Below are 115,343 nucleotides of genomic sequence, written 5' to 3'. Positions count from 1 at the left end.
ACAAACCCCACAACGACAACGGAGCAAACATCATGCTGTTCATGGTTCAGATGCAGGTCAATATCCCCGCCTCGCTCGACAAGGCAGTGGCTGACGCACTCAAGAAGGACGAGAAGGAAATGTCGCAGAAGCTGCAGCGCGAAGGCAAATGGCGCGACCTGTGGCGCGTGGTCGGCCAGTACGCCAACGTGAGCATCTTCAATGTCTCGGGCAATGACGAGCTGCACACGATCCTCTCGAACCTGCCGCTCTATCCCTTCATGACGATCTCGGTCACGCCGCTGACCCAGCATCCGTCGGCCATCGCCCAGATCGGCTGATCCGGCCCCCTCTGACGCTTCAACCAGGCGCCTGCCGGCCACAGGTCCGCGGGCGCGACAAGGATTTCTCCATGCCATTCGCCAATCTCAACGGCATCCAGCTGCACTATCAACTCGACGGCGATGCCTCCCTGCCGGTGCTGGTGCTCTCCAATTCACTGGGGACCTCGCTGGCCATGTGGGATCCGCAGATCCCCGAACTGAGCCGGCATTTCCGCGTGTTGCGCTATGACACGCGCGGCCACGGCCAGTCCGGTGTCACCCCCGGTCCCTATACCATTGCGCAGCTGGGGGGCGACGTGATCGCCCTGCTGGACCAGCTGGGCATCGAGCGCGCGCACTTCTGTGGCCTGTCCATGGGCGGCAGCACGTTCATGTGGCTGGCGGTGCATCATCCGCAGCGCGTCAACAAGCTGATTCTCTGCAATACCGGCGCAAAGATCGGCACGGCCGAGGCCTGGAACAGCCGCATCGATACCGTCCGCAAGGAAGGATTGGGCGCGATTGCCAGCGCCGTGGTCTCGCGCTGGCTGACACCGGAGTATGCCGAACAGAATCCGCAGCAGGTGCAGGCCCTGACCGCGATGTTATTGGCCACGCCCGCCGAAGGCTATGCCGGCGCCTGTGCCGCCGTGCGCGACAACGACCTGCGCGAAGCCATTGCCGGCATCCGCGCAGCAACGCTGGTGATCGCCGGCAGCGGCGACGTCCCCACGCCACCGGCGGACGCCCAGTTCATGCGCGCCACCATTCCCGGTGCGTTGTATGTGGAGTTCGATGCCGCGCATATCTCCAACCAGCAGCAACCCCGCGCGTTCACGCAGGCGCTGGTGCAGTTCCTGACGCAGTGATGCAGTGACAGGGTGACGCGCGCCGATACGCAGGCGCGCGTCTGCCCTCTGCCCTATGCTGCAGGGCGCCGCTGCAACACCCCGATCGGCGGTGCCCAGCGGGCTTCACGCGGCTTCTTGGATGTCACCAGCGTGATATCGGCCGGCTCGAACACCTCGACGTTGTGGGTGATCGGCGTGGTCAGCACGTACTGGGCGCGGGTGGACTTGAGGAAGTTGCTGACCAGCTGGATGTTGCGCACATCCAGGTGGGCGAAAGGTTCATCGATGAAGACGAAACCGCCTGGCATGTCGTCGTCCTTGAGCAGACCCACCAGCAGGATCAGCGACTTGATCACCTGCTGGCCACCGGAGGCTTCGCCGTCGTTGAGGCCGATCTCGCCCTTGCCATCGAAGTTGAAGCTGACCTTCAGCTCGGCCTGGCGCAGGATGGTGTCGTCGTTTTCCAGATGCGGCAGGTCAGCGCTGACCACCACGCCGGCCAGTGCACCGAGGTCGACGATGTTGCGGCGATAGCGCCGTACCGTGGCACGCAGCACGTCGATGTAACGCTCGCGGGCATTGCCCACCGCCTCTTCCGCGGCCGAATTGCTGGCCTTGCGCGAATCCAGCTCATTGCGCTGGTTGCCCACGGTACCCTGCATGATCAGGTGCTTGTCCTCGACGCTGGCGTCCTTCTCCCAGTTGCCGCTCTCCAGCTCGTGCTCGACCGCGCCCATGCGCAGCTCCGCCTGCTTGGCATTGGTGTATTTCTCGTAGAGCGATTGCAGGGCATCGCCGGCGATCCAGCGTTGCGGGAAGCGCGCCTTCTGCGCCCGCGAGGCCAGCGCGCGGGCGCGCTGCTCGTCGTGGCGGCTGCGCCATTCGCGTTCCTGCCCGGCCAGGTCGCCTTCGGTCTCGCGCAGGCGGCGTTGCAGGGCCGCGTGCTTGCCATCGATCGTGGTGCGCTGGGCGATTGCCTCGCCATGTTCGGTATCGAGCCGGCTCCAGCGCTCGCTGGCGGCCACGCGGGCCAGACGCAGGGCGGGCAGCTGGCGTCGCGCCTCTTCGAATTCTTCGCTGCGACGGGCCAGCTCTTCCACGGCGAGGTGTCCCTCGCTGGCCTTTCTGGCGGCCTCCAGCTGGCGCTTGATATCGTTCTGCTGCAGCACCACGTCGGTCAATTGCTCGTCCAGCGTGGCCAGGCGTTTCTGGATCGAGGTCTGGCGCGAGGCCAGCGCGGCGGCGCCGAACTGGTAGTCACCCGGGTCACTCCAGACGCTGCGGCCACCGCGACCATCGCGCCAATAGGCTTGCGGCGTGATCCACTCGCCACCCTGGCGCGCTCCCTCGACGGTGTCGGCCACGCGACTGATCTGCGCCAGCTGGCGCAACAGCCAGGACGGCGCCTTGGCCGAGAAGCGCAGCACCGCCAGCAGGCTGTCGGCCGGCGGCTGGGCCGGTGCAGCGGCGACATCGGAGACCACGTAGTGGCGATAGCGCTCACGCTCGGCCAGGGCCATGGCGGCACCCTCGTCCTTGCCATCTTCCAGCACCACCACCCAGCGCGAGGCCCGCAGCACGCCTTCGGCGGCGGCACGCCAGTGGTCATCGGTGATCTCGATCAGGTCGGCCAGGATGTGATGGCCGATGCCGGCCTGGCGCAGGCTGCGCGAGAACTGCTGCACCTCGCCCGGCTTGGGCGCCTGGCGCTGGCCGGTCAGCCGCTCCAGCGCACCCTGGGCGTCCTTGCGCTGGCTTTCCAGCGCGCGCCAGCGGTCATTGAGTTCGGTCTTCTGCTGTTCCAGCTCGGTCACGCGCGCCATCAGTTGCGCGGAGTCACCCTCCACCGCCGACAGCGCCTGCAGCTCGTCGGCCTGGCGCACCAGCACCTCGACCGGCTTCTCGGCATCGCGTGCCTTTTGCTGGGCGGTGTGGGCGTCGTTCTTGTCCTGCTCCAGCGTGGTGACCCGGTCGCGGGCTTCCTGCTGCTGTTGCACCAGCAGCGACAACTGCAGGCCATCGCCGGCACGCTGGCGGCGCTGGCCATTGTGATGCAGGCGCTGGCGGTGCAGCTCGCGCAGGCGGGTAGCCGTGCCCTGGCGCTCTTCATGCCAGCGCAACACGGGAATGACTTCGGCGGCCAGGATCTCGCGCTCGCGCAACTTGCCCTGGTATTGGCGATACAGGTTCACGCGGCTGTCGAGCTGCGCCAGTTGCGCCTGGCTATGCGCCAGTTCCTGCTCGGCCAGCACCACTTCGGCAGCCAGGTCGCGCTGGTGGCGGCGGGCTTCTTCGTAGCGGTCCAGCACTTCCTGGTCACCGAAGACTTCGAAGACCAGGCGCAGCAATTCCTTGGGCGAGAACTCGCACAGGCGGTCGGTCTGGCCCTGTTCCAGCGCCAGCACGCGGGCAATCGCGCGCGACAGGCCGGCGCCTTCCAGACGCTTGCGCCAATGCTCCAGGCCCAGCCATTCCTTCTCGGGCATCTGGGCCAGGGTTTCGATGGGCACGTCGCCATCGCTCATACAGTAACGCCGCTGCCAGTCGCCGCCATTGCGCTCGATGCGGCAAGCCAGGGTCACCTGGTCGGCATAGAGCAGGTTGCGGGCGAAGGGGCGGGTCGAGGTCTGGCGGCCATGCGGACGGTTGTCGACCGTGGCCCGCAGCCAGGTGGTATCGGCATTGGCGTGGCGGGCGTAGGTCTTGTAGCTGCGCCCACCCGAGCATTCCAGACCCAGCAGCGTGCGCATGGCATCGAGCAGCGTGGTCTTGCCGGAACCGTTGGGGCCGGCAATGGTAATGATGGAGCCGTCCAGCGGCATGGTCAGGCGCTGGCAGTAATCCCACTGCAGCAGTTCAAGGGATTGCAGGTGGAACATCAGGCTTCTCCCTCGGGATCTTGTTGGGGCTCGACGCTGGAATCGTCATGCGCATCGGCGGGCGTGATCGCCTCGGCCTCGGCTTGCGCCTCGCGCGCCGTGGCGCGCGCCAGCACATCGCCGAGCGCGCCATCGAGGATGCGCGGGGCCAGGGCGTCGTAGTCCAGCAGCAAATCCAGCAGCGGGCCTTCGGCGATGTCGTCACCGCGGCGCACGATGAAACCATGCGCCTCCAGGCGCCGCAGATTGCCATCCAGGCGCATCTTCTTGCCCAGCTGCGGGCCGAAGTCGGCCAGCAGCGATCGGTAGGACACCACCGGACTGACGGCGGCGGCGCTGGGCATGGGCTTTTCCTTGTTGAACATTTCTTCCTGCTGCTCGCCCTCGCCGCTGCTGGCGCGCGCCGACTGGCGCTCGCGCTTGGGCAGCACGATCAGCGACCACAGCACCACCAGCAAGGAGATGGCGTCGCGCGGCAGCTCGATATTGTTGTTGGCATCCATGCCGGCCTCGCCGAAGACCACACGCTCGGCGCCACGCACCAGCACCACGCTGATATGGTCGGCGTGGATGTTGTCCACCAGGCGCAGGCCCACCTGGGCCAGGCGATCCTGCAATGCCTGCCACAGCTCGGCATCGATCAGGGCGCGACGCACGCGCGGATGCTTGCGTGGCAGCCAGCGGCGCGCCAGCAGTTCGGCGGCCAGCAGGCCGGCCTCGTCGGGGGTATCACTCATGATTCTTTTCTTGGGAAGACTCGGGATGGATGGCCCCGGCGCTCATGGCGAGCACATCGGGATCATCGACTTTTTCGATGACGGGCAGGAAGCCAGCCTGCCACGGCAGCCGTGCCAGGTCGCCGGTCTGGCCCTGCAACGTGCGGGCCTGGCGGTCGCCCAGCAGCGGCAGCAACTGCATGCGATAGGCGGCCTTGCCGAAGCTGCCGCCCAGCACCACATCGGCCAGCGGCTGCGCGGTGAGCGCGTCGGCGCCGTCCTGGGGCTGCTCGCCCGCTGGTGCGAGCAGCGCAAGCTGGCCCAGCTGGCTGATCAGGTCACCCAGCTCCACCGGCATGCGCAGGGTTTCCATCTCGCCGGCCACGGCCTGGGACGGCGGCGGCAGGCCCTGGGAGCGCTGCGGATCGGGGCGGTCGCGTTCGAATTCGCCCTCGGCCACGTCCACCAGCTCATGGCCGCTGATGAAGACCGGCTTGACGCCCATCGACAGCGCCTCTCCCATTAGTTGCGAGGGATCGGGATGGGATTGCAGCCAGCGCCGTACATCCGAGCTGGTCACGCCGGTGCTGCCCAGGGTCACGCGCTGGCGGTCGGCCTGCTGCAGGGCGCGGGTGAACTGGCTGGCCATGGTCAACAGGCGCGCCTGGCCATTGCCCAGGGCACGCGCCTCGCGTTCCAGGCGGGCGTCGTCGTGTTCGCTGCGGATCAGGGCGGTGAGTGCCTCGCCGGCCCGGTGCACCAGCTTCAAGGCCCGCTCGAAGCGTGGCTGGGCCTCGCGCAGCCGGGCCTCGGAACCGCTTTCGATGGCATCGGCGAACTGGTCGTGCAGGCGTGCCAGCTGGGCATGCAGATGGCGGATCTGGCTGGGATCGGACAACCCCAGCGCCTGGGCACCGGCCACCTGGGCCAGCAGCGCGGCCATGTCGTCATCCTCGCCGACGGCGCGTGTGAGGGGCGCCAGCAAGGCCTGCAGCTGCTGGGCCAGCGGCGAGAGGGAGTAATCCTGCGCCGTGGTATCCCAGACCACCAGGCCCAGCTCGCGCAGGCGCTTCAGGGCGGTATCGAGGGCCTCGGGCTTCAAGGCATAGAAAAGCTGGTTGAGGTCTTCGCGTTGCAGCCGCCCTTGCGGCTTGGCGGCCAGCTCCAGGAACACCCACAGCCGCAGGCGCGCCGCCGCCTGGCCGCCCGAGAGCAGCCCGCGCAGGGTGTCCAGCAACTCCAGGCGCTGCCCCAGGGCCCAGGCCAGGGGCGACTCCGCCGCCATGGCGGGATCGCGGAAGTAGCTTTCGAAGGAGCCGGATTCGTGGTCGTCCGCCGGGGCGGAGGGGTCGATGTCGTCAGTCAATTTGGTGTTGGTGCTAGCCAGGACGCTGCCTGGAGGCCGCTTTTTTCAGTGGGCAAGTCGGCCAGTTTAGCAGGCGGGCGCTCCGCACTCCAACATGTCGACATGATCACGGCCGGCAGCCGGGCAAACCGGCAGCATGTTTCACCAGGGAAACTGATGCGCGAGGCGGCATCGGCATGGCCTCGCGCACGTCTAACCATCAGGCCATCAGCCCGTCAGGCCGAACGGCCACACCTCCTGCACCGTCTTGCCCAGGATCTGCTGCCGGTCCGCCTCGGAGAGGAAGGACAACTGATCGCGGAACAGCGCCACCGATTTCTCATACGGCAGGTTGGGCAGCGAGACCGGATGGTCGGTCCCCCACATCAGCCGTCTGGCGCCGAAGGCATCCAGCAAGCGCTTGACCTGGTCCTGCGAATCCCGGTAGGGATAGGGCTGGTCCGAGATCGACCACATGTGGGAGATCTTCACGAACACCTTCGGATAGCGCGCAAAGGCCAGCAGCGCCGCCAGTTGCTCGGGATGATCCGGGCGGATGTCGGCCATGTGGTCGATGACCACGGTAAGGTCGGGGAATTTCTCCACCAGCCGCATCACATCCTGCAGGCGCGAATGATCGGTCAGCACCGTCATCGGTACCTTCAGCGCCTGGCAGCGCTGCCACAGCGGCGGCATCAGCGGGCCACGGATCCAGTCGAAGCGCGCATCCTCGAAGGGGCTGATGCGCACGCCGTTGAAGCCCTTCTCCTGCACCCACATGCTGAGGTGGTCCGGTGCGGCCGGATCTTCCGGGTTGACCCGGCACACGCCCTTGAAATGCGCCGGATAACGCTTGAGCACATCGGCCAGGTAGCTGTTATCCCACTTGTAGCAGATGTGCTGGATCAGCACGGTGCGCGCCACATCGTTGGCCTTCATCAGCGCCAGCAGAGTTTCGGGCGTGGCATCCACCGTCGGTGGCACGAAGGTGGGGAAGGTGGTGGCCGAGCCGAAGGGATAGGCCGGGTTGCGCTCGAACACATGCACATGCGAATCGATGATCAGCGGCTTGCCTGCGGGCGTGGCGCCCTCGCTGGCGGCGCTGGCCTGGCGGCTCAATGCCGCCGAGCCGAGTGCGGCGGCCATACCGGCCTTGAGCAGATCGCGTCGGGTTGCCATGGGTGTCTCCTCCTTTGATGTTGTGGTGATGGCAGTGGAAATGACTCAGGGCCGCTGGCCGATCTCGGCGCGCTCGCGGGTCCAGGCGCGGGCCTGCTCGGTCAGGGTCAGGCCCAGGCCGGGACGGGTCGGCACCAGCATGCGGCCATCCTTCAATTCCAGCCGTTCATGGAACAGCGGCTCCAGCCATTCGAAGTGCTCGACCCAGGGTTCGGTCGGATAGGCCGCCGCCAGGTGCACGTGCAGTTCCATGGCGAAGTGCGGGGCCAGCATCAGCCCGGCATGGCTGGCCAGCCCGGCCACCTTCAGGAAAGGCGTGATGCCGCCCACGCGCGGACCATCCGGCATGAGGTAGTCGGCGGCGCGGTGACGGATCAGCTCGCCATGCTCGGCGGCGCTGGTGAGCATCTCGCCGGTGGCAATGGGCGTATCGAACTGGGCCGCCAGGGCGGCATGGCCTTCGTAGTCGTAGCAGTCCAGCGGCTCCTCGATCCAGACCAGGTTGAACTGTTCGAAGGTACGGCACATGCGCTGCGCGGTCGGGCGATCCCACTGCTGGTTGGCATCGACCATCAGCGGGAAGTCACCCAGGTGTTCGCGCACGGTGGCGACGCGCTTGATATCGAGGGCGCAGTCGGGCTGGCCGACCTTGAGCTTGATGCCGCCGATACCCTTCTCGCGCGAGGCCGTGGTATTGACCAGCAACTGTTCCAGCGGCGTATGCAGGAAGCCGCCACTGGTGTTGTAGCAGCGCACCGAATCACGATGCGACCCCAGCAGCTTGGCCAGCGACAGGCCGGCGCGCTTGGCCTTCATGTCCCACAAGGCGACGTCGAAGGCACCGATGGCCTGGGTCGACAGGCCGCTGCGGCCCACCGAGGCGCCGGCCCAGCACAGCTTGTCCCAGATCTTGCCGATGTCGTTGGGGTCTTCGCCGATGATGGCCGGGGCGATCTCGCGGGCGTGGGCAAATTGCCCGGGGCCACCGGCGCGCTTGGAATAGCTGAAACCCAGGCCCTGATGACCGTCGGTGGTTTCGATCTCGACGAAGAGCATGGCGATCTCGGTCATCGGCTTCTGGCGTCCGGTGAGGACCTTGGCATCGCTGATGGGATTGGCCAGCGGCAGGTAGGTCGAGGAAATCCTGACCCAGGCGATCTTGTCGCCCGAGGAGGTTGCGGAGGTCGTGGTGCTGGTCATGTGTGCTCCCTGCGGGAAATGCGTTGATTGGAGAATGGAAGATTGGAATGCTCAGGCGCGCTGGTTCTGCCCGGTGACGCTGCTCATGGGCGCCTGCGGCGGCGCGGACAAATCGCCGCCGTCCAGGCGTTCCAGCTTGCCCACGATGAAGAGGTAGGAGCAGGCGCCCAGGGCCGCCACGGCACCGACGTAGGTCAGCGCGGCTTCGAAGGAACCGGTGGTCTTGACGAAGTAGCCGATGGCAATGGGCGTGACGATGCTGGCGAGGTTGCCGAACAGGTTGAACATACCGCCGGCGATGCCCATCGATTCCTTGGGCGAGACATCGCCGACGATGCACCAGCCGAGGTTGCCCACGCCCTTGGCGAAGAAGGCCAGCGACATCACCGCCACCACGATCGGCACCGACGACACATAGTTGGCCACCACGATGGAGCAAGAGGCAAACAGGCCGATGATGATGGGGGTCTTGCGCGCTGCCGTGAGGCTGTAGCCGCGCCGGATCATCCAGTCCGACCAGACTCCGCCGACCATGCCGCCGACGAAGCCGGCCAGCGGCGGGATGGCGGCCACCAGGCCGACCTTGAGGATGGACATGCCCTTGGCTTCCATCAGGTAGGTGGGGAACCAGGTCAGGAAGAACCAGGTGATGGAGGTCAGGCAGAACTGGCCCAGGTAGATGCCCGCCATCATGCGGTTGGCCGAGATGGACTTGATGTTGGCCCAGGAGAATGGTGTCTTCACATCACCGATGGTGGGCATGCCACCACCCTCTTCGATATAGGCGATTTCGGCGGCATTGGTGTGCCTGTGCTTCTTGGGCTCCTGCACCACGGCGAACCAGAGCAGGCCCAGGCCGATACCGGCCGCACCGGTGACGAAGAAGATGTAGTGCCATCCCCAGCGACTGAGCGTCCAGGTCATCACCGGCGTGAAGGCCGCCAGTGCGAAGTACTGGGCCGACTGGAAGATGGCCGTGGCCAGGCCGCGTTCATGCTTGGGAAACCACATCACGGTCAGGCGGTTGTTGGCCGGGAAGGCCGGCGCCTCGGCCACGCCCATCAGGAAGCGCAGCGTGAACAGGACCAGGAAGGCCGATGAAAACAGGTCGACATTGCCCTGCAGGAAGGTGAAGACCGACCAGACGATCAGGCTCAGGCCATACAGCACGCGCGAACCGACGCGGTCCAGCAGGATCCCGCCCGGGATCTGCATCACCGTATAGGCCCAGCCGAAGGCCGAGAAGGCAATGCCCATGGTGATGGCATCGAAGCCGAGGTCCTTGCGCATGGCGGGCGCGGCGATGGACAGCGTGGCGCGGTCCACATAGTTGAACACCGTCACCACGAAAATCATGGCCAGGATGAGATAGCGAATCTGGGTTCGCTTCGGGCTGGCCGGTGCTGCTCTTTGCATGTTGTTGTCTCCTTGAGGTTCTTTGACTCGATCCGTGCCGCCAGCCCCCACAAATGATTGCGCAATCATTTCTAGGCAAAATAAAAGGGAGGGATCAGTCCCGCCCTAAGCACTGGAAAACACGGATGGCTCATGCGCGTCGACTCCCTGGGTGAAGCAGGACGCGGACATGCCTCGCATGCCGGAACCGCCCTGTCGCACAGGTCGCCGCCACATCGTCGCGGCCTGGCTGGCCGCATGTTGTTATTGTGATCGCAAAAATGATTGCGCAATCATTATGAGCCGTCTAATGGAAAAAGGTCAATCGAATTTTGATTGCGCTATCATAGGCAGCCGCGCGCACTGGCGCCGGGCCGACCTTGCCACGCATCATGAAACCGACCGAGTCTCCCCCGCCCTTCATCGAAGAATTTGCCACCCATGGCGAGTCACTGGGCGCGCTGCCCAACCGTATGGCCGTGACGCTCAAGGATGTGGCGCGGGTAGCCGGGGTATCGCCCATCACGGTCTCGCGCGCCATCCACAAACCCGAGCTGGTCAAGCCGCATACCGTGGAAGCGGTACAGCGCGCAGTGCGCATCACCGGCTACATCCCCAACCAGCTGGCCGGCGCCTTGACAGGCAGCAAGACCCGGTTGATCGCGGCGATCGTGCCGCAGATTTCCAACTCCATCTTCGTGGAAACGATCCAGGCCTTGTCGGACCGCCTGTGGCAGGCCAACTACCAGCTCCTGCTGGGCCTGTCGGGTTACTACAATGCGCGGGAAGAAGAGCTGATCTCGGCCATCCTGAGTAGGCGCCCCGATGGCATCGTGCTGACCGGCATCCGGCATGCCCCGGAGACGCGCCAGAAGATCATCTCCACCGGCGCCCCGGTGGTGGAGATCTGGGACCAGTCGCTGTCGCCGATCGACATGGTGGTGGGGTTTTCGCATGAAAAGGTGGGCGAGGCCATGGCCACCCACCTGCTGGAGCGCGGCTACCGCAAGATCGCCATGCTGTGGCTGGACGACGACCGCTCCACGCGCCGTCGCCAGGCCTTTACCGAGACCTTGCAGCGCCATGGCGTCGCCCCCGTAGCCAGCATCCTGAGCGCCTCGCCGGCCACCCTGCAGCATGGCCGGGAAGGCCTGGCCACGCTGATCGAACAAGGCCACGCGCTGGACGCCATCGCCTGCGGCAGCGACCCGCTGGCCCACGGCGTGCTGACCGAGGCACTGGCACGGGGCCTGCGCATCCCGCAACAACTAGGCGTGATCGGCTTTGGCGATTTCGATTTTGCCGCCCACACCTACCCTGCCCTGACCACCGTCAAGGTCGACCGCCAGGCCATCGGTGAACTGGCGGCCGAAGCGCTGCTGCAGCGGATCGCCGGGCAGGAGCCGGCGCAGCGCATTGTCGATGTGGGGTTCAGGATTGTGGTGCGGGAGTCGAGCTGACCGCATAGGGCAACTCATCGATGGCCAGGTCATGCGGCCCGATCGCCTGCGGCACTGCCCAGGCAGCGTCATGCAACGAGCGCTGCACGATGCCATCCACGCCGAGCACGGTGGCGAAAATCGCCATGCGCACCGGCACGCCGTTGTCGGTCTGGCGGAAGATCGCCAGGCGTGCATCGCCATCCAGGTCGGTATTGAGATCATGCGCGCCGGGACGGCTGTCGCGTGGCAAGGGGTGCATCACGATCACATCCTTCTTGCAGTACTGGTCGATCACCTTGCGGTTGATCTCGAAGGCGGAGAGATAGGCGTCGATGCGCTCGCCGGTGAGCCGCTCGCGCTGGATGCGCGTGGTGTAGACCACGTCGGCACCGGGAAGGGCATCTTCCAGACGATCGGCCACCACCACATCGTGGCCGCGCAGGGCGATCAGCTGGGCAATGTCTTCCGGCATCTCCAGCGAGGGCGGTGACACCAGCGTGAAGCGCATCGCCTTGTAGAGCGACAGCAGCTTGATCAGCGAGTGCGCCGTGCGGCCGTACTTGAGGTCGCCACTGATGACGATATGGGCGCCATCGACCAGCTTGCCCAGCCGCGAGAACTCGCGCTGTACCGTGTAGAGATCGATCAGCGCCTGGGTCGGGTGCTCCCCTGCGCCATCACCGCCGTTGATCAGCGGTACATTGGTAGCGGCGGCGAACTGCGCCACCGAGCCCTGTTCGGGATGACGTACCACGATCACGTCGGCGTAGCCGCTGATGGTGCGGCTGGTATCGGCAATGGACTCGCCCTTGGCCATGGAGGAATAGGTGAAACCGGTGGTATCGCACACCGACCCGCCCAGGCGCATGAAGGCCGAGGCGAAGCTCAGGCGGGTGCGGGTACTGGCCTCGAAGAACAGGTTGGCCAGTACCGCCCCTTCCAGCACGCGGCTGACCTTGCGCCGGCGCGCGATGGGCTGCATGGCATCGGCCAGGGTACACAGTCGTTCGGCCGAGTCCCGGGTGAACTGCTCGACCGAGAGCAGGTGGCTCAGGCGACCGAACTCCCTGGGCAGTGCCTCCCCTGCCCCGCTGCCTGGCGCGCCTTCCTGCGGGCTGGCCTGGCCGGCATGGGATTGCAGGATCTCCGAGATGAAGCGCCGCGCCATCTCCGGCATGGCCCTGAACTCGCGCGACTCGTCGGGGAGCAGCCAGGTATCCAGGGCGCGCTTGGTACAGCCTATGCGCTGCGAAAAACCCTCTCGGGTCATGTTGAGACTACGCAATGCGTTGCGCAGAAAGACTTGTTGTGCGATATCCATGCGCAGAATGATAGACAAGCGCGCCATTTAAATCAAATTATTTACGCATTGCGTATACAAACAACATCAAACGAGCTGATCCGGGCGTACATCGACCTCTTGCCCTTCCACGACCCACCAGTCCGGCAACAAGGCCTGCACACGGGGCTGGGCAAAGCGCTGGTCGATCAGCCAGACCGTTCCGCGATCGGACTCGGTGCGGATGACGCGCCCAGCCGCCTGCACCACCTTCTGCATGCCGGGGTAGAGATAGGTGTAGTCGTAGCCAGTACCGAAGAGCGCATCCATGCGCAGGCGCAACTGCTCGTTGACCGGATTGACCTGCGGCAGTCCTAGCGTGGCGACGAAGGCGCCGATGAGGCGCTCGCCCGGCAGGTCCACACCCTCGCCAAAGGAACCTCCCAGCACGGCAAAGCCGATGCCCTGCCCGCCCACGGCAAAGCGGGCCAGGAAGGCATCGCGATCGGCCTCGCTCATGCGGCGCGATTGCTGCCAGACAGGAATATCCGGGTGCGCACGTTCGAAGGCGTCGCGCACCTGCTGCAGGTAGTCGAAGCTGGAAAAGAAGGCCAGGTAGTTGCCCGGCCGCTCATGATACTGGCGCGCCATCAGCGCACAGATCGGTGCCACCGACGCCGCCCGGCCCTGCCAGCGGGTCGAGATATCGGCCGCCACCCGCACCTCCAGCTGACTGGCCTGGAAAGGCGATTCCACATCGATCCAGGCCGTGTCCTGCGGCATGCCCAGCAGGTCGGCGAAATAGTGCCAGGGCGCCAGCGTGGCCGAGAACAGTGTGGTGGCATGGGCCTGGGCAAAGCGTGGCCCCAGGAAAGGCGCCGGCACCACGTTGCGAATCGAGAGCACGGTATTGCGCTCGTCCTCGCGGGTGATGTCCAGCAAGGAATGCGGCCCGAAGGATTCAGCCAGCCGCACGAAAGCCATGGCCTCGAAGTAGAAATCGCGCAGCGGCGGCTCCAGCGGCACCGCGACCTGCGCGAGGTGTTCGCTGATGGCGCTGACACTGGCGCTCAGGGCATCGACCAGCTTGGGCGGGATGCTCTCCAGCACCTGATAGGGCAGCAGGGCCTTCTTGCCGGTGGCGCTCCAGGTGCGACCCAGCTTCTCCAGCGCCTTGGCCACCACGGGCGGCGCCACGGCACGGGCCGCGCGCAGGCCAGCGCGATGCAACTGGGCGCTGTACATGCTGCGGGCACGCGCCACCAGGTTGTGGGCCTCGTCGGCCAGCACGCTCACGCGCCAGTCGTGGGCTTGCGCCATCGCATAGAGCATGGCGCCGCCGTCGAACCAGTAGTTGTAGTCGCCGACGATGACATCGCTCCAGCGCGTCATCTCGCTGCCCAGGTAGTAGGGGCAGACCTGGTGCTGCAGGGCGATCTCGCGCACGACCTGGCGATCAAGCAGCGGGGCCTCCAGGCAGGCTGCGCGTGCTGCCGGCAGGCGATCATAGAAGCCCTGCGCCAGTGGACAGGAGTCGCCGCGACACAGGCGCTCCGGGTAGGCGCAGGCCTTGTCGCGGGCGCTCAGTTCTAGCACGCGCAGCGGCAGGCCGGTATCGCCCTTGAGGCTGGCCAGGGCATCCAGCGCCAGTTGCCGGCCAGGGGTCTTGGCGGCCAGGAAGAGGATCTTGTCCAGCTGCTGCGAGGGCGCCGCCTTGAGCGCCGGGAACAGGGTGCCCAGGGTCTTGCCGATCCCGGTCGGGGCCTGGGCCAGCAGGTTGCGCCGGCTGGCCTGGGCACGGAAGACCGCCTCGGCCAGTTGCCGCTGCCCGGGCCGGAAATCGCCATACGGAAAGCGCAGCGCCTGCAGTGCCGTATCGCGCTGGCCACGGTGCGCCAGCTCCTGCTCGGCCCAGGCCATAAAGCGCTCGCACTGTTGCGCGAAGATCGCCGCCAGCTCGGCGCGACTGCGGTTTTCTTCGAAGCGGGTCTCCTCCTGGCTGCCGATATCGAAATACAGCAGCGCCAAGTTGACACTGTCCAGCCCCTCCTTCTGGCACAGCAGATGCCCATAGACACGCAACTGCGCCCAGTGCAGGTGGCGATGATTGTCGGGGACGCTGGCCAGCTGGCCGCGATAGGTCTTTACCTCTTCCAGCAGGGTCCGCGTGGGGTCGTAGCCATCGGCACGACCGCGTACCAGCAGGGGGCCATGCTCGCCCGCCAGCGCCACTTCGCGCTGGTAGGACTCGCCGCGCCGGCTGGCCACGACGGCGTGACCGGCCATGCCCTCCTGCGCGGTCGGCGTGGGCGTGAAGCGCAGGTCGAGGTCGCCTTGCTTGGCGGTGAACTCGCACAGGGCCCGCACCGAGACGGTATAGCGTGTGCCCTCGCTCATGCCGCCTCCGGCATCCATTGCAGGTAGCACACCGAGACCGGCATGTCGTGACGGGCACAATAGGCCAGCCAGCGCTGCTGGTTGTCCTGCAGGCGATCACCGGGTCCCTTGACCTCGATCATGCGATAGCGCTGCTCATCCGGCCAGAACTGGATCAGGTCGGGAAAGCCGCTGCGGTTCTCGCGCACATCCTCCAGGATGCGCAGGCACCACAGCTTCAGGTGCGCTGCCGGAATGCAGTCCAGCGCCATGACCAACAGCTCCCGCGACAACCCGTCCCAGGCCACGAAGGAAGACTGCAGGCCGAGCTTGGCGTCATAGGTGGCGAGGATGGCCTGGCAATGACTGCCATCATCGAGACGAGCCAGGCAATGCGCGAATTCCTGCTGTCGGCGCGCGTGGAAGTCAGCGCTGTAGAGATCGGCCGGCCCACGCTGGAAGGGATGGAAGAAGGCACCCGGCGTCGCCGCGAAGATGGCGTCCCAACAGAGCAAGCCGAACAGGGCCGTGGCCAGCGTGTTCTCGACATAGAAGACCTGCGCCTGCGTGCCATGCAGGTGTGCCTGCACGACCGCCTCGACACGTTGCCCCGTAGGTGGCAGGACCAGGTCCATGCGCGCCACCACCGGCGCCACCTCGCGTGATGGCGGCGGATGCCCCAGCTGGCGTGCCAGGCGCGGCGCCATGCGCAGCAGGTGCTGGCGCTCCGCCTCGCTCTCGGGGGCACGCAAGGCCTCCTGCAGCAAGGCATGGGCGCCGCCGAACTTGCCGTGTTTTTCCAGCACGCGCACCGTCCTGGCGCGCGCACCGGGATAGCGGCAGGCCGCATAGACGGCCTGGGCCTGCACCCAGTCCTGCGCCTTCTCGAACGCCTGGCCCAGCTGGAACATCAGGCGATCGAAACGACTGGCCAGCCAGGCATTGTCGTAGCCGCCTGCCGGCACGCCCGCCAGCAGCGCCGGCAGGATCGCGGCCGGCGCCTCGCCAGCGTGGTAGCGCTCCTTGCAGGCATGCAGGTGCAGGTAGTGGTCGATATCGGCGCGGCTGCGGAAACCCCGTGCCTGCGGCGCGAAGGCGATGCGCTCATAGCGGAACATGCCCAGGTCGGCGAGCACGAATTCGCTCCAGTCCTGGCGCAGGTTGCCGAAGAACATCAGGCGCAGCCGATCACACAGGGCCTGTTGCCGCAGGTGCAGGAGCACATCCGCGCCGCCCACCTGCCACTGCGACCAAGGACGCGCTCGGGCGTGGGCGGGATCCTCGCCCAGCCGCGCCAGCAGTTCGCTCTTGCGCGCCGACTTCAGGGCGCCGCCCGGAGAAAAACACCGGACCAGCTCGGGCTTGGTCGAGAGCTCGAACACCTGTTCCAGCGTTAGCACTGGGTCATAGCCCAGCCAGGCGGCGGGCAAAGCGGCAGCCGCCTGCAACGGGTCGCCGATCTCGGGATAGTCGAGCTTGCTGGCGCGGAAGAACTCGCCCCGGCGCATCATCATGCGCACGAACAGCGCGCGCGCCGCCAGGGGCAAGTCGGAGAAGGTCGCCATGAAGTCGCGCTCCGCGTCGCTCAGAAGATCATCGTAGCGCTGGGCGATCCAGTCCAGCACTTGCTGGAAATTGCCGAGGTAGTAGAAGCGGTAGTCAGCGGCGGCGGGCATTGCGGTGACGGGAAATGAATAACTGTATGGATGAACAGTATATCCTACCTGCGGCGCCATCCATGGCGCTTAACGGCAGCAGGAAAAAAAAGAATCGCGATTGCCCGCTAAGATAGGCGCCCTGCCAGCCGTTTTCATCAACGGTTGGCGGCATATTCCAACAAGTACTCACACCCACCTCGCCAGACGCACACCCAGGAGACTGCATTGCCCAAGCTCACCACCCTCGCCCTCGCCGCCGCCCTGCTGGGCAGCACAGCCTCACTGCACGCCCAGCAAACCGCGCGCCACGATGAATTCTTCTGGCTAGGCGAAATCAACAAGGCCAGCGCCGTCATCAATACCGACGAAGGCTTGCTGGACAAGTCGATGACGCCGCTGGTGGTCAAGGGTATCCGCAAGGTGCTGGCCGATGGCGAGCTGCCCGGCGCCAAGCGCCCGACGCTGGTGATCACCTTCGAGCCGCTGCTGATCCAGGCCGCCGGCCCGCAGATCACGCTGCTGCATGCCGGCCGCTCCAGCCAGGACATGCTGGCCACGTTGCGCGCGGCCATCCTGCGTGAAGACCTGCTGACCCTGGCCACCCAGCTCAACGCCACCACCGCCGCCCTGGTCAAGCTGGCGGCCAGCCAGCGCGACACCATCGTGCCCAACTACACCAATGGCGTGGCCGCGCAGCCCAACAGCTACGGCCACTACCTGCTGGGCTTTGCCGCCGCGCTGGACCGCGATGCGCAACGCCTGCGCGAAGCCTATGCGCGCCTGGACCGCTCGGCCATGGGCACCACCGTCCTCAACGGCACCAGCTGGCCGCTCAATCGCCAGCGCATGGCCGACTACCTGGGCTTTGCCGCCATCGTCGACAACGCCTATGACGCCGCGCAACTCTCGGCCGTGGATGGCCCGGTGGAAGCCGGCGCCGTCGTCTCCTCCATCGCCCTGCATGCCGGCGCCTTCGTCCAGGACGTGATGACGCAATATGCGCAGCCGCGCCCGTGGATCCTGCTGCAGGAAGGCGGCGCCAACACCTATGTGTCCTCGGCCATGCCGCAGAAGCGCAATCCCGGCCTGCTCAACAGCACTCGGCGCGATGCCTCGATGGTGCTCTCCGAGGGCATGGGCATTGCCATCGTTGCCCACAACATCCCGCCCGGCATGAGCGACCCCAAGGACGTGAAACCCAACAAGGAGATGGTGCTCAATACGGCCAAGGTGCTCAAGAACTGGGAGAGCATCCTGGGCGCGCTGGTGATCGATCCCAAGCGCGCGCTGGAAGAACTCAACAGCGACTGGACTGCCTCGCAGGAGCTGGCCGATGTGCTGATGCGCAAGTACAAGCTGCCGTTCCGGGTGGGTCACCACTTCGCCTCGGAGGTGGTGGAATACGCCAAGGCCCACGATATCCGCCCGCTTGATTTCCCGTATGCAGACGCGCAGCGCATCTACCATGAAGCGGTATTGAATTCGGAATTCCCGCAGACGCTGCCGATGTCGGAACAGGAGTTCCGCAGCACCCTCGACCCGGTCGCCATCGTGCGCAACCGCGCCACCGTCGGCGGCCCGCAACCGGCCGAGATGGACCGCATGCTGCGCGAAGCCAATGCGCGCGTGACGCAGCAGGACGCCTGGATCAAGGCGCACAAGCAGCGCATTGCGGCGTCGCTGGACAAGCTGGATGGGGATTTTGACCGGATGGCGGTGTCGGCGGGGGTGAAGTGAGCTCTGTGGTAAAACCCGACGCGATTGACCGATGAAGTAAAACGTGGCGCGGCCCTCCTTCCGGGAGGCCGCGCTTTTGTCGACCAGTTACCCCTTCCTGCGAGAACCCACGCCAGCGCCATCAAGAGCTGGCTCAAGAGGATGCCGGAGCCGCGACACCGGGCCTCGGGCTCCTATCGAAGTAATGCTGGATATGCTCCAGGCACTGCCTGACCTTGGCGGGCATGTTGTCCCGATGGCGCACGGTCACGTAGACATCGAAGCCACCCAGCGACCATTCCGGCAGGACTCGCATCAAGCGTCCGGCCTTGAGATCATCATCGGCCTTGTTCTCCAGCAGGCGCACGATGCCGTGTCCATCGACGGCGAGAAAGCGCAGCGAACGTGCATGGTTGGCGCTGATACGCGCTTGCAGTCGCACCCTCACCGTTCCGCTGGCCTCATTGGAAAATTCCAGGAAGCTGGGTTCTCCATGGGGATTGAAGAGCAGGAAATCATGATGCAGCAGGTCCACCGGCGAATGAATCGGCGGCCGGCTCTCCAGGTAGCTGGGCGCGGCACACAACACATCGCTGAAATGCGTGAGGAAAATATCGCCAGGCTGGCGGTTGCGCCCCGCACGCAGCGCCAGATCAATGCGCTGGTCGATCAGGTCGATGTTGTGGTCAGCGACTTCGAAACGCAGCTTGATCCTGGGATTGTGGCGGATGAAATCACGCAGTGCCGGAATCAGGTACTGGGTGGACATGAAGCTCGATACCGCAATGCGCAGCTCCCCCACCATCTCATTGTTGAGCACGGCGATGCTTTGCTCGGCCTCGCTGGCGGCCATGACGATGTGGGAGCAATGCTTGTAGAACAGCGTTCCCGCCTCGGTCAGGCTGAGCTTGCGGGTGGAGCGGTTGAGCAATGTGGCCTGTAATGACAATTCAAGCGCCCTGACGTGCTGACTGACCGAGGAAGTGGTGAGTCCCAGGGCTTTGGCGGCGCGAGAAAAAGCGCCCAGTTCGACCACGCGCGCGAATGTCGCCATTCGCGCCAAATCGTCTATTCCAAGTTTTCTCATTGACTGAATTTACTGATGCGACGCAGCGCAATCCCGGCTGCGGCGCACTGTGATCTTCTTTTATCGCAACATGATGTAGTTAAACTGATTCCCTGGCATGACGGATTGTACGGACTAGATTTTATTGTCCAAATGTGAGCTGCCTCTCTGCTTGGCCGGCTCACTGCTGTCGGCCCTGCATTCGAATCAGGCAACCCGGATTGCTTACCCGATCCAGGACAAATTGGACGAGCGCAAAATCCCGTCGTCATCGCTTCATGTTTCCTGAAAGGTCAAGATCGACAGCAAAAGCACGTCAAGACCGGAATGTAATACAGGAGTTGGGGATTGATTAGGTCGAGAAAATTACATTAATAATTAATTATTATTGATAATTCATAAACAACAACTATTTTACTAATGACCCGCACCCCGAGTCACAAAGCCCGTACCAGTACGAATTGCGAGCAACTGGACAATTTTTCCGCCTGCGTAACTCGTCATGAGAGCTAGCCGAAGAATAGGCCAATTCTCCGCATCGATCCGTCCAACTGCCTTGATTAGGCCAATTCTGCAAAGAATCTTTCAATCCCAAAGGGGCTAAACGCTGCCGCCCATCTGTAATACAGTCCCGCAGGCCAGACACGAGAAGAACAAAAGATCGTACGTCGACGGTGATTCCCGGATTACGCCTGGTCGGAAAGCCCTCCCATTCTCCCCGCCTCACCCTCCCTGCACCGACCCAGGCAGATCCACTCACCCGATGAGGCCGATCCACAGGTTCCCATGCGCCAGGCGCAATCTGGACAAGACCACATCCGTCAAGCTGTGCAGTCAACATGAGCGGCGCGACGCAGCGCAATTTGTTCAAAAAGGGGCAGTAATGAACTGGTTCACCAATCTGAAAGTCAGCCACAAACTCATCGGTGGCTTCATGATCGTTGCGCTCATCGGCGCCACCATCGGCACCATTGGCATACTCAAGGCAGGTCAGATCAATGACATGGCGACCGATATGTATGAAATGCAGGTGGTCGGCCTGCGCCATTCCGCGCAGGCGACGCTGGACCTGAGCTCATCCAGTCGCGCCATCCGTTCGGCCATGCTGGCGGATTCCATGGAAGAACGCGAGGCCAGCCTGAACAACCTTGGCAAGCACCTGGACAATGCCGCGTTGGCATTGCAAGCCGCCGAATCACGCTTCAATACCCCCGAAGGCCTGGCGCTGGTGGCCCGGGCCAAACAAGCGTTCGCCAACTACAGGGTGGCCGTCATGGCCACCGCTGACGAACTACGCAAGGAGCCGCTGGCCGAAGTCCGCCAATCCACTGGTCGCCTGTTCTCCTCGGTACGCCCACTGGCCAATGAAGCCGAAGAGAGCATGACCAAGATGATGGAGGTCAAGAAGAACAACGCCGACCGCCTCAACGATGAGACCGACCTGATCTACGCGCACATTCGTACCCTGCTGCTGGCGCTGACCTTCGGCGGAGTGCTCTTCGGCGTTGCCCTGGGGCTGCTCATCTCACGCAACCTGACGCGTCAACTTGGTGGCGAGCCGCGCGACGTGGCCGCCGCCGCCGATGCCATCGCCGCGGGTGATCTGGGTACCCACATCGACACTCGCCATGCGCGCGAAGGCAGCGTCGTCAACGCCATGCACATGATGCAAACATCGCTGCGCGAGGTGGTACAGACGGTGCGCACCAGCAGCGAGAGCATCGCCACCGGCTCGCGTCAGATCGCCACCGGCAACCTGGACCTGTCTGCCCGCACCGAACAGCAGGCCAGCGCACTGGAAGAAACGGCATCGTCGATGGAAGAGCTGACCTCCACCGTCAAGCACAACGCCAACAACGCCCTGGAAGCCAAGCAAATGGCCTCGGACGCCTCCACCGTGGCGCTGGCAGGTGGTGAAGTGGTGGCCCAGGTGGTCGATACGATGAGCGCCATCAACGATTCATCCAGGAAGGTGGCGGACATCATCAGCGTGATCGACGGCATCGCCTTCCAGACCAACATCCTGGCACTCAACGCTGCGGTCGAGGCAGCCCGGGCGGGTGAGCAGGGGCGCGGCTTTGCGGTGGTCGCCAGCGAAGTGCGCAACCTGGCGCAACGCTCGGCCGCGGCCGCCAAGGAAGTCAAGAGCCTCATCGAGGATTCGGTGGAAAAGGTCGCCGTAGGCGCGCGCCTGGCCGATCAGGCCGGCACGACCATGGGTGGCATCGTCGAGAACTCGCGCAAGGTGACGGCGATCATCGGCGAGATCACGTCGGCCAGCATGGAGCAGACCTCCGGCATCGAGCAGATCAATCAGGCCATCATGCAGATGGACGACGTCACGCAGCAGAATGCCGCGCTGGTCGAAGAAGCCGCCGCCGCCTCGCGCGCCTTGCAGGAGCAGGCCGACACCCTGGCCCAGATCGTCAGCGTCTTCAACCTGGGACAGACGGCGATCGGCTACCAGGACGAGCCACGCACTACCCGGCCAAGCGCACCTGTGGTGCCTCCCGCCGTGCCCCATGTCGCGCCCGGCCGCCTGGGCCACCGCCCTGCGGCCCAACAACAGGCCAAGGAAGAGGAGTGGGCCACGTTCTGATCGTCTAGCCGCCCCTCCCCCTCCTGTCCTTGCGCCGTCTTGGCGCCGGGGCGCGATGGACCATTCGCGCCCCGTTTTCCCTTCCCGGATGTCAATTGGCCTATTGGTCTTACCAATAAACTGGTATTATCGACGCCTGAAAAACAAGCAGGCCGTCCCACGCCCTCCCCCGCATTGCTGCCGGGGCCGCGCCAGGGCGCCATTCCGAGACACTCTTTTTCCCCAAGGAAACAACGATGAAACTCCTGCGTTACGGCCCGGTTGGCCAAGAAAAGCCCGGTATCCTGGATCAGTCCGGCAAGATCCGCGACCTCTCCGCTCATATCAAGGACGTCAACGGTGCCGCCCTGGACGAAGCGTCCCTGGCCAAGATCCGCGCCCTGGATATCAACAGCCTGCCCCTGGTCGATGGCAATCCGCGTATCGGCGCCTGCGTGGGCAACATCGGCAAGTTCATCTGCATCGGCCTGAACTACGCCGATCACGCCGCCGAATCCAACCTGCCCATCCCCGCCGAACCGGTGGTGTTCAACAAGTGGACCTCGGCCGTGGTCGGTCCCAACGACAACGTCAAGATCCCGCGCGGCTCCAAGAAGACCGACTGGGAAGTCGAGCTGGGCGTGGTCATCGGCAAGGGTGGTACCTACATCGACGAGAAGGACGCCCTGTCCCACGTGGCCGGCTATTGCGTGGTCAACGACGTCTCCGAGCGCGAATACCAGATCGAACGCGGCGGCACCTGGGACAAGGGCAAGGGCTGCGATACCTTCGGTCCCATCGGCCCCTGGCTGGTCACCCGCGATGAAATCGCCGATCCGCAGAAGCTGGGCATGTGGCTGGAAGTCGATGGCAAGCGCTACCAGAACGGTAGCACCAGCACCATGATCTTCGGCGTGGCCCATATCGTGTCCTACCTGTCGCGCTTCATGAGCCTGCAGCCGGGCGACGTCATCTCCACCGGCACGCCGCCGGGTGTGGGCATGGGCGTCAAGCCGGAAGCGGTCTACCTGCGCGCCGGCCAGGTCATGCGCCTGGGCATCGATGGCCTGGGTGAGCAACAGCAGAAGACCATCGACGCCTAAGCCTTGCGGCCCCCGCGTCACCCCCACTCATAAGAAAAACAATGATGCGCAGGCCCACGCGGCCTGCGCCACCCCAATCAAGAAACAGGGAAGGAGAACTCAATGAATCATTACGATTTCCAGGGCCGCAGCGCCATCATCACCGGCGGCGCCCAGGGCTTCGGCTATGCCGTGGCCGAACGCTTGCTGCAAGGCCGCGCCAAGGTCGTGCTGTGGGACATGGACGAGCAGGCGCTGGCCACCGCCCGCAACAAGCTCGAAGCGCTGGGTCATGTCGAGACCATCAAGGTCGATATCTCCAGCGAGGCTGACGTCAAGAAGGCCATCGAGGCCACCGAGAAGCTGACCCAGTCCATCGACATCCTGGTGCATAGCGCCGGTATTGCAGGACAGAATAATCCGGTGGCTGACTATTCGCCGGAAGAATGGCGCCGCGTCATCGACATCGACCTCAACGGTGCCTTCTACGTCAACCAGGTAGTGGTCCAGCGCATGATCGCGCAGAATTACGGCCGCATCGTCAACATCGCGTCCATCGCCGGCAAGGAAGGCAATCCCACCGCCTCGGCCTACAGCGCCGCCAAGGCCGGCATGATTGCCCTCACCAAGAGCCTGGGCAAGGAAACCGCGACCAAGAACATCGCCGTCAATGCCATCACCCCGGCGGCGGCGCAAACCCGCATCCTGGAACAGTGCACCCAGGCGCACATCGACTACATGCTCTCCAAGATCCCGCGCGCACGCTTCGTGAAGGTGGAAGAGCTGGCGGCGATGGTGGCCTGGCTGGTGTCGGAAGAGAATTCCTTCACCACCGCATCGGTGTTCGACCTCTCGGGCGGTCGCGCGACCTACTGATGCCGGCCTGACAGGCCTGTTTCACCGGCGGCCGATGGAATGCTTCCATCGGCCGCTTCCACGAAAGACCACAGAACAACTACAAGAATCGTCCTCCCGCCTTGCGGGCAGGCGACGGATCGTTGCGCCTATTCCATTGAACGCATCTAGGAGACTTCCCCCATGACTTCCATGTCCTATCCGGCCACCGCGTCGGACCTGCAAGAATCCCGGCTCTACAGCAGGATCACCTGGCGCTTCGTGCCGCTGCTGATGATCTGCTTTGTCTTTGCTTACCTGGACCGCGTCAACATCAGCTTCGCCAAGCTGCAGATGCAGACCGACCTGGGCTTCTCCGACGCCGTCTACGGCCTCGGGGCGAGCATTTTCTTCGTGGGCTATTTCCTATTCGAGGTGCCCAGCAACATGATCCTGCACAAGGTCGGTCCCAAGCGCTGGATCGCCCGCATCATGGTGACCTGGGGCATCGCCTCGGCGGCCATGATGTTCGTCTCCAGCGAGACCAGCTTCTATGTGCTGCGCTTCCTGATCGGCAGCCTGGAGGCGGGTTTCGTGCCGGGCGCGCTGTACTTCTTCACCAACTGGTTCCCGTCGGTGCGCCGGGGTCGTATCAATTCCCTGTTCATGGCGGCCATCGCGGTGTGCGGCATCATCGGCGGTCCGATCTCGGGCGGCATCATGAAGTTCACCCATGGGGTGAGCACCCTGCATGGCTGGCAATGGCTGTTCCTGCTGGAAGGCATTCCTTCCATCCTGCTGGGGGTGGTGTGCTATCTGGTCATCGATGACCGCATCGAGGATGCGCGCTGGCTCAAGCCCGAAGAAAAGCAGCTGCTGAAAGACCGCATCGCCGCCGAACCGCGCAGCGAGGCTTCGCATTCCTTCGGCGCGGCGCTCAAGCAACCGACCACCATCGTCATGTCGCTGATCTACCTGATGCTGGCCTCGGGCATCTATGGACTGGTGTTCTGGATGCCGCAACTGATCAAGTCGGCCGGCACCGATGACACCTTCATCATCGGCCTCATCTCCATGGTGCCCTACCTGTGCGCGGGCCTGGGCATGATCGTCATCGGCCGCAACTCCGACCGCACCGGCGAACGCCGCTGGCACCTGGCTGCCTGCGCGCTGATGGGCGCCATCGGCTATGCCGCTAGCGCCTGGTTCGGCAATAACACGGTGATCCTGGTGGTGGCCCTGTCGGCCGCAGCCACCGGCATCATCGCCGGCATCGGCCTGTTCTGGATCCTGCCACCGCGCGTGCTGACCGGTGCAGCCGCTGCGGCCGGCATCGCCCTGATCAATTCTGTGGGACAGCTGGGCGGCATCATCACGCCCTACATGGTCGGCAAGATCCGCGACCTGACCGGGAGTGCTGCCATCGGCCTGTACGTGGTGGCGCTGGAATGCCTGCTGGGCGCGGCGCTGCTGTTGTGGGGCCTGCCGCGCCGGATCTATTTCAGGGAACCCGCGCAGAAGTAAGAAGAATTGCCGTAAATGATATAAATCATTTCGATATCAAGTTCCAGTATTTGCCCGCCTTCATGGCGGGCTTTTTTTATTGTGAGCAGGCCCAGGCCGGCTGCAAGCGGCCCGCGCCATCGAAGCGATACTGGCCTTGCACCCAGCCCAGGCCAAAGAGCGTGAGCACGCTGTTGTAGTAATTGAATTCGCCGACGTCGGCGCCACCGGGTTGGTCCTGCTCGTCCTGATGCCAGGCGTCCCAGCGCTGCTGCACCGATTGCTGCTGCATCTTCAGTGCATCGTCCTGCCGGGATGCCGCCAGCATGGGCAGCAGTGCCGCCGAAAAACCGACCGGGCCTTGCCCTTCGGTGGTGCCGGTGACCGTATTGCATTTCTCGGGCGGCGCACCGCCATTGATCGTGGCCGCGAGCATTGGCGCCAGTACCTTGCGCAAGGGTGCGGCCAGTACGTCGGCTTCATCGGTCAGCCCCGCCCACAGGTAGACGCGGATGGCGTCGTAGCTGCCCAGTACCGAGCGTGCGGTATCAGGCTGCACGCCCTGGCTGGTGTCGTAGAGCAGCCAGTCGGGTGTAAAGCCATGCGGTGACGCCTGCGTCACCAGCGCCAGCGTGGCCGGGGCCATCTTGTCCCATGGCCCGCCCGGATCGGCGGCGGCCAGGCGGCGCAACACCGGCAGCGGCAGGTAGCTGGGATTGAGGCGCCAGCGCTGCGGGCTTTCCTCGAAGCCTTGCGGCCCCGGCAGCAGCATCGGTCCCAGTGCGCCCATGTTGCGCACCTCCTGGGCCTTGACCTGCTCCAGCAGGGCCTGCGCGGCTTGCGCATAGGCGGGCAACTGCCATAGCCGCGCGGCTTCCAGCAGGCTGTAGGCGAACCACAGGTCGGCATCGGCAGCGGCGTTGGGGTCGAGCACGCCGAAGCTGCCATCGTCACGCTTGCCCCATTGCCAGGCCGGCAGATGCTCGCCAGCGGCGCCGAGGTTGTCGCGACTCCAGCGCCAGATGCGCTCGAAACGCACGCGATCATTGGCGACCAGGGCGAAGAACATGCCGTAGGACTGGCTCTCGGAGGTGCTCTGCTGCTGTGGCACGGCGTAGTCGATGATGCGGCCGTCGGCCTGCAGGTGGCGCCGTGCGAACGCCTCCCATTGCGGCCAGTTGTGCGGGCAGGCCGCGGTATTCGGGTCAGCGGCCATCGCCGGCAACGCAGCCAGGGCCGGCAGGCTCAACGCTGCGCCGGCCTGCAACAGCCGGCGTCGCTTGGGGGATTCCAGGGTCATCGTCCATCATCCATCTGGGCGGAGAAATCACGCGTGCTCGTTGGCAGGTCGCGACTGAACACGGCGGCGCGGTCCTCGAAGAAGTAACGCAGGAAGACCATCGCCGCATACTGGCGATCGCGTCCCGGCGTGAGATTGACATCGCCTTGCACGCCCAGTTGCCAGCGTGGCGCCAGTCGCTTGACCGCGGCCACTTGCACATGGGCGTAGGCGCCGCGATCACTGCTGCCAGCATAACCGCAATCGACGCCACCGGCGCTGGCGCCGCGATACGGCACTGGCAGGCAGGCTGCGGCCGCTTGCGCGGCGGTGTTCCAGCCCAGCTCCAGGTTGCCCGACAGCTGCGACTGGCGCCCTTCCGGGGTGAGGAACTGGGTGGCGATGCCGGTACTGAGGGAGCGCTGCGGGCTGTAGTAGCCGCCCAGGCCCCAGCCGTACTGGTTCTGGTTGTTGTCGTAGTGCAGGTAGTGCAGTGCCGGGCCGACATTGAAGTAGTCGAAACCGTCCAGCTTGAGATCGTAGCCGGCGCCGAGATCCAGCGCCACGGCGCGGTTGCCTTGCACGTTGTGGCCGCTGAAGCTGGCCAGCTCGGCATTGCCCGACAGGCTCCAGCGCGGCGCGAACTGCCACAGCGTCTTGGCGCCCAGGGCAGCGCGTCGCACATCGCCCCACCACTGGCCGCTGCCCGCCATGGACTGGCCGCGCCAGGACAGCAGCGAATCGCGCACCGGGTTGCTGCCGGCATAGGCCATCCAGCTGCCCCAGGCGGTCTGCTGGCCCACGCTGGCCTGGCCGTGCAGGTCGGTGCCGGCCACGCCGCCATCGGTGACACCGGCAGCGGCCTGCCAGGCCAGCCGGCCCAGCTCGGTCAGCCAGACACTGTCCTGGACGCCGAACCACAGCTCGCGCACATTGGCCAGCCCCGACTGCTGTGCCGTGGCCGGCGTGCCCAGGGCCTGTGCCACGGCGTCGGGCGTGACCGTATTGGCTTGCAGGCGCAGGCTACGCAGGCGCAGGTCGTACTGGCGCGTCTGGTCGGCGCCGCCGAACCATTGCGCATGCACGGTCGGTGCCAGGGTTTCCAGATGCCCCTGTCCATCGATGCCGGCGTGGTTGGCATAGCTCACGCCCAGGGTGAGGGAAGCCGCGGTGATGCCTTGCAGCTCGTCATGCAGATAGGCTTGCACGCTCTTGCGCAGATCCTCTCCCGCCGATTCCTGCCCGTCTGCGGCCATGTCCATGCTGGCCTGTGCCTCCGAGACGGCGCGCTGCTGCAGCGCATGGGCGGTCACGAACTGCTTGCGGTAGTACGACTGCTGGCTCTGCAGCGCCAGCACATAGGTCGACAGCGGCGCCTGCCCGGCCTCCTTGCTGGCGGCCAGTTGATCCAGGCGGCCACGCGCGTTCTCCGACAAGGCCCAGCCTTCGGCCATGCGGGCGTCTTGCGTCGCGCGGTACTGCGTGGCGAACAGGGACGATGCCTCTTCATAGCGGGTCTTGCCGTACAGGCTCCAGGCGCGTAGCGGTGTGGTCTGGGCCTTGGTGGCGCCCAGCTGTTCGGCCTCATCCAGCGCGCGCAGGCTGGCATCGAAATCCTTGTCCTGATTGAAGTGGTCGGCACGCAGCAAGGCCAGCCGTGCACGCTGGCCGCGCGCACGCGGATCGGCGGCCACTTCCGCACGCGCCAGCAGGGACTCGGCGCCGCCGATATCGCCGGCATCGAGGCGGATCTGCAGCAGGCCCATCTGCGCATCGACATTCCCGGGCTGCCATTGCAGGGCTTGCTGGAACCAGCCCTGGGCCTGCTCGGCCTGATGCTGTCCCAGCATGATCCAGCCGGCCAGCGTGGCCGTGGCCGCATCCTGGTAGGCCAGGATATCGGCGGACATGGCCGGCAAGGCCAGTGCAGCCTCTGCGCTGGCAGGATCGAGTGCAGCCAGACGGGTCAGCTGGCGGTCGTAGAGAATGCGCTGCAGGCGCGCCTGGGCGGCGGCATCGCGCTGCCCGCCCTGCTGCTCCAGCGCGATCAGGGCGGTCACGGCCTCGCTGTCGGCGCCCAGGGTCTGCTGGGCCATGTAGAGGGTGGCGATGCGATTGTCCGCCGGGGTGCAATCGGGGAAGACCGAGCGGTACAGGGCCAGCGCCTCCTCCTTGCGTCCGGCGCGGGCAAAGATCTCGGCCGCCGTCCACAGGCGGTCGATGCGCTGGCACGAAAACTCTTGCGGGTATTGCGTCACCAGCGCCTGCAACTGGCTGCTGGTCAGTGCGCCCACCGGGCCGCCGCTGCGGGCGTAGGCGAAAACGCGTTCGATCTCGACGTCCTGCTGCTGCCTGGCGCGTTCGGCCAGCATGGCCGCCGAGGGCGTCCACGATCGCTCCTGCGCACGCGTGCGCGCCAGCTGGCGGTCGAAGCCTGCCAGGTCGTGGCGCTTGAGCAGCGCCCACAGGCTGCTCTCGTCTACGCCCGGCGCCGCTGCATCGGACGCGGCTTTTTCCGTGGTATCAGCGGGCTCCTCGATGGAGCGCGGCAGCACCGCCTGTTGCTCGCGCCGCCGGGTCTCGGCGAGATCCCGTCGTTGCTGCTCGCCGCGAGACTTCAGTGCCTGCTGCACCGAGCGCACCGCCTGGGTGCCATCGGCCTGCCGTGCCTGGCCCGCGCCCTCGGCGCGCCGCACCTGGACCGCCTGGTCCTGGCGCTGCACGCTGGTGACATTGGCCTGCTGTGCCTGCGCCACCGGCATCCCGGCCAGCAGGCCCAGCAGCCAGGCACGATGGGGATGCCGGAGCAGCGGCCTCATGCTCAGATCTCGATGTTGCGTTGTCCCTGGCGGCGGCGCAGGTGTGCGCGCAGCTGGCGCCAGCAGAGCCATGCCAAGACCAGCAAGGCGAGCATGACGATGCAATACCAGATCCACGGATACCGGGAGACCATGTAGCCCAGATACTGCGGGCCGCCGATGCTGCCCTGGTCATACGTGGCGCCAATACGCTGGGTGGTCAGCTCCGGCTTGCCGAAGGAGAGCAAGGCCACGTCGCCGGCCAGGTTATCCCAATAGGCGGGGCTGACCATCTGGCGCATGCCCTGCAGCAGTTGCTCGGGGTTGCCCGAGACGAACACGGTGGCGGTGTTCTTGTCGATCAGGTGCGAGCGGAACTGCATCACCAGCAGCTGCCGGCTCAGTTGCGCATCCCCGGCCACGCTGGTGTTGAGGTAGGTGGATTCGGTATTGCTGCGGTTGGTGCCGGCAATGCTCTTGAATTGCTGATGCAGCCAGTTCGATTCGGCCGTGGGCGTGGCCACCGGGATGGAGGCGCCGGCGAAGATCATGTCTTTCTCCAGCGTCCAGGGCGCATCCTTGAGCATGTCAGTGGGCAAGCTCCCCACGCTACCGACCACGATGGCATGGCGATTGACGGTGGGCTTGCCGAAGGTGACCTGGGCGGCCGCCATCGGCACCGTCTGCTTTTGCGCGATCTTGGCCAGCAGGGTCCAGGCCGCGCCGATGGTGTCACTGTCATGACCGGCCACGACCAGGCTCATCTGGTTGCCATCGCTATGGACCACGTAGGGAAACACGTTGCTGGCAAAGCGCGAGAGGTCCGGCAACTGGGCGAAGCGATAGATGAAGGGGACCTTCACCGTGGAATCGTCGAACAGGCTCATGTAGAGCGCGCCGGTCTGGTCGCACTGGTGGTTGGGCATGATCACGGGACGGAACGACAGCACGTTGTTGCCCGGCTTGAAGTGGCGCAGCGGCAGGCTCATCCGGTAGTTGTCGTAGTAGCCGCCCTGGCGCTCCTCCACCAGGATGGCGCGCTGGAAGACATCATTGAGATAGACGTTGATGACCATGCTCGAATTGATGATGGCGCCCTGCGAGAAGTTCAGGTGGAACTCCATCTGCGCATCTTCCTGGGCATACACGTCCGGCGGCATGTTGACATTCACTTCCGCCGGCGAGACGGTGGTGATCGGCGCGGTATTGAAGCCCAGCTGCTTGAAGCTGTAGGTACCCTCGGTGGCGACATTGGCCTGCGGCCGGTAGTTGGGCAACTCCGGCGGCGTGAAGTCGCTGATGTTCCACTGCGCCTGCTGCGGGAACTCCAGGTGCTGCCAGGCAAACACCTGTGCCGCGCGCGTGACCTGGCGGGCATCGGTGCCGGAGACCACCAGCATCACATGCTGACCATCGGGCATGGGATAGATGCCCAGGAAACTGCCACGGATCTGGGCCACGATGCGCGCATCGAGGTAGGGCTTGAGTTCGTCGGCGGTGCCGACCAGGACGTTGTCGGCGTCGCTCAGTCCGGCCAGCTGCAAGCCCGGCACCGGGCCTGTGCCGCTACCGGCGCGCGCATCGACCTGGGTGATGGGTGGCAGCACGTAGCGCAGCTTCAAGCCGATGCCCTGGGCCACCATGCCGCCGGCCGTCAGGGCATCGTCGGTATCCGGGTGGGTGGCGGTGATGATGTTGAACTTCTGCGCCAGGTTCTGCTTGGGATCGAACAGGTCATTGAGATCCGACAGCAGGGGCGTCACCGGCTTGAGCTCGGATTGCAGGCGCAGGGTGGACTGGGCGGTGTCGATCTCGGTCCACAGCTCGGGAGCGTTGGGGTCTTCGCACTGGTTGTCCTGGCTATGCTGGGCCACGCGGAAGATCAACTGGTTGTAGCCCGGCTTGAGCATCTCCAGCGGCAGGCGGATATCGGCGGTGATCTCGGGCTGCCGTGCCGAAAGCTGCAACTGCGCCACCGTCTTGCCATTGAGCCGCACCAGCAGTTGCGAGCGGCTGTTGAGCGCGATCGAATTGGTCGCCACCAGATGCAGCATCGCGGACTTGAGCGATTCGCGACGCGCGACCGGGATGCTGATCATCGCCGCGCCATCCAGGCGGGTCAGGCGCATGGCGCCGGGCTTGCCACCCATGTCGGCCAAGCGGATCTCGCGCCCCTGGGTGGTCGGCGCAGGCACAGGCGCCGGGGCCGGTGCTACAGACGCAGCGGCGACCGGCTGGCCTGGCGTCGTCGGCGGTGGTGCCGCCTGCACCAGTGCATGCAACAGCAAGGCCGGAAGCACACTCGCAAGAATCTTGGACATGGGCATCATGATGGCAGCTCAGTGAGTCAGGTGATGATAGATACGCTTGACGCGATACGGCATGGACGCCACCAGCGGGATCGCCAGCACCGGAGCCAGCAGATGCCGCTGCAGGTAACTGGCCAGGCCCTTGGCAAACAGGACATACTGGCCGCCTGCATGGACCAGGCCCAGCCGCACCAGCAAGGCGATACTGCCGAACACGCCCTGGCGAATGCTGCGCGAGGCACGGTAATCCGCCCAGCGGGCGCTATCACCGGAGGACAGGGCCACGGTCTCGGACAGGCCCTTGACGCTACGATCGGTAAAGCGCACGCCCACCAGAAAATGCTGCTTGTCCGGCGAGGCGTAACTGCTGCGCACCTCGATGGGCAGGAGACTGTCATGACCCAGGGCGGCGTTGTGCACGCGCAGGCCATTCATCAGCAAGTTGACCCGCCCGGCCGCCGCCATGTCGAATTGCAGCAAGGCACCGCCGGAAGATACATCGAGCACCCGGCACGCCAGGGCCTCGGCAAGCCGCTGCCTGCCTTCGACCGAACCCGGCTGCATCACGCCGGCGCGCCCATCCAGATTGGCCGGCACGCGCGGCGAAGCACGCCGCTGCTTGCGCTCATAGAGCACGCCGATGCAGGCATTGAGGATGATCAGGTTGAGCACGTCCCAGCACAGGGCCGAGACGATCACGTCCTGGTGCTCATTGGCATGGAACAGTTTCCACACCCCCACCACGAACGTAACTACGATGGCAGCATAAACGAAATAGAAAGGACCTGCCAGGTGCGAGATGGTGTCCTCCTCCAGGTGCTCGCCCTTGGGGGTGACATTGAAGCTGGGTGCACGCGGATTCTTCAGCACCAGGTAGATGGCACGCAGCGAGAACAGCGACTGCAGCATTTCGTACAGTTCCGACACCAGCGTCCAGCGATAGCGCCCGAACAGGTAGTCCGAGGTCATGATGGCGCCGACCATGGCTGGCAGGCCGTAGCCGAAGAACTCGGGGATGCTGGCACTGTAGAAGCGCAGCCCCAGCACCAGGTAGGCCATCGGCGCCAGCAGCAGCATCACGCGCGCGTAACTGAAAAACCAGTAAAAAGTATTGGAAAAATAACAGAGCTTCTGCGGAATCGACAGGCCCTTCATGGTGAACACGTTACGCAGCAGGAACAGCTGCACCATGCCCTGGGTCCAGCGCAGGCGCTGCACGATGAAGCTGGCGAAGGTCTCGGGCTGCAGGCCGGAGATCAGCGGCTCGTTCAGGTAGGCGCTGCGATAGCCCTTGGCATGCAGCTTCATGGCCGTCTCGGCATCTTCGGTGATGGAGACGCCACCGATACCGCCCACCTCGTCGAGATGCGAGCGGCGGATCACCGCAGCCGAACCACAGAAGTAGGCACCGTCCCAGAAGTCCAGGCCGCGCTGGATCACCGCGTAGAACATCTCGTTCTCGGGCGGCATGCGACCGAACATGTCGAGGTTCTTTTCAACCGGATCGGGGTTGATGAAGAAGTGCGGCGTCTGCACCAGATAGAGCTTGGTGTCTTCCTGGAAGAAGCCGACGGTCTTCTCCAGGAAGTCCACGGTCGGCACGTGGTCGGCATCGAGGATGAGCACCAGGTCGCCATGGCAATGGGCCAGCGCGTCGTTGATGTTGCCGGCCTTGGCGTTGTGGTTCTTCTCGCGGGTGAGGTATTGCGCACCATGGCGGCGGGCTAGTTCCTGCAGCTCGATGTGTCGCGCCAAGGCCTCGGCCGCACCCGCCGGCGACGCCTGGTTGCGCTTTTGCACGGTGCCGCCGTCGTCGAGCAGGTAGACCTTCAGGTGGGTGCCGGGATAACGCATGTCCAGCGCCGCGCGCAGGGTCACCTCCAGCAGCGAACTGGGTTCGTTGTAGGTCGGGATGAGCACGTCCACCGTGGGCAGCCGGGCCGGATCCAGGTCCAGCGGCGGCGACTGGCGATTGAGCGGATGGATGTTCACAAAGAAGCTCAGCAGCGCAATGCCGGTGCCATAGACCTCGGCCAGGTAGAGCGCGATCATGAAGCAGAAATCGAAGAAGTTGTCGTAGACCAGCGTATGGAAGGTGCGCCACCACATGTAGCGCAGCATCAGGAAGGCCGAGATCAGCAGGAAGAACACGCGCAGCCGACGCACATAGCCGAGCTTGCGCATGAGCAGCATCAGCCCCACCGAGGAACCGGCCACCACGTACTGCGCCCACAGGTCCACCCGCACCGTGATGGCCGCCAGCAGCACCAGCGACACGCCCAGCCACATGGCCAGCAGCCCCAGCCGGGGCCAGATGGAGCGGTCAGCGCGCACGCTGACTTGCAACAGGGATCGGGTGAAATCGGGACCGGACATGGCAATATTTCAATTCATGCTGACTTGGTTCTTCGGCCGGCCTCGACGGGAGGCTGGAAGCGTGTCTCCGGGGCGATACGATGGAAATGACAAGGGACGGAGGTCACGATGCCCATGATGAAATTTTCAGCACCTCGTTGCCATCGGGAATTTCCTGACCAACAACGCCGTAACGCCGTCATGGCAATGGACGAAAAAAAACGGACCACCGAAGTGGTCCGCCCTGTCCTGGCCAGCCCGCCGGGCGGGCTGAATCTCAGTGCTGCAAGGCTGGGCGGGGTGGCGTGATATCTACCGCGGCCACCTGTGCCAGTGCTGCCGTACCGAAGCTCGCCTGGTCCTGGGCCTGCAGCTTGAACTGGCTGACCACCTCCGACAGGCGCCCCGCCTGCTCCTGCATGGCCTCGGCGGCGGCGGCGGCCTGTTCCACCAGGGCGGCATTCTGCTGGGTAGTCTGGTCCATGTCGTTGATGGCCAGGTTGACCTGGCTGATGCCATCGCTCTGCTCGCCGCTGGCCGAACTGATCTCGGCCACGATGTCGGCCACATGGCGCACGCTGGTGACTACCTCATCCATGGTGCTGCCGGCGCGAACCACCAGCTCGCTGCCCGAGCCCACCTTGGCCACGGAATCATCGATGAGCTCCTTGATCTCCTTGGCGGCGGAGGCCGAGCGCTGTGCCAGCGAACGTACCTCGGAGGCCACCACGGCAAAACCGCGCCCCTGCTCGCCGGCACGGGCCGCTTCCACGGCGGCGTTCAGGGCCAGGATATTGGTCTGGAAGGCAATGCCATCGATGACGCTGATGATGTCGACGATCTTGCGTGAGGATTCGTTGATGGAGCCCATGGTGGCGATCACCTGCCCCACCACCTCCCCGCCCTGCTGCGCCACGGCCGAGGCCGACGCCGCCAGCTGGTTGGCTTGACGCGCGTTGTCGGCGTTCTGGCTCACCGTCGAGGTCAGCTCTTCCATGGCCGAGGCGGTTTCTTCCAGGGCACCGGCCTGGCGCTCGGTACGTGCCGACAGGTCCAGGTTGCCGGTGGCGATCTCGCGCGACGCCGTGGCGATGGCATCGGTGCCGCTGCGCACCTGGCCGACGATGCGCGCCAGGTTGCCCGTCATCGCCTGCAGGGCATGCATGAGCTTGCCGGTCTCGTCGCGCTGGCTGGCCAGTGCCGCATCGATGCGCGTGGTCAGGTCGCCTGCGGCCACGGCTTCGGCCACACCGACCGCGCGTTCCAGGGGACGCGTGATGCCACGTGCCAGGCTGCGCGCAAACAGCCAGCCCAGGACCACCTGCAAGACCGCCAGCGCCAGCATCAGGTTGCGGCTTTGATGGTAGACCTCCTGGATGTGGACGGCGATCTGGTCGATGCCGGCGCGTTGCAGGTTGAGCAATTGCTGCAGCAGATCCAGGTAGCCCTTGGCTGCCACGTCATAGGGACCGGCCAGGATCTTGCCGGCCTCCTCGGCCTGGCCATCGGCCTTGGCCTTGGTGATGGCATCGCGATACTTGATGTAGTCCTTGCGCACGGCGGAGAGCCGGGCGAAGACGTCTTTCTCGGCATCGCTGCTGAGCAGGGCCTCGATGGCCTTCTGCTGCTCGGTGGACATGCGCGTGGCGCTGGCCGCATCGTCGGCGAAGAAGGCGGCCAGGCTGGGGTCGCTGCTCTTGGCGATGGCCGTGGTGCGGCGCACACTGGTATGGATGGTACGGTACCAGTCGGAGACCAGGCGCTCCTTGGTCAGCGGCACCTGCATCATCGATTCGGTGGCCGTGGCAATGCCGGCCAGGCGCCAGATCGACAGGGCCACGACCACGCTGGCGGCGGCCAGGATGACGGCAAAGCCCAGCGCCAGACGACGGCCTATCTTCATGTTGGCAAAATAACGCATGTTGTTCTCTCGGAGGAAAATGCCTGTGGGCAGTGCCAGCGGCGGTTTATCGGAGAGCGGCCCGCCACCCGGGCCGGCCACGCAAGGGGCAGGCCGCGGATGCAGTCTTGGTGCTGGTCTTGGTCTCGGGAGCCGGTACTCTCGCAGCGCTATTGTTGCCAACAAGCCAGTGCGCCAGGTATTCGTATTTTTACCTAGTGTGTACCGGCTTGCGCTCGCCATTTTTTTCGTTTTCTTTTTTGCTCGCTGGCGTTTTCAATCTCCCGTTCCGACTATACGCCGCAGCGTCGCGATGGACAAAAAAAAGGATGCCGCAGCATCCTTTTTTTCAACATCGGCCTTGGATCGGCCTTAGTGCAGCGCCACAAAATCCTCGATCGTCTGGGTGCTGGGGAAATGCACCGTGAAGGTACTGCCGTGGTCAGGTACCGAGGCGATGTCCAGGGTGGCGTGATGGCGCAGCAGCACGTGGCGCACGATCGCCAGGCCCAGGCCGGTGCCCTGGGTCTCGCGCGAGCGGCTCTTGTCGACCCGGTAGAAACGCTCGGTGAGGCGGGAGATGTGTTCGGGGCTGATGCCGATGCCGGTATCCTGCACCGCAAAATGCGCGCCCTGCTCGTCGTTCTGCCAGCGCAGGGTAATGACGCCGCCCTCGGGGGTATAGCGCACGGCATTGGTGACCAGGTTGGTAAAGGCGCTGCGCAATTCATCGGCATTGCCCTTCAGGTCGGGGCCGTCGACGAACAGGCGGATCTCGTGCTTGCCACCCGACAGGGCGCGACCTTCCTCGGCGATGCGCTCCAGCAGCGGACGCACCTTCAGTACCTCGGAGCGCAAGGGATAGTCGATCGATTCCAGGCGCGTCAGGGTCAGCATGTCGTCGATCAGGTTCTGCATGCGCTGTCCCTGTTCGGTCATCAGCTTCAGGTGCGCGGTGCGGATGCTCTCATCCAGGTTGGGCTGGGCCAGGGCGATCTCCAGGAAGCCGTTGATGACCGTCAGGGGCGTGCGCAACTCATGCGAGGCATTGGCCACGAAGTCGCGTCGCATCATGTCGATACGCTCCGACTCGGTCACATCGTGGGTCACCAGGATCTGGCGACGGTTCTCGAAGGGAATGATCTGGATGATCAGCTTGCGCTCGTGCAGCGACATGGTCAGCGGCTGCTCGTAACGCCCCAGGATGATGTAGTCGATGAAGGCCGGATTGCGGATCAGGTTGGTTACCCGCATGCCCTTGTCGCGCTCCTGCTTCAGGCCCAGGTGTTGCTGGGCGGCAGGATTGCACCATTCAAGGAAGAGCACGTCGTCCATGATCACCACGCCATCGGGCAACAGGCTCATCGCCTGGCGGAAGCGCGCCAGCCACTCGGCCAGCTCGGCCTGGTTCTTTTCATCGGTACGACGCATGCGATACAGGCGCGCATACACGTCGGTCCACGCGCCCCAGCCGTCGGGCAGGCGCGACTGGCCCGAATCATCCAGCCAGGTCGACAGGCGCAGCAGGTAATGCAGGTGGGTGACCATCATCGCCCCCACGCCCAGCACCGCCACCGACAGGCCGACGATGGGACCGAAGAAGAAACCGACGACTCCTGCACCGGCCAGGCATAACACCAGGCGCAAACCGGCAGGAATCCAGAACAGCAGTTGTGGACTCATTGATATCGCAGACAGATCAAGGGGGCGCCCGCGCGCCCGAAGGGGTATTGTCGCCTGAATAAGGCGTGCGCGGGCTTATTTGGTAGAGAGCATGTAGCCGACGCTGCGCACCGTCTTGATCAGGTACTCGGCGTCACGCAGGGCCTTGCGCAGGCGCAGTACGTGGACGTCGACAGTGCGCTCCTCGATCACCACATGGTCGCCCCAGACGCGGTCGAGCAGCTGGCTGCGCGAAAATACGCGATCCGGATGGGCCAGGAAGAACTTGAGCAGCTTGTACTCCGCGTGGCCGATATCGATGCGCCCGCCCGACAGGCTCACCGAGCAGCTGGCCGGATCGAGCGTGATGGGCCCGGCCGACATCACTTCCTGGGCATGCTCGGGACTCTTGCGGCGCAGCAGCGCCTTGATGCGCGCGGTCAGTTCGCGCGGCGAGAAGGGCTTGGTGATGTAATCGTCGGCGCCATTGTCGAGGCCGGCGATCTTGTCTTCTTCCATGCTCTTGGCGGTGAGCATGATCACCGACAGCTGCTGCAACTGGCGATCGGCACGGATGCGCGAAAGCAGGTGCAGGCCGCTGCGGTCTGGCAACATCCAGTCCAGCAGCACCAGCTGCGGCGCGCGATGCTGGACGAAGTCCCAGGCAGCGGCCGCATTGGAGACGACGAAGCTGGACCAGCCCGCCTCCTTGAGGGTAAAGGCAATCAGTTCAGCGATCGAGGGTTCGTCTTCGACGATCAGGATAGTGGTCATGTTTTCTGGCTCTCAGCAGTATCGCGGGTCTCCCCTCCGCAATCCGGGATGACGCGTCCCTCCCCCGGGGCGTGTCATCCGGTGCCTTTTTGTTAGTCTTCGTCGTCCTGGAGGGCCTTGGCCGAACCGAAGTCGGTATGGCGGATATCCTTGCCACCGACCACGTAGACAACGTACTCGGCGATGTTCTTGGCATGGTCGCCGATGCGTTCGATGGCCTTGGCCACCCACAGGGTATCGATGGAACCCGAGATGGTGCGGGCATCTTCCATCATGAAGGTGATGAGGCTGCGGGTGATGGAACGGAAGCCATGGTCGATGCGTTCATCGGCCTTGATCAGTTCCAGCGCCTGCTGGTCATCGAGGCGGGCGAAGGCATCCAGGGCGCTGCGCAGCTGGTCCATGGCCTGCTCGGCGATCAGGCTCACGGTCTCGTAATGCGACACCAGGCCGATACCGCGCTTGTGCAGGTGGATGGCGGTACGGGCGATCTTGGTGGCTTCATCGCCCACGCGTTCCAGGTCGGTGATGATCTTGATGGTAGCCATGACGGTACGCAGGTCATTGGCGGTCGGCTGGCGACGCACGATCAGGTGGCTGCAGGCGTCATCGAGTTCGACTTCCAGGCGATTGACGGCCTCGTCGTCCTTCATGACGCGATGAGCGACTTCCAGGTTACCGCTACGGAAGGCTGCAATCGCATCCTGGAACTGGTGCTCCACCATGCCGCCCATGGCCAGCACCTTGGAGCGGATCTGTTCCAGATCCTGGTCATATTGTTTAGAGGAGTGATCGCCGTTCATGAGACGTCCCTAAAAGAAAAATTATATAAAGAATTCATTCCCTGACTACTCTGTGGGGTGCGGCATGGGCGTAGCGAGCAATCCCGAGGTCTGCGGGAGAAGCGCAGCCGTACTGGGGTACGGCGAGCATCGCAGCGCAGAGATCGGGATGCGCAGTAGCCCAGGCCGTACCCTACTAGCCAAAGCGGCCGGTGATGTAGTCTTGGGTTTCCTTGCGCACCGGATTCATGAAGATCTGGTCGGTCTCGCCGAACTCCACCAGCTCGCCCAGGTACATGTAGGCGGTGTAGTCGGAGCAACGGGCCGCTTGCTGCATGTTGTGGGTCACGATGGCGATGGTGTAGTCGTTCTTCAGCTCACCGATCAGCTCTTCCACCTTGGCCGTGGAGATCGGATCCAGCGCCGAGGTCGGCTCGTCCAGCAGCAGCACTTCCGGCTTGACGGCCACGCCGCGCGCGATACACAGGCGCTGTTGCTGACCGCCAGAGAGCGACAGGCCGCTCTTGTGCAGCTTGTCCTTGACTTCACCCCACAGGGCGGCCTTGTTCAGGGCCCATTCGACGCGCTCGTCCATCTCGCCCTTGGGCAGGTTTTCATAGAGGCGGATACCGAAGGCGATATTGTCGTAGACCGACATCGGGAACGGGGTCGGCTTCTGGAACACCATGCCCACCTTGGCGCGCAGCATGTTCAGATCCTGGCCAGGTTCGAGGATGTTGTTGCCGGCATAGATGATCTTGCCCTCGGCGCGCTGGCCGGGGTACAGGTCATACATGCGGTTGAAGGTACGCAGCAGCGTGGACTTGCCACAGCCCGAGGGACCGATGAAGGCGGTCACCTTGCCTTCGAAGATGTTCAGGTTGATGTTCTTGAGGCCCTGGAATCCACCGTAATAGAAATTCAGTTGCGAGATTTCGATCGTGGCCTTCTTGGCCGCAGCGGCGCTGGCGGGTGCGGTCTGAGTCTGGCTTGCCATTTGATGAGCAGTAGTCATGTCGGTCACTTGGAGAATTAGCCGGGGATTTGTTGCTTGAACAGGGTACGCGAGAGCACGTTGAGCAGCAGCACGCTGAAGGTGATCAGCAGGGCGCCGCCCCAGGCCAGCGAGACCCAGTTGTCATAGGGGCTCATGGCGAACTGGTTGATCACCACCGGCAGGTTGGCGATCGGACGGTTCATGTTGGTGCTGAAGAACTGGTTGTTCAGTGCGGTAAAGAGCAGCGGTGCAGTCTCGCCCGAGATACGCGCCACGGCCAGCAGCACGCCGGTGACGACACCCGCCTTGACCGCACGCAGACGCACGATGATGGCGACCTTCCAGCGCGGCGCGCCCAGGGCGAAGGCCGCTTCGCGCAGGCCGTTGGGGACCAGCTTCAACATGTTGTCGGTGGTACGCACCACCACGGGAATAGCGATCAGCGAGATGGCGAAGGTACCGGCCCAGCCCGAGAAGTGGTTCACATTGGCCACGTAGATGGCGTAGATGAACAGGCCGATCACGATCGAGGGTGCCGACAGCATGATGTCGGTGACGAAGCGGGTCACCTGGGCCAGCTTGCTCTCCTCGCCATACTCGGCCAGGTAGACGCCGGCCAGGATGCCGATGGGGGTGCTGATCAGGGTGCTCAGGCCGACCATCATCAGGCTGCCGACGATGGGGTTCAGGAGACCGCCGCCGGCGTCACCCGGACCCGGGGTGTTCTCGGTCAGCAGGCCCAGGTTCAGTGCGGCCACGCCCTTGAACACCAGGGTCAGCAGGATCCAGGCCAGCACGAACAGGCCCATGCCCATGGCCAGGAAGGAGAACAGCATGCCCAGGCGATGCTGCATCAGGCGCTTGCGGTAGACGGGGTTGATGGCCTGTGCCTTGGTGGCGTCGGCGCCGGTAGCTTGTACGGTCTGGTTCATTATTTGGCTCCTTCCTTGCGCGCCATGCCCATCAGCATGATCTTGGCGGCGGACAGGACGATGAAGGTGATGACGAACAGGATCAGGCCCAGGGCGAACAGCGAGGACACGTGCAGCTTGCTGGAGGCTTCGGCGATCTCGTTGGCCAGGGTGGAGGCGATCGAGTTGCCGGCCGAGAACAGCGACCAGGACAGGCGGTGCGAGTTACCGATCACGAAGGTGACAGCCATGGTCTCGCCCAGTGCGCGGCCCAGGCCCAGCATGACGCCGCCGACCACACCGGTCTTGGTGTAGGGCAGCACGACCTTGCGCACCACTTCCCAGCGGGTGCAGCCCAGGCCGTAGGCCGATTCCTTCAGCACCGCAGGCACGACTTCAAACACGTCGCGCATCACCGAGGAGATGAAGGGGATGATCATCACCGACAGGATCAGGCCGGCGGTGAGGATGCCGATGCCCATGGTGGGACCGGAGAAGAGCACGCCCACGCCCGGAATCTGGCCCAGCGTGGCCTTCAGGAAAGGCTGGCCGTATTCTGAGAACAGCGGCGCGAACACGAACAGGCCCCACATGCCGTAGATGATGGAGGGCACGCCTGCCAGCAGTTCCACGCAGGTGCCCAGCGGGCGCCGCAGCTTGGCCGGGCAGATTTCGGTGAGGAACAGGGCGATGCCGAAGCTGACCGGGAAGGCGATCAGCAGAGCGATGATCGAGGTCGACAGGGTGCCGACGATGGCGATCATGGCGCCGAATTGTTCATTGGTAGGATCCCACTCCACGCGGGTGATGAAGCCCGGACCGAAGGCCTGGAAGGCAGGCGCGGCGCCGATGAAGAGGGAAACGATGATCCCGCCCAGCATGAACAGCACGGACAGGGCGAAGATCAGGGTGATCTTGTGGAAAAAGAAATCCTGCAGACGCTGGCGGCGCATGACGGCCATCAACTTCTCGCGCGCGACCTGCGCACTTTCAGTCTCTGTCGGGGATTTTTTGACTTCGGTATTCGACATTGCCGTGGTGGAATAATTAGCGCTCATTTGAGTTCACCATTGAAACGGGCCATCGCTGCGAATGCTCTGCTCTCCAGAGTTGCTCGTTTTCGCTGCGATGACCCGTGTGCTCCGTAGGAAGAAGCTTGCTGGCCGGGCCTTGTCAGCCCGGCGCGACCTGGTGCTGGATTACCAGACTGCCTTGCCGCCGCTGTCCTTGACGTTGCTCTTCCAGGAATCTTCCACCAGCTTGGTGACCGATTCCGGCAGCGGCACGTAGTCCAGGTCAGCAGCAACCTTGCCGCCGTTCTTGTAGGCCCAGTCGAAGAACTTCAGGACTTCCTTGGCCTTGGCGCCGTCACCAGCCTGCTCCTTGTGCAGCAGGATGAAGGTGGCGCTGGAGATCGGCCACGATTCCTTGCCCGATGCGTCGGTGAAGTCAACTGCGAAGCCAGGGGTCTTGGCCCAGTCGCCGTGGGCGGTAGCAGCCTTGAAGGAGGAATCGTCCGGGGAGACGAAGTTGCCATCCTTGTTCTTCAGTTGGGTGAAGTTCAGCTTGTTCTTCTTCACGTAGGCGTATTCGACGTAGCCGATCGCGCCCTTGACCTTCTGCACGTTGGCGGCGACGCCTTCGTTACCCTTGCCACCCACGCCGGTGGGCCACTTGACGGCGGTACCGGCACCGATCTTGGCCTTGAAGTCAGCGTTGGCCTTGGACAGGTAGGAGGTGAACACGTAGGAAGTGCCCGATGCGTCCGAACGGTAGACCACGGTGATGTCTTCGGCCGGCAGCTTCACGCCCGGGTTCAGGGCAGCGATTTCAGCGGCGTTCCACTTGACGATCTTGCCAGCATAGATGTCTCCCAGCACCTGGCCGGACAGCTTGATCTGGCCGGGGGTGATACCGTCCAGGTTGACCACCGGCACCACGCCGCCAACCACGGCCGGGAACTGGGTCAGACCGGCTTCAGCCAGTTCGGCCTGGGCCAGGGGGGCGTCGGAAGCGCCGAAATCGACGGTCTTGGCCTTGATCTGCTTGATACCACCACCCGAACCGATGGACTGGTAGTTCAGGCTGTTACCGGTGGCGGTCTTGTACAGCTCGGCCCACTTGGCATAGACCGGGTACGGGAAGGAGGCGCCAGCGCCGGTGATTTCTGCTGCATGAGCGGCACCGCTGAATGCGAAAGCGCCAGCCACTGCGACTGCAACAGATTTAATCAATTGGTTAAACCCCATTTCAACTACTCCTATGATTTTGAGAGAGGAACGTCACCGAGAAACATCACGATTGGAGGGATGACTTCTGAGACAGGGCGAACTTTAACCAGCTAATGTGACGAGTTTATGACCCGAACTTGTCATTCGGCTCAGTGACGGCAGATTTGTGACATGGGTGTCAGTGTTGATCCGATGACAATCAAATACGCCCTGGCAGGCGCCCTTCCCTGCCCGCAAACCCGCGTCCTTTCTGGAAGGGATTTTTCCTGACAGATTCGTGTCATGGAGGATTGGGCTAAATCGTTTAAAAGATAAATGTGATTTTGTCATCAAAAATTTCTTCTCTCATAATGAGAAAAATGTGACAAACACTCACGATACTTGTCATAAACTCGTCATACATCCTAAATACACTGCCGGCACAAAGTGGATGGACAGGGACCATTGATGATCAGAAAAGCAAAACCGGAAAGCAGCCCCCAACCTGAACTTCCCGCTAATACGATTTACCTGAACCGCGAGCTGTCGCAACTGGCCTTCAACCGCCGCGTACTGGCCCAGGCCGAAGACGCCAGCGTGCCCTTGCTGGAGCGCCTGCGCTATCTGTGCATCTGCAGCAGCAATCTCGACGAATTCTTTGAAGTGCGCATCGCCAGCCTGCTGGCCAACCGCATCGAGGGCGAGAACATCGATCCGCCCGAGCTGCGTGCCGCGCTGGAGCGCACCAGCGCCGAATGCCACCGCATCGTGACGCGCCAGTACCAGTTGCTGAACGAAGAGATCCTGCCGCAGCTGGCCAGGAACGGTGTGCACCTGCTGCGCCATGAAGACCGCAACGAGGCCCAGCGTGCCTGGGTCAAGCACTATTTCGAGCAGAATGTGCGGCCGCTGCTGACGCCCATCGGCCTGGATCCGGCCCATCCCTTCCCGCAGGTCCACAACAAGAGCCTCAATTTCATCATCGAGCTCTCGGGCAAGGATGCCTTCGGTCGCGGCACTGCCGTGGTCATCGTCAAGGCGCCCCGGGTACTGCCGCGCGTCATCAAGCTGCCGGCCAACCTCTCGCCCAAGGGCAGTTGCTCGTTCTGCCTGCTCTCCTCGGTGATCCATGCGCATATCGCCGACCTCTTCCCGGGTCGCGAGATCATTGCCTATTCGCAGTTCCGGGTCACCCGCAACAGCGACCTGTGGGTCGATGAAGAAGAGGTCAAGAACCTGCGCCAGGCGCTGGAGACCGAATTGCAAAGCCGCCAGTTCGGCGTGGCCGTGCGGCTGGAAGTGGCCAGCAACTGCCCGGCCCACCTGGCCGACTTCCTGCTGAACCAGTTCAATATCGAGCGCAACCGCCTCTATGCCGTCCAGGGGCCGGTGAACATGGTGCGCTTAAGCGAGATCGTCAATCTGGTGGACCTGCCCGATTTGCGCTTCCCGCCGTTCTCGCCCACCCTGCCGCCGCACCTGGCCAACGAAAGCATCTTCGCCGCGCTGGATCGCAAGGACGTGCTGCTGCACCACCCCTTCCAGTCCTTCCAGCCGGTGGTCGACTTCATCCGCAGCGCCGCCCACGATCCCAAGGTACTGGCCATCAAGCAGACCATCTACCGGACCGGCATGAACTCGGACCTGATGGAAGCCCTGATCTACGCCGCCCAGCATGGCAAGGAAGTGACGGTGATCGTGGAGCTGATGGCGCGCTTCGACGAGGAAGCCAACATCAACTGGGCAGTCAAGCTGGAGCAGGCCGGCGCCCAGGTGGTGTATGGCGTGGTCGGTCTGAAGACCCATGCCAAGCTGGCGCTGGTGATCCGCAGCGAGGAGCGCGGCCTGCGCTTCTATGCGCACCTGGGCACCGGCAACTACCACCCCAACACCACCAAGTTCTATACCGATTTCGGCCTGCTGACCTCCAACCAGGAGCTCACCGCCGAAGTCAACGAGGTCTTCATCCACCTGACCAGCCTGACCAAGCCGCGCAGCCTGTCACACCTGTGGCTGGCGCCGTTCTCGCTGCAGAAGGAAATCATCCGCGCCATCCGCAACGAGGCCCAGATCGCCCGCGAAGGCCGGCCCGCGCGCATCATCGCCAAGATGAATGCGCTGCTGGACGAGTCGGTGATCCGCGCCCTCTACGCCGCCTCGGCCGACGGCGTGAAGATCGACCTGATCGTGCGTGGCGCCTGCGCGCTGCGACCGGGCGTGCGTGGCCTGTCCGAGAACATCAAGGTGCGCTCCATCATCGGCCGCTACCTGGAACACTCGCGCATCTATTACTTCCGCAATGACCTGGCCCATGATGTCTACCTGGCCAGCGCCGACTGGATGAACCGCAACCTGTTCCGCCGCATCGAAGTGGCCTTCCCGGTGCTGGACAAGACCTTGAAGAAGCGGGTCATCTCGGAAGGGCTCAATCCCTACCTGAAGGACAACACCCATTCCTGGCACCTGGATGTCAATGGCGGCTATACGCTCAAGAAGCCGCGCAGCAAGGCGCAGAGCTTCAACGCCCAGCAACACCTGATGACCACCCTGGGCATCCCGGCCACACCACCCGACGAGTAAGGACCCGCAGGATTTTGCGCAAAGGAGCTGAGATGGAGCTGATTTTATGGCGGCATGCAGAGGCAGAACTGGGCGAACCCGACGAGGGACGCGCCCTCACGCCCAAGGGACACAAGCAGGCGGCCAAGATGGCCGAATGGCTGGACCGCAACCTGCCCGAAAGCTGCCGCATCCTGGTCAGCCCCGCCACGCGGACCCTGCAGACGGTGGAAGCCTTGAAGCGCAAGTACAAGGTGCACGCCGACCTGGCCCCCAACATGAGCGCCGCCGACCTGCTGCGCGCGGCCAACTGGCCCGACAGCCGTGAGCCGGTCCTGATCGTGGGCCACCAGCCCACGCTGGGCCTGGTGGCGGCGCAACTGATTGCCGGCCAGGCGCAGGAATGGTCGCTGCGCAAGGCCAATGTCTGGTGGATCGCCCAGCGTGAACGGGGCGACGTGACCACCAACTACCTCAAGGCCGTGATCGCGCCGGAACTGTTGGCCACGGCAGGCAAGCAGCATCCGCGCTGAGCGTACTCCCCCCCTCCCAGCGTTACTAATAAAATCGCCGCGACCGGCATAGCCTGGTCGCGGCGATTTTTGTTAGTACGGGTGAGCGCCGGGTTTAGAAGGTTTCCCAGTCGCCATCATCACTGCTGGGCAGGGCACGCGGCGCCGGCTTGGCCTGGGCGGGCGCCGCTGGTGCCGGGCGCTTCAGTGCGGGCGCCGGCTTGGCGGGGGCCGTCGCCGGGCGTGGCGCGGCCTTGGGTGCGGAGGCAGGCGCCGTGTAGGCGGCACGGGGCGCTTCGGCGCCGCTGACGCGGAAGATCGCCACTTCCTGCATCAGGCCTTGCGCCTGCTGCTCCAGCGACTTGGCGGCGGCGCTGGCCTCTTCCACCAGGGCGGCGTTCTGCTGGGTGGCTTCGTCCATCTGCGTCACCGCGCGCGAGACCTGGTCGATGCCAGCGCTCTGCTCGTTGGAGGCCGACGAGATCTCGCTCATGATGTCGGTCACGCGTTGTACGGCATTGATGACATCGCTCATGGTGTCGCCAGCCTGGCCCACCAGCTCGGAACCGGCCTGGACCCGGTCCACCGAGTGCATGATCAGTTCCTTGATTTCCTTGGCGGCGCTGGAGGAGCGCTGCGCCAGCGCGCGCACTTCTGTTGCGACCACCGCGAAACCACGCCCCTGCTCGCCCGCGCGGGCGGCTTCCACGGCCGCGTTCAGGGCCAGGATATTGGTCTGGAAGGCGATGCCGTCGATGATGCTGACGATGTCGGTGATCTTGGCCGAACTCTCGCGGATCTCTTCCATGGTCTGCACCACGCGGCCCACCACGGCATTGCCATCGGCGGCGATGGTGGAGGCGTTGACCGCCAGCGCCGTGGCCTGGCGGGCATTGTCGGCGTTGTGCTTCACGGTGCTGGTCAGCTCTTCCATGCTGGAAGCGGTTTCTTCCAGGGAGGCCGCCTGCTGCTCGGTGCGGGAGGACAGGTCCAGGTTGCCCGAGGCAATCTCACGGGTGGCTGTGGCGATCGCTTCGCTGCCGCCGCGCACCGCACGCACAGTGCGCGAGAGGCTGTCCTGCATGCGCGAGAGGCCGTCCAGCAGCTGGCCCATCTCGTTTTTGGAATGCACCTGCACCGGCTGGGTCAGGTCGCCGCCGGCAATCGCATCGAAGTGCTTCAAGGCACGCTGCATGGGCTCGCCAATGGCGCGACGCAGCGACCACCAGCTGAAGAAGGCCAGCAGCAGACCGCCCACGATGGCGACGATGGTGAAGATGCGCGAGGCCTCATAGCGCGCCGCCGACGCTTCCAGGCTCTGGCTTGCCTGCTCGGTCTCGTACTTGCTCAGGGCCTGGCCATCCAGCTGCATGGCGGTATAGATGGTACCGACCTTGCGCGCCTGGTCACCGATGGCCTGGCGATCACCGGTCTTGATGACCTCGGCAAAGCGGGTCAGCTCCTGCTCGGTCTTGTCGATGCCTTCCGAGACCTTCTTCACCAGCGCACGCCCCTCTTCGGTCTGCGGCAGCGCGGTGTACTTGGCCCACCATTGCAGGGCTTCCTTGCGGGCATTGGCATCCATGCCAGCCATGCGCTCGGCCCAGGCGGCATCGCTGGTCAGCGCGGCCTGGTCCAGCGAGGTACGCTGGCGGCCGATCCAGATCAGGGTATTGTCGGCGGCCACGGTCTTGGGAATGCGCTCTTCGGAGAGCTGGCGGTTGATGCTCACGGCCGCCGACATCCCCATCAGGCCGGAGACGCCAATGGCGACCAGGAGGGTGGAAAGCACAAGGACAGCAATGGCGAGTTGTGCCTTGATCGAAAGGTGTTTGATGGACATTGGAGTAGTTCCGGTGGATGAAGTAAGTGCGCCGTAAACCTCGGCTTGCAATCCCGAGGGCGCATCTGCGTGCGCAGGCCTCCACCGTCCTTGTCTCGCGATCCTTCGACAGTGTACCCGTTTCCCCTGGCCGAGCATGGCGCCGCCCTCCCCTTGCCGGAGCGCCGACATGCTGCGATTGATATAGCTTAACGGCAACAACGCAATTATCTTAAATTCTCACCTTTCCTGCTTGACAGTCTCCTGACGCAAAAACGCCGCCAGCGATAAGGCTGGCGGCGTCGACCACACAAGAACTTTACTTTTAATTACGCCTGGCGGATGGGCCGGGCAAATCAGAATTCCTCGAACTCGTCATCGCGGGCCAGCACTGCCGGCTTGCCCTTGGCCGCGGCGGCGGGAAGGCTGGCTACCGGGCGGGAGGCCGGGGCGACGGCTACGGGAGGATTGATGCTGCGCGCAGGGGCGAGCTTGACCACCGGCGGCACCGGCGCGGGCACCGCAGCCTGGGCCGTCCTGAGCCTGAACACGGCCACCGCGCGTGCCAGCACATCGGACTGTTCCTGCAGGCTTTCGGCGGCGGCGGCGGCCTGTTCCACCAGGGCAGCGTTCTGCTGGGTGATCTCGTCGATCTGGGCAATGGCATTGTTGACTTCGGCGATACCGGCGCTCTGCTCCTGGCTGGCGGCGGTGATCTCGCCCATGATGTCGGCCACATGCTTGACCGAGGTGACGATCTCGCTCATGGTGGCGCCAGCTTCATCGACCAGCTTGCCACCGGCATCGACCTTCTCCACCGAATCGCTGATGAGCTGCTTGATCTCCTTGGCTGCCGTGGCGCTGCGCTGGGCCAGCGAACGCACTTCCGACGCCACCACCGCAAAGCCGCGCCCCTGCTCGCCGGCACGGGCGGCTTCGACGGCAGCGTTCAGGGCCAGGATATTGGTCTGGAAGGCGATGCCATCGATGACACCGATGATGTCGACGATCTTGCTGGAGCTTTCCTTGATGGAGCCCATGGTCGCCACCACATCGCCCACCACGCGGCCACCCTTGGTGGCGTAGTCGGAGGCCGAGACCACCAGCTGGTTAGCCTGGCGCGCGTTCTCGGCATTCTGCTGCACCGTGGAGGTGAGCTGCTCCATGGAACTGGCGGTTTCCTCCAGGCTGGAGGCCTGCGATTCGGTGCGATTGGAGAGGTCGACGTTGCCGCGCGCGATCTCGTGCGAAGCCACGGCGATCACGGATGCGCTCTCCTTGACCTCGTTCAAGGTACTGGCCAGGTTGGCCTGCATCGCGCCCAGCGCATTGACGAGGGTAGCCGCCTCGTCGCGGCCCTTGTCGTGGAATTCCTGGGTCAGGTCACCGCTGGAAATGGTGGCGGCGATGCCGCCGGCACGCTTCAGGGGATTGATGATGGAGCGGGTGATGACGAAGGTCAGGAAGAAACCCAGCCCCAGCGTGATCACGCCCATGATCAGCATGCCGATCTGGGCCTTGCGATAACTGTCCTGGGCGTCCGCATGGGCGGCCTTCATGTCGTCCTGCTGGAAGCTGGCCAGCGCGCCGACGCTGCTCATCCATTTTTCATGGGCCGGCAGGAAGTCGCTCTTGAGCAGTTGGGCCGCATCGAAGTAATTGTTGCTGGCCACCTGCTGGCGGATGTTCTCCACCACGGGGAAGAGCTTCTTGCTCTCGCCGCTGGTGGCCCCCAGCAGTTCCTTGCCGCGCCCGGTGGAGGCCAGGGCGGTGATCTCCTTCTCATAGCGCCCATAGGCCTGCAGGATCTTGCCCAGGTGCTCATCCTCGGCCTTGCCCTCGGCGGCATCGGTGGGCGTGACCACCTTGCGCAGCGCCAGCGCCAGCTCGCTGCCGGCCTCGCGCATGTTCATGGCGGTGGTCATGGCGGCGACCTTCTTGTCGATCACGTATTCACTGCTGGACTCCAGCTCTGCCATCCGCCACAGGCCGATCAGCAGGATCGCGGTGGCCAGCAGCAGAATGAGGCAGAAGCCCAGTGCCAGGCGGCTGCCGATCTTGAGATGTTGAATCATGGATGTGCTCTTCCCTCTAACAACGACTGTGTGATGCTGACATCGGCCGGCAGTGCAGATCACCGGCGCGCGCTCCAGGTATTTCCCTCGTGGCAGTCCTTCAGCATGATTCATGCCTGCTGCTCGTGCTGCCCGTGATACCTCCCCGGCGCGACGCAAGGGGCAAGCACCACGCGCAGCGACCGGAAACCGGGCGCCGCAACGAGGTCTTTTTTGTTAGTTTTTTGTTATTGATTTTGGGTGCCTGCCGACTCGCCAGCCCCCGGCTGCTCGTGTCGACATGCCACCGTACTGCGCCATCTTCACGCTCGTACCGGCGTGGCGCATCTTAGAAGAGCGGAGCACAGGCAAGCCAATGCTTTGTGGGCATGCCCATATGTTTGTTTTGCATAGTTGAAAAAACGTCAAAAAGCCGACCGCAACGCCCCGAATTGGGGCGTTGCGGTCGGCCCTTCCGGGGCAGGCCAATCATCGCGAAAACTAATGAATCTTCCTCGCTCAGCCAGGCGCCAGCGCCAGCATCGGTGCGCCTCCCGCTATCCTGCCCGACACCATCGCCGGCCCTGCTTCACCGGTCCGGAAGACGCTGACCGCATCCCACAGACGCTCGGCCTGCTGCTGCAGGCTCTCGGCGGCGGCCGCCGCCTGCTCCACCAGGGCGGCATTCTGCTGGGTGATCGACTCCATCTCGGTGATGGCGTCGTTGATCTGGCCGATGCCCATGCTCTGTTCATGGCTGGCATGGGTGATCTCGCTCATGATGCCCGCCACCTGGCGCACCGAGGTGACGATCTCGCCCATGGTCTGGCCGGCCTCATCGACCAGCTTGCCACCGGCATCGACGCGCTCCACCGAGTCGCCGATGAGGTGCTTGATCTCCTTGGCGGCGCTGGCGCTGCGCTGGGCCAGCGAACGCACCTCGGTGGCCACCACCGCGAAGCCCCGCCCCTGCTCGCCGGCACGGGCCGCTTCAACGGCGGCGTTGAGGGCCAGGATGTTGGTCTGGAAGGCAATGCCGTCGATCACGCTGATGATGTCGACGATGCGGCGCGAGCTTTCCTTGATCTGCACCATCGTCTGCACCACGTTGCCGACCACCTCGCCGCCACGCTCGGCCAGGCGCGAGGCGGAGCCCGCCAGCTGGTCGGCCTGGCGGGCGTTCTCGGCATTGTGTTGCACGGTCGAGGTGAGCTCTTCCATGGCGCTGGCGGTTTCCTCCAGGCTGGAGGCCTGCGACTCGGTACGGCGCGACAGGTCGGAGTTGCCAGTGGCGATTTCACGCGAGGCATGCTGGATCACCTCGATGCTGGTACGCACATTGCCCACGATGCCGCCCAGGCTCCCCGTCATGGCATTGAGCGAGCCCAGCAGTTGCGCCGACTCGTCGCGGCCCTGGACGGGGCTGCGCACGGTCAGGTCGTAGTTGGCCACGCGCCGGGCCATGTCGGCCGACGCCAGGATGGGGCGGGTCACCGAGCGCGTGATCAGCACGCCCAGCCAGGCCACCAGCACGGCCAGCAGGAGGATGCTGCCAAGCACCGTGAGTTGCTGGCGGCGCAGGGCTGCGTTCTGCTGCTCCAGCTGCGCCGCCAGGACTTCGGTGGCCTGGCCGATGGCCTTGAACTGTTCATCGATGGCAGCCGTGAATTGCTTGAAATAGACGTCCGAGGGGAAACTCAGCTCCTGCGGCAGCAAGACCTGCTCGCGGGCCAGCTTGATGGCCTCGTTGCCCAGCCGGTTGGCATTGTCGAAGCTGGACGCCAGCGCGGCGCCGATGGCGGCATTGGCGGCCACGCCCTTGGCAAAGGACTTGCGGGCGGCATCCAGGCGTTCCCTGGCACGCTCCAGCATGGCGACCAGCTCCAGCCGGTCCTCGCGCCGGATCTCCTTCTTCAGCAACAGGGCGGCACCCCGCGCGCGGGCGCGGCCCAGGTCCTCGGTCATCCCCGGCATGGCGATGAAGGCGGCATTGATCAGCTGGGCGCTGTCGAAATCGGGATCGATGGTGTAGTGGTAATGGTCGAGCAGGCGCTCATTGAGATCGAACAGGGCTGCGATGACTGCGCCATGGGCCGCGAAGCTGTCCGCGGCCCCCAGGGAGCGCGCGGCGACGGCATCGCGTACCTTGATCCAGGCCGCCTGCTGGGTCTTGAGCAGCTCGATGGCGCGGGGATCATCCTGCTGCAGGGAGGCCAGGCTCTCGCCCAGGGCCTGCAAGGCCTGGTCCACTTCGCGTGCCTTGCCCTCGCGCGCGGTGGCCACGTCGGTTGCACCGCTGAGCATGACATTGGCCATGCCGCGATGCTGCTGCATCAGCTGCACGCTGCGCAAGAGGCGGCGTACCGGCTCCACGCCCGCGATTTCCTGCTTCTTGAAGGTGATCACGCGTTCGGCATTGCTGACGAACAAGATCGTCGGTACACCGAACAGGATAAGCCCCAGCAAACCCAGCAAGGCAAACTTCTGTCCGAGTTTCAAATTGGCAAGCAACTGTCCCATCATCGTCCCCCTTTGATTGGTCTTGCAGAAACTGCCACGGCGCGATGACCGGTGGCAATGACGCCCCCCGGCGCTTACGTAACTGTAAATCCAATGTCAAAAGCAACTTTTGAGTTTTAGCAAATTCCGTTCCACTAGCAAGCCGAACATAAGCAATCGGTACGCGTGGTGACGAAATAGGGTCCCCGACGGGACCGTAGAAATGAACACGGGAAAGACTGGCAGGCATCAAGCGCAAAAGCGGTGATGCTGTAGGGCATCACCGCTTTTGCGCGTGGACGTGAAAAACGAGTGGCTAGTGCGACTCAGGTGCTGGCTTGATCGCAGCGACCTTCTCCGGCACCACCTGATGCGCCAGGTGCAGATGCTGCAGGAATTGCTGGGTGGCCGATTCCCAGGAGCGACTACGCGCATGGGCGTAGACGGCTTGCTTGTCCAGCGTGAGTGCCTGCAGGCAAGCCTGCTTCAGGTCCTGGCTGAGCACGCCCGAGACGCCATCGGCCACCACATCGATCGGTCCCTCGACCGGATAGGCCGCCACCGGGACGCCGCAGGCCATGGCCTCCAGCAGCACCAGGCCGAAGGTATCGGTCTTGCTGGGGAAGACGAAGACATCGGCACAATTGTAGTAGGCCGGCAATTCGTCATGCCCCTTGGCCCCCAGGAAGCGCACCTGGGGATAGCGCTGCATCAGCTCTTCCAGTTGCGGGCCGTCGCCCACCACCCACTTGGTGCCGGGCAGATCCAGCTTGAGGAAGGCTTCGATGTTCTTTTCCACCGCCACCCGTCCCACATACAGGAACAGGGGGCGCTCGATGCAGGCATGGTCTTCCACGGCCGGGTGGAAATGTGCGGTGTCGACGCCGCGCCCCCACAGCACCACGTTGCGGAAGCCCTGCTCCTCCAGCGCCAGCTTCATGGCCGGGGTCGGCACCATGATGGCTTCGGAGCGACCATGGAACCAGCGCAGCAAGCGGTAGGTGATGGCCTTGGGCAAGAGCTTGCGCGCGGCCAGGTATTCCGGGAAGCGGGTGTGGTAGGCGGTGGTGAAGCCGAGCTTGTGGCGCAGGCAATAGCGGCGCGCCGCCAGGCCCATCGGGCCTTCGGTGGCGATGTGGATGCAGTCGGGCTGGAAACTCTCCAGCGCCGATTCGATGCGCGCATAGGGCTGGTAGGCCAGCCGGATCTCGGGATAGGTCGGGCAGGCGAAGGTGCGAAAATCGCGCGGCGACAACAGCAGTACTTCGTGTCCCAGTGCACGCAGGCAACGCACCGTGGAACGCAGCGTGTTGACCACGCCGTTGACTTGCGGCTCACCCGCGTCGCTGATGATGGCAATGCGCATAAATCGTATAAGCGATAAAAACGGTATCAATCTTTTTCAGTCCGGCCACGGCCTCAGGCCGGCACCAGGTCACGGGCGGCGTGCCGGGCTTCCTTGGCGGCGCGCTTCAACTGCATGATCTCCTGCCACGACACCAGGCGCAGCTCGCCGCTGGGATCTTCCACCAGCGCCGACAGGCTTTCCACCCAGTCGCCATCGTTGCAGTAGGTCACGCCGCCGATGTCGCGGATCTCGGCCTTGTGGATGTGGCCGCAGATGACGCCATCCAGGCCCCGCTTGCGCGCCTCGTCGGCCAGCGCATCCTCGAAGGAGGTGATGTAGCTCACCGCGTTCTTGACCTTGGATTTCAGGTATTGCGAGAGCGACCAGTAAGGCAGGCCGGCACGCGCGCGCCAGCTGTTGAACCACTGGTTGAACTTGAGGATCATGGTGTAGAGCGAGTCGCCCACGTAGGCCAGCCACTTGGCGCAGGCGATGACGCCGTCGAAGCGGTCACCGTGCAGCACCAGCATGCGACGGCCATCGGCGGTGACGTGCACCAGTTCGTCACGGATCTTGATGCCGCCGAAGTCGAGGTCGATGAACTGGCGGATCACTTCGTCGTGGTTGCCCGGCACGAAGACCACGTTGGTGCCCTTCTTGGCTTTCTTCAGGACGGTCTGCACCACGTTGTTGTGGCTCTGGTCCCAGTACCAGCGACGCTTGAGTTGCCAGCCGTCGATGATGTCGCCCACCAGGTAGAGCGTATCGGACTCGGTGGCCCGCAGGAACTCCAGCAGGCGCTCGGCCTGGCAACCGGTGGTACCCAGGTGGATGTCGGAGATCCAGATGGTACGGAAGCGCAGCGGATCGCGCCGCGCCTCGTCCTCACCCTGCTCGGCATCCTGATCGTGTTGGGAACCCAGGCCGGCGAACAGCCCCTGGGCCTTGTCCATGAACTGTTCGCGTGGCTTCATGCGGCCCTCGTGTCCTTGAGATAGTGGCGGGCGTAGCGGCTGTCGAGCTTGGAGAGCGGCAGCAGCAGGAAGAAGTCCGCCGAGTGGAAATCAGGATCCCAGGCCGGTTCGCCGCAGACCCAGGCACCGCTGCGCAGGTAGCCGCGCAGCAGCGGCGGAATCTGCGGCTCGATGCCGGCTTCGCGGTCCTCCAGCGGGAACGGCAGGTGCGGGGTGACGCGGTAATCCGGCGGGGCCAGGTTCTTTTCGCGGAAGGCGTGGTACAGGGCTGCCGCATTGTGGCCACCATCGGCCAGGCTGACGCTGGCGCAACCCATCAGGTATTCGCAGCGCTCCTTGCGCATGTAGGCGGCCAGACCGGCCCACAGCATCATGATCACGCCACCGCTGCGGTAGTCGGGGTGGATGCAGGCGCGGCCGGCTTCGGCGATGACGCCACGGATGTTGTCCAGGCGCGAGAGATCGAATTCCTGCTCCGAGTAGAACTTGCCCATGCGACGCGCACCGTGCGGGCTCAGCACGCGATAGGTGCCGACCACGGAGAGGGTCTTGCTGTCGCGTACGATGAGGTGGTCGCAATAGTCATCGAATTCGTCCTTGTCCAGACCTTCCGGATTGGCCAGGGCCGACAGGTTCATGGCTTCGATGAAGACTTTGTAGCGCAGGCGCTGCACTTCACGCACTTCTTCCGGAGTGGTCGCGAGACTCAAGCTCAGCTTGGAAAAACTCGGATTGGCATCGGCAGGAATGGTAAGCAGTCTCATGCATGGTCCTTTATGGTGATAAGTGAAGAAGATGGATGAAAATCGGCGATTGCTGCCCCCCTGAAACTGCCGGGCTTCACACCGAGCTCCAAGCCACTCCCCTTCTAAACAGCGCCGTTTCCGAAACAAGACGATTTTTTGTTCAACACACTTCGAGAAACGGCCAATGTCCCCGGGATAACGCTGCACAGACTAACTAGCGATTGTTTCAGCCACATGACGATTGATCTGTCTTTGGCGGTGCAGCAACAACTGCGTGATGCAGCGTTACAATGGCGTGACAGGCAGGCATGGAAACCGCCAGAGGCAGTCAAAAAGCAGCCCCGGAGACACCCGTATCGGGACGGTGGTGCTGCACGAGTACAAGGAAATGGGCCGCTGGGCCCGAGGAATCTTTCGATGCGCCGTCCATCGAATCCATGGATTGAAGACCGGCCCGCTGCGCGCCCGCCAACCGGCAGGCGCAAGCGGCGAGGCCGGTCAAGCTTTGCAATGTCCGTCAACTCGAAACATAAAGGAAAGCCATGTTACTCAAGGATAAAGTCGCCCTCATCACCGGTTCGGCCAGCGGCATCGGCAAGGAAATCGCGGTCGAATACGCCAAGCAGGGCGCCAAGGTCGTCATCGCCGACCTGGCGCTGGACGCAGCCAAGGCCACCGCCGAGGAAATCGCCAGGTCCGGCGGCACCGCCATGGCCGTGGCCATGAACGTGACCGACGAAACCCAGGTGGACAAGGGCGTGGCCGATGCGGTCAATACCTATGGCGGCCTGGACATCATGATCAGCAACGCCGGCATCCAGATCATCAGCCCGGTGGCCGAGCTGTCGCTGGAGAACTGGCGCAAGATGCTGGCGATCCACCTGGACGGCGCCTTCCTGACCACGCGCGCGGCCATGAAGGCGATGATCAAGCAGGGTCGTGGCGGCTCCATCATCTACATGGGCTCGGTGCACTCGCACCTGGCCTCGCCGCTGAAGGCGCCCTACGTGACCGCCAAGCACGGCTTGCTGGGCCTGGCCAAGACGGTGGCCAAGGAAGGTGCCAAGGACAAGATCCGCACCAATGTCATCTGTCCTGGCTTCGTACGCACGCCGCTGGTGGAAAAGCAGATCCCCGAGCAGGCCAAGGAGTTCGGCATCAGCGAAGAGGAAGTCATCAAGAAGATCATGCTCAAGGACACCGTCGACGGTGAATTCACCACCACCCAGGACGTGGCCCAGACCGCGGTCTTCCTGGCGGCCTTCCCCACCAATGCGCTGACCGGCCAGTCGGTGGTGGTCAGCCACGGCTGGCACATGCAGTAAGCCGGGCAGCAAGCGGCGCACCCAACCGGGGCGCCGCGCCGCAAGAATGGTATCGACCGTGACCACCCAACTCCACCTGCGCAGCTATCGCGACGAATCACTGGCACACCAGCATGATTTTCCGCAGCTGGTGCTGCCCCTGTCGGGGCGGCTGGAGCTCGATATCGGCGGTCGCCAGGGCTGCGCCGATGCGGTCACGGGTGCCTTCGTCGAACCCGGCATGCGCCACGCCACCTGCGCCGGTGGCGACAATCGCTCGCTGGTGCTGGATCTGGCGCCAGCGACGATGAGCGAACCGCAACTGGAATGGCTGGCGCATCGCCCCTTCCTGCCGGTCTCCCCGGCGGCGACCAAGCTGGTCGAATTCATGGCCATGACCCTGGCCGCAGGACACACGGCGCCGCTGCAACACTGGGTGCCGCTGCTGCTGGATGCCTTGTCGCTGCGCCCGCCCCGCACCGGCTCGCGCCTGCACCGGATGATGGCGCAGGTGCAAGCCCGCCTGGACCATCCCTGGACCGTGGCGGACATGGCGGCCACCGCCGCCATCAGCCCCGGCCGGCTGCACGCCTGGTTCCAGCAGGAACTGCAGAGCTCGCCCCGTGCCTGGCTGGCCGAGATTCGCATGACGCAAGCCTGCCAGCTGCTGCGCACCAGCACCCTGCCGCTGGCCGTGGTGGCGCAACGCTGCGGCTATGCCGACCAGAGCGTCATGACGCACGCCATGCGCAAACTGCGCGGCACCACGCCGGCGGCCTATCGTAAAAACGACCGCAAGAACGATCAGGGCTGATCCACGCGCTCGCGCTGCTCACCGCGCAGGCTCTGCACGACATACCGTGAAAAATACGCATAGTCGGGCGTCGCCAGTGCGGCCGTCTTGGCACGGTCGTCCCAGCGGCGCAGGCGCACGGCATCCTGCGCGTAGGGGCGTTCGATGAAGGCCGCGGCCTGTTGCGCATCGAAGATCCCGCCCTGCAAGGCCAGGCTGCGCACCGAATCGGCCGACAAGGCGGCGAAGTAAGCGGTGTCGGTGGCGCACAGGTAGCGCTTGGCATCCACATGCAGGGCGATGGGCGCCAGCACGTCCTCGTCGAACAGGGCGCGCAGGAAAGGCAGGACGCGGTATTGGTGCAGGTCGTCGACGCCCGACAGGGTGGGCGTGTCGCCCAGGTCTTCCAGCAGATGGCCCAGGTCATGCAGGAGGCTGGCGGCGATCAGGCTGGCGCCCGCGCCCTCCTGCTCGGCCAGCAGCGCGGTCTGCAGCGCGTGCTCCAGTTGCGTGACCGGCTCGCCGGTGTATTGGGTATGGCCGTGCCGTGCGAACAGCAGGGTGATGTCGTCCAGGCTCAGGGCCATCGCGCGCCTCGTTCATGAAGGAAAATCCAGCCGGCACTATAGCCCCTGCAGCGGGCGGCGCCGTGACATCTCCATGACATCGACGGCAGGCGAAAAAAAACGGCGGACCCTGCGGCCCGCCGTCTCCTGCACCGCGGCTGCCGGTGAAGGCAGCCATCGGGCCTTTACTTCTTCAGGTCGTAGCGATCCAGCTCCATCACCTTGACCCAGGCCGCCACGAAGTCCCTGACGAACTTTTCCTTGGCGTCGGCGCTGGCATAGACTTCGGCCAGGGCACGCAGCACGGCATTGGAGCCGAACACCAGGTCGACGCGGCTACCGGTCCACTTGACGGCGCCGCTCTTGCGGTCACGGCCTTCGAACTCTTCCTGTGCCGGCGAGGTGGACTTCCATTCGGTCGCCATATCCAGCAGGTTGACGAAGAAGTCGTTGGAGAGCACGCCCGGACGGCTGGTGAGCACACCGCGCTGATCCTGGCCGACGTTGTTGCCGAGCACGCGCAGGCCGCCGATGAGCACCGTCATTTCCGGTGCGGTCAGGGTCAGTTGCTGGGCCTTGTCGATCAACAGGTCTTCACCGCGCACCGCAAAGCGCTGCTTCTGGAAGTTGCGGAAGCCGTCGGCCACCGGCTCCAGCGGTTCGAAGGACGCTACGTCGGTCTGCTCCAGCGACGCGTCGACACGACCGCTGCTGAACGGCACGGCCACAGCCACGCCGGCATCCTGGGCGGCCTTCTCGACGGCGGCACTACCGGCCAGCACGATCAGATCGGCCAGCGAGACCTTCTTGCCGCCTTGGTTGAAGGCCGACTGGATGCCCTCCAGGGTCTGCAAGACCTTGGCCAGTTGAGCCGGCTGGTTGGCCGCCCAATCCTTTTGCGGTGCCAGGCGGATGCGCGCACCGTTGGCGCCACCGCGCTTGTCGCCACCACGGAAGGTGGAGGCCGACGCCCAGGCGGTCGAAACCAGTTCGGAGACGGTCAGTCCCGATGCCAGTACCTTGGCCTTCAACGCGCTCACGTCAGCGGCATCCAGCGCGGGCACGTCGGCCTTGGGCAGCGGGTCCTGCCAGATCAGTTCTTCAGCAGGCACTTCCGGGCCGAGGTAGCGCGAACGCGGACCCAGGTCGCGGTGAGTCAGCTTGAACCAGACGCGGGCGAAGACCTCGGCAAACTGGTCGGGGTTTTCCAGGAAGCGGCGCGAAATCTTTTCGTACTCCGGATCGACGCGCAGCGACAGGTCGGTGGTCAGCATGGTCGGCCGCTGCGGTGCGCCGCCGAAGGCATGCGGAATCACGGCATCAGCATCCTTGGCCACCCACTGGTGGGCACCGGCCGGGCTCTTGGTCAGTTCCCATTCGTACTTGAACAGGTTCTCGAAGAAGTAATTGCTCCACTGTGCCGGAGTCTGGGTCCAGGTCACTTCCAGGCCGGAGCTGATGGCGTCGCCACCAGCACCACTGGCGAAGCTGCTCTTCCAGCCCAGGCCCTGGTTTTCCAGGTCGCTGCCTTCCGGTTCACTCCCCACATGCTTGGCATCACCTGCACCGTGGGCCTTGCCGAAGGTATGACCACCGGCGATCAGGGCCACGGTCTCTTCGTCATCCATGGCCATGCGGGCGAAGGTTTCGCGGATGTCGTGCGCTGCAGCCAAGGGGTCGGGAACGCCTTCCGGGCCTTCCGGGTTCACGTAGATCAGGCCCATCTGCACGGCGGCCAGCGGGTTCTCCAGGTTGCGACCGGCCGGCTTCTGGCCGTTACCCTTGCCATAGCGGTCATCGCCACCCAGCCAGGTGGTCTCGGTACCCCAGTACACGTCCTGGTCCGGTTCCCATACGTCTTCACGGCCACCAGCGAAACCGAAGGTCTTGAAGCCCATGGTTTCCAGTGCCACGTTGCCGGTCAGGATCAGCAGGTCGGCCCAGGAGATCTTGTTGCCATACTTTTGCTTGACCGGCCACAGCAGGCGGCGCGCCTTGTCCAGGTTGACGTTGTCGGGCCAACTGTTGAGCGGAGCGAAACGCTGCTGGCCGCGACCGGCACCGCCGCGGCCATCGGCGATGCGGTAGGTACCGGCGCTGTGCCAGGACATGCGGATGAACAGCGGACCATAGTGGCCGAAGTCGGCCGGCCACCAGTCCTGGGAATCGGTCATCAGCTTGGCCAGGTCGGCCTTGACGGCGGCCAGGTCCAGGCTCTTGAAGGCTTCTGCGTAGTTGAATTGCTCGCCCATCGGATTGGACTTGGACGAATGCTGGGACAGCAGGTCCAGGCGCAATTGCTTGGGCCACCATTCACGGTTGCTGGTGCCACCGCCGGCACTGTGGTTGAAGGGGCACTTGGCTTCGTTCGACATTGCTATCTTCTCCTTATCATCGACCCATCGAGTCTTCATGCCCGGACCGGGAAACGGGCATGTTCCGGTGGCCACGTCGCACCACCGGGGTAAGCGGTGAGGGCTGCGCGCGGCCGGGTTGTTTCAACGAGATACTGGTCAGGCAATGCGACGCCGTGATGACGTCGGCTTGCCTGAGCAGGATTCGCGTCCCGGTCAATCAATATGAAGCATTAATGTAATTGATTAAAACACGTTTGTTGATTGTCATTTACTATTGATCCGGTTGGCGTTTCCAATCCCGCCACCTGCCCTGTCCAACGGGCAGTGTATGCTGCCTGCCATGGATTCGCTCATCTCCGCTGCCGCCCGTGCCCTGGCCACCGGCGATCCCCTGGGCGCCCTCAAGCGGGTGGCGCTGCGCGAGGATGCGTCTGCGCTGGCCTTGCGCGGCATCGCCATGGCGCAATTGGGCGACTACCCGCGTGCGCGAGAACTGCTTCGGCGTGCTGCGCGGGCTTTCGGTTCCCGCGAACCGCTGTCGCGCGCCCGCTGTATCGTGGCCGAGGCCGAAGTGGCGCTGGCCGAACGCGACGTGGCGGCGCCCACCCGCCCACTGGAACTGGCCCTGTCCACGCTGCAAACGCATGCCGATCACGCCAACACCCACCAGGCCCGCCTAGTGGCGGCGCGCCGCCTGTTGCTGCTGGGACGCCTGCAGGAGGCCGCGGCCATGCTGGCGCCCCTGGCCGGACAGCCGCTGCCCCCTGCGCATGCGGCGCTGGCCACGCTGCTGCAGGCCGAACTGAGGCTGCGACTCCTCGACATCGACGCGGCCAGAGCGGCCTTCGCCAGCGCCCGTTCGGCAGCGGTGACAGCCGCTATCCCGGCACTGCTGGCCGAGGTGGAGGAGGCGGCGCTGGCCCTGCAGCGTCCCGCCGCCCGCCGCGTCCGGCCGGAGGGCGACGAAGTGCTGGGCGTGGAGCAGGTGGCCGCCTTGCTGCATGCCCCGGTGCTGGTGGTCGATGGTTGCCGCCGCATGCTGGCCAGGGGGGCGCAGCGGCTGCCGCTGGCGCGGCGCCCGGTGCTCTTCGCACTGGCGCGCACGCTGGCCGAGGCCTGGCCCGGCGACGCCTCGCGCGAACGCCTGATCGAGGCGGCCTTCCGCCTGCGCAATCCCGACGAGACCCACCGCGCCCGCCTGCGGGTCGAAATCGGCCGGTTGCGCCGGCTGGCCCAGGGCCTCGCCTGTATCGAGGCCAGTGCCGACGGCTTTGTCCTGCGCGCGCCCGAGGAGGGCGAGGTGGCGCTGCTGATGCCGCCCCTGGCGGGGGAACAGGCGCAATTGCTGGCCCTCTTGGCCGATGGCGCCGCCTGGTCGACCTCGGCGCTGGCGCTGGCGTTGCAGGCCAGCCAGCGCACCGTGCAGCGCGCCCTGGCCGAACTGGAAGGCTGCGGCCAGGTGCGCGCCATCGGCCGTGCCCGCGCCCGCCGCTGGCTGGCCCCGCCGCTGGCCGGATTCACGACAATCTTGTTACTCCCGGTGGCGCTGGCCTTGCCCTAGAGTGTCCTTACCGCAAGCCCACCCACGGGACTGCGCCCTACCCTCACCACAAGGAGCGACAATGGACATCAACGAACAAGGCAAGGACAAGAGCAGCACCAGGCAGACGACCGGCCAGGCCGAGATCCTGCGCGAATTCGGCCCCTTCCCCGGCACGCCCCCGATCCATGGCGTGAGCTGGGATGGCCAACAGGTGTGGGCCGCCACCGGCCAGCAACTGATCGCCATCGATCCGGCCAGCGGCCAGTCGGCGCGCACCCTGGAACGGGCCTGCGATGCCGGCACCGCCTTCGACGGCACCTGGCTCTACCAGATCGCCGAGCAGCGCATCGACAAGATCGACCCGGCCACCGGCGCCGTGGTGTCCAGCATCCCCGCCCCCGGCCAGGGCGCCCAGGGCAGCAATTCCGGCCTGACCTGGGCCGAAGGCAGCCTGTGGGTCGGCCAGTATCGCGATCGCAAGATCCATCGCATCGATCCGGCCACCGGGGCCATCCTGCACACCATCGCCTCGGACCGCTTCGTCACCGGCGTGACCTGGGTCGACGACCAGCTCTGGCATGCCACCTGGGAAGGCGAGCAGAGCGAGCTGCGACAGATCGATCCTGCCAGCGGTGCAGTGCTGGCACAGTGGAAGATGCCGGACGGCATCATGATCAGCGGCCTGGAATCGGACGGTGGCAGCCTCTTCTATGCCGGCGGCGGCAGCAGCGGCAAGGTGCGGGCGCTGCGCCGGCCGCGCTAGCGACGGCCTCCTGTTGCCCGGAAAAAACACGAGCCAGTGCTCCGGCCAGGTCAACCGATCTCGATCTGGATCGTTGTGGAGACGCCGCCCGTCTGTCGGGCGGCCCCATTCCCTCCACATTACAAAAAAGCACCATGACGGAAGCCACCGAAGATCTGGAACACGCCGAGCACGCCCATGCCTCTGGCAACAAGAAGCTTGCCCTGCTCATCGCCATCCTGGCGCTGGTGCTGGCGATCACCGAAACCATGTCCAAGTCCTACCAGACCGAGGTCATTCTCAAGCATCAGGAAGCGGCCAATCTGTGGTCCTTCTTCCAGGCCAAGTCGGTGCGCGGCAATGCGGCGCAACTGGCCAAGACGCAGCTGAGCCTGCTGGGCAATCCCAAGGATGAACGGGTCACGGCCGCCATCGCCAAGCTGGATGACGCCATCGCCCACTACGACAGCGACGAGAAGAGCGGCGAAGGCAAGAAGGAACTCTCCCACAAGGCGCGCGAAGCCGAGCATGAGGCCCATGCCTACATGGAGAAGTACGAGAAGATGGAAATGGCCGCCGGCATGCTGCAGGTCGCCATCGTGCTGGCCTCGGCTACCATCATCACCGGCGTGGCACTGCTGGCCTACCTGTCCATGGGCATCGGCGTGGTCGCCCTGGCCTTCGTCGGCGCGGGCCTGTTCGGCACCGTGATCTGATCGACAGTCGTCAGGCAGTAGCAAAACACGCCGGCCTCGTCCGGCGTGTTTTTTTTGCGCCAACCCCTCGCATGCACAGGCAGCACGGTAGCCCGGAACAAGATTTCGGTAGTCCCGGCCAAGCCTTTCCCGCCATCCTCCGGCATACTGCCAGCCTTCCACGAACAAGGCATGGCGTTATCAATGAGTTCCAACACGATCCTGCAAGGCATCCTCTACGGCGCGCTCGCGGGTGCGGCCTGGGGGCTGGTCTTCCTGGCGCCCGAGCTGACCCGCGAATTCTCACCCTGGCAGCTGTCGGCCGGGCGCTACCTGGCCTATGGCCTCTTCGCCGCCATCCTGATCGCGCCGCGTGCCCGCAAGCTGCTGGCGCAACTGGGAGCGGCGCAATGGCGTGCGCTGGTGTGGCTGAGCCTTCTGGGCAACGTGGTCTATTACGTCTTCCTGGCCAGCGCGGTGCAACTGGGTGGCATGGCCATGACCTCGCTGGTGATCGGTTTCCTGCCGGTGGCGGTGACCATCATCGGCAGTCGTGGCAAGGGCGCCGTGCCGATTGCGCGGCTGGCGCCGTCGCTGGCATTGGGGTTGGCCGGTATCGCCTGCGTAGCGTGGCAATCACTGGCCGCCGGCAGTAGCAGCGGCGACGGTACGCAAAAGCTGATCGGATTCTTCTGCGCGCTGGCGGCGCTGATCTCCTGGACTACCTACGCGGTGGGCAACAGCCACTGGCTGGCGCGTCTGCATGCCATCTCGGCCCATGACTGGAACCTGCTCATTGGCGTAGTGACCGGCCTGCTGTCGCTGTTCATTGCCGTGCCGGCCTTCACGGTGATGCTGACCCCGCATGATGGGCCGGAGTGGATGCGTTTTACCGCCGTCTCGGCGGGTGTGGCGATCTTCGCCTCGCTGTTCGGCAATGCCTGCTGGAACAAGGCCAGCCGCCTGCTGCCACTGACCATGATCGGCCAGATGATCCTCTTCGAAACCCTCTTCGCGCTGCTCTATGGCTTCTTGTGGGAGCAGCGCTGGCCGACCCTGCTGGAGGTCGTCGCCATGTTGCTGGTGACGGCCAGCGTGCTGCTGTGCGTGTCAGCCCATCGCCATGAAGGCGAGGCGCAGATGCAGGTGGAAGTCGATGAGGGCGGCGGCCACTGAGCGCGTCCGCCGTAACGGCTCAGTCCAGCTGGGCCAGTTTCTTCAGGACATGGGCGGCGGCCACCAGGCCGAAGCTGGCCGTGACCACCATGGCCGAGCCGAAGCCGGCACAGTTCAGGCCGGTGACGCCGGCCTGGGCAACATCGGCCGCATCCTCGCCCACATCCAGATCCTCACCCGGTGCGATGACACAGGCTTCACCTTCGGCCAGCTCGGGAAAGCGCAAGGGCTCGGTCGAGAACACCGCATCGATGTGGAACTTGTTCTTGGTCCCGCGCGGGAAGCCATGCTGCGAGCGCAGGCGCTTGCGTACCTTGGCCAGGAGCGGCTCCTGCTCGGTGCGGCAGAGGTCGCGGATCTCGATCATGGTGGGGTCGATCTGTCCGCCGGCGCTGCCGATGGTCACCATCGGCATGCCATGCTGGCGACACCAGGCGATCATCGCCACCTTGGCCGGGACGTTGTCGATGGCATCGATCACGTAGTCGAAGCGCCCTCCTCCCAGCATCTGCTCGACGTTCTCGGGATCAACGAAGTCTTCCACCTCGGTGACCACGCAGGTCGGGTTGATCTGGCGGATGCGCTCGTGCAGGGCCGTGACCTTGGCCTGGCCCAGGGTGGTGCTCAGGGCGTGGATCTGGCGGTTGACGTTGGATTCGGCCAGGTTGTCCAGGTCGATCAGGGTCAGGTGGCCGATGGCGCTGCGCGCCAGCGCTTCCACGATCCACGAACCGACCCCGCCCACGCCCACCACGCATACCCGCGCCCGGGCGAAGCGTTGCAGTGCCTGGGCGCCATAGAGGCGGGCGACGCCACCGAAGCGGCGGTCATAGTCGATGTCGTGCAAGTCGGTGGTGATGGTCGTGGTGCTCATGGGTCAATCTGGGATGCGATGATGCGATCGGCAATGAAAGCCGCATTATCCCGCGTTTGCGGGCCTCTCATGAAAAAGGGCCGCAGCGCGAACGCTGCAGCCCTCATCCTGGAACGATCGACCAGCGGGGATCAGACCACCGCGCCGCCGTTCTCGTCCTTGACCTTGACCGGCTTGATCAGGTCTTCGCGCTTCACACCCAGCCACATGGCCAGGGCGGCGGCGACGAACACCGACGAATAGATACCGAACAGGATACCGATGGTCAGCGCCAGCGCGAAGTAGTGCAGCGTCGGGCCACCGAAGAAGAACATCGCCAGCACCATCATTTCGGTGCTGCCGTGGGTGATGACGGTACGCGACATGGTGCTGGTGATGGCGTGGTTCAGCACTTCCGGCGTGGAGAGCTTGCCGAAGCGACGATCACGGAAGGCTTCGCGCACCCGGTCGAAGACCACCACCGATTCGTTCACCGAGTAGCCCAGCACGGCCAGGATGGCGGCCAGCACGGTGAGCGAGAACTCCCACTGGAAGAAGGCGAAGAAGCCCAGGATGATGATGATGTCGTGCAGGTTGGCGATCACTGCCGCCACCGAGAATTTCCATTCGAAGCGGAAGGCCAGGTAGATCACGATGCCCAATATCACCATGCCCAGCGCCAGCAGGCCATCGTGGGCCAGCTCGTCACCGACCTGGGGACCGACGAATTCCACGCGCTGCAGGCGCACCTCGGGATCATCGGCCTTCAAGGCCTCGGTCACCTTCTCGCTCTGCTGGCTGGCGTTCACGCCATGCTGCGCCGGCAGGCGGATCATCACGTCCTGGGCCGTGCCGAAGCTTTGCACCAGGGTATCGCGGTAACCCAGGCCTTCAATGGACTTGCGGATCTTCTCCAGGTCGGCCGGCTTGCTGTAGGCCATTTCCATGACCGTGCCGCCGGTGAATTCGATGGAGAAGTGCAGGCCCTTGGTGAACAGGAAGAACACCGCTGCCACGAAGGTCAGTGCCGAGATCGCATTGAAGATCAGGGCATGACGCATGAAGGGAATGTCTTTTTTGATGCGGAAAAATTCCATCGCTATCCTTTCGGTGCCGGCCGCGCAACTGGTTGCGCGGTCCGGCTTGAAACTGGCTGTGCTGTACGTTGATGAGGCTTACTTGGCGTCGCGCTTGGCAGAGGCCTTGCCCGAGGTGGTGAGCGTCTCACCGGCGGGCTTCCAGATCTGGCCGATGGCCAGGCCGGACAGACGCTTCTTGCGGCCATACCAGAGGTTGACCACGCCACGCGAGAAGAACACGGCCGAGAACATCGAGGTCAGGATACCCAGGCAGTGCACCACGGCGAAGCCGCGGATGGCGCCCGAACCGAAGATCAGCAGCGCCAGGCCGGCGATCAGGGTGGTCACGTTGGAGTCCAGGATGGTGGCCCAGGCGCGGTCGAAGCCGGCCGCGATGGCTGCCTGCGGCGAATTGCCGGCGCGCAGTTCCTCGCGGATGCGCTCGTTGATCAGCACGTTGGAGTCAATGGCCATGCCCAGCGCCAGGGCGATGGCGGCAATACCCGGCAGGGTCAGCGTGACCTGCAGCGTGGACAGCAGGGCCACCAGCAGCAGCACGTTCACCGACAGCGCCAGGGCGCTGAAGAAGCCGAACAGCTGGTAGTAGATCACCATGAAGACGGTCATCGCCAGGAAGCCGTAGAGCACCGAATCGAAGCCCTTCTTGATGTTGTCGGCACCCAGTTGCGGGCCGATGGTGCGTTCCTCGATGATGTCCATGGGCGCGGCCAGGGAACCGGCGCGCAGCAGCAGTGCCAGGTCGCCGGCAGCCTCGGGCGAACCCATGCCGGTGATCTGGAAGCGCGAACCCAGTTCGGAGCGGATGGTGGCCACGGTCAGGACTTCGCCCTTGCCCTTTTCGAACAGGACGATAGCCATGGCCTTGCCGACCTTGTCGCGAGTGGCTTCGCGCATCTTGCGACCACCGTCGCCGTTCAAGTCGATGCTGACGGCGGGCTGGTGGTTTTCATCGAAGCTGGCCGAGGCGTTGGCGATGTAGTCGCCGGTCAGCACCGGCTCCTTGTTGAGCACCACCGGGGCGTTCTTGCCGACCTTGAACAGTTCGGAGCCAAACGGGATGGCCGAGCTTTCCTCGGTACCCCGCACCACGCTCTCGTCGACCATGCGCACTTCCAGGGTGGCGGTACGGCCGATGATGTCCTTGGCGCGCGAGACGTCCTGCACGCCCGGCAGCTCGACCACGATGCGGTCGGCGCCCTGGCGCTGGATCAGCGGCTCGGCCACGCCCAGCTCGTTGACGCGCTTAGACAGGGTGCTGATGTTCTGCTTGACGCCATCTTCCTGGGTCTGCTTGAGGGCATCCGGACGCAATGTGCCGACCAGCTTGAGGTCGTCGCCGCTGCCGGCATCGGTGAGCACCAGTTCCTGCAGCTCGCCCAGGGCCGAGCGGGCCTTGTCGCGGGTGTCGGCATCGCGGAAGGAAATCTCGATGGCGTCGCCGTTGCGGTTGATGCCGCTGTGGCGGATGTTCTTGTCACGCAGCAGGCTGCGCACGCTGGCTTGCAGGCCTTGCAGGCGCTTGTTGAGGACTGCCTTGATATCGACCTGCATCAGGAAGTGCACGCCGCCGCGCAAGTCCAGGCCCAGGTACATCGGGAAGGCATGCAGCGCCTGCAGCCATTGCGGCGTATTGGGCAGCAGGTTGAAGGCGACGATATAGGTCGGATCGCTGGGATCGGTATTGAGTTGCTGTTCCAGCAGGGCCTTGGCCTTGAACTGGATGTCGGTGGTGGCGAAGCGGGCGCGCACCGACGGCTGGGCACCACTGCTGTCGAACGCCACGCTCTCTGCGGCGAGACTGCCTTGTTTCAGGATCTGATCGACGCGACCGGCGACGGCGGCCTCCACCTTCAGGGTCGACTTGGCACTGCTGATCTGCACGGCGGGCGATTCACCGAAGAAGTTCGGGACGGTATAGATCACGCCGAACAGCAGGGCAACGACAATCAGTACGTATTTCCAGAGAGAGTAACGATTCATGGTCTTGTGCTTCTTGCTTGCAGGAAGGGGACAGTCTCCTGCCGCCCTGTTCAGAACCCTGGCCGGATGGCCCGGGGTCCTAACAACATGGGCGCATCAGCGATGCGCCCATTGACCTTGTGGCCTGTGGCCCGGTCAGCCCGGATTACAGGCCCTTGATGGTGCCCTTGGGCAGCAGCGTGGTGATGGCGCCCTTTTGCACGATCATCTCGGTGCCTTCCGACACTTCGATGGTGATGTAGGCATCGCTCACCTTGACGATGCGACCCAGCACGCCACCGGAAGTCACCACTTCGTCGCCCTTGGCCAGGGCGTCCATCATGGCTTTCTGTTCTTTCTGGCGCTTCATTTGCGGACGGATCATCAGGAAGTACAGCACCACGAACATCAGGATGATGGGCAGGAAGCTGGTCAGGTTGCCCAGCATGCCGCCGGGGGCTGCTGCTGCCGTTTGCGCGTATGCGTCGGAAATAAACACGTAAGGCTCCAAAGGTTGATTGAAAAATAGCCCTGCATTCTAGCACTGCGCAGGCGCTATTCCCCCAAATCGGGACGGCTTGCCGGAGATCAAGGGCGATCTGGCCGTTTTCGCGCAGGAATCGCTGGGGCGTGGTGCTTCATTTTTATCGCGGCCACTCTTAAGATAGCGCCACGCCAAGCCCGGCCATACCCTCGCCACTGCCCAGCCAACGCATGCAAACCCCGCCCTCCCCTGCCTCTTCCGGTCGTTCCCTGTGGCCATTGTTCCTGGTCTTCCTCAGGCTGGGCCTGACCTCCTTCGGCGGCCCGGCCGCCCATATCGGCTATTTCCGCCAGGAATTCGTGGCGCGCCGCCGCTGGCTTTCCGAACAGGCCTATGCCGATCTGGTGGCGATGTGCCAGTTCCTGCCCGGCCCCTCCAGCAGCCAGGTCGGCATGGCCATCGGCATCTTCCGCGCCGGTTATCGCGGGGCGCTGGCGGCCTGGCTGGGCTTCACCCTGCCTTCGGCCCTGCTGCTGATGGTGGTGGCGCTGTCGGTGCTGAAAGATGCGCGCTGGCTCTCCGGTGATGTGGTGCACGGCCTGAAGATCGTGGCCGTGGCCATCGTGGCGCAAGCCGTGTGGGGCATGGCGGCCAGCCTGTGCAAAGGCCTGGCGCGCCAGATCTTCATGCTGGCGGCGGCCGCTGCCGCCGTGCTGTTGCACGGTCCCTTCGTGCAATTGGTCGTGATCCTGGTGGCGGGCGCGGCCGGTCGCATCCTGCTCACGGCAGCCCCCTCGGCCGGGATGGAGCATCTGCCGCTGACATTGAGTCGCCGCACCGGCCTGGCCTGCCTGGCGGCCTTCTTCCTGCTGCTGCTCGGGATTCCCGCGCTGGCGGCGCTGTTCCCGCAGCCCTGGCTACAGGAAAGCAGCATCTTCTACCGGGTCGGCTCGCTGGTCTTCGGCGGCGGCCATGTGGTGCTTCCTCTGTTGCAAGCCGAGCTGGTGCCGTCCGGATGGGTCGACAAGGATGTCTTCCTGGCCGGCTATGGCGCGGCGCAAGCCGTTCCCGGCCCGCTGTTCACGCTGGCGGCCTACCTCGGGGTGGTGATGCAGCACTGGCCCAATGGCGTGGCCGGAGGCCTGCTGTGCCTGGCCGCCATCTTCGCGCCCTCCTTCCTGCTGGTGGCGGGCTTGTTGCCGTTCTGGGATGAAGTGCGCCGCAACCGGCACATGCAGGCCGTGCTGGCAGGGGTCAATGCGGCGGTGGTGGGCTTGCTGCTGGCGGCGCTCCATGATCCGGTCTGGACCAGCGCCATCCATGGCACCCGGGACCTGCTGGTGGCGCTGGCGGCATTCGCCGCCCTGGTCTGGTTGAGGCTGCCCTCGTGGGCGGTGGTCCTGCTGGCCGTGCTGGCGACCAGCCTGACGGGGCTGGCAGGACTGGCGTAATTGGCCGGTACAGGCTCAGTAGTCCACCTCGATCAGGTGGTCGCGCGTGCTGACGGTCACCGAGGCACGTCCATCGACGCTGCCGGCCGGACTGGCGCCGCAGGTATTGGAAACGACCGGCGCGCCGTTGACGATGTTCACGACGACGTTGCAGCGCGTCACCACGATGGCGGACACACTCAGCTTGCTGATCGTGGCGGCATCGATACGCCGCCAGGCCAACCCCGACAGGAGCAACAGCAGCAAGACGGCGAACCAATGCATCAACTCGGCCCGCCACAGGGGCGCTGCGGTGCTATCGTGACGAAAATCCTTACGCCTGCTCATGAAACGACTCCCGACTCTGCCAGGTAACGACTGCAATCTCTTGATTTCGTCTCGCAATAATAATCAATTTTATTGAATAAAACAATTAAATTGTTTATTTCAATTTATACATCAATGTTGTGCGATTTGATTGAAAGTTGAAAAACATTCCCGGGAGCCGATAGGATGGCCTTGACATAGCTCAAGGCAGCGAGGAACAGCCGATAAAACCAGCACCTATTGAAATAAACAACAAACAAATAAATCGAATTTGGCAAATATATTATCTATTCGTTATAATTGATTGGCAAATCAAGTCCGGCACCTGGCGACCGGGCCCACCATGACACCAACACAACGACGGGGAGAGTGATGTGACGCAAGGCTGGCCAAGTGGATTCCTTTCCCGCGACGGACGCCTGCTGCTGGCCGCCTCGGAAGCCTGCCTGGCCCTCGTCGGGGCGATCGTTCTGGCGCACGCGTCGCTGCCGTCCTGGCTGGCCCTGCTGCTGACCACCATCTGGGTGGTGCACGCATTGATCCTGGTGCGACTGCTGCGCGAAAGTGCGCGTGCAGCGCGCAGCCTGATGCAAGCCAAGGAAGCCGCCGACCAGGCCATGCTGACCCGCGGCGCCTTCCTCTCCACCATGAGCCATGAGATCCGCACGCCCATGAATGCGGTGCTGGGCATGGCCGGCTTGCTGCGCTCGACGCGCCTGGATACCCAGCAAGCCGAGTTCGCCAAGGCCATCGAGGACTCGGCCAATGCCCTGCTGGGCATCGTCAATGACGTGCTGGATTTTTCCAAGATTGATGTGGGCAAGATGGATATCGCCGTGGTCGAGTTCGACCTGGCCGAGGTGGTGGAAGCCAGCGCCGAAGCGCTCTCCTTCAAGGCCCGCGAGAAACAGGTACGCCTGCTGGCCCACGTCGATTCGCGCCTGCCCTCGCGCCTGCTGGGCGATCCCGGACGCATCCGCCAGATCCTGCTCAACCTCCTGGGCAATGCCCTCAAGTTCACCCACGAAGGCGAAGTCGTCCTGCGCGTGCAGGCCCTGCAGGTGAGCAGCGAACGCTGCCGTATCCGTGTCGAGGTGCGCGACAGCGGCATCGGCATGGACGAGGACACGCTGCGACGCCTGTTCTCCCCGTTCTCCCAGGCCGACAGTTCGGTGACCCGGCAATATGGCGGCACCGGTCTGGGCCTGTCGATCTGCAAGCGCCTGGTCGAACTCATGGGCGGTAGCATCGGGGTGGACAGCGAACCCGGCGCCGGTTCCTGCTTCTGGTTCGAACTGGGCATTGCGGTGGCGCAGTCGCCCTTGTCCGCCTCCCCGCACCCGACGACCGGCAAGCGCCAGGTGGCACTGGTCGAACCCCATGCCCAAAGCGCCGCGATGCTGGAGGAGTACCTGCATAGCGCCGGCCTGGATACGCTGCGCTGTGACAGCGCCAGCAGCGCGCTGGCCACCCTGACGGCTGCCTCTGCGGGGGCCGCCCGGATCGATACCGTCCTGGTCAGCAGCGAGATCAGGGACCTCCCCGCCGCCACCCTGGTGGCACGGCTGCAGGGCGAGCGTCCGGAACTCAGATGCATCCTGCTTGACCACGGCGTGGACGGCCTTAATATAGACAGAAAACAAATCCCGGATGTCCTGCAGTTGCCGCTGCGCAAGGAGCATCTGCTGCGCGCGGTGATGGCCACCAGGGGCAATGCGGAAACGTCGCCCCGGCCAGTGGCCGCAGCATCCGCGGGACGCCATCAGGGGCAGCATGAACTCCTGCTGGTCGAGGACAATGTGATGAACCAGAAGGTGGCGGTGTACCAGCTCAATGCCATGGGCTATGCGGTCGATATCGCGGCCAACGGCGCCGAGGCGATCGAACGGCTGGCGCAGCGCCACTACGCGCTGATCCTGATGGATTGCCAGATGCCGGTGCTCGATGGCTATGCCACCACACGCCGTATCCGCGCCATGAGCGGCGAGGTCGCGCGCACACCGATCGTCGCGATGACGGCCAATGCCATGGCGGGTGACCGGGAGCAATGCCTGGAGGCCGGGATGGATGACTACCTGACCAAGCCCTTGCTGCGCTCTCAGTTGTCGGCCATGCTGGCACACTACCTGCCGGAACTGCCGGCAGAAGAAGAACAGGCGCCGCTGGCAGCCATCGATGAAAATCGCCTGCGGGAACTGTTCGGTGACGACGATACGCTGGCCAGTGAAATGCTGGCCATGTTCGTCGAACACACCGGCCCGGTACTGGACGAACTGGATGGCCTATGCAAACAGGACCAGCCCGCGCTGGCCGAGATCCAGGCCCTGGGCCATCGCCTGGCCGGCAGTTGCCTGAACCTGGGCATCGAGACCCTGGGCCAGTGCGGACGGCAGATGGAAGCGGCAGCACGCCTGGGGGAACTGGCGCACGCACGCGCGCTGGCCGACGAATGCGGCAAGGCCTTCGCCCAGTTGCGTCTGGCCATTGATGAAAGAGCACGGGGGAACCAATGAGCAGTAGCGAGAACATGAATGACATGAACATCCTCATCGTCGATGACGACAAGACCAACCTGTCGTTGTTCACGCACATGCTGTCGCAGGTGCCGGAAACCCGCATCAGCACCTGTCCCGATGCGCGCCAGGCGCTGGACTGGTGCTCCGCCCATGTCCCTGACCTGATCCTGCTGGACTACATGATGCCGGGCATGGATGGCCTGGAATTCCTCACACGCTTTCGCGCCATGCCGGGCCAGGAAATGACGCCGGTCATCATGATCACCGCCGACATGGAACTCAAGCTGCGCCACACGGCGCTGCAGATGAGCGCCAACGATTTCCTCTCCAAGCCGGTCAACCGCGTCGAGCTGCTGGCGCGGGTCAAGAACATGCTGGCCATGCGCCGCTCGCAACGGCGCATGAGCGAGAAGATCGACCATCTCTCCGACGCCGTGGTGGAGCAGTCGCGCCAGAGCTCGACGCTGGCCCTGAACTCGGTGAACCTGCTGGCCCGCGCGGCCGGCTATCGTGATCCCGAGACCGGCGAACACCTGGTGCGCATGTCCAACTACACCAAGATCATCGCCGCCCATCTGGGCCTGGATACCGAGGAACAGGACCTGCTGCTCAGCGCCGCGCCCATGCACGACATCGGCAAGATGGGCATTCCCGACCATATCCTGCTCAAGCCAGGACGACTGGACCCGGACGAACTGAAGATCATGCGCGAGCACGCGCAGATCGGCGCCAACATCCTCCAGGACAGCCCCTCGCCCCTGCTGCAGGCGGCCGCGGAGATCGCCCGCACGCACCATGAGAAGTGGGATGGCAGCGGCTATCCCAATGGCCTCAAGGGGGAGGACATCCCGCTGCATGGCCGCATCGTGGCCGTGGCCGATGTCTTTGACGCCCTGACGTCGACGCGCCCCTACAAGAAAGGCTGGAGCCTGGAAGACGCCGCCGGCTTCCTGCGCGACAATACGGGCAGCCATTTCGATCCGCGCTGCGTGGAAGCCTTCTTTGCGGGCTGGGACGAGGTGCTCGATATTTTCAACCGTTACCGGGATGAAGACTGAATGCTCACATTCATTGAACCGACCCTGTTCGAGAAACTCAAGAATGCGCAGGCGCTGCCCTCGCCAGGCGGGGTACGCCTGACCATCATGCGCATGTGCGCCCAGGACGATCCCGACATGGCGGAATTGCTCCACCTGATCCAGGCCGATCCGGCCCTGTCGGGGCGCATCATCCGCATCGTCAACGTGCTCAATGCCACGCGGTTGCGCCCAATCGCCGCCGTCAGCCTGGACAGCCTGCTGCTGGTCGGCCTGCAGGCAGTACGCCAGCTGTCGCTGGCTCTGTCGCTGGCCGAGACCACGGCACCGGCCTCCTGCGTCAACTTCAAGCTGCCGGCCTTCTGGGCCCATACCTTCGCCATGGCCTCCAGCGCCCAGGCCATCACCAGCCTGACCCGGGTCGCTCCCTTGAGCGAGATGTTCAGCACCGGCCTGCTGGCCAATATCGGCAGGCTGACCCTGGCCTCGGCCCATCCCAGCGGCTATTCATCGCTGCTCACGCGCGCGCTGGATGCACCGGCCCAGCTGGCCATGGAGCAGTCGCTGTTCGGCTTCAACCACCTCAACATCGCCGCCGCCCTGATGCAGGACTGGAAGATTCCCGACCTGTTCTGCGACGCGGTACTGCATGTGGAAGACCCCGCCAGTTCGCCGGGCGAGCCGGGCTCGCGCCAGCGCGAGATCGCCTGGACCCTGCACCTCTCGGCCGCCATGGCCGAACTGGCATGTGCGCCTTCGCCAGCCATCGACGCCGTCTTGGGCAAGGTCGTCGTGGCGCTGGAGCAGCTGCAACTGCCGCCGCACGATTTCGTCGAACTCTATCGGCTGGCCGGGCAGGACTGGCAGGAGTGGACCCAGACCATGCCCGTCATCGGGACGCGCTCCTGGCAGTCACTGCCGGCGCGCGCCATGGATATCCTGCGGCATGGTCCGGAGGGCGCCGGAGGCGATCATGCTTGACGTCGAACGGCTGCTGCTGGCCGAGGCCCCCGATGCCTATGTGCTGATGGACCTGCAAGGCCGGGTGATCTACTGGAACCGCTGCGCCGAGCAGATCTTCGGTTACAGCGGCGAGGAGGTCATGGGGCAGTCGCTGAGCGAATTCATCGTACCGCCCGAGCGCCTGGCTGAGGAGGAGCGCGTCTTCGCCGATACCGTCGCCCAGGGCCGGGCCGAATGCCAGTCGATCCGGCGACGCAAGGATGGGGCGCTGCTGCACCTGTCGGTATCCAACAAGCTGCTGCGCGACCAGGCAGGCCAGCCGCAATATGTGCTCTCCTGCAAGCGCGACATCAGCGAAGCCATCGTCCAGCGCGACATCAGCCTGATCGCCGCGCGCGTGCACGGCCTGTTCGATTCGGTGCCCGATGGCATCGTGGTGGTCAATGGGCTGGGACGCATCGTGCTGGCCAATCGCCGTGCCGGGATCCTGTTCGGCTGGGACGTCCATGCCTTGAACGGCCAGGCCATCGAGATCCTGTTGCCGTCACGTTTTCGCCAGGCCCATCCCCAGCACATGGCCAGGTACCTGAACCAGCCACGCCTGCGCGCCACCACCGGCGCGATGGACCTGTCGGGCCTGCGCTGCGACGGCCAGGAATTCCCCGTCGAGATCAGCCTGAGTCCGCTGGACATCGAAGGCGAGACCTTCGTGGTCAGCGCCATTCGTGACGTCAGCGACCGCAAGCGTATCGAACAGGACCTGGCGGAGAAAAACCGCGCCCTGCAGGAAGCCGTGGAATCGCGCAATCGCTTCCTGGCCAATACCTCGCACGAATTGCGTACCCCGCTCAACGCCATCCTGGGCTTTACCGAGATCCTGCTGTCGCAGATGAGCGGCCCGCTGAGCCCGGAGCAGCAACAGCAACTGCAGACCGTGCATGACAGCGGCGAGCACCTGCTGGGGCTGATCACCAGCCTGCTGGACATCTCCCGCATGGAGGAGGATTCTTCCGACCTGATTCCGGAGACCGTGCTCTGTTCAGACCTGATCCGGGAAAGCGCCGCTGCGCTCAGGCCCGCCGCCGTCAGGAAGCACCTGCAGCTGGACGTGGAACTGTGCGCCGACGAAGCGACGCTGCACCTCAACCGTCGCGCCCTGAGCCGCATCCTGGACAACCTGCTGGGCAATGCCATCAAGTTCACCGAGCGGGGCGAGGTTTCCATCCACCTGCGCCAGCAAGCCCATCCGGGCGGCATGACCACCTGGATCGGCGTGCGCGACACCGGTTGCGGCATCAGCGAAGCCGACCAGGACAAGCTGTTCCGCGCCTTCACCCAGCTCGACGCCTCGGCCTCGCGCAAGCACGAGGGGATGGGCCAGGGCCTTTACCTGAGCCAGAAGCTGGCCGCGCTGCTGGGCGGCTCCATCAGCGTGGAAAGCCGGGTGGGCGAAGGCAGCAAGTTCACGCTATGCCTGGAACAGTCGATATGACCCGCGCCGGCAACGCGCCTATCCGATAACGATCAGACGCCGCGCGCGCGGTCTTCCTTGAATTTCTTGACGAAGTCCTGGAAGGTGCCGGCATCGATGGCGTCGCGCATCTCCTGCATCAGCTGCAGGTAGTAGTGCAGGTTGTGCACCGTGTTCATGCGGGCGCCGAGGATTTCGCCGGCGCGATGCAGGTGGTGCAGGTAGGCGCGCGAGAAGTTCTTGCAGGCGTAGCAGTCGCAGGTCTCGTCGTAGGGACGCTCGTCATCCTTGTACTTGGCATTCTTGATCTTGACGTCGCCGTAGCGGGTGAAGATCCAGCCATTGCGCGCATTGCGGGTGGGCATGACGCAGTCGAACATGTCCACGCCATTGGCCACGCCTTCGACCAGGTCTTCGGGCGTGCCCACGCCCATCAGGTAGTGCGGCTTGTTGGCCGGCAGACGCGGACCGACGTGCTGCAACACGCGCATCATGTCCTCCTTGGGCTCACCCACCGACAGGCCGCCGATGGCGAAGCCGTCGAAACCGAGCTCTTCCAGCCCGGCCAGCGATTCGTCGCGCAAACCCTCGAACATGCCGCCCTGGACGATGCCGAAGAGCGCATTGGGATTCTCGCCGCGGTCGAATTCATCCTTGGAACGCTTGGCCCAGCGCAGCGACATGCGCATGGACTTGCCGGCTTCCTCGCGGGTGGCCGGACGGCCATCGATCTCGTAGGGGGTGCATTCGTCGAACTGCATGACGATGTCGGAGTTGAGCACGCGCTGGATCTGCATCGAGATCTCGGGCGAGAGGAACAGGCGGTCGCCGTTGATGGGCGAGGCGAAGTGCACGCCCTCTTCGGTGATCTTGCGCATCTCTCCCAGCGAGAACACCTGGAAGCCGCCGGAGTCGGTCAGGATGGGCTTGTCCCAGCCGATGAACTTGTGCAGGCCACCGAACTTGCCGACCACCTCCAAACCCGGGCGCAGCCACAGGTGGAAGGTGTTGCCGAGGATGATCTGGGCGTCGATCTCGTTGAGTTCCAGCGGCGACATGGCCTTGACCGAACCATAGGTGCCCACCGGCATGAAGATGGGGGTCTCGACGGTACCGTGGTTGAGTTTGACGCGGCCACGGCGTGCTTTGCCGTCGGTCTTCAGGAGCGTGAATTCCAGCATGGGGGATCTCGATATCTTGATGGGTCAGGTACGGGTCAGCAACATGGCGTCGCCATAGCTGAAGAAGCGGTAGTGCTGCGCAATCGCATGGGCATAGGCCGCGCGGATGTGATCGTAGCCGGCGAAGGCCGAGACCAGCATCAGCAGGGTCGACTTGGGCAGGTGGAAATTGGTCACCAGCTGGTCCACGGTCTTGAAGGTATAGCCAGGCGTGATGAACAGCTTCGTATCGGCGCTGCCGGCCTGCAGCTGGCCGCTTTGCGAACCGGATTCGAGCGCGCGCATGCTGGTGGTACCCACCGCCACCACGCGGCCACCGGCGGCCTTGGTGGCGCGCACGGCCTCCACGGTCTCGGGCGAAATCGTGTACCACTCGCTGTGCATCTTGTGCTGCGACAGGTCTTCCACCCGCACCGGCTGGAAGGTGCCGGCGCCCACGTGCAGGGTCACGAAGGCTTGCTTCACGCCGCGTGCGGCCAGTTGCTCCAGCAGGGCCTGGTCGAAATGCAGGCCCGCCGTGGGGGCCGCCACGGCACCGGGTTCCCGGGCGTAGACGGTCTGGTAGCGTGTCTCGTCGTAGGCATCGGCTTCATGGTCGATGTACGGGGGCAGCGGCAGGCTGCCGTACTGCTCCAGCAGCGCGAAGACATCGGAGGGAAAATGCAGCGTATAGAATTCGCCGAAGCGCTCGCCCACGGTCACATCGAAGGCATCGGCCAGGCGGATGCGGGTGCCGGGCGGAGGCGACTTGGAAGCGCGCACCTGGGCATGTACGGTACGGTCATCGAGGATGCGCTCGACCAGCGCCTCGATCTTGCCGCCGGTCTCCTTCACGCCAAACAGGCGCGCCTTGATCACACGGGTATCGTTGAAGACCAGCAGGTCGCCGGCTTGCAGCAATTCCACGATATCGGAAAAACGGCGGTCGGTCAGTTGCGCCCCCTGCACCTGCAACAGGCGCGAAGCGCTGCGCTCGGCCAGCGGAGTCTGGGCGATCAGCTCGGGGGGGAGATCGAAATCGAAGTCGGAAAGAGAATACATGCTTGCAAAATAAGGATGGACACAGCGCGCGCGAGGACCAGCGAAAACTCTCCGCCGAGCGCTTCCCGGGCAAGAAGTGTTGCCGACGGGATTGATACTGTAAATATTCACAGTAAAATAGCGTAACCCGCTATTTTACGCTGTCTGCGCGTTTTTCCCATATGCGCGTGAGACTTGTGTCTAGATGGCAATCCGTATCCAACGCCACCAACCGCATGCCTGCTACCGCGAAGAAAACCCCTCCGCCGGCCACCAAAAAGAAAGCCGCGCCCGCCGCCAAGCCTGCCGCCAAGCCCGAGAACAAGCTGGGCCTGCACAACGACATGGACCTGGTGTTGCACCTGCCGCTGCGCTATGAGGATGAAACCACCCTCATGAGCATCGCCGAGGCATCGATGCGCGGCTTGCAGATGGTGCAGGTGGAAGGCGTGGTGACGGCCTGCGACGTACAGTTCCGGCCGCGCCGGCAGCTGATCGTGACGGTGGGCGACGACAGCGGCCAGCTGACCATGCGCTTTATCAATTTCTACGGCAGCCAGACCAAGCAGCTGGCAGAAGGCACCCGGGTGCGGGTGCGCGGCGAGCTGCGACACGGCTTCTTCGGTGCCGAGATGGTCCACCCGTCCTACAAGGTGGTCAACGAGGGCGCGCCCCTGCCGGAGGTGCTCACGCCCGTCTATCCGGCCGGTGAAGGCCTGTCGCAGGCCTATCTGCGCAAGGCCATTGGCAATGCCATGAGCCGCCTGGACTGGAGCGATACGCTGCCCCCCTCGATGCTGCAGACCCTGAACCTGGCGGCCTTCGAGCCTTCGGTACGGCTGCTGCACAATCCGCCACCGGACGTGGACGAACATGCGCTGATCGAAAAATCCCACCCGGCCTGGATCCGCATGAAGTTCGATGAACTGCTGGCCCAGCAGCTCTCGCTCAAGCGCGCCCAGGCCGCGCGTCGCGCCAAGACCTCGCGCGCGCTGCCGGTGACCGGGCGCATCACCGAGGAACTGACCAAGGTCTTGCCCTTCCAGCTGACCGGCGCCCAGCAGCGCGTGCTGGACGAGATCCGCGCCGACCTGCGCCAGTCCTTCCCCATGCAGCGACTGCTGCAGGGTGACGTGGGCAGCGGCAAGACGGTAGTGGCTGCACTGGCGGCGGCCCAGGCCATCGACAGCGGCTGCCAGGCGGTACTGATGGCGCCCACCGAAATCCTGGCCGAGCAGCATTTCCGCAAGATCGCCGCCTGGCTGGAACCGCTCGATGTGGGCGTGGCCTGGCTCTCCGGCAGCCAGAAGAAAAAGGAAAAGACCGAGGCCCTGGCCCATATCGAATCGGGCGCCGCACGCCTGGTCATCGGCACCCATGCGCTGATCCAGGACACGGTGCAGTTCGAGAACCTGGGCCTGGTGATCGTGGACGAGCAGCACCGCTTTGGCGTGGGCCAGCGGCTGGCCCTGCGCAACAAGAGCTTCACCCCCGAAGATCGCGATGCCGCCGCCGTGCCGCACCAGCTGATGATGTCGGCCACGCCGATTCCGCGCACGCTGGCCATGACCTATTACGCCGACCTGGAAGTGTCGGTCATCGACGAACTGCCACCGGGCCGCTCGCCCATCGTCACCCGCGTGATCGACCAGATCCGCCGCGACGAAGTCATCGAACGCGTGCATGCGGCGGCGCTGGAAGGCAAGCAGATCTACTGGGTCTGCCCGCTCATCGAGGAATCCGAAGCCCTGCAGCTGCAGACCGCGACCGATACCCATGCGGCGCTTTCGGCGGCCTTGCCCGACCTCCAGATCGGGCTGGTGCATGGTCGCATGAAGCCGGTCGAAAAGCAGATCGTCATGGAAGGCTTCAGTCGTGGTGCCATCCACCTGCTGGTGGCGACCACCGTCATCGAAGTGGGCGTGGACGTCCCCAACGCCTCGCTGATGGTGATCGAGCATGCGGAGCGCTTCGGGCTATCCCAGCTGCACCAGTTGCGCGGGCGCGTGGGGCGGGGATCGGCCGCCAGCGTGTGCCTGCTGCTGTATCAGGGCCCGCTGGGCGGCACCGCCAAGCAACGCCTGGCGACCATGCGCGAGACCACCGATGGCTTCGAGATCGCCCGGCGCGACCTCGACATCCGCGGTCCCGGCGAATTCCTGGGGGCGCGCCAGTCGGGCGAGGCCATGCTGCGCTTCGCCGACCTGGCCACCGACCAGTGGCTGGTCGAAAAAGCCCGCGATACCGCCCAGGCCCTGCTGCAGCATGCGCCCGATATCGTCGACCGCCACCTCGCGCGCTGGCTGGGTGGCAAGGAAGACTTCCTGAAGGTGTGAGCAATCCTGATCGGACCAGCCACGACGGCAACCCTCCAGCATGGCGCTGACGGATGTCGATGACAAGGGCTGCAAACCTGAACCGTCAAAATGACAATTTAATTTCGCCAAGAATCGAGAATAACTTCGCTTAATGTCGATTGACGTGATGGCAAGCACGGTCCAATCTAGCCCCCACGACAAATGGCTTGCCGGCCAGCAATGCGGAGGCACTCCGGCCTCGCGCTCTCCCGGCCAGTCCGCATGATGAACTGTTGCGCAACTTGAAGAAGGCTCACTATCTTGGCTTCAACCCACGATCAACTCCCGCCCCGCCGGCTGCTCTGCCCGATCTGCCAGCGCGCCCTGTCGGCCTGCATCTGCCACTGGACGTCGCCCATCGACCACGCCGTCGACGTACTGATCCTGCAGCACCCGCTGGAAGTCAGCAACGCCAAGAACAGCGTGCGACTGCTGCACCTGAGCCTGCCCTACAGCAAGCTGCTGGTCGGGTCGGTCTTCGATGCCGACGAATTGCAGGCGCTCTTGCATGCGCCCTCGCGGGTACGCAATGTCAGCGAGAGCGAAACCGTGCATCCGGTCTTGCTCTATACCGACGATGCCAGCACCCCGACCACCTCGCACTTTGATGCCCGCACCATGCTGGTCGACAAGCAGCAGCCCTTGAAGCGCATACGCCTGGTCGTCATCGATGGCACCTGGCGCAAGAGCCGCAAGATGCTCTTCGAGAATCCCCTGCTGCAGACGTTGCCGCGCATGGTGCTGGTCGATACCCCCATCTCGCGCTACACGATCCGCAAGTCGCACAAGCCCGAGCAGCTCTCCACGCTGGAGGCGACCGGCTATGCGCTCATGCAACTGGAGCGCAACAGCGAGAAATACCATCCCCTGCTGACGGCCTTCGACAACTTCGTGCTCCAGCAAGGCTACATGCGCATGCATGGCCAACCGGTACGCCGCGCCGAATGAATGCTCAGCCTGCATGAGCAGGGCCGCTTCCCGCCAGCTCCCGGGAACCATTTGAGGGCATCGTAGACCAACTCCCTTCGGCTGCCAGGTGCAGCCGTTCTTGCCATGGGCGCGCCGCAAAGCGCTTATAATGGCAGACCAATGAAATAGCCGATGACGCCCACGGGCGCAAACCCATCCTGCGAACATCCAACACATGAGTTCCGAATTCCTGCAACTGGCTGAAAAGGTCACTCAGCTGGCACAACTGGCGCAAAGCCTGCGCGAAGAAAATGCCGAGCTGCGCCGGAAAGTGAAACTGCTCTCCGAGGACAACGCCACCCTCAATGCCCGCGTGGACGAGGCCTACCAGCGCGTCTCGGCGGTGCTGTCGCAACTGCCGGTGGCCGAAGAAGAAGAAACGACCGCACCAGCCAACGAGGAGGCGGCATGAGCACCATCCAGATCCAGGCCATGATCATGGGCCAGTCCTACACCCTGGCCTGCCAGGAAGGCGAACAGGCAGCGCTGCATCACGCAGTGTCCTATCTCGACCAGCGCATGCGCGCCATCCGCGATGCTGGCCGCATCAAGGGCACCGACCGCATTGCCGTGATGGCCGGCCTGGGCATCGCTGCCGAGTTGCTGAGCATGCAACGCGCCGAAGGCCCCTTCGCCGGCCTCACCATTGCACAGTGGCAGCAACAGATCGCCGCCATCACCGAGGTCGTCGATCAGGCGCTCGCGCCGCAGGAAAAACTGTTCTGACGATTGCGTTGTTTGTCGATATGTTCCAGAAAAATGGCTGCCGATGGCAGCCATTTTTTCGTCACGACAACTTGCTTTGGCAGACAACAAACCTGCCGTCCAGTGCGGTTACAAAAATCAGCATAAAATTTTCGCGAGACACTTGGATCGCGACGTCGAATGCGTTAGACTTCGTACTCCTGCCGTGTTCGCGATTGCCATATATTCCTTGAACCATTTACGAGCATAGGCTGTAGGATCGTTTGGTGGGCGTGAGCGTCGCTAGTCCGATGAACCCGAAATTGAACTACTGCAGCCAACTTGAACCGTCAGGTTCAGGATGCCGGCACAGCGGCACAGGCGGGACTTGATTCAAGAAAAACGGCTGCATCTGCAGCCGTTTTTTTATGCCTGCGCGCCATCGTGGCGCGCCCCTTGCGGGCCCGATCTCAGACCTCGCGCTTCTTCGCATTCTTGCGTTCCTGCCCCACTTCATCGATGGCATCCTGGAACTCGGTGATGTCCTCGAAACTCTTGTAGACCGATGCAAAACGGATGTAAGCGATCTTGTCCAGGCGCTTGAGTTCGCGCATCACCAGCTCGCCGATCTGGCCCGACATCACCTCGCGCTCACCGCTTTGCAAGAGCTTGTCCTGGATGCTCTGGATGGCCACATCGACCGCCTCGGCCGACACCGGGCGCTTGCGCAAGGCCAGCATCAGGCTGCCGCGCAGCTTGGCCGGATCGAACTCGGTGCGGCTGCCATTCTTCTTGACGATGACCGGCATGGTCAGCTCGATGCGCTCATAGGTGGTGAAGCGCTTGTCGCAATTCTCGCAACGGCGGCGACGGCGGATGGAACGGCCGTCCTCGGACAGGCGCGTGTCCAGCACCGGGGTATCTTCGTGATTGCAGAATGGGCACTTCATGGCGGCAATGGATTCGTTCAGCTCAACGGCGGGCAATATCCCGCAGATCGTGGTGTGCAACGGCGCGGCATGCCAGCCTACAGCAGTGAGCTTGTCGCAGCATATCGCGTTACTTCAATACTTCAGTGTTTCATCAGTTCGACGACCTACCCCACCAACGGATGGTGCAGATGCACGACGGCGCCCGCAGCAACGGGCGCCGTGTTCTGTTGCTTCAGCAGGCGGGCCCCAACCCGCCCACCGGCCTCTTAGCCGTAGACCGGGAAAGCGTCGGTCAGCTTCTTGACCTCGACCTTCACGCGCTCGATGGTCGCGGCGTCATGCGGATTGTCCAGCACGTCGGCGATCAGGTTGGCAACCTTCTCGGCTTCGACTTCCTTGAAGCCACGGGTGGTCATGGCCGGGCTGCCCAGGCGGATACCCGAGGTCACGAATGGCTTTTCCGGATCGTTGGGGATGCCGTTCTTGTTGCAGGTCATGTGGGCCGAACCCAGGATGGCTTCGGCTTCCTTGCCGGTCAGGCCCTTGGGACGCAGGTCCACCAGCATCACGTGCGACTCGGTGCCGCCGGAGACGATGCGCAGGCCGCGCTTGATCAGGGTCTTGGCCAGCACGTCGGCGTTCTTGACCACCTGTTGCTGGTAGGTCTTGAATTCCGGCGAAGCGGCTTCCTTGAAGGCCACGGCCTTGGCCGCGATGACGTGCATCAGCGGACCGCCCTGGATGCCCGGGAAGATGGCCGAGTTGATGGCCTTCTCATGCTCGGCCTTCATCAGGATCACGCCGCCGCGCGGACCGCGCAGGGACTTGTGGGTGGTCGAGGTGACGAAGTCGGCGAAGGGCACCGGGTTGGGGTACACACCAGCAGCGATCAGGCCGGCGTAGTGAGCCATGTCGACCATGAAGTAGGCGCCGACTTCCTTGGCGATCTTGGCGAAGCGTTCGAAATCGATGCGCAGCGAGTAGGCCGAGGCGCCAGCGATGATCAGCTTGGGCTTCTTCTCACGGGCCAGGGCTTCCATGGCGTCGTAGTCGATCTCTTCCTTTTCGTTCAGGCCATAGGAGATGACGTTGAACCACTTGCCCGACATGTTCAGTGCCATGCCGTGGGTCAGGTGGCCGCCTTCAGCCAGCGACATGCCCATGATGGTGTCGCCCGGCTTCAACATGGCGAAGAACACGCCCTGGTTGGCCTGGGAGCCGGAGTTGGGTTGCACGTTGGCGGCTTCGGCACCGAACAGCGCCTTCAAGCGATCGATGGCCAGTTGCTCGGCGACGTCCACGTATTCGCAGCCACCGTAGTAACGCTTGCCCGGATAACCTTCGGCGTACTTGTTGGTCAGCTGGGAACCTTGCGCTTCCATCACGGCCGGCGAGGTGTAGTTCTCGGAGGCGATCAGCTCGATGTGATCCTGCTGACGGGTGTTTTCCTTCTGGATGGCAGACCACAGGTCGGGATCGACTTTTGCGAGAGTCTGGTTCTTGTCAAACATGGTGTTTCTCCAAATTGATGAGATGCGGCCGAAGATCGGGCCACGGCATGCAAGGGCATACCGGATGCGCGACTTCCAAAATCGAATGAGGGCCTTGAAACGGGGGAATTGCGGGCAGCCTCAGTCGTACTGTCCATTCGGCTGCCCAGGCGTACGGCTGTTGAAATCTCACGCTTCCCGATGGATCCCCATCTTGGCCGGTTTTACCCGACGTTTCGCCAGTCACGTGAGACGAAATGGTGAGCGCATTGTAGTGAAAGCTGCCGATTTGGGCAAGAACCATGACCTGCATGCAACACTGTTCTCCCACACGACCTTCCCCCGATGAAAGCGAGCCGGCCCTCGTAAAAACCGGCTTTGGGCTACAATTTCGTTTTCTTTTGCGGGCCCGCCGCCCCACCCGACGGCACCCGCGCTTACGCCACACAACAGGAGAGTCAAGAGATGGTCGTGTTGATTACAGGAGCAACCGCAGGCTTCGGCGCCGCCATGGCGCGCAAATTCGCTGGCAACGGTCACAAGGTGATCGCCGCTGGTCGCCGCAAGGAGCGCCTGGATGACCTGGTCAAGGAACTGGGCGCCGACAAGGTGCTGCCACTGGTACTGGACGTGACCAGCAAGGCCTCCATCGAGGCCGGCCTGGCCAGCCTCTCCGGCGACTGGAAGGACGTCGACGTGCTGGTCAACAACGCCGGCCTGGCCCTGGGCCTGGGCCCGGCGCACGAAGTGGCGCTGTCGGACTGGGAAACCATGATCGACACCAACGTCAAGGGACTGGTCACCATCACCCACGCCCTGCTGCCCGAGATGGTCAAGCGCGGCCGCGGCACCATCATCAACCTGGGCTCGGTGGCCGGCGCCTATCCCTACCCGGGCGGCAACGTCTACGGTGCCACCAAGGCCTTCGTCGACCAGTTCACCCTGAACCTGCGCGCCGACCTGGTGGGCACGGGCGTGCGCGCCACCAACCTGGCGCCGGGCCTGTGCGGCGGCACCGAATTCTCCAACGTGCGCTTCAAGGGCGACGATGGCGCCGCTGCCAAGGTCTACGAGGGCACCACCCCGCTGACGGCCGAGGATATCGCCGAAGCCGCCTTCTGGGTCGCCACCATGCCGGCCCACGTCAACATCAACTACATGGAACTGATGCCGACCTGCCAGGGCTTCAGCCCCTTCACCATCAAGCGCAAACAATAAGCATGGGATGAGGTAAAATGGCGTTTTTGCCGCTGTCGCTTCGGCGCGGCAGGAACGCCATCCCACCCCGTTCCTGGAGCAACGGTACCGTTACCGTCGCCTGGCTGTTTCCCTAGATGCAACAATGATCTCTTTGTCGCTGCCACAGCAGATTTCCCAATAACAAGAAGCATATGAATGCCGCCAGTAGTCCATTCGACTGGAAGATCCGTGTCTATTACGAAGATACCGACACCGGAGGCGTAGTCTTCTACGCCAATTACCTGAAGTTCTTCGAGCGCGCCCGCACTGAATGGCTGCGCTCCTTCGGCTTCCAGCAGCAGCACCTGGCCGCGACCACCGGCGCCATCTTCGTGGTCAAGAACACCAATGTCGAATACCTGTCGCCGGCACGCCTGGACGATGAACTCCGCCTGACCGTCGTGGTCGAAAAACTTCGAAATGCTTCCATGGAATTTATCCAGGAAGCCTGGCGCCTGCCGTCTGGGGATGGCGGGACCGCCTGTGACGGGGAAGCCAGGCTGCTGGCGCGGGGCAGTATCACGGTCGTGTGCGTGGACCAGGACAGTTTCCGGCCGCGCCCGATCCCGCCTGAATTGCTCAACTGCATCAAGAACGCATCATGATGTCAACGAAAATGGCTTCCTACCCCTTAAAGGCGCTGGAACTCTGCACGATTGCAAGATTTTTCTGACGTTTTGACAACGATCGACGATATCGGAAACCGGAACCTTCATCTTAAAATCGCCCTCTTTGATGCGCCGCGCCCAGGCGCCGAGCGCATCGACGATACCCGACCCTAACCGACCCACCTTCCATTTGCCGCCTTCAAGCCGCCCCATTTCCCCATGAATGTCACACAAGACCTTTCCTTCATTTCACTGATCGCAAACGCGTCCGTCCTGGTGCAACTGGTGATGCTGCTGCTGTTGACGGCATCGATTACCAGCTGGACCTACATCTTCCGCAAGATGTTCACCATCCGTTCGGCCCGCGTGCAGACCGAGGAATTCGAACGCGTCTTCTGGTCCGGCGGCAACCTGTCCGCCCTGTACCAGGACGCCCTGTCCAACCGCCGCAAGGCCGGTGGCAGCGGCGGTGCGCTGGAGCGCATCTTCCAGGCCGGCATGGGTGAATTCACCAAGGCCAAGGCATCGGTGGCCGCCCGCGGCGGCGCCGTCGACCCCAGCGCCCTGCTCGACGGCGCCCGTCGCGCCATGCGTGCGGCCTACCAGCGCGAGATGGATGCACTGGAATCGCACCTGGCCTTCCTGGCCTCGGTCGGCTCGGTCTCGCCCTATGTGGGCCTGTTCGGCACCGTGTGGGGCATCATGAACGCCTTCCGCGGCCTAGCCAACGTGCAGCAAGCCACCCTGGCGGCGGTCGCGCCCGGCATCGCCGAGGCCCTGATCGCCACCGCCATCGGCCTGTTCGCCGCGATCCCGGCCGTGGTTGCCTTCAACCGCTACTCGCACGATATCGACCGCCTGGCGATCCGCTTCGAGAGCTTCATCGAAGAGTTCTCCAACATCTTGCAACGTCAGGCACGCTAATGGCTGGCTCATCGATGCGCGGGGGACGTACCCGCAAGTTCAAGTCCGAGATCAACGTCGTGCCCTACATCGACGTGATGCTGGTGCTGCTGATCATCTTCATGGTGGCCACGCCCATCACCAACCCCAGCGTGATCAACCTGCCCACGGCGGGCAAGTCCACGCAGCCGCCCTCGGACTATATCGAGATCGCCCTCAAGCCCAACACCCAGGCCACGATCCGCATCAACGGCCCCAAGAGCGGTGGCAAGAAGGCCGAGACCGTGACCGGCAAGACCGACTTGTCCGAGCGCCTGCGCCAGTTGCATGACGACAATCCTGACCTGGCCGTGATGATCTCGGCCGACAAGGACATCAAGTATGACGAGGTCGTGCAGGTGATCTCGGAAGCCAAGAAGCAGGGAATTGCGCGGGTCGGCCTGGCCACCAAATAAGCGCAAGCCCAAGTTGATATGAGCGATAACGCACCCTACAACATCCCCAAGGCGCCCGGCCGCTGGCGTGCCATCACGCTGGCCATGGTGATGCACGTGGCCCTGTTCCTGTTCTTCTGGGTCGGCATCCGCTGGCAGAGCGAGACTCCGCTGACGGTGGAAGCCGAGATCTGGGACCCGCAATACAAGGAAGCCGCGCCCCTGCCCACGCCGCCGCCACCGCAGCCGGAACCTGATCCGGTGGTGGAGCCGCCCAAGCCACAACCTGTGATCGAGCCCAAGACCGTCGCCCCCAAGGTGATCGACGAGCCCAAGCTCGACAAGCCTGATATCGCCCTGCAAAAAGAGAAGGAAAAGAAGCGCAAGGAAGAGCAGGAGAAGCAGGAGAAGGCCGACAAGCTCAAGGCCGAGAAGGAAAAGGCCGAGCGCGAGAAGAAGGAACAGGCTGAGAAGGACAAGGCTGACCGCGAGAAGAAGGAAAAACTCGAGGCCGACAAGCAGAAGAAGCTCAAGGAAGAGAAACAGAAGGAAGACGAGGCCAAGAAGAAGGCCGACGCCGAGAAGCAGGCTGCCGACAAGAAGAAGCAGCAGCAGGCCGCGGCTGACGCCAAGGCCGCCGAACAGCGTCGCCAGGAAGACCTGAAGCGCATGATGGGCCAGGCCAGCACCACCACCAGCAACACCGGTGGCACCGGTACGGCAGCCAAGTCGCAGGGTCCGAAGGGCACGCCTGACTATGCCAACAAGCTGCGCGCCAAGATCCGCAGCAACACGGTCTTCGACAACAGCGACGTCAGTGGAAACCCGGCCGGGGAGTACACTGTCGAACTGTTCCCGGACGGGACCGTGCGTGCAGTACGTGTGAACAAGCCTTCCGGCGTGCCCGGCTTCGACGAGGCCGTGCGCAATGCCGTCACGAAGTCGCAGCCCTTCCCGGCCGACAAGGATGGCAAGGTACCGTCCAGCTTCACTTTCACCCATTATCCGAAAGATCAGTAAACGATGATTAAAGCCCGTTACCTGACCAGCGTGGCCGCCACCGCTCTTGCCGTGGCCGGCCTGTCGTTCGCACCGGCCTCGCAGGCGCAGATCCGCTTCGAGATCACCGGTGTGGGCGCCTCGCAGATCCCCATCGCCATCACCGCCTTCCCGGGTGAAGAGGCCGCGCCGCAGCAGATCACCTCGGTGGTCAAGGCCGACCTGGCCCGCAGCGGCATCTTCAAGCTCATCGACAATGGCGACGCCCTGTCGGATTCCTCGGCCATCGACTACGCCAGTTGGCAGAAGCGCGGCGCCAATGCGCTGGCCGTGGGCAGCGTGGCACGCCTGGCCGATGGCCGCTTCGACGTGCGCTACCGCCTCTTCGACACCGTGGGCGGAACCCAGCTCTCGGCCCTGTCCATCGGCGCCCAGCCGCAACTGCTGCGCCTGACCGCGCACAAGATCGCCGACGACATCTACCAGAAGCTGACCGGCATCCCCGGCATCTTCTCCACCCGCATCTCGTACGTGACCAAGTCCGGCAGCGAGTACCGCCTGGAAGTGGCCGATGCCGATGGCGAAGGCACCCAGGTGGCACTGCGCTCGAACGAGCCCATCATCTCGCCGTCGTGGTCACCCGATGGCACCAAGGTCGCCTACGTCTCCTTCGAGATGAAGAAGCCGGTGGTCTACATCCAGAACCTGGTGACGCGCCAGCGCTCCATCGTGGCCAACTTCAAGGGCAGCAACTCGGCCCCGGCCTGGTCCCCGGACGGCTCGCGCCTGGCCGTGGCCCTGACCCGTGACGGCCTCACCCAGGTCTACGTGATCAATGCCGACGGTTCCGGCCTGCGCCGCCTGACCAACAGCGCCGGCATCGATACCGAACCGCAATTCTCGCCCGACGGCGGTAGCATCTACTTCACCAGCGACCGCAGCGGCGGCCCGCAGGTCTACAAGGTCGGCCTGGACGGCGGTTCGCCGCAGCGCGTGACCTTCGCCGGCAGCTACAACATCAGCCCGCGCATCTCGCCGGACGGCAAGACGCTGGCCTTCATCTCGCGTCGCGATGGCCAGTTCCAGCTGTATGCGCTGGACCTGACCAATGGCCAGGAAATCCGCCTGTCCGACGGCAACCGCGACCAATCGCCCAGCTTTGCGCCCAACGGCAAATACATCATGTACGCGACGGAATCTGGTCGTCGCGGATCCCTGGCCGTCGTCTCCGTGGACGGCCGAATCAAACAGCGTCTCACGACGCAGGCCGGTGATATCAGGGAACCGACCTGGGGTCCGTTCATGAAATAAAGAAATCCAATATTCACATTCATCACGACAGGAGAAATCCAAAATGCGCACTATCAGTACCTTCGCCCTCATCGTTTCCAGCGCTGTTCTGCTGGCCGCCTGCTCCTCCACCAAGCTGGATGACAAGGCTAACGCTCCCGTGCAAAACGGCGCCAGCAACGGTGCTGACACCCGTGCCGTGGGCACCGTCAACGCCGGTTCGGTTGACCCGCTGAACGACCCGCAAGGCGTTCTGGCCAAGCGTAGCGTGTACTTCGACTACGACAGCTACACCGTCAAGTCCGAATACCGTTCCGTGATCGAAAACCACGCCAAGTACCTGGTGGCACACAAGGATCGCAAGGTCATCATCCAAGGCAACACCGACGATCGCGGTGGCGCCGAGTACAACCTGGCCCTGGGTCAGAAGCGTGCTGAAGCCGTCCGCAAGGCCCTGGTCCTGCTGGGCGTGTCCGACGCACAAGTGGAAGCCGTCTCCTTCGGCAAGGAAAAGCCCAAGGCACTGGGTCAGGATGAAGCGTCCTACGGCGAAAACCGTCGCGCTGACATCGCTTACCAATAATCGTCATGCATACCGCTTTCAAACTGAAATCGGTAACCGTGGCGGCCCTGCTGGCCGCCACGGCTTTCTTACCGCTTACCTCCCGCGCCGGCATGTTTGACGACGACGAGGCGCGCAAGGCCATCCTGGACATCCGCGCCAAGATCGAAGCCCTGCAGCGCGATGTCGCCAACAAGGCCGACAAGAACAGTGTCCTGACACTCTCTGACCGCAACGACAACCTGCAGTCGCAGATTGCCGCCCTGCGTGGACAGATTGAAGTCTTGACCAATGACATTGCCAACGCCCAGCAACGGCAAAAGGATTTCTACGTCGACCTCGACGCCCGCCTGCGCAAGCTCGAACCGCAACAGGTGAACGTGGATGGCCAGACGGTGGCTGTCGGCATCCCCGAACAGCAGGCCTATGACGCGGCGCTGTCGCAGTTCAAGGGTGGCGACTACAAGGGTGCGGCCAACGCCTTTGGCGACTTCATCAAGCGTTATCCGCAATCCGGCTATGCCGCCTCGGCGCAATACTGGCAAGGCAACTCCCTGTATGCGCAACGCGACTACAAGGGCGCCATCGCTGCCCAGCAGAACGTGGTGAAGAATTATCCGGACAATCCCAAGGCCGCCGACGCCCTGCTCAACATCGCCAGTTCGCAAGCCGAACTGAAGGACAAGGCAGCTGCCAAGAAGACGCTGGAACAGTTGATTGCCAAGTATCCGGGCACCCCGGCTGCGCAAACCGGCAAGGACCGGTTGTCCTCGCTGAAGTAGCAGTACCCGGGCCTGCCGGCCCCCGCGTGGTCCGGCATGTCCGATTGCAACTTCCGAGGCTGACGTGTTGACAGCCTCGATAGAGTTTGCCTATAATAGCTGTCTTTCGGGTCGTTAGCTCAGTTGGTAGAGCAGCGGACTTTTAATCCGTTGGTCGCAGGTTCGAGTCCCGCACGGCCTACCACGAATTTGCAGTAGAAAATCAAGCACTTACGAGAAATCGTGGTGCTTTTTTTTCGTCTGTAGCGATGGGCTGCCTTCCAGCATGCCCGGGTACCTGGGCCTGGTCCCGGCCATGGCAACCCGACTGCAGTGTTGCTCATTGATGGTCGACCTGACACAATGACCGGCCACTCGGTCAACGTTCGCCTGCATGGACTTTCAGAAAAATATCAATGGCTTGCGCGCCATCGCAGTGCTTTTGGTTCTACTACATCATTTCGGCGTTCCTGGTTTTCGCGCCGGCTTTATCGGCGTAGACATCTTTTTCGTCATTTCAGGCTACCTCATCACCCGCAACATCGTGACAAATGTGGACGCCGGCAGCTTCCGGCTGGGCACATTCTATGTCGCGCGCCTGCGCCGTATCGCCCCCGCGCTGGTGCTTGCCTGCCTTGGCACGGCGCTGGCATTCGCGACCATCCTGACCTCGGCCGACTATCTGAAACTGTGGCGCCACCTCGGTGCAGCGCTGCTCTTCTTTTCGAACGTCGCATTCCAGCGTGAGGCAGGTTATTTCGATGCCGTTACCACCACCAAGCCACTGATACATACCTGGTCGCTGGCCGTGGAGTGGCAGTTCTATCTTGCGTTCCCGCTATTGCTCAACGTCCTGCCCCGGCGACATCTCAAACTGGCACTGCTGAGCGTGTCGGCCGCGTCATTGGCGTTCTGCCTGTGGCAGACGCAACACCATCCGGTTGCCGCCTTCTACCTACCTTTCTCGCGCATTTGGGAATTGCTGGCTGGCGGACTGCTGGCCCTCTATCCACCGCAATCCGAGGCCTGGGACAATCTGAAGAAACTGGGCGCGCTGCGCCTGGCAGGTGCTGCGATCCTGGCCGGATTGATGCTGACGGTGACCGAGCAGACACCATTTCCTGGCTGGGTTGCGCTGCTCCCGGTCCTGACGGGACTCCTGTTCATCGCCAACGGCGATGTCGGGTTCATGCGCCAAGGCCTGCAGAGCGCGCCCATGCAATTTTTCGGGAATATTTCCTATTCGCTCTATCTGTGGCATTGGCCGATCGTCGTATTTCTCACGCTGGTGCAGCAGGGGCATCTCTCCGGCCTTGCCAGGATCGGCGGCATTTCCGCATCCATTCTGCTCGGCTATGTGTCCTGGCGCTGGGTAGAGAATCCGCTGCGCAACGACCGTCAGTTCTGGAGCAATCGTCGCATTGGCTGGAGCTATGCAACGACCTGCGTACTGGCCGGACTTGGCCTGGTCACCGCCATCAAGTCCGGTGGCATGCCCTTCCGCCTGCCCCAGTACGTGCAACGTGCCGAGCTGGCATCCGCGGATGTGAACCCGAGACGCGCCGAATGCTTCCTGGAACGCGATGATGCGAAAGCCGCGCATGCCCCCACCTTCTGCCGATCGGGCAGCGCCGGCCCGGCTACCGCCATCCTGTGGGGTGATTCCTTTGCAGACGCACTGCAACCGGCCTTCGATGCGGCTTCCAGGCAGAGCAATTCGAGTCTCGAGATCGCGACCGTTTCGGGCTGTGCTCCCATCGATGTCTTCCCCTACGCCGACGCGGCGGATCGGGCAAGATTCCAGTCCTGCGCATCTGGCTATCAGGCCAGGGTACTCCAGCATATCGAGACCTCGCCAACGCTCCACACGGTCGTGATGGCGATGTTCTATCGCCTCTACGCGCCCGCCATCCTCACCGATCGCCTGCCCGAAGTGGCCTGCCGCCTGAAAGGCCTAGGTCGCCACGTCGTACTGGTCGCGCCGATCCCGGTGGCCCAGTGGGATGTGCCATCCACCTGGGCCATGGAACAACTGATCAAACACGGTCCCATCGACAACCTGGCCGTTTCGCGCGATGCCCAATCCGACATGGAACAGGTGTTTTCGACCGTGGAGTCTCGCATCGAATCGCTCTGCGACGGCGTCGACATCATTCGACCGATGGATGTCCTCTGTCACGATCGCCAGTGCAAGCTGGTCGAGCAGGGGCGCTCCAACTACTCGGACCAGTGGCATCTGTCCGCCACCGGTGCGGCCCGGCTCCAGAGCCAGATAGCCAAATTGCTGAAAGGCGTTTGACTACCCCGGGTTGAGACCAGCGACGGCGCGGGACTGCGAGGCGCCACATCAGCTCGTCATCAGGAGGCGCCATGTCGAACGGCGCATTCACTGCGCGCCAGTACGCTGGTCACACAACCTGTCCCGCGCCGCTTTTCCCTGCAGAAAACTTCCTGTCAGCATTTTGTCAGAGCGGCATGCAAAGATTCTCGCTGGTCCTGCAGCGTGAAAACGTCATCCGTGCTGCAAGGGCCGCACATCGTCCACTACAACAACAAACGACATGCTTTCAACATCGCGCGGGGGCGCTGCCGGCATTTTGCTGGCGGCGGTGATATTGGCGGGGTGCGCCACCGCCTACGGGCCACACGGCATCACAGGGGGCTACGCCGATACCAAGCTGGCCGAGGATCTGTACCGGGTTAGCTTTTCCGGCAACGGCAAGACCAGCCGCGACATGGTCTGGCATTACTGGATCTATCGCTGCGCCGAGTTGACGCAGCAACAGGGCTACTCGCACTTCATCGTCCTCAAGTCCAACGATCCCATCCCCCATCCGGTCGCGCGGCCCATGAGCAACACTTCGCTGCCGCAAGACCCGCGCGATGGCAGCGCGCCGATGGGCCAGCTCACTCCCACGGCGACCCACTCCGCGCCGGTCTACATCTATACGCCCGGCGTGCCCATCGTCACCTACTCGGGCAATGCCGTGGTCAAGATGCTGCGCGTACCGGCTGACTATCCCGGCCAGGCGGTACTGAGCGCAGAGGTCATCCTCAAGCTGGTCGGTCCCTACGTGAAGAGTGCCGGGCAGTCGCCCGCGCCACCGGACCAGGAAGTCATCAAGGCCGCGCTGGTCTTCACGCCGGTGGCGGCAGCGCCGCAGCAACGCAGCGGCCAGGTCACCATCGACGACCTCAAGAACCTCCTGCCTTCCCCCTGAGACGCCCCGCCATGAAATTACGCCTGACCAAGCTCCTCGGCCTGCTCTGCCCTCTGCTGGGCGTAGCGCCGGTGGCCCATGCCCTGGATGCCGAAACCCTGTTCAAGCAGCTCTCCCCCAGCATCTGGGTCGTGCAAGCCATGGATGCCCAGGGCCAGCTTTTCAGCACCGGCTCGGCCGTGGTGATCGGCCCCGAACGCCTGGTCACCAATTGCCATGTGCTGGCGCGCGCCAGCAGCTTCAAGCTACGGCACGGCAATCTCACGCTGGCGGGCCGGCTGGAGTTTCCCGATCCCGAACGCGATCTCTGCCAGGTGCGCGCCGAAGGCCTGAAGGCGCCCGCCGTCACCATCGCCCCGGCGCGCAGCCTGCGGGTCGGCCAGCGGGTCTTTACGCTGGGCGCACCGCGTGCGCTGGAGGAAACCATCAGCGACGGCCTGCTCTCGGCCCTGCGGCTGGATAACGATGGCAAGCTGCGCTTCCTGCAAACCTCGGCGCCGATTTCTTCCGGCTCCAGCGGCGGCGGCCTGTTCAATGACAAGGGCGAGCTGATCGGCATCACCACCGCCATGATTGCCGGCGCTACGGTGCAGAACCTGTCCTTCGCCGTGCCGGCCGAATGGATCTGGGACCTGGAAACGCGGGGCCGCGCCGCGATGGCCAAGCGCAGCAGTGCGCCCAATGGCGCTGCGGCGGCACCGGCCATGCCGCCCGCGTCCACGCAACCCGTCGCCCCGACACCCGCGCCGGCGTCACCACCGATGGCTGCGGTACCGCCATCACCTATGCCCCAATCGCCCCCACCGCCGCTCCGCCCGCCCGTCCAGACGCCACCGGCGACCGCCGTGCCGGCCGCCCCTGGAACCCCGAACAGCGCCCGTAACGGCGAGCGCTGGTATGCCCTGATGACTTGCCAGGCGCGTGCCGATAACGGTGAATTCTCGCAAGCCTACCAGGCCCGTTTCGAGGCCGAGGTTGCCAACAACGGCATTGCCCTGCACCGCCGCAATGCCCAGGTGGCTGAAGCCCTGGCGGGCCAGCTGGGCCGCGATCGGCTCGATATCACCGGATTCGGCTATCGGATCAACAATCCGGACCTGATGTGGAAGTTTCGCTTCAACGGCACCATCCAGGCAGGCGCGTCGATCTATGCCGTCAAGGGTGACATGCTGCGCGGCGAGGAATCGATCCGCAAGTGCGAGCTGGTCATCGCGCGCATGTAAGCGGCACGGCATAGGGCAAGCGTCTCTGGCCGGCATTTCGCAAGAGGCGACGGCCCGTATGCTGGCGCCACCCGGCCTGCTCCCGCGGGCTATGGCCCCTCGTCTCCCGCAGTTCGTGTAAAAACCCATCCTTGTTGTTATTCTGTCATTTTCGTGTGATAGATTTGTCATTCATCATTAGCACCACCGTTTCCTCAGGCCGGTAACACGGCCGGGACAGCAATCGCCGGGGACCGGTTATCCCCGGGACGGGAGCAATGCGGTGCCAGACAACAAGAACGGGCCACCAAGGGCCGGTCATATCGACGGGGGTACAGGCATGCCGCAAAAACGCGCAGCCTTCGGGGAAGATCATTTGATGCAGCCATCCAGTTGGCTCGCACGCTCACAGCAGTGGCTGGGCAGTCTGCCGGCAGCTTGCGTGGTGGCACTGATCTCGGTCAGCTATGCAGTCAGCTACGCAGTGATGATCTTCGGCAGCAGCGGCAGCGCGCTGCTCCAGGCCGGCCTGCCGCTGCTGTTCGTCACCAGCGTGCTGGGATTGCTGGCGATCTCGTTCACCAGCTCACTGCCCTTCATGGTCGGTGGCGCTGATTCCAATTCGGTCGGCCTGCTCTCGCTGATGGTCGGTGGCATCACCGGTGTCATGCAGCGCTCGTCCATGCCCGCCGCGGAGATCCTGGCCACCGTGTTCGTGGCCATCGCACTGAGCACCGTGCTGGTGGGCCTGCTGCTGACCCTGCTGGGTGTCATGCGACGCGGCAATCTGGTGCTGTTCGTGCCCTTCCCGGTGGTGGGCGGCTTCCTGGCCGGTACCGGCTACCTCCTGTGGACCGGTGCCTTCACGGTACTCACCGGTCATGCGCTCACGCTGGACACCCTGCGTGCCGGGATCGCCCTGGACTGGCGGGTCGTGCTGCCGGTGGCCATCGTGCTGGTCGGCATGCTCGGACTGCCGGGTCGCAAGTTCGACCATCCCCTGGCCCTGCCAGCATCGCTGGCCCTGGCTTGCGTGGCCTTCTTCGCATCGCTGGCGGCAAGCGGCGTCTCGTTTGCCCAGGCCCGCGCACTGGGCTGGATGTTCGAGCCACTCAGCGCGGGCAACGTGCAGTTGCCGGTGAGCCTGTCGTGGCGGCTGATCCACTGGGATATCCTGCTGCGCCACTACGGTGAATTCCTGGCGCTGACCGCCGTGACCACCCTGGCCATCCTGCTCAATGCCACCGGCGTGAGCCTGGCCACCCGGCGCGAAGTGGATTTCAACCGCGAGCTGCGCAGCGCCGGCATCGCCAACATCGTCACCGGTCTCTTTGGCGGCGTGGTCGGCTGCCATTCACTCTCCCGCACCCTGCTCAACTACCGCTTCGGATCGCGCGACCGCCAGGCAGCCGTCATCGCGGCCATCCTCTGCCTGCTGTGCGCGCTGTTCTTCATCCCCTGGATCAGCTACTTCCCCAAGCCGGTACTGGCTGGCCTGCTGCTGGGCCTGGGCGCCGGCCTGCTCAATGAATGGCTGATCAAGGCCCGCCGCCTGTCGCGGGGCGACTACTTCCTCATCGTACTGATCCTGGCCGTGGTGGCCTGGTATGGTTTCGTCACCGGGGTGGCGCTGGGTGTGGTGGTGGCCTGCATGCTCTTCGTGGTCGACTACGGGCGCGTGTCCTGCGTGAAGATGGAGTTCACCGGCGCCAGCCTGCACTCCAAGCTGGAACGCCCGGTCCAGGCCAATGCCGAACTCAAGCGCCTGGGCCAGCGGGTCTTCGGCATGCGCCTGCAGGGCTTCCTGTTCTTTGGCAGCGCCAACCAGATCGTGCATCGGGTGCGCGAGCAACTGCAGTCGCCGCGCAAGTACATCATCATCGACTTCCGCCATGTCCAGGGACTCGATGCCTCGACCTCCCAGAGTTTCGTCAAGCTGGCCCAGGTGTGCGAACAGTTCCAGGTCACCCTGATCCTGACCGGCATCACCGAACGCATCCGTCGCCCGATCGCCCGCGCCGCCTTCCACGGCACACCGCCCAAGGAATTCGCCGATCTCGACCTGGCACTGGAGTGGGTGGAAGACCGCTTGCTCGAACAAGGTCCGCTGGAGCAGTCCGACCATGGCCTGCATGTCAGCCTGGCCGAACATTTCGATGCGCCCCAGCTGGCGTCGCTGTTCTCGCGCATGGAGACGGTCGATCTGGAGGCCGGCACGCTGCTGTTCAGGAAGGGCGATGCGGGCGACTCGATGTATTTCATCGAAGAGGGGCTGGTCAGCATCTCCCTGCCCCTGGAAGAAGGCGGGGCCATGCGCCTGCGCTCCTTCGGCAATGCCACCATCGTCGGCGAGATGGCCCTCTACCGGGGTCAGCACCGCACCGCCGATGTCGTCACCGACCGCCCCACGCGCGCCCACAAGCTCACCCTGTCCACGCTGCGCCAGCTGGAGCGGGAAGACCCGGCCACGGCCCTGCGACTGCACAGCTATGTCGTCAAGGTGATCGCCAGCCGTCTTGAATCCACCAACGAGGCCTATCGGCTGGCGTACTAAGCCCGGCACCCGGCACCGCAGGGGCTTGCCTGGCGAGTGCCGGGCCGGGAAGCCGGCATGGCGGGGCGATCCGATATACTTCATGTTTTAGCCCGAATCCATGCGGGGCTGCTCCCCGAGCGCCCTGCCCTGCTCCCGACCATGTCCGACCAAGCCCCCGAACCGATCTTCCCCGATGACGCCGTGACCGGCGCCGATACCATTCCCGCCCCGCGTCCCTGGATCGTGCTGCAGAACGTGCACGAGGTCGAGACCTGGATCGAGACCTACAACCGCGAGCTGCAAGCCGTGGTCTGGCGCAACAAGCTCAACGCTATCAATGCCGGCCAGGGCATCTGCTTCACGCTGGAACTGGGTGGCGAGATCTACCTGCATACCGCCCCCGAAGGCGAGATCCTGCTCGATGTGAGCGAGGAAGCCGCCTGGGCCGCCCCGGTCATCAGCGCCGCCGCCAATGTCGCCGCACCGGCCGGTTCGGTGTGGGTGTTGCCACCGGATACGCTCACGCAACTGGTGCTGGGCCTGTCGGGCCTGATCGCCACCTCGCAGTTCGTGCTGCGGCATGAATTCAGGCTCGGCAAGTCGCAACGCGTATCGCTCTGACAGCGCCCCTGCCAGCCCATCGGCCAGCGTTCCACCCGGTCACCGTCAACTGGTGACGCCCTTGAAAGTCGAATCGATGAAAGAACCTACCCTGGTCGCCATCGGCGCCCTCAACATGTTCATTGCCGTGGGTTGTGGTGCCTTCGGTGCACATGGCCTCAAGAAGATGATCTCGGAAGAGATGCTGGTGGTCTGGCACACCGCTGTGACCTACCAGTTCATGCATGCCCTGGGCATGATCGCCGTGGCCCTGCTGATGCCGCGCATGGGTGGCGCCGCGCTGCGCTGGGCCGGCCAACTGATGCTGGCGGGCATCGTCGTCTTCAGCGGCAGCCTCTACCTGCTGGCGCTGACCGGCACCCGCATCCTGGGTGCCATCACGCCCCTGGGTGGCGTGGCCTTCCTGGCAGCATGGCTGCTGGTGGCGTGGGCGGCGTTCAAGAGCGCCAAGTGAGCCAGCGGCTCAGGCCGCCGAACCGCTCAGGGCTTCCTTGACCAGGTGATCGATCTCGCCGGTGATGTTGGAAAGCACCCCGGCCACCACCGAAAACTCCTTGCCCGCCTGCCCCGACCGAGCCGCCACGATGCGTGCATTGAAGGCCACCATCTTGGCTTCGCGGGCGATGGTCTCGATGTCGGTCATGATGCCGCGCAACTGCTCGCGCATCAGGCGTGCATGCTTCTTCGACTGGGCTTCATAGACGCTGGTGATCTCGTTGAGCACCGCCAGCAGGGGCGTGGTCTGTTGTACCAGCTGCTCCAGCAATGCCGGTGCGCTCTTGAGCCTGTCCTCGATGGCATTGAGGGCGCGCTCGGCCAGGTCGGCGAAGGCGGTGATGCGCGCATCGCCCTGGGTACGTCCGAAATAGGCTTCTTCCAGCTCCGGGCAGAACACCCCGGGCAAATCCCGCGAACGCTTGAGCAGCGACGCATGGGCGCCACGAAACAGGCCCAGCGCCTCGCGCGCGGTAGTGCTGGCACCCGCCTGCCCCTGTGCCGCCAGTACCGCGTAGAGCACCAGCCGCTGCGAGGTGAATCGGCGGCGACCGGAGAGATTGATCAGGGCGCCAAAGACTTCCCCGGATAGCGCAACGACCTCGGTGTCTTCCACCGTATCGGCCGCGGCCTCATCGATAATGGCCAGATCGGACATGGCTTGCTCCCTTTGATGCAACAACATGTTCATGACAGGCGCAGCGGAAAATCCGGCTGCGCCAGACGGGCTGGTCAACCTCAGGCCGCTTCGCGCGCCGGATGCGCCTGCTTGCGATAGAGGAATTCCAGCACCGCCGTGCGGTACTCGCCGTACTGCGCATCCTGTGCCAGCGTGACGCGGTCGCGCGGACGGGCCAGCTTCACCTCCAGCACTTCGCCGATGGTGGCCGCCGGGCCATTGGTCATCATCACGATGCGGTCCGACAGCAGCACGGCCTCGTCGACATCGTGGGTCACCATGACGACGGTGGATTCGGTCTTGGCGACGATCTTGAGCAATTCATCCTGCAGGTGCGCACGCGTGAGCGCGTCGAGCGCACCGAAGGGCTCGTCCATCAGCAGGACCTTGGGTTCCATCGCCAGTGCCCGGGCAATCCCCACGCGCTGCTTCATGCCGCCGGAGATTTCGTTGGGGCGCTTGCTCTCGGCCGCCGACAGGCCCACCAGCGCCAGCGCGGCGCGGGTACGGTCGCGCAGCTGGGTACGGTTCTCGCTGGCCCCGAAGACACGCTCCACACCCAGGTAGATGTTTTCGTAGCAGGTCAGCCAGGGCAGCAGCGAATGGTTCTGGAAGACCACGGCGCGCTCCGGTGCCGGTCCGCCGATCTCGCGGTTGGCGCACAGGAGCACGCCCTCGCTGGGGCGCAGCAGGCCGGCGATGAGATTCAACAGGGTCGACTTGCCGCAGCCCGAGTGGCCGATCAGGGTGACGAACTCGCCCTTGGCCACCGTCAGGTTGATCTCGCGCAGTGCGTGGAAGGCGCCCTTCCTGGTGTGGAAGACCATCTCCACCCCGTGGATATCGATGAATTTCGCGTTGATGTTGTCCATGATGTCCTCCTTGATGTGGTGCGACCGCGCTTCAGTTGTTGACCTGCTCGTAGGTGAAGGCCTTGGCCAGCGCCACCAGCAATTGCTCCAGCACCAGCCCCACCACGCCGATGACGACGATGGCGATGATGATGTGCGGCACGTTCAGGTTGTTCCACTCGTCCCAGACCCAGAAGCCGATCCCCACGCCACCGGTGAGCATCTCGGCGGCCACGATGACCAGCCAGGCCGTGCCGATGGACAGGCGCACCCCGGTCAGCATGTAGGGCAGTACCGAGGGAAAGAGGATCTTGGTCAGTACCTTCCACTCCGACAGGTTCAGCACGCGCGCCACGTTCATGTAGTCCTGCGGCACGCGCTGCACGCCCACGGCAGTGTTGATGATCATCGGCCAGATCGAGCAGATGAAGATCGACCAGATCGCCGCCGGATTGGCCGACTTGAAGACCAGCAGACCGATGGGCAGCCACGCCAGCGGCGAGACCGGACGCAACAGGCTGATGATGGGGCTGAACATGCGCGAGAGGAATTCCACCCGGCCGATCGCAAAACCCAGCGGAATGCCGACCAGCGCCGCCAGGCCGAAGCCCACGCCGACCCGCTGCAGCGAGGCCAGCACGTTCCAGCCTATGCCCTGGTCATTGGGACTGTTACGGTAGAAGGGATCGGAAAACATCACCGCGGCTTCCTTCAGCGTCGCCCAGGGCGTGGGGAAGCTGCTGGTCTTCAGGGCGATGATCTGCCACACCAGCACCAGCAGGGCCAGGCCCAGGACCGGCGGCACCACCCGCAGAAACAGTCCACTCCCCGCCACTTTCCGGCGCGGGCTGCGCACGGCCAGCACGGCGACCATGGGGGCCGCCACCTGTTCCTCGTTGGCGGCCTGTACCGGGCGGGCCGACTCGCCATCGTTGGCATGGCCGACATGACTGCTACGGCCGGCCGGCTTGGCGTTATCGCCCATGATGCTTTCCACGACTGCACTCATCGCTTTCCCCTTGCTGATGACACTTCACCGCGACGGCGCGCACGCTGGCGCGCCGGGCCCGTCCTGCTTACACCTTGATCTTGAACGACTGCGCATAGGCCGCCGGATTCTTGCCATCCCAGACCGTGCCATCCATCAGCCTGGACGAACGCATGACTTCCTTGGGCAGCGGCGTCTTGGTCATGGCGGCGGCATCCTTGTAGAGATCGATCTGGTTGACCGACTTGGCCACGGCCAGGTAATCCGGGTCGCTCTTCAACAAGCCCCAGCGGCGATGCTGGGTCATGAACCACATGCCATCCGAGAGGAAGGGGAAGTTGACCTGACCATCCTCGTAGAACTTCATGTAGTCGGGATCATCCCAGGTCTTGCCCAGGCCGTTCTGGTAGCGGCCCATGATGCGCTGGTCGATCACGTCCTTGCTGGTGTTGACGAAGGACTTGTCGGCGATCACCTCGGCCATCCTGTTCTTGTTGGCCAGCGAGGCATCGATCCATTTGCTGGCCTCCAGAATGGCGGCCATCATGGCGCGACAGGTGTTGGGATACTTCTGCACGAATTCCAGCGAGCTGCCCAGCACCTTCTCGGGATGATCCTTCCAGATCGCCTGGGTGGTGGTGGCGGTGATGCCCACACCGTCGACGATGGCGCGATGGCCCCAGGGCTCGCCCACGCAGAAGCCATCCATGTTGCCCACCCGCATATTGGCCACCATCTGCGGCGGCGGCACGGTGATGACCTTGGCATCCTTCATCGGATTGATGCCATTGGCGGCCAGCCAGTAATACAGCCACATGGCGTGGGTGCCGGTGGGGAAGGTCTGGGCGAAGGTGTATTCGCGCTTGTCGGTCTGCATCAGCTTGGCCAGCGATGCGCCATCAACGGCACCCTTGTCGGCCAGCTTCTTGGAGAGGGTGATAGCCTGGCCGTTGTGGTTCAGGCCCATCAGCACAGCCATGTCCTTCTTCTGGCCACCGATGCCCAGTTGCACGCCGTAGATCAGGCCGTACAGCACGTGAGCGGCATCGAGTTCGCCATTGGTGAGCTTGTCGCGCACGCCGGCCCAGGAGGCTTCCTTGCTGGGGACGATCTTGATGCCGTACTTCTTGTCGAAACCCAGCACCGAGGCCATCACCACCGAGGCGCAATCGGTCAGCGGAATGAAGCCGATCTTGACCTCTTCCTTTTCCGGCTTGTCCGAACCCGCCGCCCAGGCACCGCCCGTGGCCAGTCCCAGCACGCCGGCAGCGCTGCCCTGGAGCAGCTTGCGCCGCTTGTCGTTGACTACGTCCTGCACCGTCTCCGTCTTGCCTGCCTCTGCTGTGGCTGTGGATTGCATAGCACCCTTCCCCCTTGTATTGCGAATCGTTGAAAACCCACAAACAAAAAAGGCGTGTTCCGCCACGGTGAACCCATGCCGGAAGACGCCTTTGTCCTGGACGGCGCGACCGCCGTTGGTCACACCTGTTACGCACTGCTTGCGCGATGACGACAATTCAGCAAAGAGCGTGCCAGTGACCTGGCAAGGGTGTTGAAATCCGCTTGCAGCCTGCGTTCCAGGGATACTTCACGACAGCCGGAGAAGCCCGGTGCGGCCCCCGGCAGGGCCTGCGGACGCGATCAAATCGAGCGTTGCGCGCACTTCATTTGTGCTTTGCACCAAGTTGGCGGCACGCCCGCCTACCCATGCTGGACGCGTCGTCCTACAAGGCATTGCGGCGCGCGCTGATCGCGCCCGGCGCGGGCAGATCCTATGATTTCCCAGCAACATTGCCCAGTGCGCTGCAGGCGCCCACAAAGTCAATAACAAAGGAGAACGACCATGACCCTAGGCACCATCCTGCTCATCATCCTGATCCTGATCCTGCTGGGCGTGATCCCCGCATGGCCGCACAGCCGGGGCTGGGGCTATGGTCCCAGCGGTCTGGCCGGTACCATCGTGATCATCCTGCTGATCCTGCTACTGCTGGGAAAGATATAGAACGCATGCAATCCCGCCTCCCGTAACGCAAGCCTGATAACATCAGGGGTGTGGATGGAGGGGAGCACGGCGCGGTCGGTGCTTGTCACTGTCCGCGCCGTGTCCTTTTGCGCCACGCCGATGGCGCGCATTCCGTGATGGGGTTCACTACAGATGAAGAAAAATATCCTCGCTCTGAGCTTCCTGGCCGCCCTGGCCGCACTCTCCACCGGTGCGGCCCACGCCGCCGAAGAAGATGTCTCCAAGGCCGATCCGGCGCGCTGGTACCAGCCTGACGACGCCCCCAAGGAACGCCTGCGCAACCTCGGCAAGGAAGCCGATGCCGCCTATGGCGAGGCCCTGCGTGCCTGCAAGGAGCAACGCGGCAAGCAAGCCGGGATGTGCCGCAAGGACGCCCGCGCGACCCGCAAGGATGACATGGCCCGCGCCAAGCGCATCTACGACGACTACAAGGCCAGCAGCCCGGCGCCCTGAACGCTCGCTGCCGCTCATGAAAAACGCCACGACGATCTCTCGTCGTGGCGTTTGGCTGCATGGCTGCGAGATGACGGGGACCTGCGTCCCCGCACCGCTTACTTGCCGATCTGGTTGCCGATGACGCCGCCCACGGCCGCGCCGCCCGCCGTCCCCAGACCGCTACCGCCGGTCAGGATGGCACCGCCCACGGCGCCCACACCGGCACCGACGGCCGTATTCTTGTCACGTTGCGACATGTTGCTGCAACCGCTCATGGCGGTGAATGCAAGGATGGCGACCGAGCTCACCACCAGCTTTTGAATTGTTTTCATGATGACTCCTTCCTCATTGTCGGATTCGAATCGGGCCACTCAGGTCATCGGCCGCATGATCACGCGCGCACCCGCTTGCCGGGTGTGGTTGCGATGGAGCGGAGACCGCGGCACGGCTTGCTCGCCCGCCTTGGCAGGCCTGGCCGGCCCGACCACCAGCACTGCATTGTGCAGCGCAGGAGAACGCCTGGTCTGGGCCATGTCCATATAACGGAATTTCCTGGCACCCGATGGCTGCGCAGGCGCAGCCGCCAGCGGCAGATGGCGATCCATCGCCGACGCCGACCAGCGGGCAGCACCCGCCGCCACATCGGGGCTTGCGGCTTGCGCCGGGGAGAGATGGGCGGCCAGAACTGAGGCGGCCAAGATGCAGATACCGGCTATTTTTTTCATGGTCATCCCTTTCAGGGGTCCCTTCTCGCGGTGAGCAAATCTTTACGATGGCCACATGGTCGCGGAAAATGCTGCACCACAAAATCAGCCGTTTCCGATTCTCGCGTAGGACAATTCCTACACTACCCGCGGCATCGCTTGGCCCGACGCCTCTCCGGGCGGCCCAGGCTCAACGGCGTGCCGCTTCCTTGGCATCGCCGTAGGCTTTCTGCACAGTGCCTTCCACCTGCTTGGCGGCCCCCTTGAGCTGCTGGGTCTTGTTACCGGTCAGTTCGCCGGTCTTCTCCTGCACCTTGCCTGCTGCTTCCTTGACGCTGCCTTTGATCTGGTCCTTGTTCATGATGGCTCCTTGTAGGTAGGTAATCCTGTTAGGGGGCGCCCCGGTGACGGCCAAGCCGTCCATCGGGCCTCGCCGCGCCCGGATGGGCCTGAAGCGACGATGAGTTCATGGTAGCGATGAGCCCGTGGACAGGGCATCAGAGAGCCATCCTTTCCGGCGTAGGAAAAACAGAAAAACCGTGCAGGACTAGGACACCGGGACGAGCGTCGCCGGACAATGAAAAGGCCGCCCGCAGGCGGCCTGGCAGCAGATGCGTGGGCAGCCTGGCGCTTACGCCTCGGCGCCGGCCAGTTCGGGCCGGATCGGCAGGCTGATGGTGATCAGGGCGCCCTTGCCGGGCGTGGAGCGGATATCGACCTGGCCACCGAAGAACGTGGCGCGCTCGCGCAGCCCGCGCAGGCCATAGGTCTTGTGGTTATCGCGCCGCTCCTCGGGAATGCCCACGCCATCGTCGCGCACGGTCAGCGCGACATGGTCTTCGTCGATGTCCAGGATCACATCGACCTTGCGCGCCTTGGCATGCTTGGTGACGTTGTTGAGCATTTCCTGCAGCATGCGGTAGATGGCGATTTCCATCTCGTGGTCAACCTCCACGTCCTCGTCAGGCAGGCTGGCGTGGCAGGCAATGCCGGTACGCTCGTGCAGCTCGTCAAGTTGCTCGGAAATGGCGGCCTTCAGGCCGAACAGGTCCAGCGTATTGGGCCGCAGCTCGGTCTGGATACGCCGCGTGGTGGCCACCAGCGACTTCATCAGGCCCTGCATGCGGGTCTTGCGATCGCTCCATTTTTCATCCGGCGGCAGGATCTGGTAGACCCCTTCCAGGTGCATCGACAGCGCCGTCAGCGACGCGCCCATGTTGTCGTGCAGCTCGCGGGCGATGGCACGCTTCTCTTCTTCACGCACGGTCTCCAGGTGGTTGGTCAGTTCGCGCAGCAACGCCGTGCGCTGGATCACGGTCTTCTCCAGCTGGCTCTCGCGCTGGCGCAATTCATCCTCGGCCTGTTTGCGCTCGGTGATGTCGGTGCTGATGCCGATGACGCCCTGGACGCTGCCATCCTTGCCGAACCACGGCACCTTGGCGGTCTGGAAGGTCACCACGCCCTCGGGCAGATGCAGCGTCTGCTCCAGCTTCTCGGGCTTGCCCGAGGCCATCACGCGGCGGTCGTCGCGGTCGATGGTCTCGGCCTCCTCGGCCACCATGAACAGTTCGCGGCTGGCGCGGTACATGGTCTCTTCCCAGGTCTTGCCCAGCTTGTGCAGCGTCGCCGGATTGGCGAAGATCATCAGGCCCTGGCGGTTCTTCACGAAGATCGGGTCGCTGGTGCTTTCGCTGACCGCATTGAGCAAGGCACTGGTCTCGGCCAGCTTCTGGGCGTTGCGGGTGCGCTCGCCGTATTCGCTGTCGAGCCGGCTGGCAGAACCCCAGAAGATGAAGAGCACGATCACGCCATTGATCAGCGTCAGCGTGGGCAGGAGCAACTCGGGCAGGATCCAGCCATGCGTGAGGCCCCAGTTCAGCAGCAGGCTGAAGGCCAGCAGCAGGAACAGCGTCTGCGGCAACAGGTGGCGCAGCATCTGCCCGCCTGGCGCGATGCGCATGATCACGGCCATCAGCGGATGGGAGGGCCGTGCCATCAGCAGCGCCGCCCCCAGCAGCGCCAGTACCAGCGCCGACAACAGCGGCACCGGCACGTAGAAATCCAGATAGATGAACTGGCTCACGCCATAGATGTAGCCCACCAGCGGAATGGCCGACAAGCCCATGAGGGCGAAGGAGAGATATTCGGAGAGATAGTAGCCACCCGGCAGGCGCCAGTCCTGCAGCAGCAGCACCGCCGCCATCAGCAGGAAACCGACCGACAGCAGCGGAGGGATCACCAGCGACGACAGTGGATGGACGGCATCGACCGGCAACCAGCCCGCCGCATACATCGCCCCATGCACCAGGGTGGCCGCGCCCAGCACCAGCAGCAGCCAGGCCAGCGCATTGACCAGCAAGCCCGACAGGCCAGTGCGGCCCGACCCATTGGCACAACGGAGATAGAGCGCACAGGCGCCCAGGATGAAACCGGTGGCCGTCACCGCGCGCACCGCCAGCAGGCCCGAGAGCAGACGCCGGTACTCGTCCTCCAGGAACGCCGCCACCAGCACCACGATACCGAACAGGATCACGGCCATGGACAGCCCCATGGCCAGCGTCACCATGCTGCTGTAATGGGCGTGCGACGCCGTGAAGTACTCGACCGACGCATTGCGATGGATGTCGGCGGAGGACGGAGCAAAGCCGTCGTTATTCTTCTGCATCGTCGGATATCCCTTGCTCTTGTGCGACCCGTGCGACGCGCCTGGCCGGCAACATCAGCATGATCTGTTCTCGTGCTCCCGCACCTGCACCGACCTGGCGGCCGGCCGCCGCTTCAGTGCCCGCCGGCCTGCGCCGAACCCTGCGGCGAATTGTTGTTCGAGGCCGAACGTGGCGCGTCCATCTTCTGGCCCGCCAAGTCCCTCAACAAGTCGCACAGCAGCGGCAGCTCGGAAGACTTATCGAAGAAATGCTGGACCCCGCACTGCGCCCCCACGCGCCGGTAGGTCGGGCTCACATGGTTGCTGAACACCACCTTGACCTCGCTCTGGCGGCGCGTATTGGAACGCGCCAGCGCCTGCAACAGGCTCATGCCGTTGCCCTGCTTCAACTGGATATCCAGGATCAGTACATCGTAGCTGTTCTGTTGCAGATGGCGCAGCGCCTCCATCTCCGTCTCGGCATACCCGACCAGGCGCACCCCGGCGATCTCGGCCAGGCTCTCGACGATGAGCTCCCGCACGTCCTCCGAATCTTCCACCAGGAAGATGCGCAAGGGCGTACCGTCGCTGTCGCGTTGGAGCCGGGTGTTGAGATAGTCATCCATGATGCGCCGTACCGTGCTTTTCCTTGCCAGTTGTCCTGCCTGCCATGGCGATCTGCTGCGTCGCCTTGGCCATGGACCTGGCCTCAGTCGATCAGGTTGTTCTTGATCGCGTAATAAATGATGTCCGCATTGTTGGTCATGCTCATCTTCTGCAGCACCCGCGAGCGATAGGTGCTCACCGTCTTGACCGACAGGCACAGCTCGTCCGCGATCTGCGTCACGCCCTGGCCCTGGCCCAGCTTGTAGAAGATCTCGTACTCGCGCTGGGACAGCGTCTCGTGCAGGGGCTTCTCCGAATCCACCGGTTCGCTGGTGAGCAGCTCGGCCACACCGTAGCTGATGTACTTGTGCCCGCGCAGGATGGTGTTGATGGCATTGACCAGCTCGGTAGCCAGCGCCTCTTTCTGCACGTAGCCGGAAGCGCCACTGCGCAGCACCTGCACGGCATAGCGGCTCTCCGGATGCATCGACAGCATCAGCACCGGCAACTCCGGCTTCTCGCGCTTGATCTGCTTCAACACTTCTACGCCACTCTTGTCGGGCATCGCGATATCGAGCAGGACGATGTCCCAGTCCTGGGTGCGCACCAGCCGGATCGCTTCCTCGGCGGTGCTGGCCTCTCCACCGACTTCCATCGATGGGATTTCAGAAATGAAGTGGTGCACACCTGCCCGTACGACCGCGTGGTCATCGACTACAAGTATTTTTGTCATGGCAATTTTGAGCGGTGAATTGAAACTGCGGCACAGCCTGTGCCGCGATGTACTCTGTACTGTAATAATGGGTCGCCACGCCGCCAGTCGGGTTCGCAAGACCGCCACTGGCCAGGCTTGGCGCCTTTGCTGCCGCACTGCGCCGATACTCGAGCTTTAACTCGCGCCTTCACTCGCGCATGCCTCTGCGGGACAATGGTCCCGACGGCTTGCCCGGTCGCAATGCTTTTCTACTATACCTCAAGCCCATCAGACTGTCTCAAGGCGAAACGCAGCGGATCGCACTGTCCATGCGGCTCCCAGCGATAAATTCCTTAAGACAGATGGGCGCGAACCGGTCAACAGACCCGTCGCGCCCTGGCAAGTTCCCGACCTTATTGCTTCAGGCGCAAGTCATTGCGCACCGAGACCACACCCTTGACGCCGCGCGCCAGTTCGGTCGCACGGGCAGCCGAGGTTGCGCTGGAAACAAAGCCGGAGAGCTGGACCACGCCCTTGTAGGTCTCGACATTGACCTCGGCGGACTTCAGGTTGGGTTCGTTGAAGATGGCGGCCTTCACCTTGGTGGTGATGACGGCGTCATCCACATATTCACCGGTCCCTTCCTTGCCCGGGCCGGAGGCGCAGCCCACCAGCGAAACCATGAACAGGGCCAGGAAGAAACCGAAGAAACGCTGGGTCAGCGACATTTTGCTCAAGGACATGATGTTCTCCTATTAGTGATGAAATGAGGTGCAAACAGGGTGAAGACAAGCACAGGTATCGCCAGCGGCCAGCCTTGTCCGCCGCCGGCCACACCGGCTCGGGGATGGCTTACTTGCCGTACTTGGACTTGGCGTTGGCCACGCACTGGTCCTTGGCGTCACCGCTCAAGGCATCGCACTTCTGCTTGGCCACGTCATAGTTGGCATCGTTCTTGTCCTTGCGCGCATCCTTGTCGGCATCGGCGCCCTTGCGCTTGGCCTTGGCATCGGCGATGGCCGACTCATGGTCTGCCTTGGCCTGCTTGTCGCAGACGTCCTTGTCGTTACCCTTGAGCGGACCGCACTTCTTCTTGGCGACCTTGTAGTCGGCGTCGGCCTTGGACTTGTCGGCCTTGTACTGGGCCGCAGCGGGATCGGCGGCGAACGCTGTCGCCTGCATGCCGATCGCGGCAGCACCGAAGATCATGGTTGCGATGATTTTTTTCATTGTGGTCTTCCTCTCGTCCTGGTGTGTTATCGATAGCCGCACTCATGGAGCGCGCCTGGTGGTCCAACTGCCTGATGCCTACAGGCCGAGCAGATCGCTCATGTCGTCGGCATGCTCTTCTTCCTGGGCCATGATCTGGACCAGCATGTGGCGGGTGGTCGGATCGTCGTCGCCGATGCGTTCTATCATCTGGCGATAGGCTTCGATGGCCACGCGCTCCTCGATCAGGTTGGCGCGGATCATGTCCTTGATGTCCGCCGAGTCATCGTAGTGCGCGTGACTGCGTTCGCTCAGCGTCTTCGGATTGAAATCGGGCTCGCCATTGAGCTGCACGATGCGCTCGGCGATCAGGTCGGCATGGCTTTGCTCTTCCTGCGCGTGCTGCAGGAATTCGCCCTTGATGGCCTCGATCTCCAGGCCCTTGGCCGTGTAGTAGTGGCGCTTGTAACGCATCACGCACAGCAGCTCGGTGGCCAGCGCGTCATTGAGCATGGCGATGACTTCCTTGCGATTGCCCCGATAGCCTTCGGTAACGGCACCGCCGCTGATCTTGCTGGCCGCAGCGCGGATGGCTCCCTTGTCCAGATGGAAGGCTTGCTCACTGGACTGCTTCTTGCTGGCCTCGGTGTGAGGCGGATTCCTGGTCATGGTCATTCCTCTCTCCGGTTTCTTGACTGATGCACGCCGTGCTCGCACAGCACGCCTGGCTGGATCCCGTCTTCAGGCCCGATCAACCATGATCGGCGCAACGGCCCACCGCCAGCCCGACCAGCAGGCCGATGCCGGTGCCGATGGCAATGGCACGCCAGGGATTGGATTGCACGTAGTCGTCGGTGGTGGTGACGATCTGGCGACCGGTCTCGACCACGGTGGACTGGGCGTCGTGGGCGGTATTGAGGGCCTGCTCCAGCAAGGCCTGCGCACTGGCGCGCAGCTCGTCGGCTTTTTGCCCGGATGTCGCTGCTGCTTGCGCAAACAGGTCCTGGGCCTGTTGCAACAGCGATTGCACATCGTTGCGCACGGTCTTCAGTTTGCTGGCTTGCATGCTTGTCCTCCATGAAGGGTTGGTGTTGGTGGCTGTGGCCACGATGACGGTAGTACCGGCGACTGCCTACATCAGGTACTGCAGCAGGATCAACATCAGCACCGGTATACCCAAGAGCCACCCGAGCACGAGCTTGTCCATAAGGCCTACTCCCTTGTTCTTGATCTTGATCTTGCCGGCGCCCGGTCGGTGCGGCATGTCCCTGGTTGTGGTGCGTCGCCTGCTTGATTGATCGGCATAGAGACAAGATACCGCTTCCTTGTCGCGCTCTGTATCGGCGCCAGACCGATTGCCGTGTAGGACAACGACTGCCTTTCCCTGCCCGCTCCTCAGTGCCCGCGTTCGCGTGGCGGCAGAGGCTGCACGCTGGCGCGCGGACTGCCACCCTCGTCTTCCCAGCGCTGCAGCGCCTGGCTCTGCAAGCGCCGTTCGCGCAGACCTGCCTCGCGGGCCAGGGACTTCAGGGTCGCGCCGACGGCAATACCAGCCAGGCCGGCGGCCCACATCAGTTTGCGTGAGAAGCTCATCGATACTCTCCCGACATTGTTCAAAGCGAACTGGCACGCTGGCGCAGCGAGCGCTTGATGAGGTCTTGCGCCTCGCCCACCGCGTGCAGGATGCGACCATCCATCTGGCGTCGCTGCGCCGCACGCTGCAGCGCCGCATTGCCCAGTGCTGCCGCCATGCTCTCCTGAAGCTTGCCCAGGACAACATGGAACTGGCCGGTGATCGTCTTCGTGTTCATGGTTGCGTCTCCTCGTGGTCTGAATGGCTCAAGATGGCCTGGCAGGATGTGCAGCATGGGAAAAATGGTAGCAAGGCCCTACTGCCGGGCTCTATAGGACGGCTGCCGATTGTCTTGTAGGACAACGCGCAAAGCCTTGCCTGCATTGGCTTTGCGAACGATGATCTGGCACCGGTTCAGCGGGCCTCACGCAACGGGGCAGGCCGCTTCCTACAGGATGTTGCGGCGATGTCCGATGGTCCTGTCGCGTCCACTGGCCCAGGATGAGCAATGTGCGCAACCGGCCCTGGACGGAGCCGGCTTGCCACGCGAGCAGACGATGGTGATGCCTCTCTCTGAGCACTCACACACTCACACACACTCACAATAGGAGAACGATCATGGGCAAGTATTTCCTCGCATGGCTGTGCGGCGTTCCGGCCTTCCTGCTGGTGTTGCTCTACCTGTTTGTCCACTGAGCGCCCGCCGCACTGGCCGGACCCGCAAAGCAAAAAAAAGGGGCGCAACCAAGGTTGCGCCCCTTCTCATACAGAAAAACAGAAAACGATATAAATCGTTTTAACCGTTTATATCTTTCCCAGCCTTTTTACCTCCGGGCAGGTCATGCCTCACCCAGATAAGCCGCCTTCACCCGCGGATCATCCAGCATCTGACGCGCCTCGCCCTGCATGGTGATCAAGCCCGACTCCATCACATAGCCGCGATGCGCCGCCTCCAGTGCCAGCTTGGCGTTCTGCTCCACCAGCAGGATCGTGATGCCCTGCGCCGACACATTGCGGATCACCTCAAAGATCTTCTCCACCATGATCGGCGACAGGCCCATCGAGGGCTCGTCCAGCAACAGCAGCTTGGGATGGCTCATCAGCGCACGCGCCATCGCCAGCATCTGCTGCTCGCCGCCCGAGAGCGTGCCCGCCATCTGCGCCGCCCGTTCCTTCAGGCGCGGGAAGACCGCGAACCACTTGTCGATGTCAGCCGCGATCTGGCCCTTGTCATTGCTGGTGTAGGCGCCCATCAGCAGGTTTTCCTGGATGCTCATGCGCGTAAAGACGCCGCGCCCTTCCGGCACCATCGCCAGCTTGTCCTTGACCAGCTCGAAGGACTTCTTACCCTTCAGGGCGCTGCCCAGGTATTCGATATGTCCTTCGACGCGGCTGGCCGGCAGCGTGCCGGTGATGGCCTTCAGCGTCGTGGTCTTGCCGGCGCCGTTGGCGCCGATCAGCGTCACCAGTTCGCCGTCGTTGACTTCCAGGGCGATGCCCTTGACGGCCTGGATGCCGCCATAGGCCACCGAGAGGCCTTCTACTTTAAGAATATTCGTCGTCATGTTCTGTGGTCTCGCTTAATGTCCCGCGCCGAGGTAAGCCTCGATCACCGCCGGGTTCTTCTGCACATCCGCCGGCACACCCTCGGCAATCGGCTTGCCATAGTCCAGCACCGTGATGCGGTTGCACAGGCCCATCATCAGCTTGACGTCGTGCTCGATCAGCAGGATGGTCTTGCCCTCGGCCTGGATCTTCACCAGCAGCTCGCGCAGGCCCAGCTTCTCGGTGGCGTTCATGCCGGCCGCCGGTTCGTCCAGCGCCAGCAGCTGCGGATCGGTCGCCAGTGCGCGGGCGATCTCCAGGCGACGCTGGTCGCCATAGGACAGGTGACGCGCCGTGCGCTTGGCGAACTGGCCGATGCCCACGAAGTCCAGCAGCTGCTGCGACTTGGCGCGGATGGCCGCTTCCTCGTCGCGCGCGGCCTTGTGGCGAAACACCGCGCCGAACACATTCTGTTTCGTGCGCACGTGGCAACCCACCATCACGTTCTCCAGCACCGTCATCTCGCCGAACAGGCGGATGTTCTGGAAGGTGCGGGCGATGCCGGCCTTGGCCACTTCATGCGGGGCGCTGGGCGAATAGGGCTTGCCGGCCAGCTCGAAGCTGCCGGTATCGGGCTGGTACAGGCCCGTGATCACGTTGAAGAAGGTGGTCTTGCCGGC

98 protein-coding genes, 1 tRNA gene, 1 other RNA gene and 1 riboswitch are annotated in these 115,343 nt (G+C 63.9%); of the genes, 43 read left to right on the top strand and 57 right to left on the bottom strand.

Features of this window, described 5'->3' with window-relative positions:
• The first annotated feature begins 32 nt into the window (after positions 1-32).
• Positions 33-320, top strand: coding sequence for a muconolactone Delta-isomerase (catC, locus tag ACIPHN_RS12780; protein ID WP_400436650.1), 288 nt, complete (start codon positions 33-35; stop codon positions 318-320).
• Positions 321-391: 71 nt separating this feature from the next.
• The gene (gene pcaD / locus ACIPHN_RS12775; protein ID WP_400436648.1) at positions 392-1,171 is read left to right on the top strand and encodes a 3-oxoadipate enol-lactonase; all 780 of its coding nucleotides are present in this window, start codon (positions 392-394) and stop codon (positions 1,169-1,171) included.
• 53 nt (positions 1,172-1,224) lie between these two features.
• Here the strand turns inward: pcaD and ACIPHN_RS12770 are convergent, their stop codons facing one another.
• The 6 genes from ACIPHN_RS12770 to ACIPHN_RS12745 form a co-directional block, all read right to left on the bottom strand.
• Positions 1,225-4,032, bottom strand: a complete 2,808-nt coding sequence (locus ACIPHN_RS12770; protein WP_400436646.1) for an ATP-binding protein — start codon at positions 4,030-4,032, stop codon at positions 1,225-1,227.
• Entirely contained in the window at positions 4,032-4,769 is a 738-nt protein-coding gene (locus ACIPHN_RS12765) for a hypothetical protein (RefSeq protein ID WP_400436644.1), read from the bottom strand. The genes ACIPHN_RS12770 and ACIPHN_RS12765 overlap by 1 nt, the downstream gene beginning before the upstream one ends.
• Positions 4,762-6,033, bottom strand: a complete 1,272-nt coding sequence (locus ACIPHN_RS12760) for a hypothetical protein (RefSeq protein WP_400436898.1) — start codon at positions 6,031-6,033, stop codon at positions 4,762-4,764. Before ACIPHN_RS12760 ends, ACIPHN_RS12765 begins: the two co-directional genes overlap by 8 nt.
• Before the next feature lie 288 nt (positions 6,034-6,321).
• Positions 6,322-7,272 (bottom strand): amidohydrolase family protein, encoded by a 951-nt coding sequence (locus ACIPHN_RS12755; protein ID WP_400436642.1) that lies wholly within the window; start codon positions 7,270-7,272, stop codon positions 6,322-6,324.
• Between the two features lie 45 nt (positions 7,273-7,317).
• The gene (locus tag ACIPHN_RS12750) at positions 7,318-8,472 is read right to left on the bottom strand and encodes a mandelate racemase/muconate lactonizing enzyme family protein (protein WP_400436641.1); all 1,155 of its coding nucleotides are present in this window, start codon (positions 8,470-8,472) and stop codon (positions 7,318-7,320) included.
• A gap of 51 nt (positions 8,473-8,523) precedes the next feature.
• Entirely contained in the window at positions 8,524-9,888 is a 1,365-nt protein-coding gene (locus ACIPHN_RS12745; protein WP_400436640.1) for an MFS transporter, read from the bottom strand.
• 371 nt (positions 9,889-10,259) lie between these two features.
• On the opposite strand from ACIPHN_RS12745, the gene ACIPHN_RS12740 reads away from it, so the two are divergent.
• Entirely contained in the window at positions 10,260-11,327 is a 1,068-nt protein-coding gene (locus tag ACIPHN_RS12740) for a LacI family DNA-binding transcriptional regulator (RefSeq protein WP_400436639.1), read from the top strand.
• Here ACIPHN_RS12740 and ACIPHN_RS12735 read toward each other — a convergent pair.
• The 3 genes from ACIPHN_RS12735 to ACIPHN_RS12725 all read right to left on the bottom strand — a co-directional run bounded on the left by ACIPHN_RS12735 (position 11,299) and on the right by ACIPHN_RS12725 (position 16,640).
• Positions 11,299-12,630 carry an aspartate carbamoyltransferase gene (locus tag ACIPHN_RS12735; RefSeq protein ID WP_400436637.1) on the bottom strand — a complete coding sequence of 444 codons (1,332 nt, stop codon included), beginning with the start codon at positions 12,628-12,630 and terminating at the stop codon, positions 11,299-11,301. The two genes, ACIPHN_RS12740 and ACIPHN_RS12735, sit on opposite strands and share 29 nt — an antisense overlap.
• 66 nt (positions 12,631-12,696) lie before the next feature.
• On the bottom strand, positions 12,697-14,985 hold the full coding sequence (locus tag ACIPHN_RS12730) for a helicase C-terminal domain-containing protein (protein ID WP_400436634.1): 2,289 nt from the start codon (positions 14,983-14,985) through the stop codon (positions 12,697-12,699).
• On the bottom strand, positions 14,982-16,640 hold the full coding sequence (locus ACIPHN_RS12725; RefSeq protein ID WP_400436632.1) for a VRR-NUC domain-containing protein: 1,659 nt from the start codon (positions 16,638-16,640) through the stop codon (positions 14,982-14,984). Before ACIPHN_RS12725 ends, ACIPHN_RS12730 begins: the two co-directional genes overlap by 4 nt.
• A 207-nt stretch (positions 16,641-16,847) precedes the next feature.
• Here ACIPHN_RS12725 and ACIPHN_RS12720 point away from each other — a divergent pair, with 207 nt between their 5' ends.
• Positions 16,848-18,359, top strand: a complete 1,512-nt coding sequence (locus ACIPHN_RS12720; protein ID WP_400436629.1) for a lyase family protein — start codon at positions 16,848-16,850, stop codon at positions 18,357-18,359.
• Between the two features lie 133 nt (positions 18,360-18,492).
• Here the strand turns inward: ACIPHN_RS12720 and ACIPHN_RS12715 are convergent, their stop codons facing one another.
• Positions 18,493-19,392: a LysR family transcriptional regulator gene (locus ACIPHN_RS12715; protein ID WP_400436626.1), complete on the bottom strand. Its 900-nt coding sequence runs from the start codon at positions 19,390-19,392 to the stop codon at positions 18,493-18,495.
• An 895-nt stretch (positions 19,393-20,287) separates the two neighbouring features.
• On the opposite strand from ACIPHN_RS12715, the gene ACIPHN_RS12710 reads away from it, so the two are divergent.
• The 4 genes from ACIPHN_RS12710 (at position 20,288) to ACIPHN_RS12695 (ending at position 25,422) form a co-directional block, all read left to right on the top strand.
• Positions 20,288-22,003 carry a methyl-accepting chemotaxis protein gene (locus tag ACIPHN_RS12710; protein ID WP_400436624.1) on the top strand — a complete coding sequence of 572 codons (1,716 nt, stop codon included), beginning with the start codon at positions 20,288-20,290 and terminating at the stop codon, positions 22,001-22,003.
• Positions 22,004-22,239: 236 nt separating this feature from the next.
• A complete protein-coding gene (locus tag ACIPHN_RS12705) occupies positions 22,240-23,085 on the top strand; it encodes an ureidoglycolate lyase (RefSeq protein ID WP_400436622.1) in 846 nt (281 codons plus the stop codon).
• 102 nt (positions 23,086-23,187) lie between these two features.
• The gene (locus ACIPHN_RS12700; protein WP_400436620.1) at positions 23,188-23,940 is read left to right on the top strand and encodes an SDR family oxidoreductase; all 753 of its coding nucleotides are present in this window, start codon (positions 23,188-23,190) and stop codon (positions 23,938-23,940) included.
• A gap of 162 nt (positions 23,941-24,102) precedes the next feature.
• The gene (locus ACIPHN_RS12695) at positions 24,103-25,422 is read left to right on the top strand and encodes an MFS transporter (protein WP_400436619.1); all 1,320 of its coding nucleotides are present in this window, start codon (positions 24,103-24,105) and stop codon (positions 25,420-25,422) included.
• Between the two features lie 76 nt (positions 25,423-25,498).
• On the opposite strand, the gene bcsZ is transcribed toward ACIPHN_RS12695, so the two are convergent.
• From bcsZ to pstS, 12 genes are all read right to left on the bottom strand, one after another.
• Positions 25,499-26,701 (bottom strand): cellulose synthase complex periplasmic endoglucanase BcsZ, encoded by a 1,203-nt coding sequence (gene bcsZ, locus ACIPHN_RS12690; protein ID WP_400436616.1) that lies wholly within the window; start codon positions 26,699-26,701, stop codon positions 25,499-25,501.
• Positions 26,698-29,499 carry a cellulose synthase subunit BcsC-related outer membrane protein gene (locus ACIPHN_RS12685; RefSeq protein WP_400436614.1) on the bottom strand — a complete coding sequence of 934 codons (2,802 nt, stop codon included), beginning with the start codon at positions 29,497-29,499 and terminating at the stop codon, positions 26,698-26,700. The genes bcsZ and ACIPHN_RS12685 overlap by 4 nt, the downstream gene beginning before the upstream one ends.
• A 2-nt stretch (positions 29,500-29,501) precedes the next feature.
• Positions 29,502-31,799, bottom strand: a complete 2,298-nt coding sequence (locus tag ACIPHN_RS12680; RefSeq protein WP_400436612.1) for a cellulose biosynthesis cyclic di-GMP-binding regulatory protein BcsB — start codon at positions 31,797-31,799, stop codon at positions 29,502-29,504.
• An 18-nt stretch (positions 31,800-31,817) separates the two neighbouring features.
• Positions 31,818-34,163 carry a UDP-forming cellulose synthase catalytic subunit gene (gene bcsA, locus ACIPHN_RS12675; protein ID WP_400436610.1) on the bottom strand — a complete coding sequence of 782 codons (2,346 nt, stop codon included), beginning with the start codon at positions 34,161-34,163 and terminating at the stop codon, positions 31,818-31,820.
• A gap of 256 nt (positions 34,164-34,419) precedes the next feature.
• Positions 34,420-36,063, bottom strand: a complete 1,644-nt coding sequence (locus ACIPHN_RS12670) for a methyl-accepting chemotaxis protein (RefSeq protein WP_400436607.1) — start codon at positions 36,061-36,063, stop codon at positions 34,420-34,422.
• 351 nt (positions 36,064-36,414) lie between these two features.
• Entirely contained in the window at positions 36,415-37,725 is a 1,311-nt protein-coding gene (phoR, locus tag ACIPHN_RS12665) for a phosphate regulon sensor histidine kinase PhoR (RefSeq protein ID WP_400436605.1), read from the bottom strand.
• 75 nt (positions 37,726-37,800) lie between these two features.
• Positions 37,801-38,478 carry a response regulator gene (locus tag ACIPHN_RS12660; protein ID WP_198981945.1) on the bottom strand — a complete coding sequence of 226 codons (678 nt, stop codon included), beginning with the start codon at positions 38,476-38,478 and terminating at the stop codon, positions 37,801-37,803.
• Between the two features lie 92 nt (positions 38,479-38,570).
• The gene (gene phoU / locus ACIPHN_RS12655) at positions 38,571-39,281 is read right to left on the bottom strand and encodes a phosphate signaling complex protein PhoU (protein WP_400436602.1); all 711 of its coding nucleotides are present in this window, start codon (positions 39,279-39,281) and stop codon (positions 38,571-38,573) included.
• Positions 39,282-39,456: 175 nt separating this feature from the next.
• Positions 39,457-40,257, bottom strand: coding sequence for a phosphate ABC transporter ATP-binding protein PstB (gene pstB, locus ACIPHN_RS12650; RefSeq protein ID WP_400436600.1), 801 nt, complete (start codon positions 40,255-40,257; stop codon positions 39,457-39,459).
• A gap of 35 nt (positions 40,258-40,292) precedes the next feature.
• Positions 40,293-41,189 (bottom strand): phosphate ABC transporter permease PstA, encoded by an 897-nt coding sequence (gene pstA / locus ACIPHN_RS12645; protein WP_400436597.1) that lies wholly within the window; start codon positions 41,187-41,189, stop codon positions 40,293-40,295.
• Positions 41,189-42,199, bottom strand: coding sequence for a phosphate ABC transporter permease subunit PstC (gene pstC, locus ACIPHN_RS12640; RefSeq protein WP_400436897.1), 1,011 nt, complete (start codon positions 42,197-42,199; stop codon positions 41,189-41,191). The genes pstA and pstC overlap by 1 nt, the downstream gene beginning before the upstream one ends.
• 168 nt (positions 42,200-42,367) lie before the next feature.
• Positions 42,368-43,417 (bottom strand): phosphate ABC transporter substrate-binding protein PstS, encoded by a 1,050-nt coding sequence (gene pstS, locus ACIPHN_RS12635; protein WP_400436596.1) that lies wholly within the window; start codon positions 43,415-43,417, stop codon positions 42,368-42,370.
• 429 nt (positions 43,418-43,846) lie between these two features.
• Here pstS and ppk1 point away from each other — a divergent pair, with 429 nt between their 5' ends.
• Both ppk1 and ACIPHN_RS12625 read left to right on the top strand, forming a co-directional pair.
• A complete protein-coding gene (gene ppk1, locus ACIPHN_RS12630; RefSeq protein WP_400436593.1) occupies positions 43,847-45,958 on the top strand; it encodes a polyphosphate kinase 1 in 2,112 nt (703 codons plus the stop codon).
• A gap of 32 nt (positions 45,959-45,990) precedes the next feature.
• Positions 45,991-46,470 carry a SixA phosphatase family protein gene (locus ACIPHN_RS12625; RefSeq protein WP_400436591.1) on the top strand — a complete coding sequence of 160 codons (480 nt, stop codon included), beginning with the start codon at positions 45,991-45,993 and terminating at the stop codon, positions 46,468-46,470.
• A 94-nt stretch (positions 46,471-46,564) separates the two neighbouring features.
• On the opposite strand, the gene ACIPHN_RS12620 is transcribed toward ACIPHN_RS12625, so the two are convergent.
• The 6 genes from ACIPHN_RS12620 to ACIPHN_RS12595 form a co-directional block, all read right to left on the bottom strand.
• Positions 46,565-48,292: a methyl-accepting chemotaxis protein gene (locus ACIPHN_RS12620; RefSeq protein ID WP_400436589.1), complete on the bottom strand. Its 1,728-nt coding sequence runs from the start codon at positions 48,290-48,292 to the stop codon at positions 46,565-46,567.
• A 335-nt stretch (positions 48,293-48,627) separates the two neighbouring features.
• The gene (locus tag ACIPHN_RS12615) at positions 48,628-50,346 is read right to left on the bottom strand and encodes a methyl-accepting chemotaxis protein (protein WP_400436587.1); all 1,719 of its coding nucleotides are present in this window, start codon (positions 50,344-50,346) and stop codon (positions 48,628-48,630) included.
• 498 nt (positions 50,347-50,844) lie between these two features.
• Entirely contained in the window at positions 50,845-52,824 is a 1,980-nt protein-coding gene (locus tag ACIPHN_RS12610) for a methyl-accepting chemotaxis protein (RefSeq protein ID WP_400436585.1), read from the bottom strand.
• Positions 52,825-53,140: 316 nt separating this feature from the next.
• Entirely contained in the window at positions 53,141-54,190 is a 1,050-nt protein-coding gene (locus ACIPHN_RS12605) for a glycosyltransferase family 4 protein (RefSeq protein ID WP_400436584.1), read from the bottom strand.
• 53 nt (positions 54,191-54,243) lie between these two features.
• Complete coding sequence (locus ACIPHN_RS12600; RefSeq protein ID WP_400436582.1) at positions 54,244-55,146, bottom strand: UDP-2,3-diacylglucosamine diphosphatase; 903 nt, start codon at positions 55,144-55,146, stop codon at positions 54,244-54,246.
• Positions 55,143-55,910 (bottom strand): GNAT family N-acetyltransferase, encoded by a 768-nt coding sequence (locus tag ACIPHN_RS12595; RefSeq protein WP_400436580.1) that lies wholly within the window; start codon positions 55,908-55,910, stop codon positions 55,143-55,145. Before ACIPHN_RS12595 ends, ACIPHN_RS12600 begins: the two co-directional genes overlap by 4 nt.
• Before the next feature lie 524 nt (positions 55,911-56,434).
• Here ACIPHN_RS12595 and ACIPHN_RS12590 point away from each other — a divergent pair.
• Entirely contained in the window at positions 56,435-57,217 is a 783-nt protein-coding gene (locus ACIPHN_RS12590) for a 3-hydroxybutyrate dehydrogenase (protein ID WP_400436579.1), read from the top strand.
• 58 nt (positions 57,218-57,275) lie between these two features.
• Entirely contained in the window at positions 57,276-58,010 is a 735-nt protein-coding gene (locus ACIPHN_RS12585; protein WP_400436577.1) for a helix-turn-helix domain-containing protein, read from the top strand.
• On the opposite strand, the gene ACIPHN_RS12580 is transcribed toward ACIPHN_RS12585, so the two are convergent.
• Together ACIPHN_RS12580 and katG are read right to left on the bottom strand one after the other, a co-directional pair.
• A complete protein-coding gene (locus ACIPHN_RS12580) occupies positions 58,001-58,576 on the bottom strand; it encodes a phosphonate degradation HD-domain oxygenase (protein WP_400436575.1) in 576 nt (191 codons plus the stop codon). The two genes, ACIPHN_RS12585 and ACIPHN_RS12580, sit on opposite strands and share 10 nt — an antisense overlap.
• Before the next feature lie 164 nt (positions 58,577-58,740).
• Positions 58,741-60,930, bottom strand: coding sequence for a catalase/peroxidase HPI (gene katG, locus ACIPHN_RS12575; protein ID WP_400436573.1), 2,190 nt, complete (start codon positions 60,928-60,930; stop codon positions 58,741-58,743).
• 322 nt (positions 60,931-61,252) lie between these two features.
• On the opposite strand from katG, the gene ACIPHN_RS12570 reads away from it, so the two are divergent.
• The 4 genes from ACIPHN_RS12570 to ACIPHN_RS12555 all read left to right on the top strand — a co-directional run bounded on the left by ACIPHN_RS12570 (position 61,253) and on the right by ACIPHN_RS12555 (position 65,068).
• Positions 61,253-62,473 (top strand): helix-turn-helix domain-containing protein, encoded by a 1,221-nt coding sequence (locus ACIPHN_RS12570; protein ID WP_400436571.1) that lies wholly within the window; start codon positions 61,253-61,255, stop codon positions 62,471-62,473.
• A gap of 61 nt (positions 62,474-62,534) precedes the next feature.
• Positions 62,535-63,218 (top strand): hypothetical protein, encoded by a 684-nt coding sequence (locus tag ACIPHN_RS12565; protein WP_400436570.1) that lies wholly within the window; start codon positions 62,535-62,537, stop codon positions 63,216-63,218.
• A 134-nt stretch (positions 63,219-63,352) separates the two neighbouring features.
• Positions 63,353-63,913 (top strand): DUF4337 domain-containing protein, encoded by a 561-nt coding sequence (locus ACIPHN_RS12560; protein ID WP_400436568.1) that lies wholly within the window; start codon positions 63,353-63,355, stop codon positions 63,911-63,913.
• A 183-nt stretch (positions 63,914-64,096) separates the two neighbouring features.
• The gene (locus ACIPHN_RS12555; RefSeq protein ID WP_400436567.1) at positions 64,097-65,068 is read left to right on the top strand and encodes a DMT family transporter; all 972 of its coding nucleotides are present in this window, start codon (positions 64,097-64,099) and stop codon (positions 65,066-65,068) included.
• 19 nt (positions 65,069-65,087) lie between these two features.
• Here ACIPHN_RS12555 and tcdA read toward each other — a convergent pair whose 3' ends face one another.
• The 4 genes from tcdA to yajC all read right to left on the bottom strand — a co-directional run bounded on the left by tcdA (position 65,088) and on the right by yajC (position 69,479).
• Positions 65,088-65,942, bottom strand: coding sequence for a tRNA cyclic N6-threonylcarbamoyladenosine(37) synthase TcdA (gene tcdA / locus ACIPHN_RS12550; protein ID WP_400436565.1), 855 nt, complete (start codon positions 65,940-65,942; stop codon positions 65,088-65,090).
• Positions 65,943-66,073: 131 nt separating this feature from the next.
• Positions 66,074-67,018, bottom strand: coding sequence for a protein translocase subunit SecF (secF, locus tag ACIPHN_RS12545; protein WP_400436564.1), 945 nt, complete (start codon positions 67,016-67,018; stop codon positions 66,074-66,076).
• Positions 67,019-67,096: 78 nt separating this feature from the next.
• On the bottom strand, positions 67,097-69,001 hold the full coding sequence (gene secD / locus ACIPHN_RS12540; protein ID WP_400436563.1) for a protein translocase subunit SecD: 1,905 nt from the start codon (positions 68,999-69,001) through the stop codon (positions 67,097-67,099).
• 145 nt (positions 69,002-69,146) lie between these two features.
• On the bottom strand, positions 69,147-69,479 hold the full coding sequence (gene yajC, locus ACIPHN_RS12535; RefSeq protein WP_400436561.1) for a preprotein translocase subunit YajC: 333 nt from the start codon (positions 69,477-69,479) through the stop codon (positions 69,147-69,149).
• Between the two features lie 215 nt (positions 69,480-69,694).
• On the opposite strand from yajC, the gene chrA reads away from it, so the two are divergent.
• Positions 69,695-70,915: a chromate efflux transporter gene (gene chrA, locus ACIPHN_RS12530; RefSeq protein WP_400436559.1), complete on the top strand. Its 1,221-nt coding sequence runs from the start codon at positions 69,695-69,697 to the stop codon at positions 70,913-70,915.
• 15 nt (positions 70,916-70,930) lie between these two features.
• Here chrA and ACIPHN_RS12525 read toward each other — a convergent pair whose 3' ends face one another.
• Positions 70,931-71,242, bottom strand: coding sequence for a hypothetical protein (locus ACIPHN_RS12525; RefSeq protein WP_400436557.1), 312 nt, complete (start codon positions 71,240-71,242; stop codon positions 70,931-70,933).
• A 353-nt stretch (positions 71,243-71,595) separates the two neighbouring features.
• On the opposite strand from ACIPHN_RS12525, the gene ACIPHN_RS12520 reads away from it, so the two are divergent.
• From ACIPHN_RS12520 to ACIPHN_RS12505, 4 genes are read left to right on the top strand one after another with little or no spacing between them, the layout of a single operon-like run.
• Positions 71,596-73,734, top strand: a complete 2,139-nt coding sequence (locus ACIPHN_RS12520; RefSeq protein WP_400436555.1) for an ATP-binding protein — start codon at positions 71,596-71,598, stop codon at positions 73,732-73,734.
• A gap of 23 nt (positions 73,735-73,757) precedes the next feature.
• Entirely contained in the window at positions 73,758-74,795 is a 1,038-nt protein-coding gene (locus ACIPHN_RS12515; protein ID WP_400436896.1) for an HD domain-containing phosphohydrolase, read from the top strand.
• A complete protein-coding gene (locus ACIPHN_RS12510; RefSeq protein ID WP_400436553.1) occupies positions 74,796-75,755 on the top strand; it encodes an HDOD domain-containing protein in 960 nt (319 codons plus the stop codon). It begins immediately after the preceding gene.
• Complete coding sequence (locus ACIPHN_RS12505; protein WP_400436551.1) at positions 75,748-77,229, top strand: PAS domain S-box protein; 1,482 nt, start codon at positions 75,748-75,750, stop codon at positions 77,227-77,229. Before ACIPHN_RS12510 ends, ACIPHN_RS12505 begins: the two co-directional genes overlap by 8 nt.
• A 32-nt stretch (positions 77,230-77,261) precedes the next feature.
• On the opposite strand, the gene tgt is transcribed toward ACIPHN_RS12505, so the two are convergent.
• Positions 77,262-78,389 carry a tRNA guanosine(34) transglycosylase Tgt gene (gene tgt, locus ACIPHN_RS12500; protein WP_400436549.1) on the bottom strand — a complete coding sequence of 376 codons (1,128 nt, stop codon included), beginning with the start codon at positions 78,387-78,389 and terminating at the stop codon, positions 77,262-77,264.
• A gap of 24 nt (positions 78,390-78,413) precedes the next feature.
• The gene (gene queA, locus ACIPHN_RS12495; protein ID WP_400436547.1) at positions 78,414-79,430 is read right to left on the bottom strand and encodes a tRNA preQ1(34) S-adenosylmethionine ribosyltransferase-isomerase QueA; all 1,017 of its coding nucleotides are present in this window, start codon (positions 79,428-79,430) and stop codon (positions 78,414-78,416) included.
• Between the two features lie 215 nt (positions 79,431-79,645).
• Between queA and recG the strand changes: the two genes are divergently transcribed.
• From recG to ssrS, 5 genes are all read left to right on the top strand, one after another.
• Positions 79,646-81,745: an ATP-dependent DNA helicase RecG gene (gene recG / locus ACIPHN_RS12490; RefSeq protein ID WP_400436545.1), complete on the top strand. Its 2,100-nt coding sequence runs from the start codon at positions 79,646-79,648 to the stop codon at positions 81,743-81,745.
• Between the two features lie 282 nt (positions 81,746-82,027).
• Positions 82,028-82,714 (top strand): tRNA-uridine aminocarboxypropyltransferase, encoded by a 687-nt coding sequence (locus tag ACIPHN_RS12485; protein WP_400436543.1) that lies wholly within the window; start codon positions 82,028-82,030, stop codon positions 82,712-82,714.
• 196 nt (positions 82,715-82,910) lie between these two features.
• The gene (locus ACIPHN_RS12480) at positions 82,911-83,147 is read left to right on the top strand and encodes a DUF904 domain-containing protein (protein ID WP_400436541.1); all 237 of its coding nucleotides are present in this window, start codon (positions 82,911-82,913) and stop codon (positions 83,145-83,147) included.
• The gene (locus tag ACIPHN_RS12475) at positions 83,144-83,461 is read left to right on the top strand and encodes a cell division protein ZapA (protein WP_400436539.1); all 318 of its coding nucleotides are present in this window, start codon (positions 83,144-83,146) and stop codon (positions 83,459-83,461) included. Before ACIPHN_RS12480 ends, ACIPHN_RS12475 begins: the two co-directional genes overlap by 4 nt.
• Before the next feature lie 173 nt (positions 83,462-83,634).
• Positions 83,635-83,811: non-coding RNA, 6S RNA (ssrS, locus tag ACIPHN_RS12470), on the top strand.
• A gap of 78 nt (positions 83,812-83,889) precedes the next feature.
• Here the strand turns inward: ssrS and nrdR are convergent.
• On the bottom strand, positions 83,890-84,369 hold the full coding sequence (gene nrdR, locus ACIPHN_RS12465; RefSeq protein WP_400436537.1) for a transcriptional regulator NrdR: 480 nt from the start codon (positions 84,367-84,369) through the stop codon (positions 83,890-83,892).
• A gap of 248 nt (positions 84,370-84,617) precedes the next feature.
• Positions 84,618-85,862 carry a serine hydroxymethyltransferase gene (gene glyA / locus ACIPHN_RS12460; protein WP_400436535.1) on the bottom strand — a complete coding sequence of 415 codons (1,245 nt, stop codon included), beginning with the start codon at positions 85,860-85,862 and terminating at the stop codon, positions 84,618-84,620.
• A 136-nt stretch (positions 85,863-85,998) separates the two neighbouring features.
• Positions 85,999-86,098, bottom strand: a riboswitch (ZMP/ZTP riboswitch).
• Between the two features lie 208 nt (positions 86,099-86,306).
• Between glyA and ACIPHN_RS12455 the strand changes: the two genes are divergently transcribed.
• The 15 genes from ACIPHN_RS12455 (at position 86,307) to ACIPHN_RS12385 (ending at position 100,671) form a co-directional block, all read left to right on the top strand.
• On the top strand, positions 86,307-87,059 hold the full coding sequence (locus ACIPHN_RS12455; protein ID WP_400436533.1) for an SDR family oxidoreductase: 753 nt from the start codon (positions 86,307-86,309) through the stop codon (positions 87,057-87,059).
• Between the two features lie 173 nt (positions 87,060-87,232).
• Positions 87,233-87,685 carry a tol-pal system-associated acyl-CoA thioesterase gene (ybgC, locus tag ACIPHN_RS12450; protein WP_400436531.1) on the top strand — a complete coding sequence of 151 codons (453 nt, stop codon included), beginning with the start codon at positions 87,233-87,235 and terminating at the stop codon, positions 87,683-87,685.
• A 222-nt stretch (positions 87,686-87,907) separates the two neighbouring features.
• A complete protein-coding gene (tolQ, locus tag ACIPHN_RS12445) occupies positions 87,908-88,612 on the top strand; it encodes a protein TolQ (RefSeq protein WP_400436529.1) in 705 nt (234 codons plus the stop codon).
• On the top strand, positions 88,612-89,046 hold the full coding sequence (locus ACIPHN_RS12440; protein ID WP_400436527.1) for a biopolymer transporter ExbD: 435 nt from the start codon (positions 88,612-88,614) through the stop codon (positions 89,044-89,046). The genes tolQ and ACIPHN_RS12440 overlap by 1 nt, the downstream gene beginning before the upstream one ends.
• Positions 89,047-89,064: 18 nt before the next feature.
• Positions 89,065-90,045, top strand: a complete 981-nt coding sequence (gene tolA / locus ACIPHN_RS12435) for a cell envelope integrity protein TolA (protein ID WP_400436525.1) — start codon at positions 89,065-89,067, stop codon at positions 90,043-90,045.
• Positions 90,046-90,048: 3 nt separating this feature from the next.
• The gene (gene tolB / locus ACIPHN_RS12430) at positions 90,049-91,335 is read left to right on the top strand and encodes a Tol-Pal system beta propeller repeat protein TolB (RefSeq protein WP_400436523.1); all 1,287 of its coding nucleotides are present in this window, start codon (positions 90,049-90,051) and stop codon (positions 91,333-91,335) included.
• A gap of 43 nt (positions 91,336-91,378) precedes the next feature.
• A complete protein-coding gene (gene pal / locus ACIPHN_RS12425; RefSeq protein WP_400436521.1) occupies positions 91,379-91,897 on the top strand; it encodes a peptidoglycan-associated lipoprotein Pal in 519 nt (172 codons plus the stop codon).
• 5 nt (positions 91,898-91,902) lie between these two features.
• Positions 91,903-92,658, top strand: coding sequence for a tol-pal system protein YbgF (gene ybgF, locus ACIPHN_RS12420; protein ID WP_400436519.1), 756 nt, complete (start codon positions 91,903-91,905; stop codon positions 92,656-92,658).
• 108 nt (positions 92,659-92,766) lie between these two features.
• A tRNA-Lys gene (locus tag ACIPHN_RS12415) sits at positions 92,767-92,842 on the top strand.
• A gap of 189 nt (positions 92,843-93,031) precedes the next feature.
• Positions 93,032-94,936 (top strand): acyltransferase family protein, encoded by a 1,905-nt coding sequence (locus ACIPHN_RS12410; RefSeq protein ID WP_400436517.1) that lies wholly within the window; start codon positions 93,032-93,034, stop codon positions 94,934-94,936.
• A gap of 262 nt (positions 94,937-95,198) precedes the next feature.
• A complete protein-coding gene (locus ACIPHN_RS12405) occupies positions 95,199-95,858 on the top strand; it encodes a CC0125/CC1285 family lipoprotein (RefSeq protein WP_400436515.1) in 660 nt (219 codons plus the stop codon).
• Between the two features lie 11 nt (positions 95,859-95,869).
• Entirely contained in the window at positions 95,870-97,081 is a 1,212-nt protein-coding gene (locus tag ACIPHN_RS12400; RefSeq protein ID WP_400436513.1) for a S1C family serine protease, read from the top strand.
• Positions 97,082-97,439: 358 nt separating this feature from the next.
• A complete protein-coding gene (locus ACIPHN_RS12395; RefSeq protein WP_400436511.1) occupies positions 97,440-99,614 on the top strand; it encodes an SLC26A/SulP transporter family protein in 2,175 nt (724 codons plus the stop codon).
• 141 nt (positions 99,615-99,755) lie between these two features.
• Entirely contained in the window at positions 99,756-100,217 is a 462-nt protein-coding gene (locus tag ACIPHN_RS12390) for a hypothetical protein (RefSeq protein ID WP_400436509.1), read from the top strand.
• A gap of 76 nt (positions 100,218-100,293) precedes the next feature.
• Complete coding sequence (locus tag ACIPHN_RS12385; RefSeq protein ID WP_400436507.1) at positions 100,294-100,671, top strand: DUF423 domain-containing protein; 378 nt, start codon at positions 100,294-100,296, stop codon at positions 100,669-100,671.
• Between the two features lie 9 nt (positions 100,672-100,680).
• Here ACIPHN_RS12385 and ACIPHN_RS12380 read toward each other — a convergent pair whose 3' ends face one another.
• The 4 genes from ACIPHN_RS12380 to ACIPHN_RS12365 all read right to left on the bottom strand — a co-directional run bounded on the left by ACIPHN_RS12380 (position 100,681) and on the right by ACIPHN_RS12365 (position 104,491).
• Entirely contained in the window at positions 100,681-101,370 is a 690-nt protein-coding gene (locus ACIPHN_RS12380) for a type IV pili methyl-accepting chemotaxis transducer N-terminal domain-containing protein (protein WP_400436505.1), read from the bottom strand.
• Between the two features lie 80 nt (positions 101,371-101,450).
• Positions 101,451-102,263: an ABC transporter ATP-binding protein gene (locus ACIPHN_RS12375; protein ID WP_400436503.1), complete on the bottom strand. Its 813-nt coding sequence runs from the start codon at positions 102,261-102,263 to the stop codon at positions 101,451-101,453.
• Positions 102,264-102,294: 31 nt separating this feature from the next.
• Positions 102,295-103,251 carry a nitrate ABC transporter permease gene (ntrB, locus tag ACIPHN_RS12370; RefSeq protein WP_400436501.1) on the bottom strand — a complete coding sequence of 319 codons (957 nt, stop codon included), beginning with the start codon at positions 103,249-103,251 and terminating at the stop codon, positions 102,295-102,297.
• Positions 103,252-103,318: 67 nt separating this feature from the next.
• Entirely contained in the window at positions 103,319-104,491 is a 1,173-nt protein-coding gene (locus ACIPHN_RS12365; protein WP_400436895.1) for a CmpA/NrtA family ABC transporter substrate-binding protein, read from the bottom strand.
• A 582-nt stretch (positions 104,492-105,073) separates the two neighbouring features.
• Between ACIPHN_RS12365 and ACIPHN_RS12360 the strand changes: the two genes are divergently transcribed.
• Both ACIPHN_RS12360 and ACIPHN_RS12355 read left to right on the top strand, forming a co-directional pair.
• The gene (locus ACIPHN_RS12360; RefSeq protein ID WP_400436499.1) at positions 105,074-105,232 is read left to right on the top strand and encodes a DUF3309 family protein; all 159 of its coding nucleotides are present in this window, start codon (positions 105,074-105,076) and stop codon (positions 105,230-105,232) included.
• A 153-nt stretch (positions 105,233-105,385) separates the two neighbouring features.
• Positions 105,386-105,706 (top strand): hypothetical protein, encoded by a 321-nt coding sequence (locus ACIPHN_RS12355; protein ID WP_400436497.1) that lies wholly within the window; start codon positions 105,386-105,388, stop codon positions 105,704-105,706.
• Between the two features lie 98 nt (positions 105,707-105,804).
• Here the strand turns inward: ACIPHN_RS12355 and ACIPHN_RS12350 are convergent, their stop codons facing one another.
• The 14 genes from ACIPHN_RS12350 to ACIPHN_RS12285 form a co-directional block, all read right to left on the bottom strand.
• Positions 105,805-106,020 carry a prenyltransferase gene (locus tag ACIPHN_RS12350; protein WP_400436495.1) on the bottom strand — a complete coding sequence of 72 codons (216 nt, stop codon included), beginning with the start codon at positions 106,018-106,020 and terminating at the stop codon, positions 105,805-105,807.
• Positions 106,021-106,059: 39 nt separating this feature from the next.
• Positions 106,060-106,413: a hypothetical protein gene (locus ACIPHN_RS12345; RefSeq protein WP_400436493.1), complete on the bottom strand. Its 354-nt coding sequence runs from the start codon at positions 106,411-106,413 to the stop codon at positions 106,060-106,062.
• 169 nt (positions 106,414-106,582) lie between these two features.
• Entirely contained in the window at positions 106,583-106,753 is a 171-nt protein-coding gene (locus tag ACIPHN_RS12340) for a CsbD family protein (RefSeq protein WP_400436491.1), read from the bottom strand.
• A gap of 270 nt (positions 106,754-107,023) precedes the next feature.
• Complete coding sequence (locus ACIPHN_RS12335; protein WP_400436489.1) at positions 107,024-109,057, bottom strand: PAS domain-containing protein; 2,034 nt, start codon at positions 109,055-109,057, stop codon at positions 107,024-107,026.
• 113 nt (positions 109,058-109,170) lie between these two features.
• The gene (locus ACIPHN_RS12330; protein ID WP_400436487.1) at positions 109,171-109,662 is read right to left on the bottom strand and encodes a response regulator; all 492 of its coding nucleotides are present in this window, start codon (positions 109,660-109,662) and stop codon (positions 109,171-109,173) included.
• An 83-nt stretch (positions 109,663-109,745) separates the two neighbouring features.
• Complete coding sequence (locus tag ACIPHN_RS12325; RefSeq protein ID WP_400436485.1) at positions 109,746-110,375, bottom strand: response regulator; 630 nt, start codon at positions 110,373-110,375, stop codon at positions 109,746-109,748.
• A gap of 374 nt (positions 110,376-110,749) precedes the next feature.
• Positions 110,750-111,079, bottom strand: coding sequence for a BON domain-containing protein (locus ACIPHN_RS12320; RefSeq protein WP_400436483.1), 330 nt, complete (start codon positions 111,077-111,079; stop codon positions 110,750-110,752).
• 109 nt (positions 111,080-111,188) lie between these two features.
• On the bottom strand, positions 111,189-111,566 hold the full coding sequence (locus tag ACIPHN_RS12315) for a cell envelope biogenesis protein TolA (protein WP_400436482.1): 378 nt from the start codon (positions 111,564-111,566) through the stop codon (positions 111,189-111,191).
• 78 nt (positions 111,567-111,644) lie between these two features.
• A complete protein-coding gene (locus tag ACIPHN_RS12310) occupies positions 111,645-112,220 on the bottom strand; it encodes a ferritin-like domain-containing protein (RefSeq protein ID WP_400436481.1) in 576 nt (191 codons plus the stop codon).
• A 76-nt stretch (positions 112,221-112,296) separates the two neighbouring features.
• Entirely contained in the window at positions 112,297-112,611 is a 315-nt protein-coding gene (locus ACIPHN_RS12305) for a YqjD family protein (RefSeq protein ID WP_400436480.1), read from the bottom strand.
• A gap of 329 nt (positions 112,612-112,940) precedes the next feature.
• Complete coding sequence (locus ACIPHN_RS12300) at positions 112,941-113,138, bottom strand: hypothetical protein (RefSeq protein WP_400436478.1); 198 nt, start codon at positions 113,136-113,138, stop codon at positions 112,941-112,943.
• 20 nt (positions 113,139-113,158) lie between these two features.
• Entirely contained in the window at positions 113,159-113,356 is a 198-nt protein-coding gene (locus tag ACIPHN_RS12295) for a CsbD family protein (protein WP_400436476.1), read from the bottom strand.
• Between the two features lie 601 nt (positions 113,357-113,957).
• On the bottom strand, positions 113,958-114,683 hold the full coding sequence (locus tag ACIPHN_RS12290; RefSeq protein ID WP_400436474.1) for an ABC transporter ATP-binding protein: 726 nt from the start codon (positions 114,681-114,683) through the stop codon (positions 113,958-113,960).
• A gap of 15 nt (positions 114,684-114,698) precedes the next feature.
• Positions 114,699-115,343 (bottom strand): ABC transporter ATP-binding protein (locus ACIPHN_RS12285; RefSeq protein WP_400436473.1); only part of this gene is annotated, 645 nt, incomplete at its 5' end.

The organism is Herbaspirillum sp. NPDC087042, from assembly GCF_044745245.1.
In the GTDB taxonomy this organism is placed as follows: Bacteria; Pseudomonadota; Gammaproteobacteria; order Burkholderiales; family Burkholderiaceae_D; genus Herbaspirillum.
The sequence above is the reverse complement of the archived record's forward strand: the minus strand, read 5'-3'. Positions and strand labels throughout refer to the sequence as shown.

Coding starts and splice junctions, on each gene's coding strand:
- catC (WP_400436650.1), top strand. CDS start 33: ATGCTGTTCATGGTTCAGATGCAGGTCAATATCCCCGCCTCGCTCGAC.
- pcaD (WP_400436648.1), top strand. CDS start 392: ATGCCATTCGCCAATCTCAACGGCATCCAGCTGCACTATCAACTCGAC.
- ACIPHN_RS12770 (WP_400436646.1), bottom strand. CDS start 4,032: ATGTTCCACCTGCAATCCCTTGAACTGCTGCAGTGGGATTACTGCCAG.
- ACIPHN_RS12765 (WP_400436644.1), bottom strand. CDS start 4,769: ATGAGTGATACCCCCGACGAGGCCGGCCTGCTGGCCGCCGAACTGCTG.
- ACIPHN_RS12760 (WP_400436898.1), bottom strand. CDS start 6,033: ATGGCGGCGGAGTCGCCCCTGGCCTGGGCCCTGGGGCAGCGCCTGGAG.
- ACIPHN_RS12755 (WP_400436642.1), bottom strand. CDS start 7,272: ATGGCAACCCGACGCGATCTGCTCAAGGCCGGTATGGCCGCCGCACTC.
- ACIPHN_RS12750 (WP_400436641.1), bottom strand. CDS start 8,472: ATGACCAGCACCACGACCTCCGCAACCTCCTCGGGCGACAAGATCGCC.
- ACIPHN_RS12745 (WP_400436640.1), bottom strand. CDS start 9,888: ATGCAAAGAGCAGCACCGGCCAGCCCGAAGCGAACCCAGATTCGCTAT.
- ACIPHN_RS12740 (WP_400436639.1), top strand. CDS start 10,260: ATGAAACCGACCGAGTCTCCCCCGCCCTTCATCGAAGAATTTGCCACC.
- ACIPHN_RS12735 (WP_400436637.1), bottom strand. CDS start 12,630: ATGGATATCGCACAACAAGTCTTTCTGCGCAACGCATTGCGTAGTCTC.
- ACIPHN_RS12730 (WP_400436634.1), bottom strand. CDS start 14,985: ATGAGCGAGGGCACACGCTATACCGTCTCGGTGCGGGCCCTGTGCGAG.
- ACIPHN_RS12725 (WP_400436632.1), bottom strand. CDS start 16,640: ATGCCCGCCGCCGCTGACTACCGCTTCTACTACCTCGGCAATTTCCAG.
- ACIPHN_RS12715 (WP_400436626.1), bottom strand. CDS start 19,392: ATGGCGACATTCGCGCGCGTGGTCGAACTGGGCGCTTTTTCTCGCGCC.
- ACIPHN_RS12710 (WP_400436624.1), top strand. CDS start 20,288: ATGAACTGGTTCACCAATCTGAAAGTCAGCCACAAACTCATCGGTGGC.
- ACIPHN_RS12705 (WP_400436622.1), top strand. CDS start 22,240: ATGAAACTCCTGCGTTACGGCCCGGTTGGCCAAGAAAAGCCCGGTATC.
- ACIPHN_RS12700 (WP_400436620.1), top strand. CDS start 23,188: ATGAATCATTACGATTTCCAGGGCCGCAGCGCCATCATCACCGGCGGC.
- ACIPHN_RS12695 (WP_400436619.1), top strand. CDS start 24,103: ATGACTTCCATGTCCTATCCGGCCACCGCGTCGGACCTGCAAGAATCC.
- bcsZ (WP_400436616.1), bottom strand. CDS start 26,701: ATGACCCTGGAATCCCCCAAGCGACGCCGGCTGTTGCAGGCCGGCGCA.
- ACIPHN_RS12685 (WP_400436614.1), bottom strand. CDS start 29,499: ATGAGGCCGCTGCTCCGGCATCCCCATCGTGCCTGGCTGCTGGGCCTG.
- ACIPHN_RS12680 (WP_400436612.1), bottom strand. CDS start 31,799: ATGTCCAAGATTCTTGCGAGTGTGCTTCCGGCCTTGCTGTTGCATGCA.
- bcsA (WP_400436610.1), bottom strand. CDS start 34,163: ATGTCCGGTCCCGATTTCACCCGATCCCTGTTGCAAGTCAGCGTGCGC.
- ACIPHN_RS12670 (WP_400436607.1), bottom strand. CDS start 36,063: ATGCGTTATTTTGCCAACATGAAGATAGGCCGTCGTCTGGCGCTGGGC.
- phoR (WP_400436605.1), bottom strand. CDS start 37,725: ATGAGTCCACAACTGCTGTTCTGGATTCCTGCCGGTTTGCGCCTGGTG.
- ACIPHN_RS12660 (WP_198981945.1), bottom strand. CDS start 38,478: ATGACCACTATCCTGATCGTCGAAGACGAACCCTCGATCGCTGAACTG.
- phoU (WP_400436602.1), bottom strand. CDS start 39,281: ATGAACGGCGATCACTCCTCTAAACAATATGACCAGGATCTGGAACAG.
- pstB (WP_400436600.1), bottom strand. CDS start 40,257: ATGGCAAGCCAGACTCAGACCGCACCCGCCAGCGCCGCTGCGGCCAAG.
- pstA (WP_400436597.1), bottom strand. CDS start 41,189: ATGAACCAGACCGTACAAGCTACCGGCGCCGACGCCACCAAGGCACAG.
- pstC (WP_400436897.1), bottom strand. CDS start 42,199: ATGTCGAATACCGAAGTCAAAAAATCCCCGACAGAGACTGAAAGTGCG.
- pstS (WP_400436596.1), bottom strand. CDS start 43,417: ATGGGGTTTAACCAATTGATTAAATCTGTTGCAGTCGCAGTGGCTGGC.
- ppk1 (WP_400436593.1), top strand. CDS start 43,847: ATGATCAGAAAAGCAAAACCGGAAAGCAGCCCCCAACCTGAACTTCCC.
- ACIPHN_RS12625 (WP_400436591.1), top strand. CDS start 45,991: ATGGAGCTGATTTTATGGCGGCATGCAGAGGCAGAACTGGGCGAACCC.
- ACIPHN_RS12620 (WP_400436589.1), bottom strand. CDS start 48,292: ATGTCCATCAAACACCTTTCGATCAAGGCACAACTCGCCATTGCTGTC.
- ACIPHN_RS12615 (WP_400436587.1), bottom strand. CDS start 50,346: ATGATTCAACATCTCAAGATCGGCAGCCGCCTGGCACTGGGCTTCTGC.
- ACIPHN_RS12605 (WP_400436584.1), bottom strand. CDS start 54,190: ATGCGCATTGCCATCATCAGCGACGCGGGTGAGCCGCAAGTCAACGGC.
- ACIPHN_RS12600 (WP_400436582.1), bottom strand. CDS start 55,146: ATGAAGCCACGCGAACAGTTCATGGACAAGGCCCAGGGGCTGTTCGCC.
- ACIPHN_RS12595 (WP_400436580.1), bottom strand. CDS start 55,910: ATGAGACTGCTTACCATTCCTGCCGATGCCAATCCGAGTTTTTCCAAG.
- ACIPHN_RS12590 (WP_400436579.1), top strand. CDS start 56,435: ATGTTACTCAAGGATAAAGTCGCCCTCATCACCGGTTCGGCCAGCGGC.
- ACIPHN_RS12580 (WP_400436575.1), bottom strand. CDS start 58,576: ATGGCCCTGAGCCTGGACGACATCACCCTGCTGTTCGCACGGCACGGC.
- katG (WP_400436573.1), bottom strand. CDS start 60,930: ATGTCGAACGAAGCCAAGTGCCCCTTCAACCACAGTGCCGGCGGTGGC.
- ACIPHN_RS12570 (WP_400436571.1), top strand. CDS start 61,253: ATGGATTCGCTCATCTCCGCTGCCGCCCGTGCCCTGGCCACCGGCGAT.
- ACIPHN_RS12565 (WP_400436570.1), top strand. CDS start 62,535: ATGGACATCAACGAACAAGGCAAGGACAAGAGCAGCACCAGGCAGACG.
- ACIPHN_RS12560 (WP_400436568.1), top strand. CDS start 63,353: ATGACGGAAGCCACCGAAGATCTGGAACACGCCGAGCACGCCCATGCC.
- ACIPHN_RS12555 (WP_400436567.1), top strand. CDS start 64,097: ATGAGTTCCAACACGATCCTGCAAGGCATCCTCTACGGCGCGCTCGCG.
- tcdA (WP_400436565.1), bottom strand. CDS start 65,942: ATGAGCACCACGACCATCACCACCGACTTGCACGACATCGACTATGAC.
- secF (WP_400436564.1), bottom strand. CDS start 67,018: ATGGAATTTTTCCGCATCAAAAAAGACATTCCCTTCATGCGTCATGCC.
- secD (WP_400436563.1), bottom strand. CDS start 69,001: ATGAATCGTTACTCTCTCTGGAAATACGTACTGATTGTCGTTGCCCTG.
- chrA (WP_400436559.1), top strand. CDS start 69,695: ATGCAAACCCCGCCCTCCCCTGCCTCTTCCGGTCGTTCCCTGTGGCCA.
- ACIPHN_RS12525 (WP_400436557.1), bottom strand. CDS start 71,242: ATGAGCAGGCGTAAGGATTTTCGTCACGATAGCACCGCAGCGCCCCTG.
- ACIPHN_RS12515 (WP_400436896.1), top strand. CDS start 73,758: ATGAACATCCTCATCGTCGATGACGACAAGACCAACCTGTCGTTGTTC.
- ACIPHN_RS12510 (WP_400436553.1), top strand. CDS start 74,796: ATGCTCACATTCATTGAACCGACCCTGTTCGAGAAACTCAAGAATGCG.
- ACIPHN_RS12505 (WP_400436551.1), top strand. CDS start 75,748: ATGCTTGACGTCGAACGGCTGCTGCTGGCCGAGGCCCCCGATGCCTAT.
- tgt (WP_400436549.1), bottom strand. CDS start 78,389: ATGCTGGAATTCACGCTCCTGAAGACCGACGGCAAAGCACGCCGTGGC.
- queA (WP_400436547.1), bottom strand. CDS start 79,430: ATGTATTCTCTTTCCGACTTCGATTTCGATCTCCCCCCCGAGCTGATC.
- recG (WP_400436545.1), top strand. CDS start 79,646: ATGCCTGCTACCGCGAAGAAAACCCCTCCGCCGGCCACCAAAAAGAAA.
- ACIPHN_RS12480 (WP_400436541.1), top strand. CDS start 82,911: ATGAGTTCCGAATTCCTGCAACTGGCTGAAAAGGTCACTCAGCTGGCA.
- ACIPHN_RS12475 (WP_400436539.1), top strand. CDS start 83,144: ATGAGCACCATCCAGATCCAGGCCATGATCATGGGCCAGTCCTACACC.
- nrdR (WP_400436537.1), bottom strand. CDS start 84,369: ATGAAGTGCCCATTCTGCAATCACGAAGATACCCCGGTGCTGGACACG.
- glyA (WP_400436535.1), bottom strand. CDS start 85,862: ATGTTTGACAAGAACCAGACTCTCGCAAAAGTCGATCCCGACCTGTGG.
- ACIPHN_RS12455 (WP_400436533.1), top strand. CDS start 86,307: ATGGTCGTGTTGATTACAGGAGCAACCGCAGGCTTCGGCGCCGCCATG.
- ybgC (WP_400436531.1), top strand. CDS start 87,233: ATGAATGCCGCCAGTAGTCCATTCGACTGGAAGATCCGTGTCTATTAC.
- tolQ (WP_400436529.1), top strand. CDS start 87,908: ATGAATGTCACACAAGACCTTTCCTTCATTTCACTGATCGCAAACGCG.
- ACIPHN_RS12440 (WP_400436527.1), top strand. CDS start 88,612: ATGGCTGGCTCATCGATGCGCGGGGGACGTACCCGCAAGTTCAAGTCC.
- tolA (WP_400436525.1), top strand. CDS start 89,065: ATGAGCGATAACGCACCCTACAACATCCCCAAGGCGCCCGGCCGCTGG.
- tolB (WP_400436523.1), top strand. CDS start 90,049: ATGATTAAAGCCCGTTACCTGACCAGCGTGGCCGCCACCGCTCTTGCC.
- pal (WP_400436521.1), top strand. CDS start 91,379: ATGCGCACTATCAGTACCTTCGCCCTCATCGTTTCCAGCGCTGTTCTG.
- ybgF (WP_400436519.1), top strand. CDS start 91,903: ATGCATACCGCTTTCAAACTGAAATCGGTAACCGTGGCGGCCCTGCTG.
- ACIPHN_RS12410 (WP_400436517.1), top strand. CDS start 93,032: ATGGACTTTCAGAAAAATATCAATGGCTTGCGCGCCATCGCAGTGCTT.
- ACIPHN_RS12405 (WP_400436515.1), top strand. CDS start 95,199: ATGCTTTCAACATCGCGCGGGGGCGCTGCCGGCATTTTGCTGGCGGCG.
- ACIPHN_RS12400 (WP_400436513.1), top strand. CDS start 95,870: ATGAAATTACGCCTGACCAAGCTCCTCGGCCTGCTCTGCCCTCTGCTG.
- ACIPHN_RS12395 (WP_400436511.1), top strand. CDS start 97,440: ATGCAGCCATCCAGTTGGCTCGCACGCTCACAGCAGTGGCTGGGCAGT.
- ACIPHN_RS12390 (WP_400436509.1), top strand. CDS start 99,756: ATGTCCGACCAAGCCCCCGAACCGATCTTCCCCGATGACGCCGTGACC.
- ACIPHN_RS12385 (WP_400436507.1), top strand. CDS start 100,294: ATGAAAGAACCTACCCTGGTCGCCATCGGCGCCCTCAACATGTTCATT.
- ACIPHN_RS12380 (WP_400436505.1), bottom strand. CDS start 101,370: ATGTCCGATCTGGCCATTATCGATGAGGCCGCGGCCGATACGGTGGAA.
- ACIPHN_RS12375 (WP_400436503.1), bottom strand. CDS start 102,263: ATGGACAACATCAACGCGAAATTCATCGATATCCACGGGGTGGAGATG.
- ntrB (WP_400436501.1), bottom strand. CDS start 103,251: ATGAGTGCAGTCGTGGAAAGCATCATGGGCGATAACGCCAAGCCGGCC.
- ACIPHN_RS12360 (WP_400436499.1), top strand. CDS start 105,074: ATGACCCTAGGCACCATCCTGCTCATCATCCTGATCCTGATCCTGCTG.
- ACIPHN_RS12355 (WP_400436497.1), top strand. CDS start 105,386: ATGAAGAAAAATATCCTCGCTCTGAGCTTCCTGGCCGCCCTGGCCGCA.
- ACIPHN_RS12350 (WP_400436495.1), bottom strand. CDS start 106,020: ATGAAAACAATTCAAAAGCTGGTGGTGAGCTCGGTCGCCATCCTTGCA.
- ACIPHN_RS12345 (WP_400436493.1), bottom strand. CDS start 106,413: ATGAAAAAAATAGCCGGTATCTGCATCTTGGCCGCCTCAGTTCTGGCC.
- ACIPHN_RS12340 (WP_400436491.1), bottom strand. CDS start 106,753: ATGAACAAGGACCAGATCAAAGGCAGCGTCAAGGAAGCAGCAGGCAAG.
- ACIPHN_RS12335 (WP_400436489.1), bottom strand. CDS start 109,057: ATGCAGAAGAATAACGACGGCTTTGCTCCGTCCTCCGCCGACATCCAT.
- ACIPHN_RS12330 (WP_400436487.1), bottom strand. CDS start 109,662: ATGGATGACTATCTCAACACCCGGCTCCAACGCGACAGCGACGGTACG.
- ACIPHN_RS12325 (WP_400436485.1), bottom strand. CDS start 110,375: ATGACAAAAATACTTGTAGTCGATGACCACGCGGTCGTACGGGCAGGT.
- ACIPHN_RS12320 (WP_400436483.1), bottom strand. CDS start 111,079: ATGTCCTTGAGCAAAATGTCGCTGACCCAGCGTTTCTTCGGTTTCTTC.
- ACIPHN_RS12315 (WP_400436482.1), bottom strand. CDS start 111,566: ATGAAAAAAATCATCGCAACCATGATCTTCGGTGCTGCCGCGATCGGC.
- ACIPHN_RS12310 (WP_400436481.1), bottom strand. CDS start 112,220: ATGACCATGACCAGGAATCCGCCTCACACCGAGGCCAGCAAGAAGCAG.
- ACIPHN_RS12305 (WP_400436480.1), bottom strand. CDS start 112,611: ATGCAAGCCAGCAAACTGAAGACCGTGCGCAACGATGTGCAATCGCTG.
- ACIPHN_RS12300 (WP_400436478.1), bottom strand. CDS start 113,138: ATGAGCTTCTCACGCAAACTGATGTGGGCCGCCGGCCTGGCTGGTATT.
- ACIPHN_RS12295 (WP_400436476.1), bottom strand. CDS start 113,356: ATGAACACGAAGACGATCACCGGCCAGTTCCATGTTGTCCTGGGCAAG.
- ACIPHN_RS12290 (WP_400436474.1), bottom strand. CDS start 114,683: ATGACGACGAATATTCTTAAAGTAGAAGGCCTCTCGGTGGCCTATGGC.